Below are 98,776 nucleotides of genomic sequence, written 5' to 3' on the forward strand. Positions count from 1 at the left end.
ATAATGGCTGATTGAGGGTGGCTCATGAAGATTCCTTTCAAAATATTATGGGTTTTTACGCGGTAGATTATACACTGAAAGTTTCAGACGGCCTAAAATCTGCCTTTTGATTTTTTAGGGCGGAAAGGCATGTTTGGCAAGATGTTTTTTGTGAGCGTCATTCTGTTGCAAGTGTTTACATTTGGGCTTGGGCGTTCGTTGCAATGGCTGTTTGCGCCTTGGATTGGCAAAGTCGGCAGACGTTGGCTGATGGGTATTTCCTATTTCATTACAAACGGCTTGTTGGTCGGCTTGCTGCTGGAATTGGGGCATATGATGTTCCGCATGGTGGCGTTTTGGATGGTGATCTTGCTGTTTGTGATGTATGCCGCGCTGGCGACATTTATCCTGTATCTTTTGCTGCGCCGTTTTATGGCACGCCAACCGCTTTCTCGAAGCCTGCGGCTGTTTGCGCCTTTGTTTGTGGCCGGTTTGCTCGGTTTTGGGATGTATAACGCCTATACGCCCGTTGTCCGCTATCAAACCGTATTCATCAATAAGAAAATGGATAAGCCGCTGCGTATCGGCGTGGCCAGTGATTTGCACTTGGGAATTTTGTTTGGCGCGCGTCAATTGGACAAGCTGACGGACATCATGAAGCAGGAACAAGTCGACATGGTGTTGCTGCCGGGCGATTTGATGGACGATACCGTCGATGCATACCTGAAAGAAAACATGAAACCGCATTTGCAGAAGCTGACTGCGCCGATGGGCGTTTATGCCACTTTGGGCAATCATGACTGGTTCCGCGATCAGAAGCGCATCAAACATGAATTGGAAGCGGCAGGATTGACGGTTTTGGCCAATCAGGTTTTGGAAGTGAATGGTGTGTTGCTGGTAGGACGGAGCGATGATTTGGATCGCAAGCGTCCCAGTGCGGAGCAGCTTTTAGAAGGTCAAAATACCCAATTACCGGTTTTATTGATGGACCACCGGCCTACTTCAATCGAAACCCATGCCCGGCTGCCGATTGATGTGCAGGTTTCCGGCCATGTCCACAACGGCCAAGTAGCACCTGCCAACCTTATCGTCCGTACGCTTTATCGTCTCGCTTATGGTTATGAAGCAATCGGCAACGGCCATTTCTTCACCACTTCAGGCTACGGCTTCTGGGGTATTCCCCTGCGTTTGGGTTCGCAATCAGAAGTGTGGGTTATCGACATCAAGTCAAAGCATTGAAATAAAAATATAAACTTCAGGCCGTCTGAATTTCAGACGGCCTTTTTTATGAAAATTGGGAAAAATATTGAAATTGGATTATAATCGATGTTAATAAAATCAGCCACCGATATGAGTGGCATCATAACTAGGGAACTCACTATGGGCATTATCAGTCTTGCACTTATCTTCGTATCAATCGCCGCTGTCTTATTGTATTTCAAACAACAGTTGAAAGACCGCAAAAAAGACTGTCGCGAATCCTTTGTCTCTTTGCGCATTGCGCTCGACTGCCGACATCAGGCTGTCCGTCATGTATTGGATGCATACAGCAAACACCTGCAAGAGCAGGGCATTGCATTGGATCAAAACGTTCAGCAGATGTGTGCCGAAGTCGAAACCGCATTGGCGCAAACTGCCAAAACATTTTCCGAGTCCAAAATCAAACATCTGTGTGAAGCCGAAACAGCATTGAATCATGCGCTGAAAAAATTGCAAACTGCCGTCAAAGGCCTTTTGAAACAGTATCCTGATGAGAAATTGGCCGGTTTGATGGAAATGCTGGATGCAGCAGAGGCGGAAGTCGCATCGGCACGCCGCACTTACAACCGCAGAGCCGGAAGCTACAACCATCATTTGAACAAATTGCCCAACCGCCTTGTCGCCAAGCCATTAGGCTTTGACAAGCAGGTAAGATTGGTTCGTTTTACGGAAAACCAAACGCAACGAATGAGTAGCAATATGTTGGCTTAAAAATTAAGCAGTTTGCTAAATAAGCGATAAACAAAAGGCCGTCTGAAATATTAATTTCAGACGGCCTTTTGTGTGCTCTTAATGAAAAGTACTTAGGCTTTTGCAATTTATTGGGCAAAGCGGATTAGGCTGTCGGCAAGTTTATCGGCTGCAGTTTCATAACCTTGTGCAGAGAAGTGAACGCCGTCTTTGGCTGCCAAGCCTTGAGCCATCCAGTTTTTCATGCTGCATGCCCCGCCCATCGCATCCTGCCAAGACCAGAACATAATTTTTTCGTCACGGGCAACGCGTTGCTGCATTTGTTGTACTTCGCTGAGCAAGACAGGGCGGTTGCCGCAGCTTCCGTAGGCGGTTTTCAAAGATTCCGGAGCACCGAGGATCAGGATACCTGCGTTGGGCAGGGTGTTTTTGATTTGACGGATGTAATTGCGCCATGTCCGCTCGGTAGAAGAAATATCGAGGTTGCCGGAAAAGGCTTCATTGGTACCGTAGGCAAGAATGATTAAATCGGCTTTGGTTTGTGCCAAATCTTCCCACATACCCGGCCGCCATTTTGACCATTGGGATAACTGTGCGCCGTTGATGCCCATGGCGGAAACGGTTACGCCGCGTCCGGGGCGTTCGATGTTAATGAAACCGATTTGCCAAGGCATGCTGCTGCTGAGGGTCATCGGCAGGGAGGCATTGGTACGCACCAGTTGCCAACCGTTTTGTGTGGCAGGGATTTCTCGGCCGTTGACGGTCAGGGTTTGTTCGGACCAAACTGGTTTGCCGAAGATGGAGATTTGTTGCATATCCATGCTGCCGTCGGCTGCGCTTAAGGTAACGCTGCCGCCATCGGCGCGTGCTTCAATCCCGCCGAAAGAAAAATCGCTGTGTGATTTGCGGCTGCTGATGGTGTTCCAACCGCTGCCGCTGTAACGGACGGTTGCCATGCGCTGGCCTTTGACGGTATTAGGATAAACCCAACCGATACCGCCGTTGCCCCATTGTTGTTGCAAACGGCGACGCAGGCGGTCGGTGAAATAGTCGCCGGCGGTGTGGGAGTCGCCGACTTGGATAATGCGGAATTTGCCGTCTGAAGTATGGTTGAGCTGTTGCAGTTTGTTCAGCCAGGCAGGACGGTTGGAGCCGTAGTTGCTTAACAGGCCGTCATTGGTTGCGCAGGCGGTAATAGGGAGTGCGAGAAGCGTGAGGAGTAAGGTTTTATTAAATTTCATGGTTGTATATCGTGTGTAAAATTAATTTTTTCCATAATTTTTCCGGCCAGTAGTTTTTGGCCTTCTGCGGAAAAGTGAATGCCGTCCTTGCTGCGGTAACGGATGATTTTTCCATCTACTTTGACAGAGTCGGCATATTCTTCTGCGCCATTGCTCAACAGTTTGTCGGTCGGCAGCCAAATGGCTTGAGGCGACACCGTACCCGACAGGATTTTGTCGAGGTAGCGCATCTGTTCGTTGAGCTTGGCTTTTTTCATGTAAGGAATGCCCAGCCAAATGACTTGGACATCATGTGCGGAGGCTGCATCAAGAATACGGCGGACGCGGTTGAGGTATTCTGCCTCCCATTCGGGGGAGGCGAACTTCAGGTATTTTTTACCCATCGGGAAATCCCAAGGGTCGTTAGGGCCTAAGAATACAACCAAAACGCGGATGTCGGGTTCTTTTTGCAAAGTTTGTTCGATGGTTTTCGGCCAGTCGAAGAAGTTGGGGTAGGACAAACCGGTGCTTTGTTTGCTGAGGTTGACCGATTGTACGCCATATTCTTGCTTGAGGTGCTTTTGTACGAAAGGTGCAACGCCCTGCATCAGCGAGTCGCCGGCAAAGAAAACTTTATTGCCTTTTTTCAACACGACCTGCGTTGCCGACTGATCAGCCTGATTGCTTGGCTCGCTGGCGGCGGTATCCGTATTGTTAGCCGCATCGGAAGCAGCAGAGTCTTTTTGATTGTCCGATACTTCAATGTTTTCCGTATTTTCAGACGGCCTTGTTGTTTCAATGCCAGAGTCTTCCGAAGCTAAAGCGTCTTCTGTTTCCAGCGAGGCTTTCAGGCCGTCTGAAAATTCGTAGGCTTTTTGTTGCCAATCCGCACCGATACGCCACCAAGCATATTCGGATAAAGGCTCAAGCGGACTGTTTTCATGATAGGTCTGCTGCCAATAGGCATTGATGGAGTTTTGGGCAAACCACGTCAGTGCAACCGCACTGAGCAGAATCGAAACAAACAGGGAGATAAAGCGTTTCATGTTCTGCTCCTTAGAAGTTGGCATAAATAAAGCCGGGAATGCCGGACGGGGCGAAGACGATAATCAGTGCGAGGATAAGCGTGATGGGGATAAACCACAGCCATGCAGGCAGTTTGTCCAAGCCTTTTATCGATGCTTCAAATAAGCGGAGTAAATACGGGTATAGCAAAAGCATCATCGCAAATGCACCCAGCAACATGAGGTCGGTCGGCAGAGGCGCGTTCCAACCTTTATCATTGGCAAATAAGGCGCTGAACAGCATTTCCGTATCGGCAAGCGTTGCGCTGTTGAAGACGACAAAAGCGAAACAAACGAAATGGAAGGTAAACAGCCAGGCAAGCGGTTTGCCGATTTTCAGACGGCCTAAGGCATTGCGGCCGACGATTTTATCGCCGCAGTTAAGGAACACCAACGCCGCACCGTGCAGCGCACCCCAAATCAAAAAGCTCCAGCCGTAGCCATGCCAAATGCCGGAAAGCAACATGGCAATCATCAGATTGAGCTGGGTGCGTCCGAAGCCTTTTTTGCTGCCGCCCAAAGGGATATAGATATAGTCGCGAATCCAAGTGGACAGGCTGATGTGCCATCTGTCCCAGAAGTCGCGGATGTTGATGGCGCGAAGCGGCGTGGCAAAGTTTTTCGGCAGCTGGAAGCCGAGTAGCATGGCCAAGCCGATGACCAAATCCGAGTAGCCGGAAAAGTCGAAAAAGAGTTGGAAGGTGTAGCCATAAATCGCAGACAACACGCCCCAGCCGTCGAACTGGGCCGGATTTTCAAAAACAGGTGATACCCAGCCTTCCGCCAATACGCCGGCAAGCCACCATTTTTTAGCAATGCCCAATACAATCAGGCCGACCGCCAAAGCCGGATAAATCAGCTGGCGTGCCTGTTTGGTGCGGATTTGCACCAATGCCCCCGCCTGTTCGCCATCTATACTTTTAAAAGCAGCCGCACGGATAATCGGGCCGGATGTGATGGTGGGGAAGAAGCTCAGGTGCAGTAGGAGCTCATGCCATTCAAAACGGTCTCCCTTAGGCTCGCGGTAGCAATACACCATGTAAGCCAGCGATTGGAAAGTGTAATAAGACAAGCCCAAAGGCAAAAGGATGTCGATGACGGCGCTTTGCCCCGTATATTGCTGAATAATTGGGCGGAAAAAGTCGAAATATTTGAAGAAACACAAAACAGTCAATGCCGCCGAAATACCGCAACCCAGCCAAAATTTGCGGATATTCTCGTTTTCAGAAAACATCAGCACGCTGATCAGGTAAACCACAGACGAGTAAACCAAAATCAGCGCGGCAAAAATAGGGTCGATACGGTAAAGCCAGCCTAGCCCGGCAACCAAAAGTAAAACGTTTTGAACTTGCGGCAAACGTGCAAATGCCCAGTACACTGGCAAAAATACGATAAAGAATACCGCAAACTCAATAGACAGCAACGGCATGACAATTCCTTGATGTGTTTAAACTTTCAAACTTTTCGATTGATTGTTATTTTTTGGCGTTAAGTTTGGCGCGGACGACTTCGACTACCGCAGGTAAAATCGAAATCACGATGATTGCCGCCATAACTAAGCCCAGATTGTTTTTGACGACGGGGATATTGGCGAAGAAGTAGCCTGCATAGGAAAACGACAATACCCACAACATCGCGCCGATAATGTTGTAACGGATAAACGTGCCATAGTGCATATCGCCCATGCCTGCGACAAATGGCGCAAACGTCCGCACAATCGGCACAAAGCGCGCAATGATGATGGTTTTGCCGCCGTGTTTTTCATAGAACGCATGGGTTTTTTCCAAATACGAACGGCGGAAAATTTTGGAATCAGGATTGGCAAACAGTTTTTGTCCAAAATATTTGCCAATCATAAAGTTGGCCGCATCGCCTAGAATGGCGGCCGCTAAGAGCAGCAATACCATGACGTGGATGTTCATGCCGCCGATGGCCGCAATACCGCCTGCAGCAAACAGCAGTGAGTCGCCGGGTAAAAATGGTGTTACGACCAAACCGGTTTCGCAGAAAATCACAACAAACAAAATCGCGTAAATCCACGGGCCGTATTGGGCGGAGAGGTGGACAAGGTGTTGGTCGATATGGAGGATGAAATCAATAAGGATAGAAATCACTAGGGTTCCCCAAATAAAAAGGCCGTCTGAAAAAGAACAGACAAATGTTTCGGCGAGAAGTTCGACATTGTAAAACCAAAGCGGAATAAAACCAATGCCGTAAGCGCGTCAAGATATGTTTAGAAGTGCAGATATGTTGCAGGTATAGGCTTCAGACGGCCTTTATCCTTGATGGTGGACGGCAAAACAACGTAAAATAAAGCCGATTTCAACCTAACCGGTGCGCCTTTGTGAACCAGCTCATCTTCGATTTTGCCAGCCATGATTATCCCGGCTTCGACAAATTTCTGGGAACAGAAAATGCCGAGCTGGTGTATGTGTTGCAGCACAAACATGGGCAGTTTATCTATGTGTGGGGCGAAGAGGGCGCAGGCAAAAGCCATCTCTTGCAGGCATGGGTCGCACAGGCGCTCGATGCCGGACGAAATGCCCTCTATATTGATGCCGCCGCCACGCCGCTGACAGAAGCCGCGTTGGATGCAGAATATCTCGCCATTGACCAAATCGAAAAGCTCAATAATGAAGAACAGGCTTTACTGTTTGCCATCTTCAACCGCTTCCGCAACAGCGGCAAAGGCTTTTTGCTTTTGAGTTCCGAATATACGCCGCAACAGCTCGTTATCCGCGAAGACCTGCGCACACGCATGGCGTATTGCTTGGTTTACGAAGTCAAACCGCTGACCGACCGGGAAAAAATCAATGCGCTCGTCAGCATGGCGGCCGCCCGTCAGGTAACCATCGATCCGGAAATCTTCGAATACCTGCTGAACCATTGGCGGCGCGATATGGACAGTCTGATGCAAATGCTCGATACCCTTGACAACTACGCCGTTATGATGGGCAAGCGTATTACTTTGCCGCTTTTGCGCCAGCTTTTAAAACAACAGGAAACCCAATGAAAAACCTTGCCATTTTCGACCTCGACAACACCTTAATCAATACCGATTCGGATCACTCCTGGCCGCAATACCTGATTAAAAAAGGCATAGTCGATGCGGCTGAAACCGAGGCGCAAAATGAAAAGTTCTACCAAGACTATCAAAACGGTTGTCTTGATATCGATGCCTTCCTCAAATTCCATCTCGCGCCTTTAGCCCGTTTCAGCAAGGAGGAATTGGCTGAGTTTCATCGCGAGTTTATGGCCGAATATATTGTTCCGCATATTTCTCCGATGCAGCGTATGCTGGTGCAAAGCCATCAAATGGCGGGCGACGAAATGCTGGTTATTTCTTCGACCAACGAATTCATCATTACCCCAATCTGCCATCTTTTTGGTATTCACAACATTATCGGCACACAGCTTGAAACCGGCGAAGACGGCCGATATACCGGCAACTATGTCGGTATGCCCAGCCTGAAAGAAGGCAAAATTACCCGATTGAACCAATGGCTTGCCGAGCGAGGCGAGACCTTTGAAAGCTACGGTAAGGTTTATTTTTACAGCGACTCCAAAAACGACTTGCCGCTGCTTCGTATCGTGGATGAACCTGTCGCCGTCAATCCGGATGCCGAGCTGGAAAAAGAAGCCAAAGCAAAAGGTTGGCCGATTTTGAATTTCAAATAACGACGAATCAGGCCGTCTGAAATATTTAACCTAACCACAACCCTAATAAGGACTAAAACATGAAAACGACTAAACTCCTCGCCTCAGCCCTGTTGTTTGCCGCTGTATTCGGTACAGCACAAGCAGCCGATACCGAAACTCTGGAAGCCATGAAAGCGCAAAACGGCAGCGTTAAAACCGTTTTGATGGATGTCTTCACAACTCCTGCCGGCAATGTTGACCGCGTGAATATCATTCAATCCAGCGGCAATCCTGAAATGGACGAACGCGCAGTGAAAAGCGTTTCCAAATATCCTTATCCGAAACGTAAAACTGCATCTAAATACCAACATACCGTTACTTTTGAGACCAATGTTGAAGTAATCAACAACTGACTTGGAATGGAGACATTAGATGTTATCTGAAGAAAAGGAGGATCTTATTGAAGGGTTAATTGATGAAATTAAAAATATGCGTGGTGATCCCTTAGAATATACGGGTAACAAGCTTGTTATCAGTCGTGGAAATTCAAAAGCAAAGTTGTTAATTATCGGTGAAGCTCCTGGACCAATAGAAAACGAAGAGGGAGAACCTTTTAGAGGTCCTGCTGGTATTCTGCTAGACGAGATGTTGGAGAGTGAGAAATTTAAACTAGACCAGGATATATATATTATTAACGCGGTGTTTCGCATGCCACCAGGTAAAAATGGAAAAAAGTTCGGTCGGCCAAGTACTAAAGTGATTGAATATTACCGCCCGTATATTTTGAAGTTCATTAGACTGATAGAACCAAAGATAATAGTTTTGCTTGGTAATTCTGCATGCAAATCAGTATTGGATAAAGTTGGAATTACTAAGTTGAGAGGTGAGTGGAAATGTGAGAAAGATATTTGCCATTTTATTATGCCGACCTATCATCCTTCGTATGTGCGGATGAAAAAGAATCAATATCTGAATCTGGTAAAAAATGATATCAAAATGATTCGCAAGAAGTTTGATGAACCTACTATGTAAAAGAGTCTAATGCAAGTTATACTGTTTTTGTAGTTCATATTGCTTGATAATGATTGGTTGTAGTCGAATAAATATTGGTTGTTATTAAATTGAATGATGAGATAATGTGGAGTACACTTCTATTTGGAAGGCGTTTTGATTGGGAAATTCCCTGTCAAAACGCCGTTTTATTCTTTAAACAAGTATAACCAAAATTGCCGTAAAACCACACGCTCCGGTGTTATACTGAAACAAATAAACCGCTTCATCACACATCATGTCTCCCCGTCCAGTTACCATTACTTCCTACAATATGCACAAAGGCATGTCTGCGCTCAACCGCAAAGTGCAGGTCAACCGCATGGCTGACGCGCTGGGTGCATTGGGTTCGGACGTTTTGTTTTTACAAGAAGTCCAAGGACAACATCTCAACAGAAGCCGCCGTACCGACTTTCCCGATGCGCCGCATTACGACATCATCGGCGACAGCCTCGATTATCATCGCAGCTACGGCAAAAATGCCGTCTATCCCAAACGACACCACGGCAACGCCATTCTCAGCCGCCTACCGCTGAAAACGGAAAACAACCTCAACATCAGCGTCAATAAACTCGAACAGCGCGGCCTGTTGCATTGCGAAGTCGTGCCCGAAGGTTGGGAAGATCCGCTGGTGTGTCTGTGCGTCCACCTCAATCTGCGCGAGCCTGACCGCCTTAAACAATACCGCGCCATCAGCAACTATGTTGACCGCCATATCAACTCTGACAGCCCCTTGATTATCGCCGGTGATTTCAATGACTGGCGGCAGAAATCAGCCCATGAGCTGGGCAGGGCATTAGATTTGAACGAAGTATTTGTCGATAATACAGGCAAACGCCCCAAAACCTTCCCTTCGCGCCTGCCCATCCTCAGTCTCGACCGCATTTACACGCGCAATCTTGATGTCATCGATTCTGAAATCCACAACAGTAAAGACTGGCAGTATTTATCAGATCATCTTCCATTGAGTGTAACGGTTAGACCGCATCGTAAAATGAATATGAAATCCGATAGAAAAATGTAAGGCTGAAATCTTTTTTAAAGCAAAGCACTATTGGCAATGTATCGAAAGAAAAAGTTTTTTCACTCAGATATTTGAGACAAAAACAGGCCGTCTGAAAAGTTTCAGACGATCTGTTTAAGTTTATAAAAAAGCGCAAACCTTTTTAAATCAAAAGTTTGCGCTTTAAATCTGGTGGAGGCGGGGGGAATCGAACCCCCGTCCGAAAGTCCTCTACAGAGCGTTCTACATACTTAGTTGTGTCTATTTAGAATCTCGTTCCCATCATGCCGACCAACAGGCCTTCAGAGAACCAGTTACCTTAAATCTCGTTTCCTGCCAAGTAACCCGACAGAAAACCAGTCAATGTAGAATGACGTTGCGGTAGCTTGCGCTACACAGCCCATTGACCAACTGCTGCAACGGCAGGCCTTAAGCGGCCAGTGCGTAAGTTTCGTCGTTTGCGACTATTTTGATTCAGTGTTTAACGGGAAATCTGAGACCCCGGTATGCCCGCATCTGCTTTGCAACCCCCGTCGAAACCAAGATCGCCCCCAGATAGGAAAAGTTGATTATACGCATGTCAACAGGCTTTGCCAAGTTGCTGTTTGATTAAAAAGGCCGTCTGAACAGCGGTTTGCTTTTTCAGACGGCCTCTTTGTTTAGGTTTATTGATGGTAGTTTTGCAAGAAGCGTTTGAGTTTGTCCATGGCTTCTTCGATTTGATGAACGGGCGGCAGGGTAACGATACGGAAGTGGTCGGGGCGTATCCAGTTAAAGCCTGTGCCTTGTACGAACAAGACTTTTTCACGCACGAGTAAGTCGTAGATGAATTTCATGTCGTCATGAATGCCGTACATTTCGGTATCGATTTTGGGGAACATATACAATGCGCCCATGGGTTTGACGCAGGATATGCCCGGAATCTGGTTGACCAGTTCCCATGCTTTGTTGCGTTGCTCGAGCAGGCGGCCGCCGGGGAGGAGGAATTCGTTGATGCTTTGGTATCCGCCCAAGGCCGTCTGAATGGCGTGTTGCATGGGTGTGGTGGCACAAAGGCGCATAGACGAGAGCATGTCGAGGCCTTCGATATAGCCCTTGGCATGATGTTTCGGGCCGTTGAGTACCATCCAGCCTTGGCGGAAACCGGCCACGCGGTAGGCTTTGGAGAGGCCGTTAAACGTAATGGTCAGTAAGTCGGGGGCGAGGGCGGCAATGTGATGGTGTACGGCACCATCGTAAAGAATTTTGTCGTAAATTTCGTCGGCGAAAATAATCAGGCCGTGTTTGCGCGCTAATTCGGCGATTTCGAGCAGGATTTCTTTGCTGTACACCGCGCCGGTAGGGTTGTTGGGATTGATGATGACGATGGCTTTGGTTTTCGGTGTAATTTTGGCTTCTATATCGGCCAGGTTGGGGAACCAGTTGTTTTCTTCGTCGCATAGATAATGGCGGACGGTACCGCCTGCCAGTGTCGCGGCGGCGGTCCACAAAGGATAGTCTGGTGCAGGAATCAGGATTTCGTCGCCGTCGTTGAGCAGCGCCTGCATGGACATGGTAATCAATTCGGAGACGCCGTTGCCGATGTAAACATCGTTGACGGTAACGTCGAGCAGTCCTTTGGTTTGGTAATAGTGAACGATGGCTTTGCGTGCGGAGTAAAGGCCTTTGGAGTCGCAATAGCCTTGTGAAGTCGGCAGGTTGCGGATGACGTCAACCAAGATTTCATCAGGCGCTTCAAAGCCGAACGGAGCCGGATTGCCGATATTGAGTTTGAGGATTTTGTTGCCTTCTTCTTCCAGTTGCAGGGCTTTTTTGTGAACTGGGCCGCGAATATCGTAGCAAACGTGATCCAGTTTGGATGATTTAGGGAATTTCTCCATGATGTGTGTTCCGTAAAATTGTTAACAATGGGATAAATGTACTCTTTTTGTGGGTAAATTAAAAGAGCTTCAGACGGCCAAGGCTTACTTATTGCGCGCTTCGGAACGGCGAACCGTCACGCTTTTGCCGCCTATGCCCCAGTTGTCCATATCGATTTCGTCGATGACGACGACGGTCGTCTCAGGGTTTTTGTTGAGAACGCGAGTGAGTAATTCGGTGACGCCTCGGATTAATTCGGCTTTTTGCTCTGCATTCGGGGCTTCGCTGCCGCCGGTTACTTTGATGTTGACATAGGGCATAGCTTTTTCCTTTTAAAATAGCGTTCACATGTTATCTTATTTTTATCAGGCCGTCTGAAATTTGATTGCAGGATTTTTCATTGCTCATGACTGCTTTTACAAAGAATTAAGTTTTTTGGAATAGATTGTTTTTACAATGCGGTTTTATTTTGGATGGATATCGTCATGAACCGTTTTCTTCAGACTTTGATTGTGGCCGCACCGATGGTAATTGCCGCGCCTTATGTGGCGGCGGAAACGCATCCGGCGCAAAAACAGATGCAGCAGAACATTGATGCCGTGTTGAAAATTGCACGTAACACGTCTTTGACAGAGGCGCAACGTGTGAAACAGGTTGAGCAGTATGCCAACCGTTATCTGGATTATGAGCGTATTTCGGCTTTGGCGGTTGGTGCGCCATGGCGTGAATTTTCTGCTAAACAGAAAACCGATTTTATCCGTGCATTCAAAGACATGGTCATTGCGATGTACTCGCATTCCGCGTTAATTGGCGCGGCAGATGCGAATGTGCGCCTGTTGCCGAAGATGACGGAAAACGGCAATAAGTTTGACGTTTTCTCAGAAATTCAGACCAAAAAAGGCACTAAGTATGAAGTGGCCTACCAGCTTTACCAAAGTGGCGGTGCGTATAAGATTTACAACATCCGCGTGGACGGTACCAGCTTGGTAACGGTATACCGCAACCAATTTGGCGAGCTGATTAAGAGCAAAGGCATTGACGGTACGATTGCGACTGTTGCAGCCAAGGGCTTGAAGAAACAATAAGGTAGATTGATAAAAAGGCCGTTTGAATGTTCAGACGGCCTTTTTGTGTTACGGGCTGATTAAGCACGTTTGCGGAATTCGCCGGTACGGGTATCGATTTCGACTTTGTCGCCGTTTTCGATGTAAGACATCACTTGGATTTCGGTGCCGCCAACCAGACGTGCGGTTTTCATTACTTTACCGGAGGTATCGCCTTTAACGGCAGGCTCGGTGTATTCAACTTCGCGAACGATGATGGTAGGCAATTCTACGGAGATTGGGTTGCCTTCGTAGAAAGTGACTTCACATACGTCTTCCATGCCGTCAACGATGAATTTCAACGCGTCGCCGATGTTGTCGGCTTCGATTTCGTATTGGTTGAATTCTTCGTCCATGAAGACGTACATTGGGTCGGCAAAGTAGCTGTAAGTACAGTTTTTGCGGGCCAAGATTACGACGTCGAATTTGTCGTCGGCTTTGTAAATGCTTTCAGAAGCGGCACCGGTCAGCAGGTTTTTCAGTTTCATGCTGACTTTGGCGGAAGAGCGACCACCTTTGATATATTCGGTTTTTTGAACAACCATAGGGTCGTTGCCAACCATGAATACGTTGCCGGCGCGCAGTTCTTGTGCTGTTTTCATTGTAGTTTTCCAATCAAATCGGTTGTAATAAAACGCGCTATTTTAGCGTATTTTTTTGTGCTTTGAAATAAAGGCGGCAAGTTTTTCAACGGCACTTTTTTGAGCAAAAAGTCCGTCCCGCCATTTTGCCGCGCTTTGCCGCCATTCGTTTTGATGTGCCGTCAGGGTTTGCCATGCCTGCAGGCGTTGGCTGTCGCTGAGTGCTTCGCCGTTGTTGAGTTCGTCGGAAAGGCGACGGTGTGCCGTGGCGACAACATCCGGATAAACCTGATGCGCTTTGTCCCAAAACGCGTGCAGCTTGTCGAGATGGATATTTTCTTCTTGCGGGTAGATGTGCCAAAAGAAAGGCTTTCCGGCGAGCTGGGCGCGAACAAAGCTGTCTTCACCGCGTATGACAGCGCCGTCGGCAAGGTTGAGCAGTTTGTCGAAATCCTGTTGGGGGACAAAAGGGATTTTGATCAGGGTAATGTGTTCGCTCTGATACATATCGCCGTCTTCAAGCAGGGCATTTTGCGGCACTAGGCCGCTGTTTTTCAGGCTGGCGATGATTTGTGTACCTGCAAATAGCAAGGTAATGGGTTGGCAGGCCTGTTGCCACATGGTCAGCCATTTTGCCCAAATATCGCTTTGATAGCCGAAAAGTAGCCATTCGGGCGCATTTTTTGCGGGAAGTTTGAGTTGTCGGCGTAAGGCTTCCGTATCAAATCCGGCAGATTCGGCGTAATCGCATTCGCGCAGCAGGCCGCCGCTTTTTTCGCTGAAACCCATAAACCAAAAGTATTTCTGTATGCCGCCGGCTTGGGGCGAGGGCATTAAGTGCAGCCTCTCGTTGCTGTCTTCCGCGCTGAGGTATTCCCAATTGAGCCAAAGCAGTCGGTGTCGGCGGATGATGGATTGAACGTTGTCGGGCAGTTCGCAGGCGAAGGTTTCGATGACGATGTCGGGGGTAGGGACTGTATCGGTATCTTCGGCATGATCGGCTTGCCAAGCGTGAATGCCGATGCCTTGATGGATATTGGGAATCGAGGCTAAGTCAGGACAGAGTGCCTGAAGGGACGGAAAGTCGTCTGTCCACAAATGCACTTGCCAGCCGAGTTCGCGTTGCAAAACACGCGCCAGCCGCCATGAAACGCCGATGTCGCCGAAGTTGTCGATGACGTTGCAGAAAATCCAGCAGGTATAAGGTGGGGTGGTGTTCATGGAAAAATATGCCCAAGGCCGTCTGAAAATATCAGAATGCGCCGAAATAATGGAACAAATAAACAATCAGCAAAATAATCGGGATAAACATCCAAATGCTTTGCCGTTTCAATTCAGGCTCTTGTTTGAGGTGGTGTTTGATGACGTCAACGAGGACGAACTTGAATAGGAACGTGGCTTCGCAAGCAAGGATGATGCCGTTGATGAGGTGTTGCGTTTTGTCTTCGGGCGGGTTGAGGGCAAACCACAAAAGGGTGGCGAGCGGAATCAGGCAGATGATGAGCCAGCGCAGAAGGATGGGTTTGGACATGGTGTGCGTGCAAGAAATAAAAAGGGCATTATACCCTGTCGTCTTTCAGACAAGTGCAAATCAGGCTATCATTCGTTTTATTTGAAGCGAACATTTATCCCTATGCAAACCCAAGCCATCATCCGCCATATTGTTCAATGGCTCAAAGATTACGCCGAGCAGGCGCGTGCCAAAGGTTTTGTCGTCGGCGTATCCGGCGGCATCGATTCTGCCGTGGTTTCCACACTTGCCGCGCAAACCGGTTTGTCGGTTTTGTTGTTGGAAATGCCGATTCGTCAGAAATCCGACCAAGTCAACCGCGCGCAAGAACACATGGGCCGTCTGAAACAGCGTTATCCGAATGTAAAAGCGCAAAGCGTTGATTTGACCCAAACTTTTGATACTTTTGCCGATACCGTTGACGTCAGTGAAACCGAATTTCCCAACAAACAGCTGGCACTTGCCAATGCACGCAGCCGCCTGCGCATGACGACGCTTTATTATTACGGCCAGCTGCATGGTTTGCTGGTGGCGGGGACAGGCAACAAAATTGAAGATTTCGGCGTCGGTTTCTTCACCAAATACGGCGACGGCGGCGTGGACATCAGCCCGATTGCCGATTTGACCAAAACTCAAGTGTACGCGCTAGCAGCCGAACTGGACGTATCGGAAGACATTCAAAAAGCCGTACCGACGGACGGACTTTGGGATACCGAACGTACCGATGAAGAACAAATGGGCGCATCTTATCCTGAACTCGAATGGGCGATGAGCGTGTATAGCAGCCACAAGCCTGAAGATTTTGAAGGCAGACAGCGCGAAGTTTTGGCAATCTATACCCGATTGCACAAAGCCATGCAGCACAAAGTCAATCCGATTCCGGTTTGCAAGATTCCGGAAGAATTGTTTTAAGTTTGAATATCAAAAGGCCGTCTGAAAACGCTGGATTAAGGTTTTCAGACGGCCTTTTATATTTTATTTCAATAAGAATTGGGAATATGCTTGAAAAACAGCATCATCAAATACCAAAACAGCGTAGCCGCCGCCGCGCCCAGCAATACCCACGCGCTGATTTTGGCGATTTCCCGAATGGTGCGCTTTTGTTGGCGGCTGAACAAACGGTTCACAATCAATGCAGCGATGGCGCAAAAGAAAAAAAATCGCAAAAGCCTGCCTATCATTCCACATTCTCCCAAAAATATTGCCTTTAATCAGGGCAGGCCGTCTGAAGCCTCATGCACAAAACAAAAACGAAACGTTATAATACCCCTTTTGCCGCTTCACTTGGAAATTACAAATGACAACAAATGCCTCAGTGGGCATTGTAACGCCCCAGAAAATCCCGTTTGACACACCGCTTGCTCTGGAAAACGGCAAAACCTTACCTCGTTTCGACCTGATGATTGAAACCTACGGCACACTCAATGCCGACAAAAGCAATGCCGTCCTTATCTGCCACGCCCTGTCAGGCAATCATCACGTTGCCGGCAAGCACAGTGCGGAGGATAAATACGCCGGCTGGTGGGACAATATGGTCGGCCCCGGCAAACCCATCGATACCGAACACTTTTTTGTGGTCGGTTTGAACAACTTGGGCGGCTGCGACGGCAGTACCGGCCCTTTGTCCGAAAATCCTGAAACCGGCCACGAATATGGCGCGGATTTTCCGGTTGTAACCGTCAAAGACTGGGTGAAGTCCCAATCCATGCTTGCCGATTATCTCGGTATTCAAAAGTGGGCGGCCATTGTCGGCGGCAGCTTGGGCGGCATGCAGGCATTGCAATGGACGATTTCTTTGCCTGAACGCGTTGCCCACGCGCTCGTTATCGCTTCTGCGCCTAAACTTTCCACTCAAAACATCGCGTTTAACGATGTTGCCCGTCAGGCGATTTTGACCGATCCCGATTTCCATGAAGGCAATTACCGCAGCCATCATACCGTTCCTTCACGCGGTTTGCGTATCGCGCGCATGATGGGACACATTACCTATCTTGCCGAAGACGGCTTGGGTAAAAAATTCGGCCGCGATTTAAAATCAGACGGTTATCAGTATGGTTACGGCGTTGAGTTTGAAGTGGAATCTTATCTTCGCTATCAAGGCGACAAGTTTGTTGGTCGCTTTGATGCCAACACTTATCTTCTGATGACCAAGGCACTCGACTATTTTGACCCGGCCGCCGATTACGGCCACAACCTCACGCGCGCTGTGGAGAATGTACAGGCCAAATTCTTCGTTGCCAGCTTCAGCACCGACTGGCGCTTCTCGCCACAACGTTCGCATGAATTGGTCAAGGCATTAATCGCCGCGCAAAAATCCGTGCAATACATTGAAGTCAAATCCAATCACGGCCACGATGCCTTCTTGATGGAAGACGAAGCCTATATCCGCGCGGTTGCCGCTTATATGAACAACGTTTACAAGGACTGCCAAAAATGAATCTGCGCGACGATTTGCAACTCATTTACGATTGGATACCCGAAGGCAGCCGCGTACTTGATTTAGGCTGCGGCGACGGCGAGCTGTTGGCTGCGTTGGTGGAACATAAAAATTGCACCGGCTACGGCGTTGAAATAGATACCGACAGCGTGATTGCCGCCATATCCCGTGGCGTGAATGTCATTCAGGCCGACTTGGAAGAAGGTTTGGTGGCTTTTGGCGATCAAAGTTTTGATGTGATTGTCTTGAGCCAAACCATTCAGGCGATGCAGAACACGGAAAAAATCCTGCGCTGCCTGATGCGCGTGGCCAAGCAGGCTATTGTCAGCTTCCCTAATTTCGGCTACTGGCGCAACCGTTTTCAAATCGCCGTTGGCGGCCATATGCCGGTTTCCGAGCGGATGCCGTATCATTGGTACGATACGCCCAATATCCATTGGTGTACCCTCAAAGACTTCGATTTATTGTGTGCCAAAAATAAAATCCGTGTGCTTGAGCGTGCGGTCATGACGGGCAACCGACAGGTCAAACATCTGCCGAATTTATTGGGCAGTCTGGCGTTTTATCGCGTAGGTTGATTGCGGTCATAGATAAAGGCCGTCTGAACAGGTAATCACGAAAGCATGGCTTTTGAGATACCTGTTCAGACGGCCTTTTATTGTTCAAGCCGGTTTAAGCCTGTTTCAATTTTTCCAACAAGGCCAAACTGCCGGCATCGACCAGACGGTAGGTTTCGTCAAAGTCGCCTGTGTACCACGGATCGGGAACGTGGTTGTAACCTGAATCGGGGATAAGGTCGGTCAGTTTGAAGATTTTGCCGGGGTGGAAACCGAGCTGCTTTTCAGTTTCTCTGAGGTTGTTGTCGTCCATCACGATGATGTAGTCGAAATGCTCGGCATCGCTGGGTTTGATTTTGCTGCTGGTAAAGCCTGACGGGTCGATGCCGTGTTGCTTGAGCGCGCGGCGCGTGCCTTCGTGCATGTCTTCTCCGTCGTGCCAACCTGATGTGCCTGCGCTGGCAGTAATGACGGCATTGCCCATGCCTGCTTCGCGGGCGCGGTGGCGCAGGACGTATTCGGCCATGGGGGAGCGGCAGATGTTGCCGAGGCAGACGAAAAGGATTTTGTGGGTTTTCATATGCGTGAAAATGAGCGGTAAGGTTTGAAAATCAATGCAACACGCTAAACCGTTTTCAGACGGACTTGGCGTGTTGCATTTTCAATTTAGTTTACATTGCTGAAGAAAGGATTATGACCTTCCAGTTTCAACGCTTGGGCATAAGTAGGGATGTTCTCGTTTTCGCCCAATGGGTTGTGCAGCAGATAGAGGTGCTCGATTCGGCATTCTGCCATCAGGTCGAGGAAGTTTTGCTGAACGATGGCGATATTGTCGGTTGAAGCCAGCTCCCAAGTGAAGGTCTGTGGAACAATTTCAAACGCGCTGTCTGTCGCGTTGAAGCTGAACTGGAGCTTGCCGTCCGCTTTCGCTGCGGCAACAACGCCGACGCGCGGGCTTTGCATACGGATGGCGCGGATAGCGTTGGTGGCAAAAACGTCCATGGCCATGCGTTGGCGGGTGTGGCTGCCGTCGGTCAGTGCGTCAAGCGGCGTATTGGGCGAGAGCGGGTTGGTAAAGAGGGTAACGCCGTCGAGGGCGAGATGCTCTTGCCAAACCTGCATCAATGGCAGGCCTGCCTGTTGCAGGTTAAGGCCCAAGGCAGTCTGAATGTCTTTATTGCCGTAGCCCAGCGCGTAAACAACATGGACGGATTGACCTTCGGGCAGCGTCAATGGTTTGTATTCGAATTTTTGCAGGAATGCGCCTGCCGCTTCATCGTTTTGCTTGGCTTGGAACCATTCGCCCGGGGTAACGCTGCTCAAGTCGGTAGATTGGACGAGGTAAGGCAGCCATTGCGTGTTTTGCGTGAGGGCACGCAGGTTGGGGTAGTTTTGCAGGCAGGCGAAGAGGGCTTCGGTAGGCAGCGTGAGCGGCAGGGTTTGTTCTTTTTTGCAACCGGCGACCAAAACGACAGGCAGGGCAAACCATTGGGCTTCGTTATCGTTTTCTGCCTTCAGGACTTCGCCCACGCTTTGAATCAGGCTGGTGTAAGTGCCGACATCGGGCGCCATGGTCATCGCCAATGAAAGGTTGATGTAATGGTTTTGGCTGAGCATGGTGCGGATTTCGGTTTGCAGTTGGCCGGCCGAAAGCTTGCGTGATGCGGAGGAGGAGTTGTGCGCCAGCTGATAGGCATTGAGCAGAAGGTAGTTTTTGATAGGGCTCTGCGGATAAGGGCGGGTATCTGGAAGAACAAAGGTTTTCATGACAGTTTGAAGTGTTGTGTTGTAATTGTGGCGATTATAGCAATTTAGTCAGTCGGTGTGCTTGTTAATACATGAAATTCAAATGACGGCAGGGTGTGTGCTTCATTTTTATGCAGTTTCAGTGTCGGTATTTTGAGGCTGAAGAGGATGGTGCCCGATGTGTTATAATCCATGACCAAACATAATTCAGAAAGGAACAATATCATGCGCTTGCTTCATACTATGCTGCGTGTCGGCAATCTCGAACGCTCTTTGAATTTCTATCAAAACGTATTGAATATGCAACTGCTGCGCCGCCGCGATTATCCTGAAGGCCGTTTTACTTTGGCTTTTGTTGGTTATGGTGATGAGGCGGACCATACTGTTTTGGAACTGACCCACAACTGGGATACCGAGTCTTATGACTTGGGCAATGCTTACGGCCATATCGCGATTGAAGTCGATGATGCTTATGCGGCGTGTGAACGTGTCAAAGAGATGGGCGGCAAAGTGGTACGCGAAGCAGGCCCGATGAAACACGGCACGACTGTGATTGCGTTTGTTGAAGATCCGGATGGCTACAAAATTGAATTTATTCAAAAGAAAAGCGGTAGCGATTCGGTGCAATATTCATCTTAAGACATAAGATAATGGAAAAGGCCGTCTGAACATTCAGACGGCCTTTTGTTTGATCAGCCCAACTGTTTTTGCTTTTCGCTCAACAGGGCGTGTACGTGAAGCGCGGTAGCGTAGCGGTCTTCTCCCGCTTCAATCGGATCGAGGAAATGCAGCTCGACCGTGCTGGAAGGTTGGCTGATGACCATGCAGATGGATTGCCAGAGGCTGATGTCGCCGTAGTAGGCAGTGTGCGGATTGGGGCTGCTGCCGTCCGGATTCGGATAGCGGCAGAGTGCAGGAATAATCGGTACGCCTGCATCATAGGCCGTCTGAAAAAAGCTGGGTTTGAACGGCAGGATTTCACGGCCTTCGGTACTGGTGCCTTCGGGGAAAATGGTAACAGTATCGCCGTTTTTCAGTGCTTCGGTCACGCCTGCGATTTTGGCGGAGTTGCCTTTGATGCCGCGGTTGCGCGAGACGTAAACCGTTTGTGCCTGCGTGGCGAGATAACCGACCACCGGCCATTTGGCCACATCGTCTTTAGCCACGAAACGGCCGGGAAATGCGCCGTTGACCGCCATAATGTCTAACCATGAAATATGGTTGCTGATAAGCATTTGGCCGCGGCCTTCTTGCGGCGGCGTGCCGAAAGTTTGCAGTTTCATGCCGCAGGAAGCGAGCACGCGCAGCGACCATAATTGAATCGCGCGCAGTTTGCGTTTGCTGCTGTAAAAGGGAAACAGAAAAAACATTTCGGCCATGCCGTACAAAAGGCAGCCGGCAATGCAGAGAAGACGGAAGATAAAACGGATTTTGGCGGTCATTGTGTGTGTTTTTTTATAAAGATTAGGCAGGCCGTCTGAAGTTTCAGACGGCCTTTTATTATGAATCGGTTTTAGGGGCAAAACGCTGCAAGTAGCGGTCGGAAAGGTGGTTGATGTCCATCATGATCAGCACATCCGCGCAGTTGAATGCTTCATCGACGCAAGGCTCGCCGCAGAACCACGCGCCTGCTTTGAGATAGCCTTTGATCAGGGCAGGTACGGGCGGATTTTCAGACGGCGTGATGCTGTCCCATTTGAGCGGGTTGAGCGGTTTGACGCGCCATTGTTCCGGAGCGAGGTATTTGTCTTTCAAAGCATGATACAGACCGGCCGCATCGTTGCCGCCGTCGCGCATTTCGATACTGCCGCAACCAATCATAAAGCGCAGGTTTTCGTCTTTCATGAATTTGACCAAACCGGTCCACAACAGCATGACCAAACCGCCGTTGCGGTAGTCCGGGTGGGTACAGGCGCGGCCGAGTTCGACGGTTTGCGGCAGGATATCTTTTAAAGGCTCAAGGTCGAATTCATGCTCGCTGTACCAGCCGCCGACTTTTTTTGCGGTTTCTTCGGTAATCAGGCGGTAACAGCCGATTACCTCGCCGGTTGCATCGTCAAACGCGAGCAGGTGGTGGCAATGCTCATCATAAGGATCGACATCGCGGCCGTCATCGCTTTCGATTTCCGCCCCCAGTTCTTGGGCAAAAACCTGATAGCGCAATCTTTGGGCGGCTTCGATTTCAGCTTGGGTTTCTGCAAGGCGTACGCTCAGGCCGATTTTGGGGCCCGTTTGATTGAAACGGCTGGGGGACATGATGTTTCCTGTTTGAAGAAAATGGCTGATTATAGCGGATATACGGACAGATTTATATTGATTTGCTTTGCGGTAGGGCAAATTATGTCGGGTTGTTGGAAAAAGGCTTCAGGCCGTCTGAATTTGGCATGCCAAGCGGTAGAAGCGTAAAATCAATGTTTTTGCCGCTTTTTTATTATGGAAACCTCTTTCCTGCTTGCCGGAAAAATTACCGAGCTGACGTTGATTGTTTTGATGGGCGTGGCCTTGGTGAAGGCAGGGCTGTTGAAATCGGAAAACAGCTATACGCTCTCGGTCATCGCGCTTTACCTGATCAGCCCGTCCGTCATGATTCATGCTTTTCAGATGGACAATATGCCGCAGATTATCGAAGGGCTGAAGCTTTCCGTCATGCTGGCAGTGTTTTTCCATGTGGTGTTGATTGTTTTGGGCAGGTTGTTTAAACACTTGTTCAAACTCGATGCGCTCGAACACGCAGCGACGGTGTACAGCAATTCGGGCAACCTGATTATCCCTTTGGTAATGTCGGTCTTTGGGCCGGAATGGGTGATTTACACCAGCGGTTTTATCATGGTGCAGACGTTTTTGTTTTGGACGCATCTGCGCCTGTTGATTTGCGGTCGAGGCAATGTGGCTTGGAAAACCATTTTTACCAATATCAACATCTTATCCATGTTGGTCGGGCTGCTGATGTTTGCCTTTCAAATCAAGCTGCCTCATATTGTCGATAATACTTTGGCGACGGTGGGCAGTATGATTGGCCCAGTTGCCATGTTGGTGGCGGGCATGCTGCTGGCCTCTTTGCCGTTGCGTTCGATTGTGTGGACACCGAGGCTTTATCTCGTTGCTTTTTTAAGGTTGATTTTGATTCCGATATTATTGCTTTTTGCCGTCAAAGTCTGTGGTTTTGCCCATCATGATGCGCATGCGGATACGGTTGTTTTGATCAGCTTTTTGGCAACGACTTCGCCTGCCGCTTCGACAGTTACCCAAATGGCGGTTGTTTACGGCAAAAATGCCCAAAAAGCCAGCGCGATTTATGGGCTGACGACCTTACTTTGTGTGGTAACTATGCCGGTGATGATTGCGTTATATCGTTGGATTATTTAAGAAAAGGGTAGGCTGTCTGAAACGTTAGCCTTATGTTTCAGGCGGCCTGTTTGTTATTTTAAATTTGAAAATAACTTTTATTATCAATTAATTAAGCAATTAAAAAACTATACAAAGCCGTTTGCAGCGTGTATCCTTATGTCTAACATTCATCCAATATCAATCTTTAAAGGAACACAGCCATGACCGACTTTACCGTTTGGGAAACCGCACCTTTCAATTCCACCATTGACCATATTTTGCAGCGTTACCACAATGTCCACCGCGCCCAGTTTGAAGAGTTGGTTCCGCTGGCGCAAAAAGTGGCGCAGGTTCATGCCGACACTTTCCCTGCCGAAGTGCCTGATTTGTTGGCCTATATGCAAAACGAGCTGTTGATGCACATGATGAAAGAGGAACGCATGTTGTTCCCGATGATTAATCAGGGTGTGGGTCGCGGCGCAGCCATGCCCATCAGCGTGATGATGCATGAACACGAAGACCACGATCAGGCCATCGCGCGCTTGGAAGAATTGACCAATAATTTTGAGCTTCCCGAAGGCGCTTGCGGCAGCTGGACCCGTTTGTACACTTTGGCCAAAGAGATGGTGGACGATTTGAAAGACCATATCCATTTGGAAAATGAGATTTTGTTCCACCGCGTTTTGGCTTCTTAAAATTTGAGCTTAATCAAGGCCGTCTGAATGTTCAGACGGCCTGTTCTTTAATCCCTTGCTAAGTTAGTATAATAGTTCTAAAATTTTAATAAAGAAACAAAATTAGGTAGTAAAGGCACACATCCGTTCTTTTGTTTACTTGAGAAGGAGTTTATGAATGAAACATTCTAAAGTTTTACTATCGGGTATTCTGTTTGTTGCTCTGACTGCGTGCGCCCAAACGATGGACGGCAGCTGGAGCGCCCTGCAGGATACGAAAACAGGCGTGCAGTCGCGACCTTATTATGAATTTGGCAATGTACTTCAGAAGATTTCTTTTAAGAAAACCGGCAATCCGGAAAATGGTCTGAAAAAGCCTGTCTTGACTGTGTATCGTCAGGGCAAGCTGTTGGGCGAAGCATATAATTTGGAAGCCTCTCATGGCAGCCCCTTGTTGCCAACCCTGTTTCTGGTAAACGGCAAGTCATTAAATGTAAATGACGGCAACGATAGAAAACAATTGGCTTCTGCGAAGAGAATCGATTTTTACGATTTCGGCCACGGCCGTATCGGCCATGCAGTCTTTACCGCGCCTAACGGCATCTGTCAGGATATGAAACACGGCAAAGGCGTTTCCTACAAGCTGGTTACCAACTATGTTAATTTTCCGGATTATCCTTCGCCTGAAAATATCTTGATTATCACTGCGCAAGGCAAATATGAGCAAGACGGGTTTATATTGGATGCTACTGAGTCAAGAGTAACCAGTGCCAATAAAGAGTTTGCCAAAAAATATGGCGAAGCCCTGAAATCTAAGAATGGCGCAGAGACCAGGCATGTGAATATGGCCAATGCAGCCAGTGCGGAAAAAGGCAGACTGTTGGCTGATTATATCTGTCAGTAATCATATTAAAGGCCGTCTGAAATTCAGACGGCCTTTTTGAATCATGAATGCATCTCTTGCTCGAACGACAGCAGAATCTGTTTTACTTCATCCGCTTCTTTGACGGCACGGATACGGTCAAACAATATCTGCGCCTGTTCAAACTCTTTTTTCATCATGCCCAGCCATTGTTTCAAACGGGCAACCGGATATTTGTTGTTGGCCTCTTTGGCAAGGCATAAGTCGAAGAACTGGACTATCCATGAGGAAACTTCGGCAAAGTCAGTGTCTTTCACTGTTTCGCCGTTTTCATATTGCTTGATTTGCCGCGCCAAGTCTGGACGGATAACCGCGCCGCGCCCGAGCATCACGCTGTCGCAGCCGCTGACGGTTTTAATGTCGAGATAGTCTTGAAGGCTGAACACATCGCCGTTGGCGGTAACGGGAATACTGACTGCATCGCGGATTTTGCGCACCCATTCCCAATGAGCCGGAGGTTCGTAGCCTTCGACCTTGGTGCGCGCGTGGACGGTTAACGCGCATGCGCCGCCGTTTTCAATCGCGGAGGCGCATTCCAATGCCAGACTTTTGTCTTCATAACCGAGCCGCATCTTGGCAGTCAGCGGAATGTGTTGCGGCAGGCGTTGGCGCAGGGTGCGGACGATGTGGTAAATCAAGTCGGGCTCTTTGAGCAAGACCGCGCCGCCTTTGTGTTTGTTGACCGTCGGCGCGGGGCAGCCGAAGTTGAGGTCGATTTTGTCCGCACCGAAGCGCACGGCTTCCAAAGCATTGACGGCCATGTTTTCCGCATCGCTGCCCAAAAGCTGGACAGTACAGGGCGTGCCGGCCGGCGTGCGGTTGGCATAGGCGATTTCGGGAACATATTTAAGCCAAGTGGCGCGTGAGTGGACCGTGTGCGTAATGCGGACAAATTCGCTGACGCATTCGTCAAATCCGCCGATACGCGTCAACAGGTTGCGCATCACATCGTCCACCAGCCCCTGCATGGGGGCAAGAATAAGCTGCATGGGTCAGGCCGTCTGAAAAAAGGAGGACATATTGTAGCGGTATATCGGTTAAAATACAGCTTCCTTTTTCAGACGGCCTTTTTATGATGCACACAATTCCGGCAACCGCCGCCATGTTGGTAAAAAATTCAGAACGTTATCTTTCAGAAGTTTTGAGTGCGCTGAAAGACTTTGACGAAGTCCTGCTGTTGGACAACGGCTCAACCGACCGTACTTTTGAAATTGCCAAGGGTTTTTCCAATGTCAGCTATTACAAGCATGACTTTATCGGGTTTGGCCCGATGAAAAATCTGGCGGCCAGACTGGCGCAAAACGATTGGATTTTCAGCATAGACAGCGATGAAGTGGCGGATGAGGCATTAATCGAATCCATTCGTGCGGCCGTTTTGGAAAATGAGAAGGAACATATTTTTTCGCTTTCCCGTCTGAACCATTACCACGGCAGACTGATTAAAGGCTGCGGCTGGTTTCCGGATATTATTCCGCGCCTTTATCATCGCAGATTTACCCGTTTTTCTGACCGTCAGGTGCATGAGTCTTTGGTGTTGCCGCAGGAAGCCAAGGTTAAACAACTCGATGGCCGTCTGAAACATTATTCTTTTGAAAACGCCGAAGGGCTGATTCAAAAAATGCAGCAATACAGCTCGCTGTATGCGGAAGAAAACCGCTTCAAGAAAGACAGTTCGCCGTTTAAGGCTTTGCTGCATGGCGGCGTATCGTTTGTGAAAAATTACCTGCTCAAGCGCGGTTTTGCCTATGGGGCGGACGGGCTGACGATTTCAGTTTCCAATGCACAAGGTTCGTATTACAAATATGTCAAACTCTACGAGCGCAATCGCACGATAACCGTCTCCCTCATCATTACCACATACAACCGCCCCGATGCTTTGGAGCTGGTGTTGAAATCGGCTTTATCGCAAACCCGTCTGCCGGATGAGATTATTGTCGCGGATGACGGCTCAAGGCAGGAAACCGCCGAAGTGGTTGATTTTATCCGCCGCAGGACAAGTATTCCCGTTAAGCATTCATGGCAGCCGGATAGAGGCTTTCGTGCCGCCGAATCGCGCAACCGTGCGCTGGCGCAGGCGAAAAGCGATTATATTGTGTTGATTGACGGCGATATGATCTTGGATCCGTCTTTTATCGCCGATCATTTGAAGATTGCCCGCAAAGGCCGTCTGATACAGGGTTCTCGCGTGATTTTGACTGAGGATAAAACGCAGGATATTTTGGACGAAGGCGATTTGCCTGCTTTGTCTATGTTCAGCTCGGGGATAGAAAAACGGCTATCAGCCCTGCGCTGTCGTTGTTTGGCCAAATTGGCAGGCCGAAAAGGCAACCGCAAACACAAAGGTATCAAAACTTGCAATATGGGCTTTTTCCGCAGCGATGCGCTTGCCGTTAACGGGTTTGACAATAGCTTTGTCGGCTGGGGCAGGGAAGACAGCGAATTTGTCGCCCGTTGCTATCATAACGGGATGAAGCGCCATAATTTGAAATTTGCCGGCATTGCGTACCACCTTTGGCACAATGAGGCGGAACGCGATTCCTTGCCGCAAAACGATGCTTTGTTGGAGGCAACCTTGTCGGAACGCAAAATCCGCTGTGTCCATGGCGTATCGGATTTTATAAAGGATGAAGAAGTAGCCGGAAAATAGCCTTATCATTTCATCTGAATCATAGAGGCCGTCTGAAAATCTTCAGACGGCCTTTTTTGTGCTTTTGATGAGTCTATTGCTTAAATGAGAATATTATTTATTTGATGTAGATCAGTATGTATAATTAGGTAAAGTATGGTTAGGGAAGAGGGTTTACTCTATAATCCAACCGTTTGTAATTTTATTTCGGCGAAGGCCGGATTTTGGGAGTTGTGATGTCAACTATGTTTTTTATCCAGTTTGCCATTGTGCTGCTGTGTATCCTGATTGGTGCGCAGGTTGGCGGTATTGGTTTGGGCGTGCTCGGCGGTATCGGCTTGGCCGTATTGTCTTTTGGTTTCCATCTTCAGCCAACCAGCCCGCCGATTGATGTGATGCTGATGATTATGGCGGTAGTGTCTGCCGCGGCGGCCATGCAGGCCAGCGGCGGTTTGGACTATATGATTAAGATTGCCACGCGCGTGTTGCACCGCAATCCGAAATACATCACCTTTATCGCGCCGGCGGTAACTTACACCTTTACCGTGTTGGCAGGTACGGGCCATGTGGCTTACTCGGTCTTACCCGTGATTGCCGAGGTCAGCCGCCGCAATGGCATCCGTCCTTCCCGTCCGTTGACAATGGCGGTTATCGCTTCCCAATTCGCGATTGTCGCCAGCCCGATTGCCGCCGCCGTTGTTGCCTGCGTCTCCATGCTTGAGCCGCAACACATCACGATGGCGGACGTGTTGAAAGTCACCGTTCCGTCCACGATTTTGGGTATCGGTTTGGCTTGCGTGTTCGTAAACAAACTGGGCAAAGAGTTGAAAGACGATCCGCATTATCAGGCTTTGCTGAAAGACCCGAACTATGTGAAAGAATACATCGATGTGGAGGAACAACAAACTGATGTTGCCATTTCGCCGAAAGCCAAATTGTCGGTCGGTATTTTCTTGACTGCGGCATTGCTGGTGGTCGTGATGGGTGCGCTGCCTGAGTTGCGTCCGGCTTTTGAACACGATGGCGCGATCAAGCCTATGGGCATGGCGCATACGATTGAAATCGTGATGTTGTCTGCTTCTGCACTGATTATCTTGGCGTGTAAACCCAATGGCGATGCGATTACCCGAGGTTCGGTATTCCATGCCGGTATGCGTGCCGTGATTGCGGTATTTGGCGTGGCTTGGTTGGGCGATACCTTGATGAACGGCCACTTAACAGAAGTAGAATCGACCGTCAGCCATTTGGTTGAGTCTGCACCATGGACCTTTGCCTTTGCCCTGTTTGTCTTATCGGTATTGGTCAACAGTCAAGGCGCGACAGTGGCGACGTTGTTCCCAATCGCCATTAAACTGGGTATTCCTGCGCCCATCATTATCGGCACATTTGTTGCGGTAAACGGTTATTTCTTTATACCAAACTACGGTCCGATTATTGCCGCTATCGACTTCGATACAACCGGCTCGACCAAAATCGGCAAATTTATCTTCAACCACAGCTTCATGATTCCGGGCCTGTTGAGCATGGCATTCAGCTTAGCCATCGGTTTGTTGTTGGTTCAGCTGTATTATTGATAGGCTGAAAAATAAAGGCCGTCTGAAATTAAATTTCAGACGGCCTTTTTGATATTGTTATTCGAGAGCTTAATTGCAGTATTTATTGACGTCGTTTTGGTATTGTTTAATCAGGCTGTCACGATTGGCCAAGCGTGCACTTTCGGCGACTTGGCGGTTGATTTTGGCGATTTTGCAGTTTTCCAGCTTGTTTTGGCGGTTTTGTTCTTCGATTTTTTTATTGCGCTCTTCAATTTGTTTGTTTTGTTCCGCAACCTGTTCGTTGGGCTGCTCGGCAACCGGCTCAGATGCCGCAACAGCGGGTGCAACGGCAGGTTTGACGTTGTGCGTGCGGATGTTGACCACGCCGGAACGCTTCGGTTGCAGACGGTTTGGCGTATCGGAATAGCTGTTGCCCGACGTGCCTTTCCAAGTGTACACCTCGGCCGCGCCGGTCAGGGCGGCGGAAGAGAGAAGGGCTGCTGTCAGACAGGTTTTGAGTACGGAAGATTTCATGGGTTTCCCTTATGTAAATGATGTTCTCATGCAGCTTATTTTACTTGAAACTGCAATGCGTTGGCATATTTTTGTACGCTAAATCAAATCATGTAAAAAAATAACGTTAAAACATGTATTGCCAATGTTAGCATCAAGCCGGTGTGATATAATGCCGTGCATCTTGCACAAACTGAAAGACCGAGCATCATGCGTATTGTAGAAAAAGCCTATACTTTCGACGACGTTTTGTTGGTTCCAGCGCACTCAAACGTGCTGCCTCGAGATGTCAAACTTCAAACCAAACTCACCCGCGATATCACGCTCAACCTCCCTCTACTTTCTGCTGCAATGGATACCGTTACCGAAGCGCGTCTGGCCATTTCTATGGCTCAAGAAGGCGGCATCGGCATTATCCATAAAAACATGACGCCGGAGTTGCAAGCGCGTGCCGTTTCCAAAGTGAAGCGCCATGAGAGCGGCGTGGTGAAAGATCCCGTTACCGTTGCGCCGACCGCATTGATCCGCGAAGTCTTGGAAATGCGCGCACAACGCAAACGCAAAATGTCCGGTCTGCCTGTTGTGGAAAACGGCAAAGTGGTCGGTATCGTGACCAACCGCGACCTGCGTTTTGAAAACCGTGTCGATCTGCCGGTTTCTGCCATCATGACCCCTCGCGACCGTTTGGTTACCGTTCCTGAAGGTACCAGCATCGATGAAGCCCGCGAAATCATGCATGCGCACAAAGTTGAGCGCGTTTTGGTGTTGAACGACCAAGACGAACTCAAAGGTCTGATTACAGTTAAAGATATTCTGAAAACAACCGAATTCCCTAATGCCAACAAAGATGCCGAAGGCCGTCTGCGCGTTGGTGCCGCGGTGGGTACCGGCGGCGATACCGAAGAGCGCGTCAAAGCATTGGTAGAAGCAGGTGTGGACGTGATTGTGGTTGATACTGCCCACGGTCATAGCCAAGGCGTTATCGATCGCGTGCGCTGGGTAAAAGAAACCTACCCACACATCCAAGTCATCGGCGGCAACATCGCGACTGCTAAAGCCGCTTTGGATTTGGTGGCCGCAGGTGCGGATGCCGTTAAAGTCGGTATCGGCCCGGGCTCGATTTGTACGACCCGTATCGTGGCAGGCGTGGGCGTGCCTCAACTGACTGCGATTCACAATGTTTCCGAAGCACTGAAAGGTACAGGCGTTCCCCTGATTGCCGACGGCGGTATCCGCTTCTCCGGCGATATTGCCAAAGCTCTGGCAGCAGGTGCATACAGCGTCATGCTCGGCGGTATGTTTGCCGGTACGGAAGAAGCACCGGGCGAAATCGAACTCTACCAAGGCCGCTCTTACAAGTCTTACCGCGGCATGGGTTCGTTGGGTGCGATGAGCCAAGGTTCTGCCGACCGCTACTTCCAAGACAAAACCGACAGCACAGACAAATATGTTCCTGAAGGCATCGAAGGCCGCGTTCCTTACAAAGGCCCGATTGTGAACATCATCCACCAGCTGACCGGCGGTCTGCGCTCCAGCATGGGTTACTTGGGTTGTGCCAATATTGCTGAAATGCACGAGAAAGCAGAATTTGTGGAAATCACTTCTGCCGGTATGAGCGAATCCCACGTTCACGACGTACAAATCACTAAAGAAGCGCCTAACTACCATCGTTAACCCACTATAAAAAGGTCGTCTGAAAATATTTCAGACGGCCTTTCTGTTTTTATAAGGTTTTAAAAATGAAGCAAATATTGTTTGCCGCCGTTTAGCCTGGTGTTTCAGGTTGGGTATTTGCAGAATTTGCCGAATAATTGGGAAGACGAACGCTTCATGCGCTGAAATGACATGTATCAACTAGTACGTTTTGAACTGAGAGATTAAACCGAGTTTCAGACGGCCTTTTAAAAATCGTATTACAATAAGCCAAAATTAAAAACACATTTCATTATGTCCAAAAAAATCCTGATTATTACCCCAAGCTGGATTGGCGACTGCGTCATGACCCAACCGCTTTATCGCCGTTTGCATGAGCTGCATCCCGGCTGCACTATTGATGCTTTTGCGCCCAAATGGTCGATGGCCGTATTTGAGCGTATGCCTGAAATTAGCCGTGTGATGGAAAACCCGTTTGGACATGGTGCGTTGGAATTGAAAAAACGCTGGCATATCGGTCGCGAATTGGGAAAAGAAGGCTATGATCAAGTGATTGTTTTGCCCGGTTCGCTCAAATCCGCCATTATTGCCTTGGCTACGGGCATCAAGCAACGTACGGGCTACGTCGGCGAGTCGCGCTATTTTTTACTGAACGATATCCGCAAGTTGGATAAGGTCGCGTTGCCCCTGATGGTCGACCGCTATACTGCGCTGGCGCATCCGACCCAAGCGGATTTTAACGGGCATTCCGATAATCCGTGTTTTAAGATTGATCCCGAAAGCCGTCAAGCCGCTTTGGCAAAACATGGTTTGGCGACGGATAAGCCGATTTTGGCATTTTGTCCCGGTGCGGAGTATGGCCCGGCCAAGCGTTGGCCTGCGCGTCATTTTGCCGAACTCGGTCGCCGATATTTGGCAGAGGGTTGGCAGGTTTGGCTGTTTGGTTCGCAAAAAGATTTTGATATTGCAGATGAAATCAACCGACTTTCAGACGGCCTTTGCACCAATCTTTGTGGCAAAACCAATCTTTCTGAAGCCATTGATTTGTTGTCTTGCGCCGATACGGTTGTGTGCAACGACAGCGGTCTGATGCACCTTGCGGCCGCGCTTGATCGGAAATTGGTTGCGGTTTACGGCTCATCCAGCCCTGACCATACGCCGCCTCTCAGCCAAAAGGCAAAAATCGTCAGCTTGAATTTGGATTGTTCACCTTGTTTCAAACGTGAATGTCCGTTGGGGCATACGGATTGTTTGAACAAGCTGACGCCGGATATGGTGCAAAAAGCAGCGGAAGCGCTGGCTCGTTCGGCGTAATCTAATAAAGGTTAGATGGAAAACAGTAAAGGACAGATTTGAGTCTGTCTTTTTAATCTTTCGTTTCTTTTATTTTTTAACAAAAGGCCGTCTGAAAATCATATTTCAGACGGCCTTTTTTGGTTTGAAATCAATACATCTGATTATTTTTGATGCAGATTATAAACGTATTCTACTTCTTCGCGGCTGCCCATGAATACGGCAACACGTTGGTGCAGGCCGGTAGGTTGGATGTCGAGCATGGCTTCGATGGCGTTGTTTGATGCGCCGCCGGCTTGTTCCATAATCAGGCTCATCGGGTTGGCTTCGTACATCAGGCGCAGTTTGCCCGGTTTGGATGGGTCGCGTTTGTCTTGCGGATACATGAATACGCCGCCGCGCATCAGGATGCGGTGGATTTCGGCAACCATGCTGGCTACCCAGCGCATATTGTAGTTTTTGCCGCGTACGCCGGTTTCGCCTGCCAGTAGTTCGTCAATGTATTGTTGAACAGGAGCGAACCAATGTCTTTGATTGGACATATTGATGGCGAATTCTTTAGTGGATTCTGGAACACGCGGATTTTCTTTGGTCAGCAGGAATTGGTTGGCATCGTCCAGAGTGAAGACGAACACGCCGTGACCGACAGTCAGTACCAGTTGGGTTTGCGGACCGTATAAAACATAACCTGCGGCCACTTGGTCGCGGCCTTTTTGCAGGAAAGACTCGGTAGTCAATGCACCTTCAGGTTTCGCCAAGATGGAGAAGATGGTGCCGACGGAGATGTTGACGTCGATATTGGAAGAGCCGTCCAGCGGATCAAACAATACCAAATAGCCGCCGTTTTCGTGCGTGGCGACATAGGTGTCTTCTTCTTCGCTGGCAAGACCGGCGATGTTGGCATTGGCTTTTAAAACATCAATCATGATATTGTTGGCGATGACATCGAGTTTCTTTTGGTCTTCGCCTTGGATGTTGCCGGTACCTGCCATACCCAAAACGCCGGAAAGCGCGCCGAGGCGGACTTTGGCGTTGATATCCAAACAGGCGGCGGCTACGGATTCCAATACGCTGGCCAGCTCTTGCGGCAGTTTGTGTTCGGGCAGGTGGTGGGCTAAGAATTGGTTCAATGTCTTCATGGTTTCACTCTTTTCCTAAGTTTGAATCGAATATTTTTCAATTTCAGGCCGTCTGAAAACGGCGTGTTCATTTGGTTTTGCTGTCAGCCATGCCTAAAACTTCTTTAGTACAGGCGATGCTGGTGTCTTTGATGCGTTTTTTCAGCTCGTCGCTCATGGAGTCGCTGCCGCCCAAAAGCGATGTCGCTTCTTCAGGATTGATTTGGTCGACTGTTTTTTCGCCGATGCAGCGGCAGATTTTTTCAGTGGTCGCGGAATCAAACGGGCTTTTTCCGGAAGCTTTTTCTACGCAGGCTTCGGTTGCCGAGCGGACAAATTCGGTGCGGAAACTTTGGGTAAATTCTTCTTTAAATTCGTTTTTTACAGATTCGCTGCACGCGCAAAGTAGGAGCGTGCAGGCTAGGGGTGTGCGTATATTCATGAGTGGACGGTCGTTAATTGTTATGTTGTGAATTGTAGTGGAAAAAGGCTTAAGTATAAAGGGTTAAGGCCGTCTGAGCAGGTCTGGCAGAAAAATTGAAGCTCTTGGATATGCATTTAGACGGCAGCGTTTATTTCGTTTTGCTTTCCAATATATAATGCGCGTCGGCATCTTGCGCCAAAATTTTGGAAAGTTCGGGCAGATTGTTTTGCAGCTGTTCGGCAAGCATATAGGGCGGGTTGATGACAAACATGCCGCTGCCGTGCATACCGAAGCCGTCACTGCGCGGCGTATGGACATGGAGCTCGGCGTGCAGATAATTGTCGGGAGCGATTTTTTTGAGTTCGTCCGGCAGTTTACGGCTTTCTTCACGGCTCAAGCAGGGATACCAAATCATGTAGCAGCCGGTTTCAAAGCGTTTTAAAGCATCTTTCAAGACTTGGACGACGCGGCGGTAGTCTTGTTTTTCTTCGTAGGGCGGATCAATCAAGACGGTGGCGCGGCGGGGTGGAGGAGGCAAGAGTGAAATCAGGCCTTGATAACCGTCCGCTTGGCTGACTTGCACTTTGCGCGTCGGACGGACTTCGCGCATATTGTTTTGCAAATGGACAAAATCGGCAGGGTGCAGTTCAAAGAGGCGCATTTTGTCGCTGTCGCGCGTGAGTGCCTGTGCTAGCCAAGGCGAGCCGCAGTAAAGGTTGTCTTGCGGCAGTATTTGTTTCAGACGGCCCACAAATTCGGCCAATTCGGCAGGCAGCTTGTCAGCTTGTTCCAAGAGCGCAATGCCTTGTTTGTATTCGCCGACTTTTTGCGCTTCATCGCCGCTCAAATCATACAAACCGGCACCGCTGTGCGTATCGATATACCAATAGGGCTTGTCTTTACGGTTGAAATATTCGAGGACGAGGAAGAGGGTGAAGTGCTTGAGCATATCGGCATGGTTGCCGGCATGGAAGGCGTGGCGGTAGCTGAGCATGATCGGGCTGCGGAAATAAAAATCCGATTATACCCCAAACCATCGCCATCACCGCTTTCAGACGGCCTTTGTGCCTGGAAAATGCTACAATATCCGCCTTATCGTACCATCGGAAAGAAGACATCATGTTTACAGGTATCGTACAAGGCATAGGCAAAATTACAGACATCGCCCAACCTTCGCCCGACTTTCGTACCCACACTGTCGAGCTGCCCCCCGAAATCGCCGATAATCTGCAAACCGGCGCATCTGTCGCCAACAACGGCTGCTGCCTGACCATTACCCGAATCGACGGCAACAAAGTTAGCTTTGATTTGATGGACGAGACCTTACGTAAAACCAATCTCGGCAGCTTGAAAGTCGGCGACAGTGTCAATTTGGAACGCGCGGCGCGGTTTGGCGACGAAATCGGCGGCCATGTGATGAGCGGCCATGTGATGGTGGTTACCCGAATTTCCCGTATCGAATCCAGCGAGTTCAACCGTACAGTTTGGTTTGAGCTGCCGGAAAACCTCAAACCCTACATCCTGACCAAAGGCTTTGTCGGTTTGGACGGTTGCAGCCTGACCATAGGCGAAGTCAGCGACAGCGAATTTTGCGTACACCTGATTCCGGAGACTTTGGAACGTACCCTGTTTGGCAGCCGCAAAGAAGGCGATCTCATCAATATTGAAATCGATCCGCAAACCCAAGCCGTTGTCGATACCGTGATGCGTGTATTGGCACAAAAGGCCGTCTGAAAAAAAAAAGAAAGCCGAAATGAAATTATCCAATTTTTTGAAAAAAGCGAATTCCGTTTTAAACCGTCTGGATTTAATCCTGCCTGACGAAGCCGGTAAAACCGACTGGCGCGCTTTGGCCTACCGTTGGCACAGTGTGGGCAAAAAAGGCATTTTGGAAAGCCTGCCGCGTCCGCATACGTTTCCTTTGAGCAGATTGGCGGCAGTCGGTTCGCAAACCGACAGGCTGAAACGCAATACCGAGCAATTTTTGGCAGGCCGTCCGGCAAATAATGTCTTGATGACCGGCGCACGCGGTACGGGAAAATCTTCCTTGGTTAAAGCGCTGTTGCACGAATATGCAGATCGCGGCCTGCGACTGATTGAGGTGGATAAAAGCGATTTAATCAGTTTGCCGGCTTTGTTGACGCTGTTGTCCGAGCGTCCCGAGAAATTTATCGTTTTCTGCGATGATTTGTCGTTTGAAACCGGCGATGAAACCTATAAAGCCTTGAAAACTGCTTTAGACGGCGGACTGTCGCAACGTTGCACCAATGTTTTGGTTTATGCCACTTCCAACCGCCGTCATTTAATTCCCGAATACATGGATGAAAACGGCGGTACTACGGGCACTCGCGGCGAAATCCATCAGAAGGAAGCTGTCGAGGAGAAAATCTCCCTTTCCGACCGCTTCGGCTTATGGCTGAGTTTTTATCCTTTCGATCAAAACGATTATTTGACCGCTGTAGCCAACTGGTTGGACGATTTCAATGTGCCTTTTGACGATACGGCGCGCCAAGCTGCATTGCAATGGGCGCAAATGCGCGGCAGCCGTTCAGGCCGCTCGGCATGGCAGTTTGCCTGCGACTGGGCAGGGCGGTTGCTGGAAGAAAGAGTGCTGGATTAAGGCAGAAAAAGCAAAGGCCGTCTGAATATGGTTTCAGACGGCCTTTTTGTATTTTTATTTATCCATCAGCGCAAGCATGAAGACAACCATTGCTGGCGTTGGCGCGGATTTAGCAGATGATAGAAGCGGTATTGGATTTCCATTTCATCCACCGCATAGTCCATGCTGGAGAGGTAGCGGTTTTCAACATAATCGCGGGCGGCGTTTGAGTCGAATGAGTCGCCGGAGAGGATTTTGATGATGGTTTGACGGCGGTTGCGGTCGGAGCGTACGGTTTTGCGGTAGGCTTTATCGTTGATTTGTTTGAAGTCGGTACGCAGGTGGCGCAGGGCGGCGTGTTGGTCGGCGGATAAATTAAGCTGTCGGATGTCGCAATTCGGGTGGAAGTCGTCCAAAGTGGCCAGAAACGGGCCGGCGTGTGCAGGCAGACTGGAACAGAGTAGGGCGAGTGCTAAGAAAATAAAAGTCGGATAGCGGGAAAGTGCAACAGACACGGTGTTTTCCTAATGTTTCATCAGGTTTGGAAATATAACCGATAAGCGTGTGAAAGGCAGTATCAATGCAGTTAACTTTTGTTAATGATGTTAGATTTTTTTGCATATGTATGTAATCTAATAATTTATTTTCAAAGCCTTACTATGTGATTATAAGTTTCATTAATGTATATGAAATGTAAATTCATAAAAATGACGGCAGAGATGTTGTCGGCAGCATACAACATAGGGTTAAAAATGCGATAATGACAAAGGAACACACTTTAGGAGGATAAACATGACCGACTACCGTATCGCACCCAGTATTTTGTCTGCCGATTTTGCCCGTTTGGGCGAAGAGGTTGCCGAAGTGATTCGCGCCGGTGCGGATTTGATTCATTTTGACGTGATGGACAATCATTATGTGCCGAATCTGACTTTCGGCCCTATGGTTTGCGCGGCTTTGAAACCGTATGCAACCGTGCCGGTCGATGTGCATTTGATGGTTGAGCCGGTGGACGATTTGATTCATGCGTTTGCCAAAGCCGGTGCCAATATCATTACCTTTCATCCGGAAGCCAGCCGCCACATCGACCGCAGCTTGGGTTTGATTAAAGAATACGGCTGTCAGGCAGGTTTGGTATTGAATCCTGCTACGCCGGTCAATATTCTGGAAAACGTTTTGGACAAACTGGATATGGTGTTGCTGATGTCGGTCAACCCTGGCTTTGGCGGACAAAGCTTTATCCCGAATACGCTGGTGAAAATCCGCAAAGTGCGCGAGATGTTGGACGAGTATGAACGGCAAAGCGGCCGCCATATCGCCTTGGAAGTCGATGGCGGCGTGAAGACAGACAATATTGCTGAAATTGCGGCGGCAGGTGCGGATACGTTTGTGGCCGGTTCGGCGATTTTTGGCAAACCGGATTACAAAGCCGTTATCGATGAAATGCGTCAACAGTTGGCGCAAGTCGGATAACTAAGCCGGGATATTCTTGGTTTCCAAACTTTAAATAATCAATGTTTAATATTAAAGGCCGTCTGAAATGATTTTCAGACGGCCTTTTGTTTTAGCCTAAACCCTTACAGCGGCCATTTCAATGCTGGATTGTTTTCAATGACTGCTTTGAATTGGTTTTGAATACGCTCAATCGCTTCTTGCGTATCCGCTTCAAAACGCAATACCAAAATCGGCGTGGTATTGGAAGCACGCATCAGTCCGAAGCCGTCAGGGAATTCAACGCGCAAGCCGTCGATGGTGATGATTTCGGTCGCCCCTTCAAACTTGGCATTGGCAGCCAGCTCTTCAATCACTTTGTGGCCGTTGCTGCCTTCAGGCAGGTCAATGTTGAGTTCCGGAGTGGAAATACTTTGCGGCAGCTTGTTCAACACTTCGGACGGATTGTCGAAGGCAGACAGGATTTCCAAGAGGCGTGCGCCGGCATACATACCATCGTCAAAGCCGAACCAGCGTTCTTTAAAGAAAACGTGGCCGCTCATTTCGCCTGCAACCAGTGCGCCGGTTTTTTTCATGGTAGATTTGATGAAGCTGTGGCCGGTTTTTTCCATTACAGGTTCGCCGCCGTGTTCTTTAATCCAAGGCGCGAGCAGACGGGTGGATTTGACGTCGAAAATCACTTTGGCTTTAGGATTGCGGTTCAACACGTCTTGCGCGAAAAGCATCAGTTGGCGGTCTGGATAGATGATGTTGCCGTCTTTGGTGACCACGCCCAAGCGGTCGGCATCGCCGTCAAATGCCAAGCCGATTTCAGCATTGCCGTTTTTGAGCTCGACGATGAGGTCTTGCAGGTTTTTCGGTTTGGAAGGATCAGGGTGGTGATTAGGGAAGTTGCCGTCTACTTCGCAGAAAAGTTCGGTTACTTCGTTGCCCAAACCTTTGTAGAGTTTGCCCGCGAATGCGCCGCCGACACCGTTGCCCGCGTCGATGGCGATTTTCATCGGGCGTTTGAGCTTGATGTGGCCGACGATGTTGTTGTGGTATTCGCCGGAGATGTCTTTTTCAGTTACGCTGCCTTGTTTGTCGGCGGCAACAAAACCGTCTTTTTCAACAATGGCTAAAAGTTCTTGAATGGCTTCGCCTGCGAGCGTGTCGCCGCCGAGCATCATTTTGAAACCGTTGTAATCGGGCGGATTGTGGCTGCCGGTAATCATCACGCCGCTGCCGCCGCATTCGTTGATGGCTGCGAAGTAGAGCATAGGGGTGGCAACCATGCCGACGTTGAGGACGTCAATGCCGCTGTCTGTAAAACCGCGTTGAATTTGTGCCATCAGGCCGGGACCGCTCAAACGGCCGTCGCGACCGAGTGCGATGCGGGTAATGCCTTTTTCGGAGGCTTTGGTAGCAATAGCTTTACCGATTAAGTAGGCAGCTTCGTCGGTCAGGGTTTTACCGACGATGCCCCGGATGTCGTAGGCTTTGAAAATGTCGCGGGCGATATTTGCCATGTGGGTTTCCTTTGAATTTAAGGGGAAATAATAGGCGTTATTCTAACACGGCTAAAAGGCCGTCTGAAGAATTCAGACGGCCTTTTATCGTTACATCAAAGAACAGTGTTGTTTGGACGAATCAATTGTTGAAAGTGTTGCACTGGTTGATGTCGCCGCTTTCCAAACCGCGCTTGAGCCAAGTTATGCGTTCTTCGGACGAGCCATGGGTAAAGCTGTCGGGAACGACATAGCCCTGAGCCTGTTTCTGCAAGCGGTCATCACCGACGGATTCGGCAGCAAGCATGGCTTTTTGAATGTCTTCGGCTTTGAAGATGTTGTTGTTGACGGCGTAGTGTCCCCAAATACCGGCGAAACAGTCGGCCTGCAATTCGAGTTTGACGGAAAGGGCATTGGCCTCTTTCTTGCCGACTTGCTGTTGCATTTTGTGGACTTTAGGCAGAATGCCGAGCAGGTTTTGAACGTGATGGCCGACTTCATGGGCAATAACGTAGGCAAACGCAGCATCGCTGGCAGATTTGAGTTTGGTGCGCATGTCTTCGTAGAAACTCAAATCCAAATAAACTTTTTGGTCGCCCGGGCAGTAAAACGGACCCATGGCAGATTGGCCCGTACCGCAGGCGGTGGATGTACCGCCTTCATACAACACCATGGTTGCCGGTGTATAGCGTTGGCCGTGTTGTTGGAAATATTTGCTCCATGCTTTTTCCGTATCGGCAAGGACGACGCGGGACAGTTCGTTCAACTCGGCTTCTTGTTGGCTGTCGAGTCGGGAAGCTTGCTGGGTAGGAATGCCCATCGAAGATGAGCCGCCAACCAAACCGCTCAAATCCACGCCGTAATATGCGCCGACCAAAACCACGATAATGCCGAGTATGCCCGGCGTTTTGCCGCCACCGCCGCCACGGCTTCCGCGGCGGTCTTCGACGTTTTGGCTTTGTTCACGACCTTTCCAATCCATAATGCGCATCCTGTGTAGTTTTCATGCGGCGGATTATACTATGGAATGTCAAATGTGTTTGATCGAATTGTGAATATTGCTGGAGGCCGTCTGAAAATGCGACATCGGGAAAGTGAAAACGGCAGTATCTTTCAGACGGCCTTGGGGTTTGTTAGAATGAGCCAACCTATTATTGGGAGATATAAGATGAAAGTCAGCAGTAAAGCTATTGTCAACGGTGAATTTGAAGACAAATACGGCAAGCGCGGCAGCCAGTTCAGTCCGAACGGTATGCCTACTTATTCGATTCCTTTTGAAATTGAAGATGCACCTGAAGGAACAAAATCGTTTGCCGTGGTGCTGGAAGACAAAGATGCCATTTCAGCATCGGGTTTCGTATGGACGCATTGGTTGATTTCGGATTTGAAACGTACTTCCGTGGCAGAAAATGAAAGTATTTCTGCAACAGATTTCACACAGGGTGCGAACACTTGGGCGAGTGCGTTGGGTAAATTTGAAATCGAAGAGGCTTCTTTTTACGGCGGTATGGCGCCACCGAACAACCGCCATCGTTATGAATTGATTGTGTACGCGCTGGACACTGTTTTGGATTTGCTGCGCGGTTTCCGCTTTAATGAGCTGCATTTTGCCATGCAGGGCCATGTGTTGGATTCGGCATGTGTGGTCGGTACTTATGATGTGTGACGGTATCGTCATTAATGATTGAAAAACAGCCTGTCCGTTTTGAATTCGGACAGGCTGTTTTTATGGGAAATCAATCAATTAAACCACTTCGGCTTTGGTGATGATGACGGGTTCGGTCGGTACATCGTCGTGGTAGCCGTGGCGTTTGGTAGAAACGCCTTCGATGGCATCGACAACGTCAAAACCGTCAACGACTTTACCGAATACGGCATAGCCCCAGTCTTGGACGACGGTTTTGCCGTACAGTTCTTTAGAGCGGAAGTTCAGGAAGGCGTTATCGGCAGTGTTGATGAAGAATTGCGCGCTGGCAGAGTGAGGATCGGAAGTACGCGCCATGGCGATGGTGTATTTTTCGTTGGGCAAACCGTTGGACGCTTCGTTTTGAATCGGATCGCGGGTTTCTTTTTCGTTCATGTTTTCATCCATGCCGCCGCCTTGAATCATGAAGCCTTTGATGACGCGGTGGAAGATTACGCCGTCGTAGAAGCCGTCTTTAACGTATTGCTCGAAGTTTTTAGCAGTAACGGGGGCTTTGTCGAAATCGAGTTCGATTTTGATGTCGCCTTTGTTGGTGTGCAGGATAATCATGGGTTTCCTTTCGTTAGAATCCGGTTTTAATCATTTTGTTAAATTGTGTCTGAACGACAAACTTCAAGGCCGTCTGAAAAATATTCTTTCAGACGGCCTCGACTATGTTTACGGGTTTACGGCATCAGGACGAAATAAGCCCACAGCGCAACCAATACGATACAGAGGACGTTCAGCAGCAAGCCGACGTTCATCATTTCGCGTTGTTTGATTAAGCCCGTACCGAACACAATCGCGTTAGGCGGCGTGGCAACCGGCAACATGAAGGCACAAGACGCGCCGATGCCGATGACGAATACCAAGACTTGTTCGGGCAGACCCATTTGCGTGGCGATGCTGGCGAAAATGGGTACGAGCAGCGCGGCGGAGGCAGTGTTACTGGTGAACTCGGTCAGGAAGATGATGAAGGCGGCAACCACGAAAATCACCAGCAATGCAGGAGAATGGGAGAAGGTGGAGGCAACCTGTTGACCCAATGCTTCGGACGCACCGGAAGATTGCAACAGTGCGCTCAAGCTGATACCGCCGCCGAAGAGCATCAATACACCCCAGTCGGTATTGCGGGCAACTTCTTTCCATTGAGCCACGCCGAATACGACGACGGCAACGGCAGCAATCAGGGCGATGACGGTGTCGGGGTTGGAAATACCGAATGCAGCTTTGATTTTGGAGCTGAATACCCAAGCAACGGCGGCAGCCAAGAAGATCAACAATGCGATCACGCGGTGCAGCGTCCAAGGGATAGACTCCTCTTTAACTTCCACGCGTTCGTTCAAATTAGGTTTGAGGATGACATACATGGAGAACAGCATCAGCGGCAGAATCAACAGCATCATCGGCAGGCCGAGCTTCATCCAGCCGACGAAGTCCAAGTTTAGCGCTTTGGCGGCAATCATGTTTGGCGGTGAACCGACCACGGTACCCAAGCCGCCGATACTGGCGCAGTAGGCGATGCCGAGCAGGACGAAAACGTAGGTTTTGCGTTCTTTTTCTTGATCGAGGTGGCTCATCATACCCATTGCCAAAGGCAGCATCATGGCGGCTGTTGCAGTATTGCTGATCCACATGGACAGGAAGGCGGTAACGGCAAACAGCATCAACACGGCCACTTTCATATTGCCGCGCGACAGGCGCAACAGGCTGACGGCGATTTTACGGTCGAGGCGCTGCATGTGCAGGGCGGTTGCAAGCGCGAAGCCGCCGAAGAAGATGTAAATCGTCGGATCGGCAAAGCCCGCCATCGCCTTTTTGATGTCCATGTCGGGGAAGCCGAGTACGACGGCGAGAATCGGCACCATCAATGCGGTTACCGTGATGTGGACGGCTTCGGTAAACCAAAGCGCGGCAACGAAAATCAACAGCGCGATGCCTTTGTTGGCGTCGGGGCTGTAGGGCAGGACGCTGTAAATGCCGAAACAGACGACGGCGGAAATGATGGTGGTCAGCAGGCCTTTAAAGTCGGTAATCGGCTTTTGTGCACTGAGCAGCTCGACGTTTTCCGGATGCTGGGTTTTGTCCTTTGCGTGCAGATCCATAGAATGTTCCTCTGAAGTTTGCTGGTTTTTCTTTTACGCTTGTGCCGACCGTTTTCAGACGGCCTGACAGCGACAGTATATTTGTAATTTAATGTAGTGTAAATAAATTGTAAATTATTTTTTAAAATAAAATAAAAAACGGACAAGCAGCAGGAGGGCTGTTTGTCCGTTCGATTAGGAAAGTGATTGGATTTTAAACGTTTTGTGTCGGGTTGTCTTGTGCTTTAACCAGTAGGCTGCACACGGCCAAAGCGGCTGCAGCCAAGAGTGCGCCTGCAATGCCGATATTGGAAAGGCCGAACCAAGTGGTCACGTAATGCCCCAAAAGCGCACCGCCGCCGATACCGACATTGTACAAACCTGAATAAATCGAGTTGGCCACATCTGTCGCATCGGAAGCAAACGACAATACTTTTGAGACCATGCCCAAGCTGACGATGACGATGGCCACGCCCCAAATAAACACCAGCGCATATACCGCATACGGGAAAGAGGCAAGCGGCAGAAGCAGCAGGGCGGAAAGCAGGATGACTGCCACTGCGCCGAGCATAAACAAACGTTGCGCTTTGGCAAACCATTTGCCGAACAGATAAGATGCAGCAAATCCTGCCAAACCGTACAGGCTCAAGACTATTGTTACTTGTTCGGCTTTAAAGTGGCCGATTTGCAAAACGAAAGGCTCGATATAGCTGTATGCCGTGAAATGGGCTGTAATAATCAACACCGTCATGACATAGAGCAGCATCAGGTTACGGCGTTTGAACAAACTCGGCAGGCTGCTTAAAGAGCCGGTATTTTGGCTGGGTAAAGCAGGCAGGTTTTTAGCCAACACCAGCATTACGCCGGCAGCGCAGACCCCGATCAGCAGGAAGCTGAGCTGCCAGCCGAAGTATTGCCCGACCACGCGCCCCAGCGGAATACCCAAAACCATCGCCAAAACCGAACCCGTACTGAGCAAGCCCAGAGCCTGATTGGTTTTGCCGGCGGGGGCAAGCCGTACCGCCAAAGAAGCCGTAATCGACCAAAAGATCGCGTGTGTCAGCGCAATCCCGACACGGCTGACCAAGAGGATGGTGAAGTTCCAAGAAAAGAACGACAGCGCGTGAAACAGCGCGAACAGTGCAAACAGCATCAGCAATAATTTGCGCCGTTCGATGTTTTTCGTCATCAGCATCAGCGGTAGCGATAGGAGCGCAACAATCCACGCATACACCGTGATCATCATGCCCACTTCCGTTGCCGGTTTGCCAAAGCTTTGACCGATGTCGCTCAAAAGCGCAATCGGAATGAATTCGGTGGTATTGAAAATAAACGCTCCCACCGCCAGCGCGCATACACTAACCCATTGTTTCAATGTTGAAGTCATTATTATGTCCGTTTGATGAAGTAAGGGACGTTATTATACGCCTATCTGCATTTTTCAGACGGCCCTAATGAAGAATTTGCAAGCTGTTTGTGTAAGGAGTAAAGTATTTGGCAACCATATTTGTTTGAATGAAAGGAAATACAAATGCAAACTGTTACCCTCAATATCGACGGCATGACCTGCGGCGGTTGCGTGAAAAGCGTAACCCGTCTTTTGGAAGGCGTAGAAGGCGTGGAAAAAGCAGAAGTCAGCCTGGAAAACAAAAATGCAGTGATTACTTTCGATGAAAGCAAAACAGATGCCGACGCGCTGATTGATGCCGTAGAAGACGGCGGCTACGACGTGGCTTTGTAACCGATAAGCGTATTTTGAAAAGGCCGTCTGAAACGCTTCAGACGGCCTCTGTCTCTTGATAACTTACTTTTTGCCATTATTTGGATTACACCGCCACACGGGTAAACAAAAGTTTTCGCGCATATCTGAAGCAAAGCGGCGGCAAGTGGCTGCCGTATTACGACGAGGCCTGTACCAAACCGTTAGCGGCCGACTAAGGCTACCTGAAACTTTTCAGGTAGCCTGTTTCTATTCTGCCCAAGCCGCCTAACGCTCCTCCAGCCCGGCCAAAATCGCACAATCCGGGCAGTCGTCTCCCGTGCAGGCATCGTGCCAACATTGCAGCTCGGCCACCATGCCCTGCAAGCGTTCAATTTTGGCTTCCAGCTCGGCGATGTGCCGCGCGGTGAGCGTTTTCACTTCGCGGCTGGTGCGCTGCGGGTTGTGTTGCAGGCTCAAAAGCTGCCCGATCTGCGGCAGCGAAAAGCCCACTTCCCGCGCATGGCGGATAAAGCGCAGCCGGACAAGGTCGGCCTGTCCGTAGCAGCGGTAGCCTGCTTCGCTGCGCGCGGCCGGGGCGATTAGGCCGTGCTTTTCGTAGTCGCGGATTTGTTTGGCGGAAAGGCCGCTCTCGGCCGCGGCCTGGCTGATGTTCATCATGATGCTTGACCTTTACTTCGGGTAAAGCTTTATAGTGGCGGCACTTAGCGGGAAAGCAAGAGCAGACCCATCATTTCAGGTTACCTGAAAGCTTTGGCTGCAACGGGCTTTAAAACCTCAGCCTCATTCCAACAGAAAGGAAACCCTATGCAAACCATCACATTAAACATCGAAGGCATGACCTGCGGCGGCTGCGTGAAAAGCGTTACCAGCATCCTCGAAGGCGTAAACGGCGTGGACAAGGCCGAAGTGAGCCTGGAAAACAAGAATGCCGTCGTGGAATTCGACCCCGCCCAAACCAACCCCGCCGCGCTGATAGAAGCGGTGGAAGACGGCGGCTTTGATGCGGCTTTGTAAATCGAATCGCAACAAATCGACCGCAACACCTCAAAGGCTACCTGAAAACCCTGCTCCGCTTTTTTCAGGTAGCCCAACCACATTCAGAAGGAAGAAACCATGCAACAAAAAGTCCGTTTTCAAATCGAAGGCATGACCTGTCAGGCCTGCGCTTCGCGTATTGAAAAAGTGTTGAACAAAAAAGATTTTGTCGAATCGGCGGGGGTGAACTTCGCCAGCGAGGAGGCGCAGGTTACGTTTGACGACAGCAAAACTTCCGCTGCCGACATTGCCAAAATCATTGAGAAAACCGGTTACGGCGCGAAGGAAAAAACGGAAGACGCGCTGCCGCAGCCCGAAGAAGCAGCGCATGTAAGCTGGCGGTTGTGGCTTTTGCTGGCCATTAATATTCCGTTCCTTATCGGCATGGCAGGGATGATGATTGGGCGGCACGATTGGATGATTCCGCCTGTATGGCAATTTGTACTGGCAAGCATAGTGCAACTTTGGCTGGCCATCCCGTTTTACAAAAGCGCGTGGGCGAGCATTAAGGGCGGACTGGCGAATATGGACGTGTTGGTTACCATCGGTACGGTGTCGATTTACCTGTATTCCGTCTATATGCTGTTTTTCAGCCCGCACGCGGCGCACGGCATGGCACACGTGTATTTTGAAGTAGGCGTGATGGTGATCGGTTTTGTGTCGCTGGGCAAATTTTTGGAACACCGCACCAAAAAATCCAGCCTGAACAGCTTGGGCTTGCTGCTCAAACTCACGCCGACCCAAGTCAACGTGCAACGCGATGGCGAATGGAAACAACTGCCCATCGACCAAGTGCAAATCGGCGACCTTATCCGCGCCAACCACGGCGAACGCATTGCCGCCGACGGCATCATCGAGAGCGGCAGCGGTTGGGCGGATGAGAGCCATCTTACCGGCGAATCCAACCCCGAAGAGAAAAAAGCGGGCGGCAAAGTGTTGGCGGGTGCGTTGATGACCGAAGGCAGCGTGGTGTACCGCGCCACACAACTCGGCAGCCAAACATTGCTCGGCGACATGATGAATGCGCTCTCTGAAGCACAAGGTAGTAAAGCACCGATTGCGCGTGTGGCGGATAAAGCGGCGGCGGTATTCGTGCCTGCCGTCGTGGGCATCGCGCTTCTGACTTTTATCGCCACTTGGCTGGTGAAAGGCGATTGGACGGTTGCGCTGATGCACGCCGTTGCCGTTTTGGTGATTGCCTGCCCGTGCGCGCTCGGTCTGGCAACCCCTGCCGCGATTATGGTCGGCATGGGCAAAGCGGTGAAACACGGCATTTGGTTCAAAGACGCGGCGGCAATGGAAGAAGCCGCCCACGTCGATGCCGTCGTATTGGACAAAACCGGCACGCTGACCGAAGGCAGACCGCAGGTTGCCGCCGTTTATTGCGTTCCCGACAGCGGCTTTGACGAAGACGCTTTGTACCGCATCGCCGCCGCCGTCGAACAAAACGCCGCCCACCCGCTCGCCCGCGCCATCGTCTCCGCCGCCCAAGCGCGCGGTTTGGACATTCCTGCCGCACAAAACGCCCAAACCGTTGTCGGCGCAGGCATTACCGCCGAAGTGGAAGGCGTGGGTTTGGTGAAAGCAGGCAAAGCCGAATTTGCCGAACTGACCTTGCCGAAGTTTTCAGACGGCGTTTGGGACATTGCAAGCATTGTTGCAGTCTCGGTCGATAACAAACCTATCGGCGCATTCGCACTTGCCGACGCATTGAAAGCCGATACCGCCGAAGCCATAGGCCGTCTGAAAAAACACAATATCGATGTCTATATTATGAGCGGCGACAACCAAGGTACGGTCGAATACGTCGCCAAACAACTGGGTATCGCACACGCCTTCGGTAATATGAGTCCGCGCGATAAAGCTGCCGAAGTGCAGAAACTCAAAGCCGCCGGCAAAACCGTGGCGATGGTCGGCGACGGCATCAACGACGCGCCCGCGCTCGCCGCTGCCAACGTCAGCTTTGCCATGAAAGGCGGTGCGGACGTTGCCGAACACACCGCATCCGCCACGCTGATGCAGCATTCGGTCAACCAGCTCGCCGATGCCCTGCTGGTGTCGCAGGCAACGTTGAAAAACATCAAGCAAAACTTGTTCTTCGCCTTCTTCTACAATATTTTGGGTATTCCGCTTGCCGCACTCGGCTTTCTAAACCCTGTTATCGCAGGCGCGGCAATGGCGGCAAGCTCGGTTTCCGTGTTGAGCAACGCCTTGCGCCTGAAACGGGTGAAGATTGAGTGATAATATAAAGGCCGTCTGAAGATTATTTTTTCAGACGGCCTGTCATTTAAGTATTTTTGAAGGAATAATCAGATGAAAACACTTCGTTTATTGTTTGGCTTGGCATTGGTTGCTACTGGGTTTAGCGTGCAGGCTGGGGATTACAGCGAGAAGCAGCACGATAAGCTGATACGAGAATGCAATCGGAACAATCTGGAGAGTTGTGTCACTGCGGCCATTTGGACGCGCGATTATCTTGAAGCGCCTGCTCATGCTTATCCGTTTTTAAAAAAAGCCTGCGATGGCGGCAATATGCGCGGCTGCAATGTTTTGGGTAATCTGTATCTCAATCCATCCAGCGGTTTGGGCATGGATTATGCCGCCGCAGTCAAGCTCTACGAGCGAGCCTGTAAAGGCGGTTATGAAAATGCCTGTACCAATTTTGAAGAAACTAAAGCAGAGATGGCGCAAGGCAATACACCAGACCGCGACAGCCGTTTAAACCAACTGAGCGAATCTTGTGCTTTGGAAAACGAATCCGCTTGTCAGGCGTTAATGATGGAAATGCAACGTTGAGCGTCACGCTGAGGCCGTTTGAAGATTGTTTTTCAGACGGCCTTTAATCCATATTTTCTGATTTCGAGACTTAAGCGGGAGTATGTCGTATGGACATGATGTTGTTTACCAATATTGTATTGATTGTTTTATGTATTTTTACCATGTTGCTGGTGTGGTCGCGTAACTGGAAACGCAAGCAGGCGTATTTTGAGAAAATCAAAAGCAATCCGGAAAACCTCAAATGGGTTGGGCAGAATCTGACTGGTCAGGAATGGAAGGATTTGAAAGCCGTGAGCGACCGTTTTGGGCTGCCCATGTTGCAGGCCAAGCAATTAATTGATTTTTATAAAAACAGTCAGCTCTAATTGATGATTTAACGATAGAACTTGACTGAAGTTAAGGCCGTCTGAAATAGCACTCTTATAATAATATAAGTGATATTTCAGACGGCCTTGCTGTTGATTCAAATAAAGGGAGGAGAACAAAAATGACCGTTTACTTAATCGGCGACTCCGTTCGGCTTGCTTCGGAGCCTTACACGCGCGCCGCTTTGCCTGAGGTGGATATTGTTTCTCCATCGGAAAACTGCCGTTCGTCGCATGATGTGTTAGAGCATATCAGGCAATGGACAGAGGGCGCGACTGTGGGAGACATTATCCACATCAATTGCGGTTTGCACGACATCCGCCATAATCAAGGCTGTAATGAGCCGGTGGCCGATATAAAAACCTATCGCAGCAACCTGATTCAAATTTTCGATTATCTGAAACAGACAGGGGCAAAAATTATTTGGGCGAGCAGTACGCCGTTTTTGGAAAGCGTACACAATATCGTCAAACCCTCGCGCCGCTATCTGGCCGACTTGAAGGCCTATAACCGTGTGGCGGAGGATTTGGCAAGGCAATATGGTTTTACCGTCAATGATTTATACAGTCTGATGTTTGAGCAGGATTTGACCGATGTGATGCTGTGCGATGGACTTCATTTCAATGAGTTCGGCAGCAAGATGATAGGCGAGGCAGTAGCCGAAGCGATATTGAAACAGTTGTGCTAACTTGACGTAATCCATTTTTATTATGTTTTTAATATTGAGACAGACTTTAAGTTGCAACCCAATATCTATTGGGGTATAGTGATTACTCTTATCAACATGAAACTAAGAAGGAATAAATGATGACTGGCAAATTAGATCAAATCAGCGGTGAAGTAAAAGAGAAAGCCGGCGAAGTTCTTGACGATTCCAAACTCAAAGCTGAAGGCGTAGTTCAACAAGGCGTCGGTAAGACAAAAGAAGTTGCTGCGGATGCTAAAGAAAAAGCAGAAAACTTTGCAGGCGAGGCTAAAGAAAAAGCAGAAAACTTTGCAGGCGAGGCTAAAGAAAAAGTAGAAAACTTTGCAGGTGAAGCTAAAGAAAAAGCAGCTCATTTAGCCGGTGAAGCCAAAGAGAAAGTAGCACACTTGGCTGAAGAAGCCAAAGAAAAAGCTGAAGGCTTGATTAATGATATTAAAAGCAAATTTTAATATTTAAAGAATAAAAGGCCGTCTGAAAGATTTTTCAGACGGCCTTTGTTTATGGTTTTAAAGTTTAGGCAAACTGTTTGCCAAATTCGATAAACTCGTCTTTTTTGGCTTTGGCTTTGCCGGAGTCGATGGCTTCTTGCGCGGCTTTGACACCGTCCGCCAGCGATGCGACCACATTTCCTGCGTAGAGCGCGGCGGCTGCATTGAGGACGACGATGTCGCGTGCGGCACCGACTTTGCCATCCAGCACTTCGTTCATTTTTTGCAGGGATTCTTGCGCGTTTTCGACTTTGATTTCGTCCAAATTGCGGCGGATTTCCATGCCGAAATCGGCCGGGCTGATATCGTATTCGGTTATTTTGCCGTCTTTCAGTTCGGCAACGCGGGTTTTGCCGGTCAGCGTGATTTCATCCAAACCGCCTTCGCCGCACACAACCAAAACATGTTTGGAACCAAGCTGTTGCAATACGCGGGAAAGAATGCCGCACAAGTCGATGTGGAACACGCCCAAGAGTTGGTTTGCCGCGCCGGCAGGATTGGTCAGTGGGCCCAAGATATTGAAGATGCTGCGGAATCCGAGCGAACGGCGGACAGGGGCAACATAGCGCATGGCGCTGTGATGGTTGGGCGCGAACATAAAGCCGATGCCGGTTTGCTGAATGCTTTGGGCAACCTGTTCGGGGTTGAGATTGAGGTTGGCGCCCATTTGTTCCATGACATCGGCAGCGCCGCTGGATGAAGAAACGGAGCGACCGCCGTGTTTGGCGACTTTCGCGCCTGCCGCAGCCGCGACAAACATGGAAGTCGTGGAAATATTGAAGGTTTTGGCACCGTCGCCGCCTGTGCCGACAATATCGACCAAGTCATCGGCGTTTTCTAGCGGCACTTTGGTGGCAAATTCGCGCATCACGCTGGCTGCAGCGGTAATCTCGGAAACGGTTTCAACTTTAATCCGCAGTCCGGTCAGAATGGCGGCGATTTGCTCGGGCGGAACTTGGCCGCTCATGATTTGGCGCATGAGGTCGGTCATTTCATCGTAGAAAAGTTCGTTGTTGCTGATGAGGCGTTCAATCGCTTGTTGAGGGGTAATCATGATTTTTCCTTTGTTCGTGTCCGATGTGATTCAGGCCGTCTGAAAATGCGGTTTGAACATTGTCAAACACATTTCAGACGGCCTTTCATTAAGATTTTTGCGGACGATAGTCTTTAAATTCTTCCAGGAAGTTTTTCAGCATATCGTGGCCGTGTTCGGTCAGCAGGGCTTCGGGGTGGAACTGTACGCCTTCGACGGCATATTCTTTGTGGCGTACGCCCATGATTTCGCCGTCTTCCGTCCATGCGGTAATTTCGAGGCAGTCGGGCAGGGTGGCGCGGTCGATGGCGAGGCTGTGGTAGCGTGTGCAGTTGACCGGATTGGGCAGGTCTTTAAACATGCCTGTGCCGTGATGGAAAACGGGGGAGACTTTGCCGTGCATCATCGTTTGCGCGCGCACGACATTGCCGCCGAACGCTTCGCCCATAGTTTGATGGCCGAGGCACACGCCCATGACGGGCAGCCTGCCGGCAAAGTGCTGCATGGCCGCAACAGAAATGCCTGCTTCTTTAGGGGAACAAGGGCCGGGGCCGATGACCAGATATTGCGGTTTCAGGGCTTCGATTTCTTCGATGGTGATTTCATCGTTGCAGCGAACCAAAACTTCCTGCCCCAATTCGGCAAAGTATTGGACGATGTTGTAGGTGAAGCTGTCGTAATTATCAATGAATAAAAGCATTTGCAAACCTTTAATGACATTTTGGCAGACAGGGTAAGGCCTGCCAAAAGTGTAAAAATCGTTTATGTTTGCATAATATCACAATCTTTACCTAAAGGCCGTCTGAAACGGCGGATAAGACAAAACAGCTAAAAAATGCTATGCTTTACGCTTTGAACCTAATCTGTTTGAAGTGATGAAAAAGTATCTTATCCCGACTGCCGCCGTCGTTGTCGCCGCTGCGCTCGGCACGCCTTATTATCTTGGTGTCAAAGCGGAAGAAAGCCTGACCGAGCAACAAAAGCTGTTGCAGGAGTCCGGTTTCCTGACCGTTGAGTCCCACCAATACGATCGCGGCTGGTTCAGTTCAACCGAGACGACCGTCATCCGCCTCAAGCCGACCCTGCTTCAAAATACGCAAAAATATCTGCCGGACAATTTGAAAACCGTCCTGCAAGAGCCGATCACGGTCATCAACCACGTAACACACGGCCCGTTTGCCGGAGGTTTCGGCACGCGTGCACACGTGGAAACCGAGTTCCAATACCATCCGGAAACCAAAAAAGTTTTGGACCGCTTCTTCGGCCAGCAAACGCCGTTGACCATGACCAATACGGTTTATCTTTCCGGCGACGGCAAACTCAGCCTCAATATCCCCGCCTTTGACTATGAAGAGCTTTCCGGTATCAAACTCAACTGGAAAGGCTTTGGCGGTAATACCGATTACAGCCAAGGCTTCAAAAGCTATCGCCACGATTACCTTGCGCCGTCTTTACAAGTCAAATTGGCCGACAAAGGCGATGTATCTTTGGAAAACCTGCGCTTCCAATCCGAAACGGAAGACGGCCTGACCAAACTTGCTTTGGGCAAGAGCAGCATTACGCTGGATAAATTCCTGCTGCAATGGAAAGAAAACATCGATTACAACGTTAAGTTGAATGAATTGGTCAACCTTGTAACCAACCTGCAAATCGGTGCGTTTATCAATCCGACCGGCACGATTGCTCCGTCTAAAATCGAAGTCAGCAAACTGCGTTTCGATACCCAGACCGGCGAAGTCGATAAATTCATCAACAGCGAAGGCCGCTTCCAATTTGAAAGCCTGACCTATGGCGAAGATAAATACGGCCCTCTGGACATCAATGTCGCTGCCGAGCATTTGGACGCCGCATCACTTTTGGCATTGAAAAACAAAATTGCCGAAGTGTCTGTGAAGAAAATGAGCGAAGAAGAAATTCAGGCTTCCTTGATTCAGACGGCCAAAAACGAGGCTTCGGGCCTGTTTACCAATAATCCAGTTTTAAACGTCAAAACCTTCAAATTTACCATGCCTAATGGTGATGTCGATGTCAGCGGCAAGCTTGCCTTTAAAGGTTTGACGGCCAAAGATCTCAACAGCTTGGGCGATATGCTGAAAAAAACCGAAGCTGACTTCAATATGAGCGTACCGCAAAAATTGTTGGAGCAGCTCGCCGTCAACCAAGCAAGCAGCCTGTTTAGCGTCAATGCCGAAGATGAAGCCGCAGGCCGCGCCAGCATCGATGATATCAACGAGACCTTGCGCCTGATGGTGGACAGCACCATTAAAAGCATGGCAAGTGAGAAATATCTGACCTTAGAAAATGATAATGTCAAAACCCATCTGACTCTGCAAAACAGCGAGTTGAAATTAAACGGAAAAGTTCTTCAAAGTGACCCGGAACCCGAGTTTGACGAAGCAGACTTTCCCAATAACTAATCCTCAATCACACAAACAGCGGTTTTAGCTTCCCGGAAGTTAAAACCGCAAATCAACCCACAATCAAAAAGGAAACCCATGTTCCGTACCATGCTCGGCGGCAAAATCCACCGTGCCACCGTTACCGAAGCCGACCTCAACTACGTCGGCAGCATTACCGTTGACCAAGACCTGCTGGATGCGGCAGGTATTTGCGTTAACGAAAAAGTCGCCATCGTCAACAATAACAACGGCGAACGTCTTGAAACCTACACCATCCCCGGCGAACGCGGCAGCGGCGTTGTTTGCTTGAATGGCGCGGCTGCGCGTTTGGTTCAAAAAGGCGATATCGTGATTATCATGTCTTACGTCATGTTGTCCGAACCCGAAATTGCAGCGCATGAGCCGAAAGTCGTCCTCGTCGATGAGAACAACAAAATCCGCGACGTGATTTCTTATGAGCCGCCGCACACCGTGTTGTAATATTTAAACAAAGGCCGTCTGAAACGTTTCAGACGGCCTGTTTCCCAAATTCAACTTATCTGAAAGGCTTTGCCGTGAATATCCAAATCAACAACATCACCGTCAGCAACGATGCGCCCTTTACCCTTTTCGGCGGCATCAATGTCCTTGAAGACCTCGACTCTACGCTGAAAGCCTGTGAGCAATACGTTAAAGTAACCGATAAACTCGGCATTCCTTACGTGTTCAAAGCCTCTTTCGACAAGGCAAACCGCTCTTCCATCCACTCTTTCCGCGGTGTGGGTTTGGACGAAGGCATGAAGATTTTTCAAGCGGTGAAGCGCGAGTTTAACGTTCCTGTGATTACCGACGTTCACGAGCCTTACCAATGCCAGCCGGTTGCCGAAGTCTGTGATGTCATTCAGCTGCCTGCATTCTTGGCACGCCAAACTGATTTGGTGGTGGCAATGGCGAAAACCGGCAATGTCATTAACATCAAAAAGCCGCAATTCCTCAGCCCGTCTCAAATGAAAAACATTGTCGAGAAATTCCAAGAAGCAGGCAACGAGCAAATCATTTTGTGCGAACGCGGCGCGAACTTCGGCTACGACAACTTGGTGGTCGATATGCTCGGCTTTGGCGTGATGAAAAAAACGTGTCACAACCTGCCCGTTATTTTTGACGTAACCCATTCCCTGCAAACGCGCGAATCCGGTGCCGCAGCATCAGGCGGCCGGCGCGCCCAAGTATTGGACTTGGCGCTTGCCGGTATGGCAACCCGATTGGCCGGTTTGTTCCTCGAATCCCATGCCAATCCCGACCAAGCCAAATGCGATGGCCCAAGCGCATTGCCGCTTGCGCAATTGGAAGATTTCCTGACCCGTGTTAAAGTAATCGATGAAACCGTGAAATCGTTTGCGCCTATGGATATTCGTTAAAGGCAAATAAGTTAAAGGGCCGTCTGAAAGCAGTTTCAGACGGCCTTTTTATCGGCGTTACTGTCCGCGTAAAAACAACGCATCCAATTCTTTTAAAGTCAGTTTGACCCAAGTCGGACGGCCGTGATTACACTGGTTGCTGCGCGGCGTATTTTCCATATCGCGCAGGAGCGCATTCATTTCCGGCAGGGTAAGCTGGCGGCCGGCGCGGACGGAGCCGTGGCAGGACATGGTGGCGAGGATGTGGTTTTCGTGTTCTTCGATGGTTTGGCTGCTGCCGACTTGGGCGAGTTCGCCCAATACATCTTTGGCCAGTGAAACGACGTCGGCTTTGCCGAGCATGGCGGGAACTGCGCGGACGGCAAGGGTATTGCCGCCCATGTCGGACAGTTCCAGCCCGAAGCCTGCCAGCGTTTCGGCATGATCGGCGAGGGCGGCGCATTCTTCGTGGGATGCGGCAAAGGTTACGGGAATGAGCAGGCGCTGGCTTTGCAGGTTGCCGTTTTCCTGACGTTGGCGTTTCATTTTCTCGTAGTTGACGCGTTCGGCGGCAGCGTGCATATCGATGAGCAACAGGCTGTCTTCGGCTTGGGCAAGGATGTAGATGCCTAATAATTGGGCAATGGCAAAGCCGAGCGGCGGCAGTTCGGATTGTGATGGAAGGCCGTCTGAAAGCGGCGTATCTGTTTTTTGGGTAGGGATTTCAGACGGCATATTGCCGAAACGTGCCTGCTCGAATTGGCTCAACTCAAGGTCTATGTCGTCGGTTTTTTTGTAGAGTTCGGCGTAAGTATTCATGGCTGCGCGGCTTTCGCGCAGGGACAGGCTGCGTTGTTGCGGCGCGCGTGCGGCTTGGTAAGGCATGGGCGCGGTTTTGCCTGACGAAACAAAGGCATTGCGTGTGTCGGATTTGTTGCCTGTCGGGTAGTTGGATGCGCCATCAAACAGATTTTCGCTGTCGTTTTCAGACGGCATTGGGGTGGAAACAACGCCGGTAATGTCATGCAACACTTCGCCTGCGTTGCTGACGCTTTCGGTCAAGTCGGCACGCGTGTCGGCAAGGGCTTTGTTGAGCGTGTGGAACACGAGTTGGTGTACTTGCTGGCTGTCGCGGAAGCGGATTTCGGTTTTGGTTGGGTGGACGTTGACATCCACGGCTTCGGGCGGCAGGTCGAGAAAGAGGACGAAAGCAGGCGTCAGCGCGTTGTGCAATACGTCGCGGTATGCCTGTTTGACGGCATGGAGCATGACTTTGTCGCGGACAAAACGATGATTGACGAAGCAGTATTGTTTGTCGGTTTTGCCTTTGGCGAAAGTCGGCTTGGCAATCGCGCCATAGAGCCTTAGCGCGCCATTGCCGCTGTCAATTTCCAACGAGGCCGTCTGAAAATCATCGCCGACAATGGCGGCAATACGTTCATGCAGGCTTTGTGCAGGCAGTTTGAACACTTGTTTGCCGTCGCGTTTGAGTGAGAAGGCAATGTGCGGATGCGCCAGTGCGAGGCGTTCGAGCATGGTGGCGCAGTGGGCGTATTCGGTGTTTTCGGATTTGAGGAACTTGCGCCGCGCAGGGGTATTGAAGAAGAGTTCGGCGGCTTCGATGGTGGTGCCGACGGGGTGGGCGGCGGCGGTGGGGCTGCTGAGTTTGCCGTCTTCGGCTTTGACTTGGGTAGCGTGAGAACTGTCTTCTTGTCGGCTGGTCAGGGTCAGGCGGCTGACGGAGGCGATGCTTGCCAAGCCTTCGCCGCGAAAGCCCATGCTGGCAACGTGTTCCAAATCGTTTAAGGTTTTGATTTTGCTGGTGGCGTGGCGGTGGAGCGCGAGTTCGATGTCGTCGGGGTGGATGCCGCCGCCGTTGTCGCTGACGCGGATCAGGCGGATGCCGCCGCCGGCCAGCTCGACATCAATCGCCGTTGCGCCTGCATCGATACTGTTTTCAACGATTTCTTTCAAGGCGTTGGCAGGGCGTTCGACCACTTCGCCGGCGGCGATTTGGTTGACAAGATGGTCGGGCAGGGCGGCAATTCGGGACATCGGTTTCTTTCAAAAAAGCAACGGCGGAAGGAGAAAATTATAGGTATTTGCGCATCAATTCGCATTCGACGCGGACGGTTTTGTTCAGCTGCAACACGGCAGTACCGAGCGATTCATAACGATTGAGGCGATAGAAAGGCACGGAGTTGAGCGAGGCATACAGTTTGAGAAAGCTGAGGCCTGCATTTCGTGCCATTTCTTCGGCGCGGCTGAGCAGGGCTGTGCCCAAGCCGAGATTGTGGAAGAGCGGATGGACGTATAAAGCGTCCAGTTGCGCTTCTTTGAAATCGACTTGGAAGAAGCCTTGAATCAGCCCTTTGTATTCGACCACCCACAAGGCTTTGTTTTTATCGGAGATGGTTTCCAAATAGCTGTTGATGTCGAGCAGACTTTCCCATGTGTGCATAATGGTTTCATCGTAACTGCGGATGCAGGCGTATTGAACGGCATGCAGATGGGCATTGTGTATGTCTTGGCAGTCTTTTTCGGTTGCCGGACGGAGGATGGTCAGAAGGCTCATGGCGGATGGTCGGAAAAATTGATTTCAGACGGCCTTTAGTAATCAAAGGCCGTCTGAAAAAAGTGGGTAAGGTTACAGGCTTTGATGTAAGGTTTGTGCGGTTTGGAACGCATTGTCCGCATCATTGGCCAAGACGGTAAAGTGGCCCATTTTTCGGCCTTTGCGCGCGGCTTTTTTACCGTAAAGATGCAGATGTGCGTTCGGGTTGCTTTGCAGCGGCAGCCATTCGGGTTCGCCGCCGTCTTCTTTCCAAACATCGCCCAAAATATTCGCCATACAGCAAGAACTCAGCAATTTAGTGTCGGCCGGAGGCAGGTTGCACATCAGGCGGACCTGTTGCTGGAATTGGTCTGCCGCGCAGGCATCGATAGTGTGGTGGCCGGAATTGTGCGGACGCGGTGCGATTTCGTTGACGACCAATTCATGTGTGTCGCCGACAACAAACATTTCTACCGCCAATACGCCGACGTAGTTTAATTCATCGGCCAAACGCTGTGCCATCTGCCGCGCCTGTTGCTGAATGTCGGCACTCAGTCGTGCAGGGACGATGGAGTAGGCGAGGATGCCGTTTTCATGAATGTTTTCGGCAGGATCGAAGGTTTGCACGTTGTCATTGTTCAGACGGCATACGATAACGGAAATCTCGCCGCGCAAGTCTACCATTTTTTCTAAAACGCAATCCACGCCGCCGTGTTCGGCAAACGCGGCTTTGAGTTCATCCAATGTTTTTACGCGGATTTGGCCTTTGCCGTCGTAGCCCAGAGTAGCGGTTTTCAAGATGCCAGGCAGAAATTGTACGCTTTCTTCAGTGATGTCTTCGGCTTTGCAAACTGCTTGATACGGAGCGGTTTGCAGGCCTGCTTTGCGTATCCATGCCTTTTCCTGAATGCGGTTTTGCGCGATGGCAACGCAGTCGCCGCTGGGGGAAACATTGGTGTGTTTGGCGAGAAAACGCATCGCATCGGCATTGACGTTTTCAAACTCGGTCGTAACCGCCGCACATTTTGCCAATTCTTCCAAAGCGGCCGGATCATCAAACGGCGCGCACAAATGGCGGTCGGCAAATTCCGCCGCCGGTGCGTCCGGATCGGGATCGAGTACGGTTACTTTGTAGCCCATGGTTTTGGCAGCAACAGTAAACATTCTGCCTAATTGTCCGCCGCCAAGGATGCCGAGCATTGCAGGAGGGAGGATGGGGGATGTGTTCATGGATAATCGCTTTATGAAGAAATTGGGTAGGGTGTTTGCAGGCCGTCTGAACATGGTTTACGGCTTCAGACGGCCTGGTGTTTTAAAGTTTGCCGATAAATTGCGGCGGAACGTTTTCAGTTAACCATACGCCGTTGTCCGCCAGATAAAATTGTTGTCCTGCCGCAAGCATGGCGACAGTGTCAATGGTCAATACAACCGGCTTGCCGTGGCGGGAGCCGACGTTGACGGCTGTTTCAGCATCGGCAGACAGATGGACAAAATGGCGTGAGGCAGAATGCAGGCCTTGCTCCAAAATAGACGGAACAGAGCGCTCAGCCGTACCGTGATACAAAATCTGAGGAGGCGTCGCCACTTTGTGTTCGACCTGAACTTGTGCAGTCGAATGACCTTGCGCCGCGCGGATGCGTTTGCCGTCTTCTGATACGGTAAACCGTTTTTTATCGTTGTTTTCGACCACTTCCAACAATATTTCGTAGGTCAGCGGATTGCCCGTAAAGCCACGCTCGGGATGGTTTACCTGCGTCAGTAGGGTATCAATATCCACCCAGCCGTCTTTATCCAAAGTAATGCCGATTTGCTCAGGATGGTGGCGTAAGATAAAGCTGAGGAATTTGCTGATGGATTTTAGTTGTTTTTTGTTGAGTATCATAATCTTGTTGTTTAGTCATTTCAGAGCGCAGGCCGTCTGAAAATTATTTATCCAACCCTTCTTGCACCATCTGCGCTGCGCGGATTACTGCACGGGCTTTGTTTTGGGTTTCCTGCCATTCGGATGTTGGGTCGGAATCGGCAACTACACCTGCGCCGCTTTGGACGAAGAGGGTATTGTTTTTAATCACGGCAGTGCGGATGGCAATGGCCAAGTCCATGTCATTGTTGAAACTCCATACTCCGACTGCGCCGCCGTAGATGCCGCGTTTGCTCGGCTCGACTTCTTCGATGATTTCCATGGCGCGGACTTTGGGGGCGCCGGAGAGTGTGCCGGCGGGGAACGTGGCGGCGAGGATGTCCATGTTGCTCATGCCGTCTTTCAGACGGCCTTCGACGTTGGAGACGATGTGCATCACATGGGAGTATTTTTCAATCACCATTTTGTCGGTTACTTTGACTTCGCCGGTTTTGCTGATGCGGCCGACGTCGTTTCGTCCTAAGTCAATCAACATGACGTGTTCGGCGATTTCTTTAGCATCGCTCAGCAGGTCTTGTTCGTTGGCGAGGTCCTCGGCTGGTGTTTTGCCGCGCAGGCGTGTACCGGCGATAGGGCGGACGATGACATCGTTGCGTTCGCGGCGGACGAGGATTTCGGGCGAAGAGCCGACAATATGGAAATCGCCGAAATCGTAGTAGAACATATACGGCGATGGGTTTAGCGTACGCAGGGCACGGTAGAGGGCAAGCGGATTGTCGGTAAATTCCATGCTCATGCGTTGGCTGGGGACAACCTGCATACAGTCGCCTGCAAAGATGTAGTCTTTGATTTTGTTGACGCAGGCTTTGAAAGGTTCTTCTCCAAATTCGCTGACTGCTTGCGTCTGCTTGCTGCCGAGGGAAAGCGGGATGGCGCAACTTTGGCGTAGCTGGGTACGGATGTCTTCAAGACGTTCGCGCGCGCGTTCGTAGCCGTCGAGCTGCGAGGGATCGGCATAAACAATCAGGTAGATTTTGCCGCTTAGGTTATCCACTACCGCAAGCTCTTGCGAGAGCATCAGGAGGATGTCGGGCGTGCCGAGGGGATCGGCTTTGGCCGTATGTTTCAAGCGGTGGGCAAAATGTTCGAAGTTGTAGATGGTTTCATAACCGAAGTAGCCGACCAGGCCGCCGGTAAAGCGCGGCAGGCTTGGGATTTCGGGCGTTTTGAAGCGGTTGTGGAAGGCTTCGATAAAGGGTAGGGGATTGCCGTCGTGTTGTTCGACGATTTCGCCGTTTTGATATACATCGACATGTTTGCCGCTGGTTTTGAGATAGTGGCTGCAAGGCAGGCCGATGAAGGAATAGCGGCCGAAGCGTTCGCCACCGACAACGGATTCGAGCAGGTAGGTGAAAGGCTTGTTGGCTAGTTTGAGGTAGATTGAGAGCGGTGTATCCAAATCGGCAAGCAGCTCTTGAACGAGTGGAATGCGGTTGTAACCTTGTGCGGCTTGGGCTTGGTATTCTTGTTTGCTGATCATCTTGATAAGTCTTTCAGACGGCCTGTTTTAGGGTGTTAAATCGTGTGAAGAGTATAGCATTTTATTGGAATTGTTGACAGTCTGAGCGTTATGTCAGATATGGAAAACGCCGTCTGAAAAAGACGGCGCGAGGTATCAGGCAAGGGTATTGGAGATTTTGTTTTTTCGGCTCCGTTTCCACTTGAAGATATAAGCGGCCACAACGGGAATCAGGGCGATAATGGATTTGAATGTCCAGCCTGAATACCATGTGCCTTCGGGAACATCGCTTGCAAGCCAAGTGAAGTACGGCCACCAGCAGGCAACCAGGCTGCCGAGGAACAGCGGCCAAATATGACGGCTTAAGTTGCGTTGCCATAAAAAGAAACAGATGGCCGCCCAAACGAAAGTTAGTACGGTAATCAGGAGAATGGTGTAGGCATCTGAAATCAGGATGGCGGCAAAGTAGTAGCTGAGTCCAACCCATAATAGGGCAAGTATCAAGACGATGATTTCTTCCGGGCGTTTAAACATATTTTCTCTCTTTTGTAAGACTGGCAATGCGTTAATACTATACCCTAAACAAGAAGCGATGATAAGAGTCTTTCAGACGGTCTTGTAATCGGGTTTGCTATAATGTGTGCAATCAATTTTTTGGAAAGGACAAACCATGACGGCAAACTTTCAAGAAACGCTGAAGGCTTTGGGCAAACAGGCGAAAAAGGAAGCTGCGGAGCGGGAAGTAGAAGCGAAGGCTAAAAAGCAGGCAGAAGATGTGGATTTCAGCAAGGCGGTTGGCAAGGTTACGCCTTTGAAAAATGCCGGCAACTATTATGAACAGCCTTGCGATAAATCGCCTATCAAACCGCGACCTAAAGAAATGGCAACTTTGGAGCAGGAAGATTATTTTTATGTGGGCAGCGGCAGCTGGGGAGAACCGCCGGCTTCGTTCAGTAAAAATGGGCAGGGTAAAAATGATTTGATGCGTTTGCGAAACGGCCATTATCCCGTGGTGGCGGATGTAGATTTGCACGGCTATACGCAGGAGGAAGCGCAGCAGGTATTGAACGAATTTATTGAGTTTACGAAAAAACGCGGCGTTTGCGGCGAGATTGTCCACGGCAGCGGCTTGGGTTCTGCAGGCTATAAACCGGTTTTGAAAAATATGACGCGCCGCTGGTTGATGCAGCATCCTGACGTGTTGGCTTATGTCGAACCTCGACAAGGCAATGATGGCGCAGTCAGGATTTTGTTGAAGCGTCAACGCCGAGACGATGATTGGAAGCAGTAAAATATAAAAAGCAGTGTCAGTAAGATGACACTGCTTTTTTATGTTTGTCAGACTAAGAAGATTTCTTTTTGGAAACCGATTCGCAACCTTTTCCATTGGTCATTGCGGTTTTGAAATTATTGGCTGAATCAATATCAGTGCATTTGTAAGCATTGCCCAAACTATCCATCCAAACGGAAAGGGTATAGCCTGTTTTTGTGGGAATAGCTTTCAAACGATAGGCACGACTTTTGTCGGCATTAATCATGTCGGCAGAGTATTTGTATTTGTCTGCCAAATCTTTATGGCCTTTATATGAGGAAATAAAGTCATCCAACTGAGTTTTAACCTCATCAGTTTTCCACTTTGGATTTTTAACCATCTGGTTTTTAAAAGCGGAATTGATGGCGACTAACTCGGCATGCGCTTGTGATTGGTGGCCGCGTTCAATGTAGCGGTTGTAAGAGGGAATGGCAATGATGCCCAGAATGGCTAAGATGGTGACGGCAATCATCATCTCAACCAGCGTAAAGCCTAGTTGTTTGGTAGAGGTGGTATTCATTATATTATTCGCTGGCAACGTAAGACTGAAGAACGACTTGGGTATTGGCATTCTTACCCCATGCTTTGGCGGTAACGCGGTAGGTGATTCGGCCTTCAGTAGTTTTACTTAAATATTCGATGATGTAGCGGGGATTGTTTGCGATGCCGCTTTTTTTATCTAAAGGATATTCCGTACCATTGGTGTCAATACACAGGTTTTTGTCGCATTTGCGCTTCCAAGCATCTACGGTTGGGCTACCTTCTTCAGTAAAATCGCCATTGGATTTGACGTTTGGCGTGGAACATAAACCTTTTTCACATTTTGCGGTAAAAGTAGTCTTTTTACCTTCAATATCAAAAATTTGATTTTCACCTTCACGCAGTGCCGCTTCGGCTAGGGTGGTTGCCAGTTTGCGGTCGGCATCATTGGTGCTGATACGCTGTTCAGTATTGTAGGACTGGGTGGCTGTGACCACGAGCAGGGCGATGACGACCATCATCATTAAAACGATAAACAAAGCATAGCCCTGCTGCCGGTTAGGTTTGATTAGAGTGATCGGTCGGCGCATACATTTCCTCCGCGGATGGTGGCATTAATATTGTAGATATCAACTTTATTGTCTTGTTCTTTCGATGGGTCAATACTGCCGTTATTCAGTACGATTTGGATAGAAGCCGGAGACTTAGCCTCAGCTGAGATATCCAATGCGTTTTTGTAATCAAATGATTCTGTATTTACTCCGCTGGCAGATGCATTTTCAGAATCATGACATTCTGCATAGATATAGTGGATATCCATGGTTGTAATGCCTTTAATCAACAGCTGCGGATTACTCCATGAACCATCATTTGATAATTGGAAACGGAACAAACCGCTCTCTTCACCAAGTTTACCGACAGCGTAGGCAATCATTTCATGTTTCATGATGGCGATACTGCCATTTTGATCAGGGTCGGTAATTTTCAAAGCTGTTTTTGCCGCATCTAAATCTTTAATTTCTGTTTGAGGTTTGGCAATGCCGAAACAGCTGCTGACAATAGCAGTTTTTGCAGCAGGGTTTGCTTTGTCGATTCCATATTGAAACAGCAGGGCTTTGCCGGTTTGAGCAAAACCTGCGTAGCCTAATTTATTGATTTCTTTAACTGGTAACAGCTTATTAACACCGGCTGTTTTCAAGGCATATTCAGCTGAGCTTTTGTCTTCTATCACTGCAGAGGCAGGAAAATTCGACATATTGAAGCAGCCGAAATTGCCTGCCATACGCGCATCACGGACGATCATATTGGCGGTGTTACGCAAATCTTGTTGGATACCGATACGGGTGTTGGCAGATTTGTTCAATCCACGTGCAGTAAAGTAGGTGGAGCTGACAGCCATTAAGACGATCATGCTGAGCAGGCTGGCAACCAGAAATTCAAGGATGCTGAAGCCGCGCATAGCGGTTTTATTGGGAATATGGTTGAGTAAGCGTTTATTGTTCATTGTTAGTCTCTTACGCGTGATTGGTAGGTATAGACAACGTGATGCCCCGATGTGTTGAGATTTTTTGCTCTATTTTCTTCTTCGACATCTTGCAACCATAAAACTTTAACGATGGTCGTGTCGCCTTTGCCATCGCATTTTGCGTTAAACCCATTTTCGTAAGTCGGCTCTGCACCAGAAGAATCTTTGCAGATGGTCGAGAAGACTTGGGCTTCGGGAAGGGCTTTGGCTAAATCGGCTTTAAACTGTGCAATTTGAGCTTGCGCAAGTTGCGCTTTCGTCATTTTGTCTTTAAATTCATTAGTTTGCTTTGAGTCTTTCAGCTGTTCAGAGCCAGATGTGAGGTAGGCATCATAGGATTTTTTATAACGGGAGGTTTTTTCCCCTGCAGTATCGGTTTCTTCAGAGAGCGTCGGATTGATGAGCATGCCTTCGATTAGATTTTGTGTAATTTGGGCGACTGTAGTCTGATTTTCAGACTCACGCACGTTGGATACAGTACGCAGTTGGACAGCCAGAAGGGCCAGCACACCGATAGCAAGGACAAACATGGCAATCAAAACTTCAATCAGGGTCATGCCTGATTGAAGTTTTGGGGTAAAGCTTGATGAACTCGTTTTCAGACGGCCTTTAAATGATCTGAGATGAGTAGGATTAGTAATGTTCATAAGATACCGTTGTTATTCTTTGGAAGTGTATTCGCACATTTTGCGCTCATCGTTTTTAGCACAGATTTCGACATGCCCATTGCCATTGATTAAAAGTACGGTAGCACGGGCTTTCTTGGTTTCAGCATCGGTAGCAGATTTATCTGTCAGGCTGATTTTGATGTGGCCATCTGAAAATTGATAATCCTTACCATCGATTGAATGGCCAAATGTACCATTAGGCAAGAATCTCCACCAGACTTCTTTTGAAGCTGAAGCAGAAAGAGCAGAACGGTCACTGCTGATAGGGATATAGTTGAAGCTGTATTTTACTTTTTCGGTATCTCCATTAAGAATAATGGAGCGGATGGATAAATCGACTGTATCGTTTTTATAGTTGGAATCTCCGTTTTTATCGGCGTAGGCCAACATACCATTACCGGCATATTTGGAATCGCAACCATTATTGGGTGAGCCATCGGATTTGATTTTGACCGGACAGATGTAAACGGGAAGATTGAGACGGACGGCCTCATTTCGCGCGAAGCGCAGCAGATTGGCAATTTGCTCTGCTTGCGATGCCGCACGTCTGGAGGCAATCCATTGATTCATATTGGGAAGTGCGATGACGGCCATTACTGCTGCAATAGTAATGACGATCAGCAACTCAATTAGGGTGAAGCCTTTTTGTGTCTGATACATGAGTGATTTTTGGTAGTAATGTGTTGGGTAACTGACGTTTTCTCTTTTGCATTTGCCTGTGGCAATGCTTTTGCTTTTATTAGATTTATTTTAAACGATTTTGTAATGCGTGACTAATGAAATATGAAATTCGGTTAGTTTTTCAGACAATCTGTCTCAATCTTCCATCAACATGGATTCTGGAATATAGGCAGCATTATCAAATTTGGTAAATTGACCCATCCAAGTCAGGAAGACCTTACCGACAGGGCCGTTACGGTGTTTGCCGATAATGCATTCTGCCAAGCCTTTTGCGGGTGATTCTGAGTTGTAGTATTCATCACGATACATGAACATAATCAAGTCGGCATCTTGTTCGATTGCGCCGGATTCACGCAAATCGGACATCATCGGGCGTTTGTCGGTACGCTGTTCAACGGTACGGCTCAACTGCGACAGGGCAATGACGGGAACTTGCAATTCTTTAGCCAATGCTTTGAGGGAGCGGGAAATTTCGCCAAGCTCGGAAGCTCGGTTGTCAGAACGGCCGGAGCCTGACATTAATTGCAGGTAGTCGATGACGATCAAGCCTAATTTGCCGTTGAATTGACGCGCAAGACGGCGGGCGCGGGCGCGCAGTTCGAGCGCGGTCAAACCCGGCGTTTCATCGATATACATGGGTGCATCGGAGAGTTTAACGACCGCTTCGTTCAGACGGCCCCAATGTTCGTCTTGCAATCTGCCGGTTTTTAAAACGCTTTGGTCCAAACGTCCGACTGAACCCAGCATACGCATAACCAGCTGCGCACCGCCCATCTCCATAGAGAATACGGCGACAGGCAGCTTGCCCTCTACGGCAACGTGTTCCGCAATGTTGATCGAAAAGGCAGTTTTACCCATGGAAGGACGGCCTGCGACGATGATCAAATCGCCCGGTTGAAGGCCTGATGTTTTTTTGTCGAGGTCGATAAAACCAGTCGATATACCGGTTACTTCATCAGGATTGTCGCGCGAATAAAGCATATCGATGCGCTCGACTACTTCTTTCAAAAGGTCGGGCATCTCAAGGAAGCCTTGTTTGGATTTGGCGGTACTTTCGGCGATTTGGAATACTTTGTTTTCCGCCTCGTCCAAAAGCTGGCCTGCATCACGCCCTTGTGGATTGTATGCGCTGCGTGCAATTTCTGTACCGACTTCGGCAAGCTGGCGCATGATGGAACGTTCGCGCACAATTTCGGCGTAGCGGCGGATATTGGCAGCGGATGGCGTGTTTTGCGCCAGTGTAATCAGATAGTTGAATCCGCCTGCTGCTTCCAATTCTTCATTGCGTTCCAAACTTTCTTGAACGGTAATGACGTCGGCAGGGCGGCTTTCGTTAATCAGGTTGGCAATGGCACGAAAAATCAGGCGGTGTTCGTGGCGGTAGAAATCTTCGCCGGAAACGACATCGGCAATACGGTCCCAAGCAGAATTTTCCAGCATCAGGCCGCCCAATACGGATTGCTCCGCTTCGGTGGAATGTGGCGGCAGTGACAATGCGCTGATTTCACGGTCTTCAGACGGCATATCGGAATAATTGCTCATGACGGGCATCTCTGGCTGGAAAATTGCAATCCACTATTATAGCGCAGTGTAAGTTCAATTGGTTTGTTTAGGCTAAAGCAGGTAAAATAGCAATGTTGTCGATTTGACAACACACACTACCAAAATATAAATATCAATAATTAGGAGCATAAAAATGGAACACAAGCTGCCACAATTGCCTTATGAACTGGATGCGTTATCCCCCCATCTGACCAAAGAGACTTTGGAGTTCCACTACGGCAAACACCATCAAACTTACATCACCAATTTGAACAATCAAATCAAAGACACTGAGTTTGAAGAAATGCCTTTGGAAGAAATCGTGAAAAAATCTTCCGGCGGTATGTTCAACAACGCTGCCCAAACTTGGAACCACACTTTCTACTGGCTGGGCTTTACCCCTAAAGGTCAAGGCAAACCTGCCGGTGAATTGGCTGCGGCCATCGACGCCAAATGGGGCAGCTTCGAGAAATTCCAAGAAGCGTTCAATGCTTGCGCGGCTGGTACTTTCGGCTCAGGTTGGGCATGGTTGGTGAAAACGCCTGCCGGTGAATTGGATCTGGTTTCTACTTCCAATGCAGGTACTCCGCTGACTACTGAAAACACTCCGCTGTTGACTTGCGACGTATGGGAACACGCTTACTACATCGACTACCGCAACAGCCGTCCTAACTACCTGAAAGGTTTCTGGGAAATCGTTAACTGGGATGAAGTTGCCAAACGCTTCGCCGCATAAAACGATATGAATGAAAAGGCCGTCTGAAGAATTTTCAGACGGCCTTTTTGTCGATATGGGTGTGAAGAAATGGTTTAGATGAATGTTTTTTCTGTTTGATGCGCAAAATTATCATGGAGCAGAAAAAAGGATAAAGGGGAGATTATGCTAAAATATTGTCAACAATTTTTTGGTTCCGCATGATATGGAATCAGCGTTTGACACACATAGACAAGAGGATTTTATGAAATTTCTAGACCGTGAGGCGACCATTGCCAAACCCGGCTTTAATCGTTGGCTGGTACCGCCTGCCGCTTTGGCCGTGCATCTTGCCATCGGGCAGATATACGCTTATTCCGTGTTCAATGCGCCGCTGACCAAGCTTATCGGTATTACTGAGTCGGCTGCAGGAGATTGGAAGCTGACCACGGTTGGTTGGATTTTCAGTATTGCCTTGGCGATGTTGGGCGCATCTGCCGCTATGTTCGGTACTTGGATGGAACGCGTTGGGCCGCGTAAGGCGATGTTTGTTGCAGCCTGCTGCTTCAGCTTGGGCTTTTTTGTATCGGCGATCGGCGTTCATACGCACAATCTGTTTTTGCTTTATTTGGGCAACGGTGTGATTGGTGGGGTTGGTTTGGGCTTGGGCTATATCGGGCCTGTATCGACTTTGATGAAATGGTTTCCCGATAAACCGGGTATGGCGACAGGCTTGGCGATTATGGGCTTTGGTGGCGGCGCGATGTTGGCCTCGCCTTTATCCGTGTCGCTGATGAATTTTTTCTCCAGTGAAACTTCAGTTGGCGTAGCGCAGGCTTTTGTCGTTTTAGGATTGTTTTATTTGGTGTTGATGATGTTCGGCGCGTTTACGATCCGTGTACCTGCCGATGGCTGGAAACCTAAAGGTTATGTTGCGCCGAAAAACAAAAGCAAATTGGTCAGCAGTAATCATGTCAATGTTTCACAAGCCATGAAAACGCCGCAATTCTGGCTCTTGTTTTGGGTATTGTGTTTGAATGTAACGGCCGGTATTGGTGTGTTGGGACAGGCTTCCGTCATGATTCAGGAGCTGTTTTCTGAAACTTCTGTCGGTAAACAGGCTGCCGTTGGTGCGGGTGCGGCGGCAGGTTTTGTGAGTCTGTTGAGCCTGTTTAATATGGGCGGCCGTTTTTTGTGGTCCAGTGTGTCCGACAAAATTGGCCGTAAAAATACTTATACTATTTTCTTTGTACTCGGCTCGCTGTTGTATTTTGCCATTCCGTCTATTGGCGATAGCGGTAACAAGGCTTTGTTTGTTATTGGTTTCTGCGTCATCATTTCCATGTATGGCGGCGGTTTTGCAGCCATTCCGGCGTATTTGAAAGATTTGTTCGGCACTTATCAAGTCGGGGCAATACACGGCAGGATTTTGCTGGCATGGTCAACTGCGGCTGTTATTGGCCCGGTGTTGGTCAACTATATCCGCCAAAGTCAAATTGAAAGCGGTGTTCCGGCTGCTGAAGCTTATAGCATTACCATGTATATTATGGCGGGTTTGTTGATTGTCGGTTTGCTGTGTAACTTGAGTGTTCGTTCGGTTCATGAAAAGCATCATGAGAAAAACATTAAAGTAGCGGCACATAGCCGCAATCCCGATGATGAAACCGCTGTATCCGATGCCTATCTGATTAGCAAAAAAGTATCAGCGGGCGGTATCGGTGTATGGTGGCGTTGGGCTTTAGTCTGCGTTCCTTTGGGCTATGGTGTCATTATGGTGTTTGTTAAAGCCTTAAGTTTGTTTAATTGATTACTGAAAATTAAAGGCCGTCTGAAAGTTTCAGACGGCCTTTTCAAATGTTAAATAACTAATCTTTCGATACGCTGATGGTATGTTTGATGTGTTTTAAATTCGCAACGATGGTAAAAGTCATCATCACCAGTAAAGCCCATGAACTCCATTTGCTGATGTGTACCGATGCCCATGCGCCGATTTGGTTGGGATAGCGCCAAACGCCGAAAAGGGTTCCCAAATTTTCCGCCAGCCAAATGAAAAATCCGATCAGGACAAAAGCGAGCAGGAGCGGCATTTTGCGAGTGGTGTCATAGGGCGTGTATAAGACCGTTGTCCGAGCGTATAGGCCGAGAGCAAAAGCAGCAAGATACCAGCGATAGTCGCCGATATAGTGATGGGTGAAAAAATTGATATAAATCGCCAGTGCGCACAAAGTACCCAACCAATATGGCGGATGGCTTTTGATTTTGAGGTCAAACAGCCGCCATGCTTGAATGATATAGCTGCCGACTGCGGCATACATAAAGCCCGCAAACAGTGGTACGCCGCCGATTTTGGTGTATGCCTCATCCGGATAGCTCCAAGACTGGATATCGCCTGAAGTCTTGAACCACTCTAAAGCAAAGCCCACCAAGTGAAACAGCGTAATCGATTTCACTTCATCCCAAGTTTCCAGCTTGAAATACAGCATGGCTGCTTGTACGGAGACGGCAAAAATCAGCAGCAGGTCGTAGCGTGAAATTCCCAACCAGCCTGTTTTCGGAATGAGGAACATGGCAATGAAAAACAAGCCTGCAAATAAGCAGGCTCGTGCTTCTTTCAAACCGAAAAACCAAAATTCAACAATAAAGCGTCGCCAACCATGCAAATCCTCGCGTTTAGGATGCTCAGTCAGCCAAGTATCCAGTTTGCCCAACATATTTTCAGACGGCCTCTTTATCTTGATAATGTTTTAGGCAGACTGAATCGGAATGACACGGTTTTGCTTACGTTTTGCGCCACCTTCGCAGTAGTTGGTTTTGACATAATCTTCAACAATTTGTAAAAACTCGGCAGCGATATTGTCGCCTTTGAGGGTAATTTTGCGTTCGCCGTCTACATAAACCGGCGCAACCGGAGTTTCGCCTGTACCTGGCAGGCTGATACCGATATCGGCAAGCTTGCTTTCGCCCGGGCCATTGACTACGCAACCCATTACGGCAACGTTCAATGATTCAACGCCTGGATATTCAGTGCGCCAAACAGCCATTTTTTGGCGTAAATAGTTTTGTACGTCTTGAGCCAACTCTTGGAATACGGTACTGGTGGTACGGCCGCAACCGGGGCAGGCTGTAACCATTGGCGTAAAGGAGCGCAAGCCCATGGTTTGCAGGATTTCTTGACCGACAATGACTTCTTGTGTGCGCGGGGAGCCGGGTTCGGGCGTAAGGGAAATTCGAATGGTGTCGCCGATGCCTTCTTGCAACAATACGGCCAGAGCTGCGGTGGAAGCCACAATGCCCTTGCTGCCCATGCCAGCCTCAGTCAGACCGAGATGCAGTGGGTAACGGCAACGGCTGCCTAATTCGCGGTAAACCTGAATCAAGTCTTGTACGGCGCTGACTTTGCACGACAAAATAATTTTGTCTTCAGGCAAGCCCAAAGCTACGGCTTTTTCTGCCGACTCCAGCGCCGAAACAATCAAAGCTTCTTTCATGATTTCTTCAGGCGGCTTCGGTGTAGCAGAAACTAGGTTGGCATCCATCATGCGCTTGGCAAGGCTTTGATCAAGCGAACCCCAGTTCACACCGATGCGTACAGCTTTATTGTTTTCTGCGGCAGTACGAATCATAAAGGCAAATTTTTCATCGCCTTTTGCACCTTTGCCGACATTGCCAGGGTTGATGCGGTATTTAGACAGGGCCTTGCCGCACTCAGGAAATTCGGCCAATAAGCGTTCGCCATTAAAATGGAAATCACCAATCAAAGGCGTGGTGTAGCCCATATCGTCTAAGCGGCTGCGGATTTCGGCTACTTTGGAAGCCGCTTCAGGAGTATTAACCGTGATACGGACCATTTCTGAGCCGGCATCGCTCAACTCTTTGACCTGTCGGGCGGTTGCTTCTGCATCTGCGGTGTCGGTATTGGTCATAGATTGCACAACAACGGGCGCATCGGAGCCGATGATGAGATGGTCAATTTTGACTTGATGTGTCTGACGGCGTTTAGGTGTGGTCATTTTAGTTTTTTCCTGCAACAAAAGAGGCGGATTTTTCACCGGCAACACGGTATTTCAAAGGTTCGATAGGTGTGCCGCCGTAATTGGCTTCCGAGCCGGCTGCAATACCGATCCAAACATTGTAAGGCGCGCCGCCTCTCAGACGTTGTTCGCTTCCGGCCGGAACGATACGGCTGAATACTACTTTTCCATCTTTGTCTGTAATAATCAGATTGCTTCGGTATTGGACTTTAATCCAAAGTTCGTCTTTCTCAACTTTGACGGCAGGCTTCTCATCTTGTACGACGGCGGAAGCTGCTGAGGTTGCTTGATCATTGGCCGTTTCAGGCTTATTGGTGATTTCTTTTTTGCCGTCTTCCGTCATTTCGCTAACGGCAACATTATCCGTTTTTAAGGCAGGCGTTTTCATCGTATCAGCAACATCTTTGCTGTTTTGAATATTTGCCTGCTCGTTTTCAAAACTGGATTTGCTTTGCCAAAAGTAAACACCGCCTACAGCCAAAGCCAATGCGGTTACTCCCAATATCCATTTGGGGAAGCCTTGCTTTTCAGTGTCTTTGTAGCTTAAGCCTGTGTTGGCACTGCGTGTTACCGCGTATACATGGTCTTCAAGTTGCGGAGTAATGGAGAGTAAATGTTTGGCGATGGTTTGTTCATCGATTTTCAGAAATCGTGCATATGAACGCAGATAGCCTGAAACAAAGACTAAACCGGGAAAGCCTGAATATTCCCCTTTTTCCAAAGCATCAATTTGTTCGGCAGATAGTTTCAAACGTGAAGCAACATCTTGAATATCGATTTTGGCATCAGTTCTGTGTTTGCGTAATTCATCCCCCAATGTTTTGGCGGCTTGTGTGTCGTAGTTGATTTTATCGTTATTTTCCATTTAGTGGCCTGTTGTGACGGTTTGTAGTTCGTCTGAATATGGGAAGTTTGCCCTAAGTTGGGCTTCGTATTCGTATGCGGCGTGTTTATTGCCCAAGGCGGTAGCCAAACGCCAGCCTAAGAGCAAATCGTCAGCCTGCAGGACATCGACTTTACTTTGGTATTGGCGGAAATAATAGTCGGCATCGTTGAGATTGCCTGCCATCATTTTGGTTCGGGCAAGTTCTTTGAAAGCAGGGAAGAATTGCGGATTCGCTGCTAAAGACCTTTCCAAATAGGCTTGGGCTAAAGAGTATTGGCCTAACCTTGCGCTGCAAATGCCTTTATTCATGTTGGCAATAAAGGGGCTCGGGTAGGTCGGGTCGGCCAGTGCTTTATCAAAATAAGCCATAGATTCGGCAGGTGCATTCATTTGATTGCATAAGAACCAACCGTAATTGTTGTTAACTTCAGCACTATCCGGTTTTAAAGACAATGCTTTAAGAAAGCTTTCCTGAGCTTTATCGCGGACTTTCAGATACTGATAAATTTCAGCGCGTACCAACCAAGCAATATCGTTTTTTGAATTGAATTTAAGCGCCTCTTCGATACTTTCGGTAGCTTGGCGATAGTTTTGGCCGCGCATATATTCTACGGCAAGCTGGGTTTTGATATTGGAAACCTGAATGGCACGTTCTTTGGGGCTTGGTCCGGAAGAGGATGCGCAGGCAGAAAGAGTCAGTGCGGTAAGTAAAGCGAATCCGAACTTGATTTTCATAATTAACCTTATTGTTCGACCAAAATTTGTTGCCATTTTTGTTGGCGGCGTGTTTTATCTTGTACTTGTCCGGCCAATTGTCCGCAAGCGGCATCAATATCGTCGCCGCGGGTTTTGCGGACAGTAACGACAAAGCCGGCTTGTTGCAGAATATCGCGGAAGATACGGATATTTTCATTGGTAGAACGTTCGTAGCCGGAATTTGGGAAAGGATTGAACGGAATCAGATTGAATTTGCAGGGTACGTCTTTAACCAATTCAATCAATTCACGCGCATGTTGTGCTTTATCGTTGATACCGTCGAGCATAACGTATTCAAAGGTAATAAAGTCACGGGGTGCTTTGACCAAATAACGTTGACAGGCCGCCATCAATTCTTTGAGCGGGTATTTTTTGTTGAGGGGAACAATCTGATCGCGCACTTCATCGTTGGATGCGTGTAAAGATACAGCCAAAGCAACAGGCATTGCATCACGCAGTCTGTCCATTTGTGGAACCATGCCCGAAGTGGAAACAGTCACGCGGCGACGGCTCAAGCCGTAGCCGTGATCATCCAGCATAATGCTCAAAGCAGTAACAACATTGTCAAAGTTTGCCATGGGTTCGCCCATGCCCATCATCACAACATTGGAGATAACGCGTTCATTTTTAGGGGTAACGCCCATGGCTTTATTGGCCCACCAAAGCTGACCGATGATTTCAGCGGCAGTCAGGTTGCGGTTGAAACCTTGTCGTCCGGTAGAGCAGAAGGTGCATTCCAATGCACAACCAACTTGGGAAGAGATACACAAAGTACCGCGGTCAGCCTCGGGAATGAAAACGGTTTCTACACCGTTGCCCGTGCCGACATCCAGCAACCATTTGCGTGTGCCATCAGTAGATTCTTGTGCCATCATTAATTTAGGCACCTCGATTGTGGCTTGTTCATTCAATTTGGCCCGCAATGATTTGGCCAAGTCAGTCATTTCTTCAAAGTTTTGTGCACCCGCTTGATGCATCCAACGCATTACCTGCTTGGCACGAAAAGGTTTTTCGCCCATTTCAGCAAAGTGTTGCGTCAGTCCGTTTAAATCGTAGTTCAGTAGATTGGTTTTCATGTATTTTTATGTTTCTCAGTAAAGCTTTTAAAGCAAAGGGGCTTATTGGGCAGCTTTGCTTTAAAAGCCTTTGGGTTTTCAGACGGCCTTTAATTTGTAGGATATACAAAGCAGTTTTGCCGTCCGATATGAATCGGACGGCCGTAAAGCGGCTACAGGCTTTTACTCTTAGCGTGGGCAGATTTCGCTTTGGCTGAAGAAGTAAGCAATTTCAATCGCAGCATTTTCAACGCTGTCAGAACCATGTACGGCATTAACACTGACAGATTCTGCAAAGTCGGCACGGATTGTACCCGGAGCTGCATCGGCTGGATTGGTTGCGCCCATCAATTCACGATTTTTTGCAACGGCGTTTTCACCTTCCAACACTTGAATCATGACAGGATTGCGTGTCATGAATTTAACCAAGTCTTCATAAAAAGGGCGGTCTTTGTGTACGGCATAAAACTCTTTCGCTTCACGATCAGAGAGATGTTTCATTTTCGCCGCAATAATGCGCAAGCCGTTTTCTTCAAAGCGGCTGTAAATCTTGCCGATGACGTTTTTTTCTACTGCATCGGGTTTGATGATGGAAATCGTACGTTCGATGGCCATGTTATGTCCTTGTTTTTATTGGTAGGTAAGTTGTCGCAGCCAAGAGGCGAGGGAAGTGTATTCTACCAAATTTCGCCCCTTTTGGGGAAAGGCATTATTTGCTTAAAGTCAGGTGTGGTTGTTCCAAATAGACTTCAGATTGCATTTCGATCATACGGCTGGCTGTACGGGTAAATTCTTCGGCGAAATCGCCTTCAACGTAAATATCGTTTACGCCAACTGTGCTGGTAGCGCACAGCTTCACACGGAAATCGTATAAAACGTCAATTAACCATGTCAGGCGGCGTGCTTCTGCTTTTTCTTGAGGGGTTAGGCGCTCTAATCCTGAAAGGAAAACCATCTCGTAATGTTCGGCTAAATACAGATAGTCAGCTTGTGAGCGCGGGCCAAAACATAATGCGCGGAAATCAAACCAGATGGCACGTTCTGACTGGGCTTTATGGGGAATTTCCCGTCCATGAATAATGCTGATGCCTGGGTTTAATTCAGAGATTCCGCTCATTTCTTTAAATAAAGCAGCCAGTTTTTGCTCGTTCTCTTCATTATTGGGGACAAAGAAAATTTCGGCAGGACGCAGCGTACGCAAGCGGTAATCTTCGCCTCCATCTACATTTAAAACGGTCAGGTTGGACTCGATAAGGGCGATGGTTGGCAGAAAACTGCTGCGGTTTTGGCCTTGAGGATAGAGTTCGGATGGGGCGTAGTTGGAAGTGGCTACCAAGACTACACCTTCACTCAACAGGTTTTCCAGCAAACGGCCTAGAATCATGGCATCTGCAATATCGCTGACATGAAACTCGTCAAAACATAATACGCGTGTTTCTTTGGCAATTTCTGTTGCAACGGCTTTTAAGGGATTGGCTTCGCTTTTTAAGACTTTCAGTCGTTGATGAATTTCGGCCATAAAGGCATGGAAATGCACGCGGCGCTTACGGCGATAAGGGAGGCAGCCAAAAAAAGCATCCATCAGGAAACTTTTACCGCGTCCTACGCCGCCATAAAAATAGAGTCCTTTTGGTACTTGGGGGGAGCGTAGGCTGCGGCCGAGAAAACGGTTGCGTTTGCGTTTGAACATCATCAACTCGGTCCACAAGCGATCCAAATATTCAATGGCTCGTGCTTGTGCTTCGTCACGGATAAAGTTGGGCTGTTCGGCTGCAGCTTGATACCAAGTCAATGGGCTGTGGTTTTCAAATGGAGGTGGTGTGAATAGTTGATCTCTATTGCTCATGTGTAACCTTTATTATGCTTTACTGGCGATAGTCGAAACATCATCCGCAATAGTTTGGACAGTAGTTGGAATGATGTTTTCATTACAGAATAGTCGGTCTATTATAAATGATTTCAGACGGCCTGCGTTTTTTGCAAAGGCTTTGTTGTCAATATAGTTGGAAAAGTGTGCGATTAAGGTATGCGTAAAAAGAGCTGGCTTTGGTATTTCTTGAAAAAACAAAAAACGCCGCATTTCTGCGGCGTTTTGCTACTAAGTATTAATGAGCACTTTCTTGCAATGCCAAGTCTACACGCTCACGCAACTCTTTACCCGGTTTGAAGTGAGGAACATGCTTTTCTGGCACTTCCACGCGTTCGCCGGTTTTGGGGTTGCGCCCGATACGGGCAGGGCGGTGGTTCAAGTCGAAGCTGCCGAAGCCGCGGATTTCGATACGTTGTCCACGAGCCAGTGAGCGGGTCATGGTATCAACCAAGACTTTTACACTGTATTCGACATCTTTAGCCAGCAGTTGGTTGCCATTTTTTTCGGCAAACACTTCTGCAAGGCGAACCATCAATTCAGACTTCGTCATGTCTGCAACCTTATTCTTGGTCGCCGGACAGTTTGGCTTTCAGCAAGTCGCCCAGGCTGGTAGTACCGGCATTGGCAGTCGCAGCAGCGTTAACTGAATTCAGCGCTTCGCGGTTTTCTTTAGCGTCTTTCGCTTTAACAGACAGGCGGATGCTGCGGTTTTTGCGGTCAACGGTAACGATAACGGCTTCAACTTCGTCGCCTTCTTTCAGTTTGGTAGTCAGGTCTTCAACGCGGTCAGCAGCGAATTCAGAAGCAGGCAGGTAGCCTTCAACTTCTTCAGACAGAGCAACTACGGCACCTTTGGCGTCAACAGATTTCACAGAACCTTTAACCAAAGAACCTTTGTCGTTTACGCTGATGAAGTTGCCGAACGGATCACCTTCCAGTTGTTTGATACCCAAAGAGATGCGTTCTTTTTCAACGTCGATTGCCAATACAACGGCTTCAACTTCTTCGCCTTTTTTGTATTTGCGTACAGCTTCTTCGCCGGCTTCAGTCCAAGACAGGTCAGACAAGTGAACCAGGCCGTCGATGCCGCCAGGCAGACCTACGAATACGCCGAAGTCAGTGATAGATTTAACTGCGCCGGAGATTTTGTCGCCTTTGTTGTGGTTGGCAGCAAACTCTTCCCAAGGGTTAGCTTGGCATTGTTTCATACCCAAAGAGATACGGCGGCGGTCTTCGTCGATTTCCAGGATCATTACTTCAACTTCGTCACCCAGTTGAACAACTTTGCTTGGGTGTACGTTTTTGTTGGTCCAATCCATTTCGGAAACGTGTACCAAACCTTCGATGCCTTGTTCGATTTCAACGAATGCACCGTAGTCGGTCAGGTTGGATACTTTACCGAACAGGCGGGTACCTTGTGGATAACGACGGGTCAGGCCGCTCCAAGGATCTTCGCCCAGTTGTTTCATACCCAGGGAAACGCGTTGTTTGTCTTGGTCGAATTTCAGGACTTTAGCTTCTACTTCTTGACCAACTTCCAAAACTTCGCTTGGGTGTTTCACACGGCGCCATGCCAAGTCGGTGATGTGCAACAGACCGTCGATGCCGCCCAAGTCAACGAACGCACCGTAATCGGTGATGTTTTTAACGATACCTTTGATAACTGAACCTTCTTGCAGGTTTTCCAGCAAGGCTTTGCGTTCTTCGCCCAAAGTAGCTTCCAGAACAGCGCGGCGGGACACAACAACGTTGTTGCGTTTTTTGTCCAGTTTGATCACTTTGAATTCAATTTCTTTGCCTTCGAAGTGAGAAGTGTCTTTTACAGGACGTACGTCAACCAAAGAACCCGGCAGGAATGCGCGGATGCTGTTGATCATAACAGTCAGACCACCTTTGACTTTGCCATTGATAACGCCGGACAGGATGTCGCCGTTTTCCATAGCTTCTTCCAAAGCGATCCAGTCGGCAGCGCGTTTGGCTTTTTCGCGGGACAGTTTGGTTTCGCCGAAGCCGTTTTCAACAGATTCGATGGTAACGGTAACGAAATCGCCAACTTTAACTTCAATCTCGCCCTGAGCGTTTTTGAATTCAGCAACATCAATCAGAGATTCTGATTTCAGACCTGCGTTAACGGTAACGAAGTTTTGATCGATGCCGACTACTTCGGCAGTAATCACTTCACCTGGGTTCATTTCTTGCAGGGTAAAGCTTTCTTCCAGCAGCTGGGCAAAATTTTCCATAGTCATATATACTCTTTTCGGTACACCGCCAAGGGGTGCGGGTTAGGTTTGAAATGACCTGCCGTCCTTGGCGCGGCAGGTTGGGAAATGTTTTCAGACGGCCTTGTTATAGGACTAAAAGGCCGTCTGAAATGAAAACTTCGCGATTATACTCCAAATTTTAAACTTTATGATACCAATCAAGCACTTTTTTTACAGCTTCTTCGATAGAAAGGTTATCGGTATCTAAAAGCAGGGCGTCGGGCAGCTGTTTCAACGGAGCAACAGGGCGGCGGCGGTCTGCTTCGTCGCGTGCTTCAATGTCTGACAAAATACGCTCGAATGCAACGCCTTCGCATGGGATACCGAGTTGTTTTGCACGACGTTGGGCGCGGACATAGGCACTTGCGGTCAGGAAAATTTTTAATGCGGCATCGGGGAAAATAACCGAGCCGATATCGCGGCCGTCGGCGACCAAACCTTTTTCGGTTAGGAAGTCGCGTTGGCGCTGCAAAAGGGCTGTGCGCACTTTAGGCAACTGCGCGACGGCAGATGCGCCCATACCGATCGCTTCGGTACGGATTTGCTCGGATACATCTTCGCCGTTCAATAATACGACGCTGCCTTCAAATTGTGCGGGCAAGGTTTCTGCCAGTGTGCTGACGGCATCTTCATCTGTCCAGGCAATATTTTGTTTTTGTGCGTAAAGCGCGGTCAGGCGGTAAAGCGCACCGGAGTCGAGGTAAAGAAAACCCAAGGCTTCGGCTACGCGTGAGGCAACCGTCCCTTTGCCGGATGCGCTGGGGCCGTCGATGGCGATGACTTTTTGCTTGAGGCTCATGTGTTCTCCTGAATGCGATAGGTATTTGAATTAGCCGTTTATTATACGTTGCTTTGGCCGTCTGAAAACGAAAATTTTTGTGTGATTTAGATTTGAGGGGAAAGTGGCTCGGCCTTATCGGGTATAATGGCCAAAATCATAATTTAACCGCTTTATCTGATTGTTCGGGCCATCTGAAATAACGGGTCGGGAACGGTCTTAGAATTTAGAAACATTATGTTACAAACCGATAATCTTACTTCTGCACAACCTCAGCGCATTATCACTGCTCAAAATATTTCCGCTCAGGAAGAATTGCTTGAACGCGCTTTACGTCCGAAAACTTTAGACGACTATATCGGGCAGGATAAAGCAAAAGAGCAGTTGGCTATTTTTATCCAGGCGGCGAAAAAACGTGGCGAAGCGCTTGACCACACTTTGCTGTTTGGCCCTCCGGGTTTGGGCAAAACTACTTTGGCACACATTATCGCCAAAGAGTTAGGCGTTAATTTGCGCCAAACCAGCGGCCCGGTTTTGGAACGTGCCGGCGACCTTGCAGCCTTGTTGACCAATCTCGAGCCGCATGATGTGCTGTTTATTGATGAAATCCACCGTTTAAGCCCCGTGGTTGAAGAAATCCTTTATCCTGCGCTTGAAGATTATCAGTTGGACATCATGATAGGCGAGGGGCCGGCCGCGCGTTCGGTCAAAATCGATTTGCCGCCGTTTACATTGGTAGGCGCGACGACCCGTGCCGGTATGCTGACCAATCCTTTGCGCGACCGTTTTGGTATCGTGTCCCGATTAGAGTTTTATCAGAATAAAGATTTGGCAACTATTGTTGCCCGTTCTGCACAGTTGTTGCAGTTGGATATGGGCGACGAGGGCGCAATGGAAGTGGCCAAGCGCAGCCGCGGTACGCCACGTATTGCCAACCGCCTTTTGCGACGTGTACGCGATTATGCCGATGTGAAAAACAACGGCGTCATTGATGCGGAAATTGCCGATGCGGCTTTGAGTATGCTGGATGTGGATGGGCAAGGTTTGGATGTGATGGACAGGAAATTCCTTGAGGCGATTCTGCATAAATTCAGCGGCGGTCCTGTCGGTTTGGAAAACGTGGCTGCTGCGATTGGCGAATCGACCGATACCATCGAAGATGTGATTGAGCCTTATCTGATTCAGCAGGGCTTTTTGCAGCGTACACCGCGCGGACGCGTAGCAACCGAACGAGCCTATCTGCATTTTGGCTTGAAGGTTCAAGAATAATAATGAAGGCCGTCTGAAAACTGCTTTCAGACGGCCTGATACTTTCAATTTCATATGATTGTCGGCAAATATCTGCCGATAATCGGTTAAAATGTCCCCCTTTTCTTTTTTGAAGTTTCCCCATGAATATCTTATCCGTAGAAAATGCTTCTTTTGCCGTCGGCCACGTCGCCTTGCTCGACAAAACTTCTTTTCAACTAGACAGCGGCGAGAAAATCGGTTTAATCGGCCGCAACGGTGCGGGTAAGTCTTCGTTTTTAAAAATTCTTGCAGGCGTACAAAAGCTCGACGACGGGCAGATTATTGTTCAAAACAATCTCAAAATCGTTTATGTACCGCAGGAATCCTTTTTTGATAAGGACGCAACCGTATTTGATACTGTTGCCGAAGGTTTGGGCGAAATTCGCGATTTATTGCGCCGTTATCATCATGTCAGCCATAAGTTGGAAAATGGTTCTAGTGAGACTTTGTTGAAAGAGCTCAACGAATTGCAGCTTGAAATCGAAGCGAAGGATGGCTGGAAACTGGATGCGGCAGTCAAGCAGACTTTGGGGGAACTCGGTTTGCCGGAAAACGAAAAAATCGGCAACCTCTCCGGCGGTCAGAAAAAGCGTGTTGCCTTGGCTCAGGCCTGGGTGCAGAAGCCCGACGTATTGCTGCTTGACGAACCGACCAACCATTTGGACATCGACGCGATTATCTGGCTGGAAAACCTGCTCAAAGCGTTTGAAGGCAGCTTGGTTGTGATTACCCACGACCGTCGTTTTTTGGACAATATCGCCACGCGCATCGTCGAACTAGACCGCGGCATTTTGCGCTCCTATCCCGGCTCGTTCTCCAAATACAGCGAGAAAAAATCGCAGGAATTGGCGGTTGAGGCGGAACATAACCGCCTCTTCGACAAATTCCACGCGCAGGAAGAAGCGTGGATACGCAAAGGCATCGAAGCGCGCCGTACCCGCAACGAAGGCCGCGTGCGCCGTTTGGAAGAACTGCGCCGTCAGCGTGCCGAACGCCGAAACGTGCAAGGGCAGGTCAACTTCAAGCTCGACAGCGGTGAGAAAAGCGGCAAAATCATCGCCGAATTGGAACACGCCTCGTTTGCCTATGGCGACAAAGTCATCATGGACAAATTCTCCGCCATCTTGCAGCGCGGCGACAAAATCGGCCTAATCGGCCCCAACGGTATCGGCAAAACCACCTTCCTCAAGCTGATTTTGGGCGAATTGCAGCCGACCTACGGCAGAATCCGTATTGGCAGCAAGCAGGAAGTTGCTTATTTCGACCAGTTCCGCAGCGCGTTGAACGAAAACGACACTGTGTTTTACACGCTCGGCCAAGGCAACGATTACGTCGAAGTCGGCGGTAAGAAAAAGCATGTGATGAGCTATTTGGAAGATTTTCTGTTCCATCCAGCCCGTGCACAAAGTCCTGTTTCATCGCTCTCCGGCGGCGAACGCAACCGTCTTCTGCTGGCGAAACTCTTTACCCGTCCTGCTAATATTTTGGTTTTGGACGAACCGACCAACGACTTGGACATCGACACCCAAGAGCTGCTTGAAGATTTGCTGCGTGATTATCAAGGCACGGTATTCCTTGTCTCGCATGACCGTATGTTCTTGGATAATGTGATTACCCAAAGCATTGTTTTCGAAGGACAAGGCCGTCTGAAAGAATACATCGGCGGCTATCAGGACTATATCGACGCAAAATCGCGGGAAGATAAAATTCAGACGGCCTCTGCGCCTAAAGCGGTTGCCGAGCCTGAGAAAGTCAAACCCAAAGCCAACCGCACAGTCAAACTTTCCTATAAAGAACAGCGCGAACTCGATGCCCTGCCTGATGAAATCGCCGCTTTGGAAACCGAACAGGCTGAAATCAATACCCAGCTTTCCGATCCTGAAATTTTCAAAGATTACGAAAAAGCAGGTGCGTTACAAAGTAGGGCTGAAGAAATTGAGATGCTGCTTTTGGAAAAGCTGGAGCGCTGGGAATGGCTGGAAGCGAAACAAAATGGCGAAGCGGTTTAAATTAGGAATTTTGTCCCAAAGTAGGGCAGATATTTTTCTAAATCATGCCGTCTAAAACCCGAATATTCAAAAACAAGGTCTACAACCAACATGAAAAAAGTCGAGAAAAACGTATTGGTGCTGCATAGCGCTAAGGAAATGTTTGAGCTGGTGGACAAAGTTGAGGACTATCCAAAATTTTTGCCGTGGTACAGCAAGACCGAAGTCATAGAACGCAAAGGCAATGAGCTAAAAGCGCGCCTGTTTATGGACTATATGCGCGTCAAGCAGTCGTTTGCGACGCATAACCACAATATACCGGGGCAGGAAATCCGCATGGATTTGCTCGAAGGGCCGTTTAAAACCCTGCGCGGCACTTGGAAATTTATCGACTTGGGCGATGATATGTGCAAAGTCGAATTCAGATTAGAATACGATTTCTCCAATGCCGTACTCTCTGCCATGATTTCCCCAGTGTTCGGCCATCTTGCCGGTACGCTGGTAGATGCTTTTATTAAAGAGGCCGATCGCCGCTATGCTTGAGATTGAAATTGTTTACGGACTGGCCGACAGGCAAGTGTTGAAGGGCATGACCGTTGCCGAAGGTACAACCGTACGCGAAGCTGCCCTGCAAAGCGGTTTGGAGGTGGAGTTCCCAGAGTTGGATTTGCAGCAAGCGCCTTTGGGTATTTTCGGCAAGGCCGTGAAAGACGAGACAGCGTTGCGCGATGGCGATCGGATTGAGGTTTATCGTCCATTGTTGATTGATCCGAAAGAAGCGAGACGTAAACGCGCAGGGCAAGAATAAATCGAAGGCCGTCTGAAATTTTTTCAGACGGCCTGTCAAACTGAAAGAACAGTAATGAGCTTGAAAATTAAATTAATCGTCGGTTTGGGCAATCCAGGCCAAGAATACGAACAAACGCGCCACAATGTCGGCTTTTGGCTGTTGGACGAGCTGGCGTGGAAATGGAAAGTCAATTTTAAAGACGAAAAGAAATTTTACGGTGAAGTAGCGCGCGCCACTACGCCTGATGGCGATGTTTGGCTGCTCAAACCCATGACCTTTATGAACCGCTCCGGTCAGGCCGTTGCCGCTTTGGCTCAGTTTTACAAAATCAAGCCGGAGGAAATCTTGGTGGTTCATGACGAGCTGGATATTCCATGCGGCCGTATCAAATTCAAACTTGGCGGCGGCAACGGCGGACACAACGGCCTCAAAGATATTCAGGCTCGTTTGGGTACGCCTAATTTCTACCGCCTGCGCTTGGGCATTGATCATCCTGGCGACCGTAATCTGGTTGTCGGTTATGTGTTGAATAAACCGTCAGCGGAACACAGACAGCAAATTGATGATTCCATCGCCAAATCCCTGCAAGGATTGCCGGCCGTGTTGAATGGCGAATGGGAAGAAGCAACACGTTTTTTACACAGTAAGTAAGCGTACCCAAATCAAACGAGTAGCCTTGCACATCATGTTCAGACGGTCTGAAAACAGATAATGTGCCTGAATAGCGATAATCCAATTAAAGAAACAGTAAATATGAACGAACTGACCAGCCTTATGCAGACCGAAGCCCCAGGGATTGTTGGCGAGACATTAGACTTCTGCCTTTACGAATGCAGTATTGAAGATGCCCCGGATGCAGAAGAAGTGGCACAATGGCGTGATATTTTGAAGGCTCGAGGTGGGAAATTTGTCCGCTTGGCAGGTATTTGCCAAACATGGTTGGATGAAGAGGCCGACAAATGAAAGCCTTACCATTAAACAAATTCACTGCCGCTGCCTTGATTTGGTTTGCCGCCGCCATTTATGCCTTGCTTTTCAAAGAGGGCGGCAATAGCGCTCCACCATTTCCCCATTTTGATAAAGTCGGCCATTTCGGGCTGTTCTTCGGTCAGGCATGGTTGTGTGCAAAAATATTTATTCAAGACAATAGGACTATTCCCTATAAAGGCATTCTGTTTGCCGCTTTATTGTTTGCCATAGGAAGCGAGCTGGCTCAGGCATTTCTGACTGCTACGCGCCAAGGTTCGATCGCGGACGGCATTGCCGATATGGCAGGTACGGCTGCGGCACTGTGGTTTGCAGAAAAAATAAAAGCAGCAAAAAGTTAGATATATTTAAAGAAGTTAAAAGGCCGTCTGAAATCCTGAGGAACAGGTTTCAGACGGCCTTTTGTTACTGGATATTTGAAGCAATGATTGCTTCATACCAAGTATTCAAATATTAGAATTTTACGCGTACACCGGCAGATACTTCGTGGGAATGGAGCTTAACGTTATTGATCTTGCTCCAGTGGTTATAGCGATAGCCTGCATCCAGTGCTACATTTTGAGTTACATCATAACTTACACCAGCCATTGCACCTACGCCAATTTTAGTATCCTTACGTTCAGCTGTTTGTTCGGCTGTTTGATATTTATGAGTAGAGTGGTTAAGACCCAGGCGAACACCTACATAAGGTTTTACAGGAGCTTGCAGGTCAAAATCATAAATAGCAGATACACCGGCACTGTGATATTTAGCCTCAGCATATACCGAAGGTACATTAATCTTTGCAGATTTATAATGCGTATAGTCGGCAGCAACACGGAAATCGCCGAAATCGTAGCCTGCAGAAATACGAGGGCTAAAGCCTTTAATTGATGCGCCACCCAGTTTTACAGTAGCATGACCAGCATCAGCCTGAACATAAAAACCTTTGGTTTCATCAGCCAATGCAAATGCAGGCAGGGAAAGAGCAATCAGTGTTACCAGAACTTTTTTCATTGTTTTGTCCTTAATGTAGGATTAGGAGTAGTGGATAATCGCCGGGATTGTTCATTCCCAACAATTATTCTGATTGTATTTTCTTGTGGAAAATTAAGCAAATCTAAAAATGTGTCAGCTGTTGTAAAATCGCACTTATAAAAAACACTGTAACAAATCGTTTAAGAACAAACAGCCTTGTTCGGTCGGGCGGAACACGGTCGGGTCTGATTCAAGCAGGCCTTTTTGTCTGGTGGTTTCGATTTGAGCCATGATTTTTGCAGTGGGGACGCCGGTACGTTCCTGCAACATTGCAGCAGGTACGCCGTCGGTCAGGCGCAGGGCGTTCATCATGAACTCGAATGGAAGGTCTTCAGCAGCAACAGTTTTGCGTTCAACTGCTTCATGCGGATTGCTTTGTATGGCGGCAAGATAGTCGTTGGGATGACGACGGCGGACGGTGCGTTCGATATGGTCAGGATAGGAGATTTTGCCGTGTGCGCCCGCACCTATACCCAAGTAATCGCCGAACTGCCAATAGTTCAAATTATGGCGGCACTGCATACCAGGTTTTGCAAAAGCCGATGTTTCATAGTGAATAAAGCCTGCGCCTTCCAATGCACCGTGTACGGCATCTTCAATATCCAATGCTGCTTCATCTTGCGGCAATCCTTTTGGCGGCGTATGACCGAAAGGCGTGTTCGGTTCCATGGTCAGATGATATGCGCTGATATGCGATACGCCTGTTGCGATAGCCGTTTGCACATCGTTTAAGGCCGTCTGAACGGTTTGGTTTGGTAGGGCATACATCAAATCGATATTAACTTTTTCAAATAATTTCAAGGCAGTATCAATGGCTGTCAGGGCTTCTTTGCCGTTGTGAACGCGTCCCAATCGAGTAAGCATATCGTCATTAAAACTCTGTACGCCGATAGACAGGCGCGTAATACCTGCGTCTTTAAATCCTTGAAACTTCTCAATTTCAAATGTGCCCGGATTGGCTTCCAAAGTAATTTCCGCTTCGGGGTGCAAACGCACTAATGAACGCACGCCGCTTAACAAGCGGTCAATTGATTTCGCTTGAAATAGGCTGGGTGTGCCGCCACCGAAGAATATGGTTTCCACAGGTCTGCCCCAAATATTGGGCAATTCAAGTTGCAAGTCGGTTAATAGGGCATCGATATAGGCTTCTTCCGGCAGGCCGTTTTTCAGGCTGTGGGAATTGAAGTCGCAATACGGGCATTTTTTGATGCACCAAGGAATATGGATATAGAGTGATAAAGGAGGCAGGGCGGTTAGCTGGCCGGGACGTTGGAAGGTGATTTGGGTCATGATATGTGTTGAGGCTCGAGGCCGTCTGAAATTTTTAGGGCCTTATTTTAACTGAAATGTCGGCCGGGAAAATAATCAGTAGGAAATTTGCGCAGTCTAAGCGCTCAAAAAAGCTTCTATTTCTTCTTCTGATAATTTGGAATCGCAGACGGATTTTATTTTGCCTTGTGAGATGTTGAGTAATGCGGGAACAGTTTTGATGCCGTGTTGTTCACGAAAAGTTTTTAAAGCTGCTTTGTTGCTGCTGTCTGTAAAGCGGATAGTAAGCTGCTTGTTTATGGAAACAGTAAACAGTTTTGCAACAAAACGGCGACAGTATGAACAACTTGGTTTGCCTAGAAAGACGATAGCAGTTTCTTGACTATCAATGAGTTGAAGAAGTTCGTCAGGTGTGGTTGGGATGAAGGCAGCAACGTGTTTTGCAAAGGCTGCCAATTCTTCAGGTGTGGGCTTGGGCATGGGAGTGAATGTGAGGTAAGCCGTCTGAAGGTTTCAGACGGCCTGTTATCGATTTATAAGGATTCAATTTTTCTTAACAATTCACGCAATGCTTGGGCGCGGTGGCTTTCGGCATTTTTGATTTCAGGACCAAGCTCGGCGGCGGTGCAACCATGTTCGGCCAGATAGAAATGCGGGTCGTAGCCGAAGCCGTTTGTACCTGCGGCTTCTGCCTGCCATTGTCCGTGCCAGATGCCTTCGGCGATGATGGGTTGCGGGTCGTTTTCGTGGCGGACGAGGACGAGCACGCAGACGTAGTAACAGCTTTTATCGTCTTTATCGGCAAGATCGGCAGACAGTTTGGCGTTGTTTGCGGCATCGGATTTGGGGTTTTCGCCTGCATAACGGGCGGAGAAAATGCCGGGTGCGCCGTTTAAGGCGTTGGTGCAGATGCCGGAATCGTCGGCAAGTGCCGGTAAGCCGCTATATTTGGCGGCATGACGTGCTTTAGCCAGGGCATTTTCAACAAAGGTATGGTACGGCTCGGGACATTCGGGCGTATTGAACTGCGATTGTGGCAGGACTTCGATGTTTAAGTCGGCGAAGAGGCGGGAAAATTCTTTGAGTTTGCCTGAGTTGCCACTGGCAAGGACGATTTTTTCAAACATGGTTTTTCCTTAATGGTTTTCGGTTTGCTGCATACGAGCCATTTGTGCGTGTGCTTTGTGGCGGATGTAAAGGGCAAGGCTGCCGATTTGGGCAAAAACGGTGGCAAAGGCAAACAGAAAGGCGGCAACGGCAAATTGTTTGCTGTGAATGCTCAGAAGATAAGCGCCCAACAGAATCAGTACGATAAACATCAGGGTAAACAGGGCGGTCAGGAGCAGATAGGCTTTTTGTCGGGTCATGGCAGCTTGGGGGAGGGGGAAAAATGTTCTGATTATAACGTCAGATTGGGAATTTGAAACCATGCCGTATCCGTTAAAAAGGCCGTCTGAATATTTCAGACGGCCTTAAGTCGAATAACGGATTAACGTAATTCTGTGTGCAGGCGGCTCAACAATGTGGAGGCATCGCTGCCTTTGTATGGGCTGCCGTCTTTGTTCAACAGATGGAGGCGTGCGCCATTGTTGATAGGCTCAACATACACGATGATTTCAGGATACGTTTTTGGTGCTTCTGCTTTGCCTTTGCCAAATACGCGTTTGAACAGGCCTGGTTTTTTATTGGCAACTGCTTCGCCTTCGGTTGGCGCTTGTTGAACCAAGAAGGCGCGGCGTTCGGCATTTTGACCGATAACAGTCAGGCCGATGCGGTCAAGCGCAAGGGCGGTACGGCGCCAGTTGCGGCCGTAATCGCCTGCCAGCAACAGAGTGCCATTGTCCACACGGGCTAACTCAGAAGCATTGCTGCGGGCGGCAACGCTTTGGGTCAGAGCCTGTTCGGCTTGTTGGCCGTCAACGCCCAAGTATTGCATAAAGCGGGCGAGGAATGCGGCTTCGAGGTTAGGGTCGCTCTCGCTTGGCTGCCACATGGTGGTGTCTTTTTTACGGTCGGCATAAACTTCTTTCATGCCTTTGTGGGCGAAGAAGATGTCGGTCGAACCGTTTTTACCTTGTTCGATGCGAATGATGAACTTGTCGCGTTCGCTGGTAGAGTAGATACCGCCCAAGCCGACTTTGTCCAACAGACGGCGCAGGCTGTCTTGAGGGATTTTGGCTCGGTTTTCAGCCCACTCGGTTTCCATTTGGCCGATGGCCGGCTCTTCAGATTTGATGTCGAAACCGTTTTCTTGCCAGAACACTTTCAGCAACGGCCAAATTTCGCGAGGCGATTTGCCATCGACAACCAACCAGCGTTGGTTGCCGTCACGCTCAAGGCGTACGCCTTTAACGGATTTCAAAACTTCTGCATTGGCAGGTTGTTGTACAGCTTGAGTGCGGCGTTTGTTGAAATCGCTGGCACGGATGGCGCCGCTGCCTGCCGGTAATTGATAGAGGTTGCCTTGGTCTGGGTTGTTCAAATCAGGTGGTACTTCCAGTTTGACCAAGCGGTGTGATTGACTTTGATAGTCGAGTTTGGGTTGTTCTTTTTTGCTGCCGGAACAGGCAGTCATGCTAATCAGGGCGAGGGCTACTACGATGGGTTTGATATAGGTCATCTTGTTTTCCTGTGGATGAAGTTCTTAACAGGGAAGCCGTCTGAAAAGGGTGTTTGGAATTCAGACGGCCTTATTTCCGGATCAGATTTGTCCTGATTTTTCCAGAGCGGCTCGGACTTTGGCTTGACCGGCTTCGGTCAGTGCTACCAAAGGCAGACGAACATGGGGTTCGCATTTGCCCAATAAGCTCAGGCCCCATTTGGGCGCGGCCGGGCTGGGCTCGCAGAACATGGTGTTATAAATTGGGATAAGTTGCTCGTTTAGACGACGGGCGGTCGCAATATCGCCCTCAAGGGCGGCTCGGCACATGTCGGCAAAGAGTTTCGGTGCAACGTTGGCTGCGACGGTTACCACGCCATGACCACCACACAGCATAAAAGGCAGGCCGGTAGGGTCATCACCGGATAAAACGGCAAAACTTTCAGGAACGCTGTTGATCAATTCGATGTTGTTGCCGATATTGCCGCTGGCTTCTTTCACGCCGACGATATTCGGAATCTCGGCCAAACGCAAAATAGTGTCGTTGCTCATGCTGACGACGGTACGGCCGGGAACATTATAGATAATCATCGGAATCGAAGTGGCTTCGGCGATGGCTTTGAAATGTTGGTAAATGCCTTCTTGCGAAGGTTTGTTGTAGTAGGGAACAACAGATAAGGTGTAGTCCGCACCGGCTTGCTCGGCGGCTTTGGAAAGGGCGATGGCTTCGACAGTATTGTTGGCGCCTGTACCGGCGATAACGGGAATGCGCTTGTTGACGTGTTTGACGGTGGCTTCAATAACGGCCAAATGTTCTTCGACAGGCAGAGTGGCTGACTCGCCGGTGGTGCCGACTGCGACGATGCCGTCGGTGCCGTTTTCAATGTGCCAGTCGATTAAGTCATGAAGTTGTTCGTAGTTGATGCTGCCGTCTTGATTCATCGGGGTAATCAGGGCAACCAGACTGCCTTTTAACATACGGAAACCTTTAATTTTATAGTGTAGGTGGATTATTCATCGGATTGTAGCTTACTTTGTTGTTTGTGTGAAACATATCCGCTATGAGGCTTTGCTGTTTAATGGTGACTTGTCATTATCTTAATGAATAATACATTTTTAAATCATTGGTTTGTTTGTTTTTAGGTAGAAAAATGATGTCAAGAATTAAAATGTGTTAAGGCGGTTTGAGGCCGTCTGAAAACGGCTGGGCGGAACTTTCAGACGGCCTGATGGTTTTGAATTTGCTGATACATTTCAAATTGGTTAAAATACGCATCTTAATATTTTTTAACGATTCTTGAGAGAAGGTTCAACATGGCCGGAATGACTGAAAAACAGGCGGAATCGCTTGATTTGGTTTATGGTTTGGAAGACAAGCCGCCGTTTGGGAATGCGTTGTTGAGTGCGGTTACGCACCTTCTGGCGATTTTTGTTCCGATGATTACTCCGGCACTGATTGTCGGTGGGGCATTGGAGCTGCCGGTTGAAATGACAGCTTATTTGGTGTCGATGGCGATGGTGGCTTCCGGTGTCGGCACTTATTTGCAGGTTAACCGTTTCGGAGCGGTCGGTTCGGGTATGTTGTCGATTCAGTCGGTTAACTTCTCTTTTGTTACCGTGATGATTGCGCTCGGTACCGGTATGAAAGAGGGCGGATTGACTGAAGATGTGATGATTTCAACGCTCTTGGGCGTGTCCTTTGTCGGCGCGTTTTTGGTGTGCTTCTCCGCTTGGCTTTTGCCTTATTTGAAAAAAGTGATTACGCCGACTGTAAGCGGCGTGGTCGTCATGTTGATCGGCTTGAGCTTGGTGCATGTCGGCATTACCGATTTCGGCGGCGGCTTCGGTGCGAAAGCAGACGGCACGTTCGGTTCGATGGAAAACTTGGGTCTGGCATCGCTGGTGTTGCTGATTGTATTGGTTTTCAACTGCTTGAAAAATCCATTGCTGCGCATGAGCGGCATCGCGGTGGGTTTGATTGTCGGTTATATTGTTGCGCTGTTTTTGGGCAAAGTAGATTTTTCCGCCCTGCAAAACCTGCCGCTGATTACCCTGCCTGTTCCGTTTAAATATGGTTTCGCATTTGATTGGCACGCGTTTATCGTTGCCGGTGCGATTTTCTTGTTGAGCGTATTTGAAGCGGTAGGCGATTTGACGGCGACTGCGATGGTCTCCGAGCAGCCGATCGAGGGTGAAGAATACACTAAACGCCTGCGCGGCGGCGTATTGGCAGATGGTTTGGTGTCTGTGATTGCGACTGCGTTGGGCTCTTTGCCTTTGACCACTTTTGCGCAAAATAACGGCGTGATTCAAATGACCGGCGTGGCTTCGCGTCATGTGGGCAAATATATTGCGGCGATTTTGGTATTGTTGGGCTTGTTTCCTGTTATCGGCCGTGCGTTTACCACGATTCCGAGTCCGGTTTTGGGTGGCACGATGGTGTTGATGTTTGGTCTGATTGCGATTGCCGGTGTGCGGATTTTGGTCAGCCACGGTATTCGCCGTCGTGAAGCGGTTATCGCGGCGACTTCTGTCGGTTTGGGTTTGGGCGTGGCGTTTGAGCCGGAAGTGTTCAAAAACCTGCCGGTATTGTTCCAAAACTCAATTTCTGCCGGCGGTATTATGGCGGTATTGTTGAACTTGGTTTTGCCGGAGGATAAAACCGATAAAGCGGTTAAGGTGGAAACCGACAGTTTGGATCACTAAGCAAGCTTTGTTCAAAGGCCGTCTGAAGTTTCAGACGGCCTTTTGGTTTTTCGGCTATAATATTGTTTTTATTTGTTATCCGAGTGGTTCGGATAGCTCTACCCGGAAAGGTTTTATATGACGGTTTATTCACTTTTTATCACTTGTCCTCGCGGTTTGGAAGCGCCTTTAACGCAGGAACTCGAAAGCATGGCATGTCAGGATATCCGCGCTGTTGACGGCGGTGTGGCATGTAAAGGCACGATGGAGCAGGTGTATCGCATCAACCTGCATTCGCGCGTTGCTAGCCGCGTTTTGCTGCGTTTGACCAAAGGCGGTTATCGCAACGAACACGATATCTACAAACTCGCACGAAATCTGCATTGGACAGGTTGGTTTAAGCTGGAGCAGACCTTTAAAGTCAAAGTCGAAGGCAAGCGTGCCAATGTGAAAAGCTTGGATTTTGTCGGTTTGAAAATCAAAGATGCCGTCTGCGATGCCTTCCGCGATATTTATGATGCGCGCCCGAGCGTGGGTAAAATCAACCCCGATATCCGCATTCATGCCTTTATCGATGAGCGCAACGTGGAAATCTTTATCGATACTTCCGGCGAAGCACTCTTCAAACGCGGCTATCGTCAGGATACCGGTGAAGCGCCATTGAGGGAAAATTTGGCGGCAGGTTTGCTGCTTTTGGCAGGTTACAACGGTACGCAGCCTTTCCAAGACCCGTTTTGCGGCAGCGGCACGATTGCCATTGAGGCTGCATGGATTGCGACACACCGTGCGCCGGGCTTGATGCGCCGTTTCGGTTTTGAAAAACTGCAAAACTTCGACAAAGACAAATGGCAAGCCCTGCGCCGTGAGGCTGAAAAACAAATCAAACCGGCCGCCGCGCCAATTTCCGGCAGCGACAACGACCGTTATATGATTCGTGCCGCATTGGCCAATGCCCAAGCCGCCGAAGTGGATAATTTCATCCGCTTTGACGTGCAAGATGCGCAGGCTGCGCGACCGAACGGCGAACACGGCATTATGATTTCCAATCCGCCTTATGGCGTGCGCCTTGCCGAAATTCAGGCTTTACAGGCGCTTTATCCGCAACTGGGCACATGGTTGAAACAGCATTACGCAGGCTGGCTTGCCGGAATGTTGACCGGCGATCGCGATATGCCGAAATTTATGCGCCTTTCTCCGAAGCGTAAGATTCCGCTGTTCAATGGCAACTTGGATTGCCGATTGTTTTTGATGGATATGGTTAAAGGCTCGAATCGGGGGTAAAACCTGAAATTAAGGCCGTCTGAAAGATGATTTCAGACGGCCTTTTTTGATTTGTTAAAACCGTCTTTGTTATAACGGAGTTTGCTTTTCTTTTTTTATATTAATGCACTGAAATTGTTTTCAGACGGCCTTTATCAAGGGAGCCGTGTAGATGTGATTATTGAAATTTACAATCTATCAAATTATAAAAAGCTATTAAAAAATAAAGATGGATTGTTAAATAAAATACCATATTTAGTAGTATTGTGTTTTAATGCACACCATATCTTGTGTTTTATGGCATTGCAATGTGCGGTTTGAAATTTACAATCGAGCAAATTGTATGGCAGGAAGTACCGGGCGAAGTGTCGCTGGCATTTCTGTTTTCCGGTTGCCCGCTGCGCTGCAAGGGTTGCCATAGTGCCGATACATGGAAAGAGGGCATCGGCACGGAATTGACCGAGGATTATTTAAAAGGCCGTCTGAAACGCTATCGCGGGCTGATTAGCTGCGTGTTGTTTATGGGCGGGGAATGGCAGCCGGAAGCCTTGCAGAAAATGCTGGCCATTGTGACACAGGTGGGTTTGAAAGCCTGCTTGTACACCGGTTTGGAGCGTGAGGAGTTGGAGGCGGTTTCAGACGGCATCCTGCCTTATCTGACGTATCTGAAAACCGGCCGCTGGCAGATGGAGCTGGGCGGCTTGGACAGCCCGACAACCAATCAGAAATTTATCGATTTGCGCACGGGCGAGGTGTTGAACCGCTTGTTTATCAAAGACAAACCCGCGCCCAAAATCATCCCGATTACGACTCAGCCGCAGGCAGCGGCTTTTCAGACGGCCTGAGGCTTTTTATCCAACCCACACAGGAGGAATTAACATGATTCGGCTGCATCCCGAACAGTTAAACGGCAAACTGCAATTCATGCACGACTACATCAGCGCGCAAAACGCGGCGGACGGCTCGAAAATGGACGCCAACGCCAATGTTACCCAGAAAAACATCGCCACGATGGAAGCGGAAATCATGAAAGACTTTTTCGTGCAGATTAACCGCGCCCAAGTGTCGCGCAAAATCGCCGAAATTTTCGACCAATCCGTCGCCGACGAATACATCCGCCAGATTGAGGCGCACGAGATTTATGTCCACGACGAAACCAGCCTCAAGCCTTATTGTGTGTCGGTTACGCTGTATCCCTTCCTACTCGACGGGTTAAGCAAACTCGGCGGCGAATCCAAGGCGCCGCAACATCTGGCTTCGTTTTGCGGTTCGTTTATCAACCTGGTGTTTGCCATCAGCGCGCAGTTTGCCGGTGCAGTGGCGACGGTGGAGTTTCTGACCTATTTCGACTACTTCGCCCGCAAAGACTACGGCGACGATTATTTGGAAACCCACGGCAAAGAAATCGCCAACCACATGCAGCAGGTGGTATACAGCATCAACCAGCCCGCCGCCGCGCGCGGCTATCAGAGCGTATTCTGGAATATTTCCGTTTACGATCAATACTATTTTGATGCGATGTTCGGCGATTTCGTCTTCCCCGATTTCAGCAAACCGGTGTGGGCGAGTGTGGCGAAGCTGCAAAACTTCTTCCTCAAATGGTTCAATCAGGAGCGCACCAAAGCCGTTTTGACTTTCCCTGTCGTGACCGCTGCGATGCTGACCGACGGCGGTAAATGCAAAGACACCGTGTTCGCCGACGAAATGGCGAAAGAGTTGGCGGAAGGCAATTCCTTCTTTGTTTATCTTTCCGACAATCCGGACTCGTTGGCTTCCTGCTGCCGCCTGCGTAACGCCATCGAAGACCGAACCTTCAGCTACACTCTCGGCGCGGGCGGCGTAGCGACCGGTTCCATCAACGTCATCACCATCAATATGAACCGATTGGAGCAAGACGGGCGCGACCTTGCCGCCGAAGTGGCCAAAATCCACAAATACCAATACGCCTACCGCAAACTGATGGAAGAATACCAAGCCGCCGGAATGCTGCCCGTTTACGATGCAGGCTTCATCACGCTGGACAAACAGTTCCTCACCATTGGCATCAACGGCATGGCGGAAGCCGCCGAATCGCAAGGCATCAAAGTCGGCTACAACGACGACTACATCGACTTCGTCCAAGGTCGTCTGAAAACCATATTCGAAGCCAACCAAGCCGCCAGCAAACATTACGGCGTGAAGTTCAACACCGAGTTCGTTCCCGCCGAAAACCTCGGTGTGAAAAACGCCAAATGGGACAAAGCCGACGGCTACAAAGTCAGCCGCGAATGCTACAACTCCTATTTCTACGTCGTCGAAGACGAAGAAATCAACGCGCTCGACAAATTCCTGCTGCACGGCAAAGAACTGGTGGACTGGCTCGACGGCGGCTCCGCGCTGCACCTGAACCTCGACGAAGCCCTGCCTGAATCCGGCTACCGCTCGTTATTGGACATCGCCGCACAAACTGGCTGCAACTACTTCTGCGTGAACGTGCGCATCACCATCTGCAACGAATGCGGCCATATCGATAAACGTACCCTGCACGCTTGTTCTGCATGCGGTTCGCACGACATCGACTACGGCACCCGCGTCATCGGCTATCTGAAACGCGTATCTGCATTCAGTAGCGGACGGCGCAAAGAACACGCGCTCAGACATTATCACCGTAAAGCGGCGTAATCGTTAAAAAAGGATTACTTACAAAAGCGAAGGCCATCTGAAATTTCAGACGGCCTTTAGGATGTTTGGATAGACTGATTCTTTCAATGATATGATTTTAATTAAATTAAACAACAATACTTGACACTTTAATATAATGAATTAACATATAATATCCTTTAACTCAAACTCGAAAAAAAGCGAGAGACATATGAAAACATCAGCTTTATTAGCAGCTTTATTGGCAGCCCTGTCCCTGTCAGCATGCGGCGGCGGTTCAGGCTCATCTTCTTCTGCCGTTTGTGACGAGTACGAAAAAGCATTTGCCGAAGCAACTAAAGACGTAGATGCCGCAACCAAAGACATGATGCAAAAATCTTTCGAACAAACTAAAGAAGCACTGAAAAACCTGCCGGCAGACCAACGCGATGCAACTTGTAAAACTTCTTTGGACGCTTTGAAAGGCGTTCCGGCTGCAGAAACTCCTGAAGAAAAAGCCGAAGAAGCCAAAGATGCTGCTGAAGAGGCTAAAGAAGACGCAAAAGACGCAGCGGAAGATGCCAAAGAAGCTGCTGAAGATGCTAAAGAAGAAGCTAAATAATATAAATAGCTTTATTGAAAAACGGATTCCAATAATTTGGAATCCGTTTTTTGTTGTGTGAGTTAGGGTAGTTATTTTAGATAAAGCTTTTTCAGTTTTCAGACGGCCATTTCTCATGCCATCTGAAAGCGTTAGTTTTAACTAAGTTGAAATTTACAACAGCAAGCCGTCAATCAAGCAACCGAGTGCGTGCGTACCGCACACACCCTACGCGATGGTTTTGAAGTTCCTCATGATTCATGGGTAGGGTGTGTGGCGCCGCCACGCACGCGGTCGGTGGTTTTTTATAGCATTTACTCCCCAAAATTCATTACCTCCGTTTCTTTTGTGCCGCCCCAATCTAACGGCAGCCATCCATTCCGCACATAACGGTGAAACGACGAAAACGCCCAATCGCGGACATTGCCGCATAATCCATGTTTGACGGGATTGAAATGGATGTAGTTCGCGCAACGTTGCAAATCCGTTTCGTCGCGCACGGTGTGTTCGTAAAAACGCCGTTGCCAAATACCGCGTTCATGCCGCCGCTGTTTGCTGGCAGACAGGTTTTCGGCATGAGGGAAATGTGCGGAGAATTTGGTTTTAATCAGCCGCCAGGCAGGGAATAATCCGCATCGTCGGGCGGCAGCGTCCAAATGGCGTGAATGTGGTTCGGCAGTACGCATACGGCGACGGTTTCAAAGGGATATTGTTTTTGCACATTCATATAAGCCGCACGCAATAAGTCGATATGTTCGACAAGCAGGCGCGATTTTGGGTTGGCGAGTTTGACGGTGAAAAAGAATGTGCCGCCGGCAATGAAGTTTCTGCGATAACGCGCCATAGGATTTTTGTTTGTGGTTTGGGTGTAGGAGAAGGAATGGTTTGTTGTTTAAGGTTTTAACTTCGTTGGAGCTGATGTTTTCAGACGACATTGGAGGCCGTCTGAAATGTTGAAACGGCAAACCGTCAATCAAGCAACCGCGAGCGTGAGTACCGTATACACCCTGCGCGTTAGTTTTGAAGTTCCGTGCAATTCACAGGTAGGGTGTGTGGCGCAGCCACGCACGCGGTTGGTTGGGTATGCAGGCTACGGCTCGCTGATATTAAGATAAAATGCCGATTGCTTGAGCGAATTTTTTTCCGAATTCAGTTATCACAAATAGTCCTTTATCCAATTCAAGTTTGACTTCTGGCTCTTTATCTTTTAACTCTTTAATTATTCTCTCTCCATAAGAATATAATATATCGTCAGTCCAGTACTTTTCAAATGATATTTCTACTAATTTTAGACGTTCCCAGTTCTCAATGGTATTTATCTCAATATTAGTTAATGGTGAAGGTAATAAATTTTGAAGAAATATTTTATAGTGTCCTTTATTATTCGTAATGAGTTTAATATTACAAATTGGAATATTAGAAATATTATGTAATGAAAAAATTTCTTTTAAATAACGAGCATCAGTGGCGCTAAGTTGTTTTAAAACTTCAACATATGCAGGATGTGTTATATTTTCCTTTGTTTTATCAACTGTGTTAGCTATAAGATTCTCGTACATTTCTCTTAAATCAGGTTCCTCTTGAGCATAAACTAGACTTTCGGTGGCATTAGCCAAAGTTGGTAATGAATCAAGTTTTATATTCTTTTCTCCAATATTTGAAATCTTTTCTCCAAGAGATTTCGATACTTCTGGATTTAATGATGCTAGATTTTCTCCAATTCTCGATCTGCCTCGAATAAATGGGGAGATAGTCTTAAACAGCAGATTTATTCCGAAGTTTTTTAAAATTGCTGCTTTTTCTTTACTATCTGCTTCGTATTCTCCTGCACGTTGCAATCTACTGTCAGGACTTGACTGCAGAGCATGAATTTCCTCTACACTGTCAGGTTTAACAATTTCGGAAGTCGTTTTTATCATATTCAAACCTTGATCTATTGTTGTTTCTACATCATCTAAATTTTTCATAATCTTCATTCTATCAGTGTTTGTTTAATTTTGGAGTTATAACACCACTTTCAAATACTTCCCAGTATAACTCCCCTTAACCTTCACCACCTGCTCCGGACTACCTTGGGCAATACTCCTCCCCCCCCCCGCGCCCCCCGCCGCCCCCCCCACCCCCCCACCCCCCCCCCCCCCCCCCCCCCCCCCCCCCCCCCCCCCCCCGCCCCCCCCCCCCCCCCCCCCCCCCCCCCCCCCCCC

Annotated in this window: 107 protein-coding genes, 1 other RNA gene and 1 pseudogene (1 of these 109 only partly in view); 48 read left to right on the top strand and 61 right to left on the bottom strand. The window is 49.0% G+C overall.

The window, feature by feature from the left end; all coding sequences use genetic code 11:
* A protein-coding gene (locus tag ACTHTK_RS08825; RefSeq protein ID WP_308881039.1) for a Dyp-type peroxidase crosses the window boundary here: on the bottom strand, window positions 1–26 show its 5' end (the start). Its footprint begins 883 nt before the window's first position; only the first 26 of its 909 coding nucleotides appear in the window; the start codon lies at window positions 24–26; its stop codon lies beyond the left edge, outside the window.
* Between the two features lie 103 nt (window positions 27–129).
* Here ACTHTK_RS08825 and ACTHTK_RS08830 point away from each other — a divergent pair, with 103 nt between their 5' ends.
* Both ACTHTK_RS08830 and ACTHTK_RS08835 read left to right on the top strand, forming a co-directional pair.
* Window positions 130–1,218 carry a metallophosphoesterase gene (locus ACTHTK_RS08830; RefSeq protein WP_308881040.1) on the top strand — a complete coding sequence of 363 codons (1,089 nt, stop codon included), beginning with the start codon at window positions 130–132 and terminating at the stop codon, window positions 1,216–1,218.
* Window positions 1,219–1,359: 141 nt separating this feature from the next.
* Window positions 1,360–1,950, top strand: a complete 591-nt coding sequence (locus ACTHTK_RS08835) for a LemA family protein (RefSeq protein ID WP_107723086.1) — start codon at window positions 1,360–1,362, stop codon at window positions 1,948–1,950.
* 107 nt (window positions 1,951–2,057) lie between these two features.
* Here ACTHTK_RS08835 and ACTHTK_RS08840 read toward each other — a convergent pair whose 3' ends face one another.
* Genes ACTHTK_RS08840 through ACTHTK_RS08855 form a run of 4 tightly spaced genes read right to left on the bottom strand, consistent with a single transcriptional unit; the run spans window position 2,058 to window position 6,327 of the window.
* The gene (locus ACTHTK_RS08840; protein ID WP_107723087.1) at window positions 2,058–3,170 is read right to left on the bottom strand and encodes an SGNH/GDSL hydrolase family protein; all 1,113 of its coding nucleotides are present in this window, start codon (window positions 3,168–3,170) and stop codon (window positions 2,058–2,060) included.
* Window positions 3,167–4,195: a peptidoglycan O-acetyltransferase PatB gene (gene patB, locus ACTHTK_RS08845; protein WP_107723088.1), complete on the bottom strand. Its 1,029-nt coding sequence runs from the start codon at window positions 4,193–4,195 to the stop codon at window positions 3,167–3,169. Before patB ends, ACTHTK_RS08840 begins: the two co-directional genes overlap by 4 nt.
* A gap of 10 nt (window positions 4,196–4,205) precedes the next feature.
* On the bottom strand, window positions 4,206–5,642 hold the full coding sequence (locus ACTHTK_RS08850) for an MBOAT family O-acyltransferase (protein WP_440378179.1): 1,437 nt from the start codon (window positions 5,640–5,642) through the stop codon (window positions 4,206–4,208).
* A 46-nt stretch (window positions 5,643–5,688) separates the two neighbouring features.
* Complete coding sequence (locus tag ACTHTK_RS08855) at window positions 5,689–6,327, bottom strand: DedA family protein (protein ID WP_107723090.1); 639 nt, start codon at window positions 6,325–6,327, stop codon at window positions 5,689–5,691.
* Window positions 6,328–6,557: 230 nt separating this feature from the next.
* Here ACTHTK_RS08855 and hda point away from each other — a divergent pair, with 230 nt between their 5' ends.
* The 5 genes from hda to ACTHTK_RS08880 all read left to right on the top strand — a co-directional run bounded on the left by hda (window position 6,558) and on the right by ACTHTK_RS08880 (window position 9,926).
* Complete coding sequence (gene hda, locus ACTHTK_RS08860; protein ID WP_070826137.1) at window positions 6,558–7,226, top strand: DnaA regulatory inactivator Hda; 669 nt, start codon at window positions 6,558–6,560, stop codon at window positions 7,224–7,226.
* Window positions 7,223–7,891, top strand: coding sequence for an HAD family hydrolase (locus ACTHTK_RS08865; protein WP_107723091.1), 669 nt, complete (start codon window positions 7,223–7,225; stop codon window positions 7,889–7,891). Before hda ends, ACTHTK_RS08865 begins: the two co-directional genes overlap by 4 nt.
* Window positions 7,892–7,950: 59 nt before the next feature.
* The gene (locus ACTHTK_RS08870) at window positions 7,951–8,265 is read left to right on the top strand and encodes a TonB family protein (RefSeq protein ID WP_003747161.1); all 315 of its coding nucleotides are present in this window, start codon (window positions 7,951–7,953) and stop codon (window positions 8,263–8,265) included.
* 19 nt (window positions 8,266–8,284) lie between these two features.
* Entirely contained in the window at window positions 8,285–8,884 is a 600-nt protein-coding gene (locus ACTHTK_RS08875) for a uracil-DNA glycosylase (RefSeq protein WP_107723092.1), read from the top strand.
* A gap of 256 nt (window positions 8,885–9,140) precedes the next feature.
* The gene (locus ACTHTK_RS08880; protein WP_107723093.1) at window positions 9,141–9,926 is read left to right on the top strand and encodes an endonuclease/exonuclease/phosphatase family protein; all 786 of its coding nucleotides are present in this window, start codon (window positions 9,141–9,143) and stop codon (window positions 9,924–9,926) included.
* A gap of 169 nt (window positions 9,927–10,095) precedes the next feature.
* On the opposite strand, the gene ssrA is transcribed toward ACTHTK_RS08880, so the two are convergent.
* From ssrA to ACTHTK_RS08895, 3 genes are all read right to left on the bottom strand, one after another.
* Window positions 10,096–10,458, bottom strand: a transfer-messenger RNA (tmRNA) gene (ssrA, locus tag ACTHTK_RS08885).
* Between the two features lie 112 nt (window positions 10,459–10,570).
* Window positions 10,571–11,785, bottom strand: coding sequence for a pyridoxal phosphate-dependent aminotransferase (locus ACTHTK_RS08890; protein WP_107723100.1), 1,215 nt, complete (start codon window positions 11,783–11,785; stop codon window positions 10,571–10,573).
* A gap of 84 nt (window positions 11,786–11,869) precedes the next feature.
* Window positions 11,870–12,085, bottom strand: a complete 216-nt coding sequence (locus tag ACTHTK_RS08895; protein WP_107723101.1) for a tautomerase family protein — start codon at window positions 12,083–12,085, stop codon at window positions 11,870–11,872.
* A gap of 165 nt (window positions 12,086–12,250) precedes the next feature.
* Here ACTHTK_RS08895 and ACTHTK_RS08900 point away from each other — a divergent pair, with 165 nt between their 5' ends.
* Entirely contained in the window at window positions 12,251–12,850 is a 600-nt protein-coding gene (locus tag ACTHTK_RS08900) for an MlaC/ttg2D family ABC transporter substrate-binding protein (protein WP_107723654.1), read from the top strand.
* A 59-nt stretch (window positions 12,851–12,909) separates the two neighbouring features.
* Here the strand turns inward: ACTHTK_RS08900 and efp are convergent, their stop codons facing one another.
* The 3 genes from efp to ACTHTK_RS08915 are packed head-to-tail and all read right to left on the bottom strand — an operon-like array spanning window position 12,910 to window position 14,980.
* On the bottom strand, window positions 12,910–13,470 hold the full coding sequence (gene efp, locus ACTHTK_RS08905) for an elongation factor P (protein WP_070608205.1): 561 nt from the start codon (window positions 13,468–13,470) through the stop codon (window positions 12,910–12,912).
* A 42-nt stretch (window positions 13,471–13,512) separates the two neighbouring features.
* Window positions 13,513–14,670 (bottom strand): elongation factor P maturation arginine rhamnosyltransferase EarP, encoded by a 1,158-nt coding sequence (earP, locus tag ACTHTK_RS08910; RefSeq protein WP_371459090.1) that lies wholly within the window; start codon window positions 14,668–14,670, stop codon window positions 13,513–13,515.
* Between the two features lie 31 nt (window positions 14,671–14,701).
* Window positions 14,702–14,980: a hypothetical protein gene (locus ACTHTK_RS08915; RefSeq protein ID WP_107723103.1), complete on the bottom strand. Its 279-nt coding sequence runs from the start codon at window positions 14,978–14,980 to the stop codon at window positions 14,702–14,704.
* 102 nt (window positions 14,981–15,082) lie between these two features.
* Between ACTHTK_RS08915 and nadE the strand changes: the two genes are divergently transcribed.
* Window positions 15,083–15,871 (top strand): NAD(+) synthase, encoded by a 789-nt coding sequence (gene nadE, locus ACTHTK_RS08920; RefSeq protein ID WP_107723104.1) that lies wholly within the window; start codon window positions 15,083–15,085, stop codon window positions 15,869–15,871.
* A gap of 68 nt (window positions 15,872–15,939) precedes the next feature.
* Here the strand turns inward: nadE and ACTHTK_RS08925 are convergent, their stop codons facing one another.
* Window positions 15,940–16,140 carry a protein MIGRI gene (locus ACTHTK_RS08925; RefSeq protein ID WP_003747144.1) on the bottom strand — a complete coding sequence of 67 codons (201 nt, stop codon included), beginning with the start codon at window positions 16,138–16,140 and terminating at the stop codon, window positions 15,940–15,942.
* Window positions 16,141–16,256: 116 nt separating this feature from the next.
* On the opposite strand from ACTHTK_RS08925, the gene metX reads away from it, so the two are divergent.
* Together metX and metW are read left to right on the top strand one after the other, a co-directional pair.
* Window positions 16,257–17,396, top strand: a complete 1,140-nt coding sequence (gene metX / locus ACTHTK_RS08930; RefSeq protein WP_107723105.1) for a homoserine O-succinyltransferase MetX — start codon at window positions 16,257–16,259, stop codon at window positions 17,394–17,396.
* Window positions 17,393–17,974 carry a methionine biosynthesis protein MetW gene (gene metW, locus ACTHTK_RS08935; RefSeq protein ID WP_004519858.1) on the top strand — a complete coding sequence of 194 codons (582 nt, stop codon included), beginning with the start codon at window positions 17,393–17,395 and terminating at the stop codon, window positions 17,972–17,974. Before metX ends, metW begins: the two co-directional genes overlap by 4 nt.
* 94 nt (window positions 17,975–18,068) lie before the next feature.
* Here the strand turns inward: metW and ACTHTK_RS08940 are convergent, their stop codons facing one another.
* Together ACTHTK_RS08940 and ACTHTK_RS08945 are read right to left on the bottom strand one after the other, a co-directional pair.
* Window positions 18,069–18,533: a low molecular weight protein-tyrosine-phosphatase gene (locus tag ACTHTK_RS08940; RefSeq protein ID WP_003685247.1), complete on the bottom strand. Its 465-nt coding sequence runs from the start codon at window positions 18,531–18,533 to the stop codon at window positions 18,069–18,071.
* A gap of 86 nt (window positions 18,534–18,619) precedes the next feature.
* Complete coding sequence (locus ACTHTK_RS08945) at window positions 18,620–19,720, bottom strand: conjugal transfer protein (RefSeq protein WP_107723106.1); 1,101 nt, start codon at window positions 19,718–19,720, stop codon at window positions 18,620–18,622.
* A gap of 204 nt (window positions 19,721–19,924) precedes the next feature.
* Between ACTHTK_RS08945 and gloA the strand changes: the two genes are divergently transcribed.
* Window positions 19,925–20,338, top strand: coding sequence for a lactoylglutathione lyase (gloA, locus tag ACTHTK_RS08950; RefSeq protein ID WP_308881047.1), 414 nt, complete (start codon window positions 19,925–19,927; stop codon window positions 20,336–20,338).
* A 53-nt stretch (window positions 20,339–20,391) separates the two neighbouring features.
* Here the strand turns inward: gloA and ACTHTK_RS08955 are convergent, their stop codons facing one another.
* Window positions 20,392–21,141: a lysophospholipid acyltransferase family protein gene (locus ACTHTK_RS08955; RefSeq protein ID WP_049322297.1), complete on the bottom strand. Its 750-nt coding sequence runs from the start codon at window positions 21,139–21,141 to the stop codon at window positions 20,392–20,394.
* 58 nt (window positions 21,142–21,199) lie between these two features.
* On the bottom strand, window positions 21,200–21,955 hold the full coding sequence (locus ACTHTK_RS08960; RefSeq protein WP_070625413.1) for a GNAT family N-acetyltransferase: 756 nt from the start codon (window positions 21,953–21,955) through the stop codon (window positions 21,200–21,202).
* A gap of 177 nt (window positions 21,956–22,132) precedes the next feature.
* Here ACTHTK_RS08960 and ACTHTK_RS08965 point away from each other — a divergent pair, with 177 nt between their 5' ends.
* From ACTHTK_RS08965 to ACTHTK_RS08975, 3 genes are all read left to right on the top strand, one after another.
* Window positions 22,133–23,065 carry an AEC family transporter gene (locus tag ACTHTK_RS08965; RefSeq protein ID WP_107723108.1) on the top strand — a complete coding sequence of 311 codons (933 nt, stop codon included), beginning with the start codon at window positions 22,133–22,135 and terminating at the stop codon, window positions 23,063–23,065.
* 182 nt (window positions 23,066–23,247) lie between these two features.
* Window positions 23,248–23,721 carry an iron-sulfur cluster repair protein DnrN gene (gene dnrN / locus ACTHTK_RS08970; RefSeq protein ID WP_107697094.1) on the top strand — a complete coding sequence of 158 codons (474 nt, stop codon included), beginning with the start codon at window positions 23,248–23,250 and terminating at the stop codon, window positions 23,719–23,721.
* Window positions 23,722–23,878: 157 nt separating this feature from the next.
* The gene (locus ACTHTK_RS08975; RefSeq protein ID WP_440378180.1) at window positions 23,879–24,604 is read left to right on the top strand and encodes a hypothetical protein; all 726 of its coding nucleotides are present in this window, start codon (window positions 23,879–23,881) and stop codon (window positions 24,602–24,604) included.
* A 41-nt stretch (window positions 24,605–24,645) separates the two neighbouring features.
* Here ACTHTK_RS08975 and ACTHTK_RS08980 read toward each other — a convergent pair whose 3' ends face one another.
* Complete coding sequence (locus tag ACTHTK_RS08980) at window positions 24,646–25,611, bottom strand: tRNA dihydrouridine synthase (RefSeq protein ID WP_440378181.1); 966 nt, start codon at window positions 25,609–25,611, stop codon at window positions 24,646–24,648.
* An 83-nt stretch (window positions 25,612–25,694) separates the two neighbouring features.
* Between ACTHTK_RS08980 and ACTHTK_RS08985 the strand changes: the two genes are divergently transcribed.
* Together ACTHTK_RS08985 and ACTHTK_RS08990 are read left to right on the top strand one after the other, a co-directional pair.
* The gene (locus tag ACTHTK_RS08985; protein ID WP_440378182.1) at window positions 25,695–27,269 is read left to right on the top strand and encodes a glycosyltransferase family 2 protein; all 1,575 of its coding nucleotides are present in this window, start codon (window positions 25,695–25,697) and stop codon (window positions 27,267–27,269) included.
* Window positions 27,270–27,493: 224 nt separating this feature from the next.
* Window positions 27,494–28,822: an anaerobic C4-dicarboxylate transporter family protein gene (locus ACTHTK_RS08990; protein ID WP_440378378.1), complete on the top strand. Its 1,329-nt coding sequence runs from the start codon at window positions 27,494–27,496 to the stop codon at window positions 28,820–28,822.
* 69 nt (window positions 28,823–28,891) lie between these two features.
* On the opposite strand, the gene ACTHTK_RS08995 is transcribed toward ACTHTK_RS08990, so the two are convergent.
* Window positions 28,892–29,317, bottom strand: coding sequence for a DUF4124 domain-containing protein (locus ACTHTK_RS08995; RefSeq protein ID WP_049333378.1), 426 nt, complete (start codon window positions 29,315–29,317; stop codon window positions 28,892–28,894).
* Window positions 29,318–29,506: 189 nt separating this feature from the next.
* Here ACTHTK_RS08995 and guaB point away from each other — a divergent pair, with 189 nt between their 5' ends.
* The gene (guaB, locus tag ACTHTK_RS09000) at window positions 29,507–30,970 is read left to right on the top strand and encodes an IMP dehydrogenase (RefSeq protein WP_003678893.1); all 1,464 of its coding nucleotides are present in this window, start codon (window positions 29,507–29,509) and stop codon (window positions 30,968–30,970) included.
* Between the two features lie 273 nt (window positions 30,971–31,243).
* Window positions 31,244–32,263, top strand: coding sequence for a lipopolysaccharide heptosyltransferase II (gene waaF / locus ACTHTK_RS09005; RefSeq protein ID WP_107723114.1), 1,020 nt, complete (start codon window positions 31,244–31,246; stop codon window positions 32,261–32,263).
* A 143-nt stretch (window positions 32,264–32,406) separates the two neighbouring features.
* Here the strand turns inward: waaF and ACTHTK_RS09010 are convergent, their stop codons facing one another.
* The 3 genes from ACTHTK_RS09010 to ACTHTK_RS09020 form a co-directional block, all read right to left on the bottom strand.
* A complete protein-coding gene (locus tag ACTHTK_RS09010; protein ID WP_107723115.1) occupies window positions 32,407–33,381 on the bottom strand; it encodes a class 1 fructose-bisphosphatase in 975 nt (324 codons plus the stop codon).
* Between the two features lie 67 nt (window positions 33,382–33,448).
* A complete protein-coding gene (locus ACTHTK_RS09015) occupies window positions 33,449–33,802 on the bottom strand; it encodes a hypothetical protein (protein ID WP_070583373.1) in 354 nt (117 codons plus the stop codon).
* A 130-nt stretch (window positions 33,803–33,932) separates the two neighbouring features.
* The gene (locus tag ACTHTK_RS09020) at window positions 33,933–34,778 is read right to left on the bottom strand and encodes a 23S rRNA (adenine(2030)-N(6))-methyltransferase RlmJ (RefSeq protein WP_107723116.1); all 846 of its coding nucleotides are present in this window, start codon (window positions 34,776–34,778) and stop codon (window positions 33,933–33,935) included.
* Between the two features lie 125 nt (window positions 34,779–34,903).
* Between ACTHTK_RS09020 and ACTHTK_RS09025 the strand changes: the two genes are divergently transcribed.
* Both ACTHTK_RS09025 and ACTHTK_RS09030 read left to right on the top strand, forming a co-directional pair.
* Entirely contained in the window at window positions 34,904–35,518 is a 615-nt protein-coding gene (locus ACTHTK_RS09025) for a riboflavin synthase subunit alpha (protein ID WP_107723117.1), read from the top strand.
* A gap of 19 nt (window positions 35,519–35,537) precedes the next feature.
* Window positions 35,538–36,404, top strand: a complete 867-nt coding sequence (locus ACTHTK_RS09030; RefSeq protein ID WP_107723118.1) for an ATP-binding protein — start codon at window positions 35,538–35,540, stop codon at window positions 36,402–36,404.
* Between the two features lie 65 nt (window positions 36,405–36,469).
* Here ACTHTK_RS09030 and ACTHTK_RS09035 read toward each other — a convergent pair whose 3' ends face one another.
* Window positions 36,470–36,898, bottom strand: coding sequence for a Spy/CpxP family protein refolding chaperone (locus ACTHTK_RS09035; protein WP_107723119.1), 429 nt, complete (start codon window positions 36,896–36,898; stop codon window positions 36,470–36,472).
* Window positions 36,899–37,175: 277 nt separating this feature from the next.
* Between ACTHTK_RS09035 and rpe the strand changes: the two genes are divergently transcribed.
* Window positions 37,176–37,856: a ribulose-phosphate 3-epimerase gene (gene rpe / locus ACTHTK_RS09040; RefSeq protein WP_036490579.1), complete on the top strand. Its 681-nt coding sequence runs from the start codon at window positions 37,176–37,178 to the stop codon at window positions 37,854–37,856.
* Between the two features lie 104 nt (window positions 37,857–37,960).
* On the opposite strand, the gene ACTHTK_RS09045 is transcribed toward rpe, so the two are convergent.
* Both ACTHTK_RS09045 and ypfJ read right to left on the bottom strand, forming a co-directional pair.
* On the bottom strand, window positions 37,961–39,343 hold the full coding sequence (locus ACTHTK_RS09045) for a phosphomannomutase/phosphoglucomutase (RefSeq protein ID WP_440378183.1): 1,383 nt from the start codon (window positions 39,341–39,343) through the stop codon (window positions 37,961–37,963).
* Window positions 39,344–39,464: 121 nt separating this feature from the next.
* Window positions 39,465–40,304, bottom strand: a complete 840-nt coding sequence (gene ypfJ, locus ACTHTK_RS09050) for a KPN_02809 family neutral zinc metallopeptidase (protein WP_440378184.1) — start codon at window positions 40,302–40,304, stop codon at window positions 39,465–39,467.
* 186 nt (window positions 40,305–40,490) lie between these two features.
* Here ypfJ and ACTHTK_RS09055 point away from each other — a divergent pair, with 186 nt between their 5' ends.
* Window positions 40,491–40,988, top strand: coding sequence for a YbhB/YbcL family Raf kinase inhibitor-like protein (locus ACTHTK_RS09055; protein ID WP_440378185.1), 498 nt, complete (start codon window positions 40,491–40,493; stop codon window positions 40,986–40,988).
* Window positions 40,989–41,066: 78 nt separating this feature from the next.
* Here the strand turns inward: ACTHTK_RS09055 and ACTHTK_RS09060 are convergent, their stop codons facing one another.
* The 3 genes from ACTHTK_RS09060 to ACTHTK_RS09070 form a co-directional block, all read right to left on the bottom strand.
* On the bottom strand, window positions 41,067–41,576 hold the full coding sequence (locus tag ACTHTK_RS09060) for a peptidylprolyl isomerase (protein ID WP_003747093.1): 510 nt from the start codon (window positions 41,574–41,576) through the stop codon (window positions 41,067–41,069).
* A gap of 116 nt (window positions 41,577–41,692) precedes the next feature.
* Window positions 41,693–43,111, bottom strand: coding sequence for an SLC13 family permease (locus ACTHTK_RS09065; RefSeq protein ID WP_003747091.1), 1,419 nt, complete (start codon window positions 43,109–43,111; stop codon window positions 41,693–41,695).
* A 193-nt stretch (window positions 43,112–43,304) separates the two neighbouring features.
* Complete coding sequence (locus ACTHTK_RS09070; RefSeq protein ID WP_107723124.1) at window positions 43,305–44,477, bottom strand: sugar transporter; 1,173 nt, start codon at window positions 44,475–44,477, stop codon at window positions 43,305–43,307.
* A gap of 144 nt (window positions 44,478–44,621) precedes the next feature.
* Between ACTHTK_RS09070 and ACTHTK_RS09075 the strand changes: the two genes are divergently transcribed.
* Window positions 44,622–44,831, top strand: coding sequence for a heavy-metal-associated domain-containing protein (locus ACTHTK_RS09075; RefSeq protein WP_049344680.1), 210 nt, complete (start codon window positions 44,622–44,624; stop codon window positions 44,829–44,831).
* Window positions 44,832–45,077: 246 nt separating this feature from the next.
* Here the strand turns inward: ACTHTK_RS09075 and cueR are convergent, their stop codons facing one another.
* Window positions 45,078–45,470: a Cu(I)-responsive transcriptional regulator gene (gene cueR, locus ACTHTK_RS09080; RefSeq protein ID WP_107723125.1), complete on the bottom strand. Its 393-nt coding sequence runs from the start codon at window positions 45,468–45,470 to the stop codon at window positions 45,078–45,080.
* 147 nt (window positions 45,471–45,617) lie between these two features.
* Between cueR and ACTHTK_RS09085 the strand changes: the two genes are divergently transcribed.
* From ACTHTK_RS09085 to ACTHTK_RS09110, 6 genes are all read left to right on the top strand, one after another.
* Window positions 45,618–45,827: a heavy-metal-associated domain-containing protein gene (locus tag ACTHTK_RS09085; RefSeq protein ID WP_003674677.1), complete on the top strand. Its 210-nt coding sequence runs from the start codon at window positions 45,618–45,620 to the stop codon at window positions 45,825–45,827.
* A gap of 99 nt (window positions 45,828–45,926) precedes the next feature.
* A complete protein-coding gene (locus ACTHTK_RS09090; RefSeq protein ID WP_440378186.1) occupies window positions 45,927–48,089 on the top strand; it encodes a heavy metal translocating P-type ATPase in 2,163 nt (720 codons plus the stop codon).
* A gap of 72 nt (window positions 48,090–48,161) precedes the next feature.
* Entirely contained in the window at window positions 48,162–48,644 is a 483-nt protein-coding gene (locus tag ACTHTK_RS09095) for a sel1 repeat family protein (RefSeq protein WP_440378187.1), read from the top strand.
* A gap of 89 nt (window positions 48,645–48,733) precedes the next feature.
* Window positions 48,734–48,991 (top strand): hypothetical protein, encoded by a 258-nt coding sequence (locus ACTHTK_RS09100; RefSeq protein WP_049333330.1) that lies wholly within the window; start codon window positions 48,734–48,736, stop codon window positions 48,989–48,991.
* Window positions 48,992–49,113: 122 nt separating this feature from the next.
* Window positions 49,114–49,680 carry an SGNH/GDSL hydrolase family protein gene (locus ACTHTK_RS09105; RefSeq protein WP_070460885.1) on the top strand — a complete coding sequence of 189 codons (567 nt, stop codon included), beginning with the start codon at window positions 49,114–49,116 and terminating at the stop codon, window positions 49,678–49,680.
* A gap of 116 nt (window positions 49,681–49,796) precedes the next feature.
* Window positions 49,797–50,147: a CsbD family protein gene (locus ACTHTK_RS09110; RefSeq protein ID WP_440378188.1), complete on the top strand. Its 351-nt coding sequence runs from the start codon at window positions 49,797–49,799 to the stop codon at window positions 50,145–50,147.
* A 64-nt stretch (window positions 50,148–50,211) separates the two neighbouring features.
* Here the strand turns inward: ACTHTK_RS09110 and trpD are convergent, their stop codons facing one another.
* Complete coding sequence (gene trpD / locus ACTHTK_RS09115; protein ID WP_003747072.1) at window positions 50,212–51,240, bottom strand: anthranilate phosphoribosyltransferase; 1,029 nt, start codon at window positions 51,238–51,240, stop codon at window positions 50,212–50,214.
* An 88-nt stretch (window positions 51,241–51,328) separates the two neighbouring features.
* Entirely contained in the window at window positions 51,329–51,919 is a 591-nt protein-coding gene (locus tag ACTHTK_RS09120; protein WP_003683598.1) for an aminodeoxychorismate/anthranilate synthase component II, read from the bottom strand.
* 175 nt (window positions 51,920–52,094) lie between these two features.
* Between ACTHTK_RS09120 and ACTHTK_RS09125 the strand changes: the two genes are divergently transcribed.
* The 3 genes from ACTHTK_RS09125 (at window position 52,095) to kdsA (ending at window position 55,015) form a co-directional block, all read left to right on the top strand.
* Entirely contained in the window at window positions 52,095–53,636 is a 1,542-nt protein-coding gene (locus ACTHTK_RS09125; protein ID WP_314593331.1) for a YdgA family protein, read from the top strand.
* Window positions 53,637–53,714: 78 nt separating this feature from the next.
* Entirely contained in the window at window positions 53,715–54,098 is a 384-nt protein-coding gene (panD, locus tag ACTHTK_RS09130; RefSeq protein WP_003678944.1) for an aspartate 1-decarboxylase, read from the top strand.
* Window positions 54,099–54,172: 74 nt separating this feature from the next.
* Complete coding sequence (gene kdsA, locus ACTHTK_RS09135; protein ID WP_440378189.1) at window positions 54,173–55,015, top strand: 3-deoxy-8-phosphooctulonate synthase; 843 nt, start codon at window positions 54,173–54,175, stop codon at window positions 55,013–55,015.
* A 57-nt stretch (window positions 55,016–55,072) separates the two neighbouring features.
* Here the strand turns inward: kdsA and mutL are convergent, their stop codons facing one another.
* The 6 genes from mutL to ACTHTK_RS09165 form a co-directional block, all read right to left on the bottom strand.
* Window positions 55,073–57,049 carry a DNA mismatch repair endonuclease MutL gene (mutL, locus tag ACTHTK_RS09140; protein WP_440378190.1) on the bottom strand — a complete coding sequence of 659 codons (1,977 nt, stop codon included), beginning with the start codon at window positions 57,047–57,049 and terminating at the stop codon, window positions 55,073–55,075.
* Window positions 57,050–57,086: 37 nt separating this feature from the next.
* Entirely contained in the window at window positions 57,087–57,569 is a 483-nt protein-coding gene (locus ACTHTK_RS09145; protein WP_070583404.1) for a GNAT family N-acetyltransferase, read from the bottom strand.
* Between the two features lie 72 nt (window positions 57,570–57,641).
* Complete coding sequence (locus tag ACTHTK_RS09150; RefSeq protein WP_311477316.1) at window positions 57,642–58,778, bottom strand: 5-(carboxyamino)imidazole ribonucleotide synthase; 1,137 nt, start codon at window positions 58,776–58,778, stop codon at window positions 57,642–57,644.
* Window positions 58,779–58,860: 82 nt separating this feature from the next.
* Window positions 58,861–59,430 (bottom strand): RNA 2'-phosphotransferase, encoded by a 570-nt coding sequence (locus ACTHTK_RS09155; RefSeq protein ID WP_311477314.1) that lies wholly within the window; start codon window positions 59,428–59,430, stop codon window positions 58,861–58,863.
* A 43-nt stretch (window positions 59,431–59,473) separates the two neighbouring features.
* Complete coding sequence (trpE, locus tag ACTHTK_RS09160) at window positions 59,474–60,949, bottom strand: anthranilate synthase component I (RefSeq protein WP_440378191.1); 1,476 nt, start codon at window positions 60,947–60,949, stop codon at window positions 59,474–59,476.
* Window positions 60,950–61,084: 135 nt separating this feature from the next.
* Window positions 61,085–61,462, bottom strand: a complete 378-nt coding sequence (locus ACTHTK_RS09165) for a hypothetical protein (protein ID WP_107769431.1) — start codon at window positions 61,460–61,462, stop codon at window positions 61,085–61,087.
* Between the two features lie 136 nt (window positions 61,463–61,598).
* Between ACTHTK_RS09165 and ACTHTK_RS09170 the strand changes: the two genes are divergently transcribed.
* Window positions 61,599–62,219 carry a Smr/MutS family protein gene (locus ACTHTK_RS09170; RefSeq protein ID WP_440378192.1) on the top strand — a complete coding sequence of 207 codons (621 nt, stop codon included), beginning with the start codon at window positions 61,599–61,601 and terminating at the stop codon, window positions 62,217–62,219.
* Between the two features lie 52 nt (window positions 62,220–62,271).
* On the opposite strand, the gene ACTHTK_RS09175 is transcribed toward ACTHTK_RS09170, so the two are convergent.
* The 6 genes from ACTHTK_RS09175 to dnaB all read right to left on the bottom strand — a co-directional run bounded on the left by ACTHTK_RS09175 (window position 62,272) and on the right by dnaB (window position 67,136).
* Window positions 62,272–62,760: a PilX family type IV pilin gene (locus tag ACTHTK_RS09175; protein WP_371459107.1), complete on the bottom strand. Its 489-nt coding sequence runs from the start codon at window positions 62,758–62,760 to the stop codon at window positions 62,272–62,274.
* A gap of 4 nt (window positions 62,761–62,764) precedes the next feature.
* Complete coding sequence (locus tag ACTHTK_RS09180; protein ID WP_107723138.1) at window positions 62,765–63,310, bottom strand: pilus assembly PilX family protein; 546 nt, start codon at window positions 63,308–63,310, stop codon at window positions 62,765–62,767.
* Window positions 63,289–64,224, bottom strand: coding sequence for a PilW family protein (locus ACTHTK_RS09185; RefSeq protein ID WP_440378193.1), 936 nt, complete (start codon window positions 64,222–64,224; stop codon window positions 63,289–63,291). The genes ACTHTK_RS09180 and ACTHTK_RS09185 overlap by 22 nt, the downstream gene beginning before the upstream one ends.
* A gap of 2 nt (window positions 64,225–64,226) precedes the next feature.
* Window positions 64,227–64,892: a type IV pilus modification protein PilV gene (pilV, locus tag ACTHTK_RS09190; protein ID WP_440378194.1), complete on the bottom strand. Its 666-nt coding sequence runs from the start codon at window positions 64,890–64,892 to the stop codon at window positions 64,227–64,229.
* A 12-nt stretch (window positions 64,893–64,904) separates the two neighbouring features.
* Entirely contained in the window at window positions 64,905–65,573 is a 669-nt protein-coding gene (locus ACTHTK_RS09195; protein WP_440378195.1) for a GspH/FimT family pseudopilin, read from the bottom strand.
* 156 nt (window positions 65,574–65,729) lie between these two features.
* Window positions 65,730–67,136, bottom strand: coding sequence for a replicative DNA helicase (gene dnaB, locus ACTHTK_RS09200; RefSeq protein ID WP_440378196.1), 1,407 nt, complete (start codon window positions 67,134–67,136; stop codon window positions 65,730–65,732).
* Between the two features lie 154 nt (window positions 67,137–67,290).
* Here dnaB and ACTHTK_RS09205 point away from each other — a divergent pair, with 154 nt between their 5' ends.
* Window positions 67,291–67,872: a superoxide dismutase gene (locus ACTHTK_RS09205; protein WP_107723142.1), complete on the top strand. Its 582-nt coding sequence runs from the start codon at window positions 67,291–67,293 to the stop codon at window positions 67,870–67,872.
* A gap of 223 nt (window positions 67,873–68,095) precedes the next feature.
* Entirely contained in the window at window positions 68,096–69,637 is a 1,542-nt protein-coding gene (locus ACTHTK_RS09210) for an L-lactate MFS transporter (RefSeq protein ID WP_107723143.1), read from the top strand.
* Between the two features lie 58 nt (window positions 69,638–69,695).
* Here the strand turns inward: ACTHTK_RS09210 and ACTHTK_RS09215 are convergent, their stop codons facing one another.
* The 10 genes from ACTHTK_RS09215 to cmk all read right to left on the bottom strand — a co-directional run bounded on the left by ACTHTK_RS09215 (window position 69,696) and on the right by cmk (window position 79,488).
* Window positions 69,696–70,541, bottom strand: a complete 846-nt coding sequence (locus ACTHTK_RS09215) for a DUF817 domain-containing protein (protein WP_107723144.1) — start codon at window positions 70,539–70,541, stop codon at window positions 69,696–69,698.
* A gap of 33 nt (window positions 70,542–70,574) precedes the next feature.
* Entirely contained in the window at window positions 70,575–71,840 is a 1,266-nt protein-coding gene (ispG, locus tag ACTHTK_RS09220; RefSeq protein ID WP_070734804.1) for a flavodoxin-dependent (E)-4-hydroxy-3-methylbut-2-enyl-diphosphate synthase, read from the bottom strand.
* Window position 71,841: 1 nt separating this feature from the next.
* Complete coding sequence (locus ACTHTK_RS09225; RefSeq protein WP_107723145.1) at window positions 71,842–72,726, bottom strand: helix-turn-helix domain-containing protein; 885 nt, start codon at window positions 72,724–72,726, stop codon at window positions 71,842–71,844.
* On the bottom strand, window positions 72,727–73,482 hold the full coding sequence (gene pilW, locus ACTHTK_RS09230; protein WP_003683469.1) for a type IV pilus biogenesis/stability protein PilW: 756 nt from the start codon (window positions 73,480–73,482) through the stop codon (window positions 72,727–72,729). It lies immediately after the preceding gene.
* Window positions 73,483–73,490: 8 nt separating this feature from the next.
* Window positions 73,491–74,579, bottom strand: coding sequence for a 23S rRNA (adenine(2503)-C(2))-methyltransferase RlmN (rlmN, locus tag ACTHTK_RS09235; RefSeq protein ID WP_107723146.1), 1,089 nt, complete (start codon window positions 74,577–74,579; stop codon window positions 73,491–73,493).
* 168 nt (window positions 74,580–74,747) lie between these two features.
* Window positions 74,748–75,173, bottom strand: coding sequence for a nucleoside-diphosphate kinase (ndk, locus tag ACTHTK_RS09240; protein WP_107723147.1), 426 nt, complete (start codon window positions 75,171–75,173; stop codon window positions 74,748–74,750).
* Window positions 75,174–75,267: 94 nt separating this feature from the next.
* A complete protein-coding gene (gene zapE / locus ACTHTK_RS09245) occupies window positions 75,268–76,404 on the bottom strand; it encodes a cell division protein ZapE (protein WP_107723148.1) in 1,137 nt (378 codons plus the stop codon).
* Window positions 76,405–76,663: 259 nt separating this feature from the next.
* A complete protein-coding gene (locus ACTHTK_RS09250; RefSeq protein ID WP_003678992.1) occupies window positions 76,664–76,978 on the bottom strand; it encodes an integration host factor subunit beta in 315 nt (104 codons plus the stop codon).
* Between the two features lie 10 nt (window positions 76,979–76,988).
* Window positions 76,989–78,674, bottom strand: coding sequence for a 30S ribosomal protein S1 (gene rpsA / locus ACTHTK_RS09255; protein ID WP_003678994.1), 1,686 nt, complete (start codon window positions 78,672–78,674; stop codon window positions 76,989–76,991).
* Window positions 78,675–78,828: 154 nt separating this feature from the next.
* Window positions 78,829–79,488 carry a (d)CMP kinase gene (gene cmk, locus ACTHTK_RS09260; protein ID WP_440378197.1) on the bottom strand — a complete coding sequence of 220 codons (660 nt, stop codon included), beginning with the start codon at window positions 79,486–79,488 and terminating at the stop codon, window positions 78,829–78,831.
* Between the two features lie 216 nt (window positions 79,489–79,704).
* Between cmk and ruvB the strand changes: the two genes are divergently transcribed.
* From ruvB to ACTHTK_RS09295, 7 genes are all read left to right on the top strand, one after another.
* Complete coding sequence (ruvB, locus tag ACTHTK_RS09265) at window positions 79,705–80,736, top strand: Holliday junction branch migration DNA helicase RuvB (protein WP_039862144.1); 1,032 nt, start codon at window positions 79,705–79,707, stop codon at window positions 80,734–80,736.
* A 122-nt stretch (window positions 80,737–80,858) separates the two neighbouring features.
* Window positions 80,859–82,766: an ATP-binding cassette domain-containing protein gene (locus ACTHTK_RS09270; RefSeq protein ID WP_440378198.1), complete on the top strand. Its 1,908-nt coding sequence runs from the start codon at window positions 80,859–80,861 to the stop codon at window positions 82,764–82,766.
* 90 nt (window positions 82,767–82,856) lie between these two features.
* Window positions 82,857–83,288, top strand: coding sequence for a type II toxin-antitoxin system RatA family toxin (locus ACTHTK_RS09275; RefSeq protein ID WP_003683270.1), 432 nt, complete (start codon window positions 82,857–82,859; stop codon window positions 83,286–83,288).
* On the top strand, window positions 83,281–83,553 hold the full coding sequence (locus ACTHTK_RS09280) for an RnfH family protein (protein WP_107723152.1): 273 nt from the start codon (window positions 83,281–83,283) through the stop codon (window positions 83,551–83,553). The genes ACTHTK_RS09275 and ACTHTK_RS09280 overlap by 8 nt, the downstream gene beginning before the upstream one ends.
* A 54-nt stretch (window positions 83,554–83,607) precedes the next feature.
* Window positions 83,608–84,186 carry an aminoacyl-tRNA hydrolase gene (pth, locus tag ACTHTK_RS09285; protein ID WP_003683307.1) on the top strand — a complete coding sequence of 193 codons (579 nt, stop codon included), beginning with the start codon at window positions 83,608–83,610 and terminating at the stop codon, window positions 84,184–84,186.
* Between the two features lie 102 nt (window positions 84,187–84,288).
* Entirely contained in the window at window positions 84,289–84,498 is a 210-nt protein-coding gene (locus ACTHTK_RS09290) for a dioxygenase (RefSeq protein ID WP_107723153.1), read from the top strand.
* Window positions 84,495–84,863: a VanZ family protein gene (locus tag ACTHTK_RS09295; protein ID WP_107723154.1), complete on the top strand. Its 369-nt coding sequence runs from the start codon at window positions 84,495–84,497 to the stop codon at window positions 84,861–84,863. Before ACTHTK_RS09290 ends, ACTHTK_RS09295 begins: the two co-directional genes overlap by 4 nt.
* A gap of 112 nt (window positions 84,864–84,975) precedes the next feature.
* On the opposite strand, the gene ACTHTK_RS09300 is transcribed toward ACTHTK_RS09295, so the two are convergent.
* From ACTHTK_RS09300 to dapA, 7 genes are all read right to left on the bottom strand, one after another.
* On the bottom strand, window positions 84,976–85,518 hold the full coding sequence (locus ACTHTK_RS09300; RefSeq protein ID WP_049344773.1) for an opacity family porin: 543 nt from the start codon (window positions 85,516–85,518) through the stop codon (window positions 84,976–84,978).
* Window positions 85,519–85,653: 135 nt separating this feature from the next.
* Entirely contained in the window at window positions 85,654–86,829 is a 1,176-nt protein-coding gene (gene hemW, locus ACTHTK_RS09305) for a radical SAM family heme chaperone HemW (protein ID WP_107723155.1), read from the bottom strand.
* Window positions 86,830–86,925: 96 nt separating this feature from the next.
* Window positions 86,926–87,288 carry a thioredoxin family protein gene (locus ACTHTK_RS09310; protein ID WP_107723156.1) on the bottom strand — a complete coding sequence of 121 codons (363 nt, stop codon included), beginning with the start codon at window positions 87,286–87,288 and terminating at the stop codon, window positions 86,926–86,928.
* A gap of 53 nt (window positions 87,289–87,341) precedes the next feature.
* Window positions 87,342–87,935 (bottom strand): RdgB/HAM1 family non-canonical purine NTP pyrophosphatase, encoded by a 594-nt coding sequence (gene rdgB / locus ACTHTK_RS09315; protein ID WP_049344776.1) that lies wholly within the window; start codon window positions 87,933–87,935, stop codon window positions 87,342–87,344.
* Between the two features lie 9 nt (window positions 87,936–87,944).
* Window positions 87,945–88,175, bottom strand: coding sequence for an NGO_0222 family membrane protein (locus tag ACTHTK_RS09320; protein ID WP_049344841.1), 231 nt, complete (start codon window positions 88,173–88,175; stop codon window positions 87,945–87,947).
* A gap of 122 nt (window positions 88,176–88,297) precedes the next feature.
* Window positions 88,298–89,428 (bottom strand): outer membrane protein assembly factor BamC, encoded by a 1,131-nt coding sequence (gene bamC, locus ACTHTK_RS09325; RefSeq protein WP_440378199.1) that lies wholly within the window; start codon window positions 89,426–89,428, stop codon window positions 88,298–88,300.
* An 81-nt stretch (window positions 89,429–89,509) separates the two neighbouring features.
* Window positions 89,510–90,385 carry a 4-hydroxy-tetrahydrodipicolinate synthase gene (dapA, locus tag ACTHTK_RS09330; protein ID WP_049344778.1) on the bottom strand — a complete coding sequence of 292 codons (876 nt, stop codon included), beginning with the start codon at window positions 90,383–90,385 and terminating at the stop codon, window positions 89,510–89,512.
* A 336-nt stretch (window positions 90,386–90,721) separates the two neighbouring features.
* On the opposite strand from dapA, the gene ACTHTK_RS09335 reads away from it, so the two are divergent.
* The 5 genes from ACTHTK_RS09335 (at window position 90,722) to ACTHTK_RS09355 (ending at window position 96,593) form a co-directional block, all read left to right on the top strand.
* Window positions 90,722–92,113, top strand: coding sequence for a nucleobase:cation symporter-2 family protein (locus ACTHTK_RS09335; protein ID WP_440378200.1), 1,392 nt, complete (start codon window positions 90,722–90,724; stop codon window positions 92,111–92,113).
* A 117-nt stretch (window positions 92,114–92,230) separates the two neighbouring features.
* Window positions 92,231–93,373, top strand: a complete 1,143-nt coding sequence (locus ACTHTK_RS09340; RefSeq protein ID WP_440378201.1) for a THUMP domain-containing class I SAM-dependent RNA methyltransferase — start codon at window positions 92,231–92,233, stop codon at window positions 93,371–93,373.
* Between the two features lie 287 nt (window positions 93,374–93,660).
* Entirely contained in the window at window positions 93,661–94,197 is a 537-nt protein-coding gene (nrdG, locus tag ACTHTK_RS09345) for an anaerobic ribonucleoside-triphosphate reductase activating protein (RefSeq protein ID WP_440378202.1), read from the top strand.
* A gap of 34 nt (window positions 94,198–94,231) precedes the next feature.
* Entirely contained in the window at window positions 94,232–96,013 is a 1,782-nt protein-coding gene (gene nrdD, locus ACTHTK_RS09350; protein WP_440378203.1) for an anaerobic ribonucleoside-triphosphate reductase, read from the top strand.
* A 190-nt stretch (window positions 96,014–96,203) separates the two neighbouring features.
* Window positions 96,204–96,593 (top strand): DUF5339 family protein, encoded by a 390-nt coding sequence (locus tag ACTHTK_RS09355; RefSeq protein ID WP_049344783.1) that lies wholly within the window; start codon window positions 96,204–96,206, stop codon window positions 96,591–96,593.
* A 293-nt stretch (window positions 96,594–96,886) separates the two neighbouring features.
* Here the strand turns inward: ACTHTK_RS09355 and ACTHTK_RS09360 are convergent.
* Both ACTHTK_RS09360 and ACTHTK_RS09365 read right to left on the bottom strand, forming a co-directional pair.
* A pseudogene (locus tag ACTHTK_RS09360) lies at window positions 96,887–97,416 on the bottom strand (REP-associated tyrosine transposase).
* Between the two features lie 262 nt (window positions 97,417–97,678).
* Window positions 97,679–98,539 carry a DUF4393 domain-containing protein gene (locus ACTHTK_RS09365; protein WP_440378204.1) on the bottom strand — a complete coding sequence of 287 codons (861 nt, stop codon included), beginning with the start codon at window positions 98,537–98,539 and terminating at the stop codon, window positions 97,679–97,681.
* Window positions 98,540–98,776 lie beyond the last annotated feature (237 nt).

The sequence above is a fragment of the Neisseria sp. P0006.S009 genome, assembly GCF_051962915.1.
In the GTDB taxonomy this organism is placed as follows: Bacteria; Pseudomonadota; Gammaproteobacteria; order Burkholderiales; family Neisseriaceae; genus Neisseria; species Neisseria subflava_E.

Coding starts and splice junctions, on each gene's coding strand:
- ACTHTK_RS08830 (WP_308881040.1), top strand. CDS start 130: ATGTTTGGCAAGATGTTTTTTGTGAGCGTCATTCTGTTGCAAGTGTTT.
- ACTHTK_RS08835 (WP_107723086.1), top strand. CDS start 1,360: ATGGGCATTATCAGTCTTGCACTTATCTTCGTATCAATCGCCGCTGTC.
- ACTHTK_RS08840 (WP_107723087.1), bottom strand. CDS start 3,170: ATGAAATTTAATAAAACCTTACTCCTCACGCTTCTCGCACTCCCTATT.
- patB (WP_107723088.1), bottom strand. CDS start 4,195: ATGAAACGCTTTATCTCCCTGTTTGTTTCGATTCTGCTCAGTGCGGTT.
- ACTHTK_RS08850 (WP_440378179.1), bottom strand. CDS start 5,642: ATGCCGTTGCTGTCTATTGAGTTTGCGGTATTCTTTATCGTATTTTTG.
- ACTHTK_RS08865 (WP_107723091.1), top strand. CDS start 7,223: ATGAAAAACCTTGCCATTTTCGACCTCGACAACACCTTAATCAATACC.
- ACTHTK_RS08870 (WP_003747161.1), top strand. CDS start 7,951: ATGAAAACGACTAAACTCCTCGCCTCAGCCCTGTTGTTTGCCGCTGTA.
- ACTHTK_RS08875 (WP_107723092.1), top strand. CDS start 8,285: ATGTTATCTGAAGAAAAGGAGGATCTTATTGAAGGGTTAATTGATGAA.
- ACTHTK_RS08880 (WP_107723093.1), top strand. CDS start 9,141: ATGTCTCCCCGTCCAGTTACCATTACTTCCTACAATATGCACAAAGGC.
- ACTHTK_RS08890 (WP_107723100.1), bottom strand. CDS start 11,785: ATGGAGAAATTCCCTAAATCATCCAAACTGGATCACGTTTGCTACGAT.
- ACTHTK_RS08895 (WP_107723101.1), bottom strand. CDS start 12,085: ATGCCCTATGTCAACATCAAAGTAACCGGCGGCAGCGAAGCCCCGAAT.
- ACTHTK_RS08900 (WP_107723654.1), top strand. CDS start 12,251: ATGAACCGTTTTCTTCAGACTTTGATTGTGGCCGCACCGATGGTAATT.
- efp (WP_070608205.1), bottom strand. CDS start 13,470: ATGAAAACAGCACAAGAACTGCGCGCCGGCAACGTATTCATGGTTGGC.
- earP (WP_371459090.1), bottom strand. CDS start 14,670: ATGAACACCACCCCACCTTATACCTGCTGGATTTTCTGCAACGTCATC.
- ACTHTK_RS08915 (WP_107723103.1), bottom strand. CDS start 14,980: ATGTCCAAACCCATCCTTCTGCGCTGGCTCATCATCTGCCTGATTCCG.
- nadE (WP_107723104.1), top strand. CDS start 15,083: ATGCAAACCCAAGCCATCATCCGCCATATTGTTCAATGGCTCAAAGAT.
- ACTHTK_RS08925 (WP_003747144.1), bottom strand. CDS start 16,140: ATGATAGGCAGGCTTTTGCGATTTTTTTTCTTTTGCGCCATCGCTGCA.
- metX (WP_107723105.1), top strand. CDS start 16,257: ATGACAACAAATGCCTCAGTGGGCATTGTAACGCCCCAGAAAATCCCG.
- metW (WP_004519858.1), top strand. CDS start 17,393: ATGAATCTGCGCGACGATTTGCAACTCATTTACGATTGGATACCCGAA.
- ACTHTK_RS08940 (WP_003685247.1), bottom strand. CDS start 18,533: ATGAAAACCCACAAAATCCTTTTCGTCTGCCTCGGCAACATCTGCCGC.
- ACTHTK_RS08945 (WP_107723106.1), bottom strand. CDS start 19,720: ATGAAAACCTTTGTTCTTCCAGATACCCGCCCTTATCCGCAGAGCCCT.
- gloA (WP_308881047.1), top strand. CDS start 19,925: ATGCGCTTGCTTCATACTATGCTGCGTGTCGGCAATCTCGAACGCTCT.
- ACTHTK_RS08955 (WP_049322297.1), bottom strand. CDS start 21,141: ATGACCGCCAAAATCCGTTTTATCTTCCGTCTTCTCTGCATTGCCGGC.
- ACTHTK_RS08960 (WP_070625413.1), bottom strand. CDS start 21,955: ATGTCCCCCAGCCGTTTCAATCAAACGGGCCCCAAAATCGGCCTGAGC.
- ACTHTK_RS08965 (WP_107723108.1), top strand. CDS start 22,133: ATGGAAACCTCTTTCCTGCTTGCCGGAAAAATTACCGAGCTGACGTTG.
- dnrN (WP_107697094.1), top strand. CDS start 23,248: ATGACCGACTTTACCGTTTGGGAAACCGCACCTTTCAATTCCACCATT.
- ACTHTK_RS08975 (WP_440378180.1), top strand. CDS start 23,879: ATGAAACATTCTAAAGTTTTACTATCGGGTATTCTGTTTGTTGCTCTG.
- ACTHTK_RS08980 (WP_440378181.1), bottom strand. CDS start 25,611: ATGCAGCTTATTCTTGCCCCCATGCAGGGGCTGGTGGACGATGTGATG.
- ACTHTK_RS08985 (WP_440378182.1), top strand. CDS start 25,695: ATGATGCACACAATTCCGGCAACCGCCGCCATGTTGGTAAAAAATTCA.
- ACTHTK_RS08990 (WP_440378378.1), top strand. CDS start 27,494: ATGTTTTTTATCCAGTTTGCCATTGTGCTGCTGTGTATCCTGATTGGT.
- ACTHTK_RS08995 (WP_049333378.1), bottom strand. CDS start 29,317: ATGAAATCTTCCGTACTCAAAACCTGTCTGACAGCAGCCCTTCTCTCT.
- guaB (WP_003678893.1), top strand. CDS start 29,507: ATGCGTATTGTAGAAAAAGCCTATACTTTCGACGACGTTTTGTTGGTT.
- waaF (WP_107723114.1), top strand. CDS start 31,244: ATGTCCAAAAAAATCCTGATTATTACCCCAAGCTGGATTGGCGACTGC.
- ACTHTK_RS09010 (WP_107723115.1), bottom strand. CDS start 33,381: ATGAAGACATTGAACCAATTCTTAGCCCACCACCTGCCCGAACACAAA.
- ACTHTK_RS09015 (WP_070583373.1), bottom strand. CDS start 33,802: ATGAATATACGCACACCCCTAGCCTGCACGCTCCTACTTTGCGCGTGC.
- ACTHTK_RS09020 (WP_107723116.1), bottom strand. CDS start 34,778: ATGCTCAGCTACCGCCACGCCTTCCATGCCGGCAACCATGCCGATATG.
- ACTHTK_RS09025 (WP_107723117.1), top strand. CDS start 34,904: ATGTTTACAGGTATCGTACAAGGCATAGGCAAAATTACAGACATCGCC.
- ACTHTK_RS09030 (WP_107723118.1), top strand. CDS start 35,538: ATGAAATTATCCAATTTTTTGAAAAAAGCGAATTCCGTTTTAAACCGT.
- rpe (WP_036490579.1), top strand. CDS start 37,176: ATGACCGACTACCGTATCGCACCCAGTATTTTGTCTGCCGATTTTGCC.
- ACTHTK_RS09045 (WP_440378183.1), bottom strand. CDS start 39,343: ATGGCAAATATCGCCCGCGACATTTTCAAAGCCTACGACATCCGGGGC.
- ypfJ (WP_440378184.1), bottom strand. CDS start 40,304: ATGGATTGGAAAGGTCGTGAACAAAGCCAAAACGTCGAAGACCGCCGC.
- ACTHTK_RS09055 (WP_440378185.1), top strand. CDS start 40,491: ATGAAAGTCAGCAGTAAAGCTATTGTCAACGGTGAATTTGAAGACAAA.
- ACTHTK_RS09060 (WP_003747093.1), bottom strand. CDS start 41,576: ATGATTATCCTGCACACCAACAAAGGCGACATCAAAATCGAACTCGAT.
- ACTHTK_RS09065 (WP_003747091.1), bottom strand. CDS start 43,111: ATGGATCTGCACGCAAAGGACAAAACCCAGCATCCGGAAAACGTCGAG.
- ACTHTK_RS09070 (WP_107723124.1), bottom strand. CDS start 44,477: ATGACTTCAACATTGAAACAATGGGTTAGTGTATGCGCGCTGGCGGTG.
- ACTHTK_RS09075 (WP_049344680.1), top strand. CDS start 44,622: ATGCAAACTGTTACCCTCAATATCGACGGCATGACCTGCGGCGGTTGC.
- cueR (WP_107723125.1), bottom strand. CDS start 45,470: ATGATGAACATCAGCCAGGCCGCGGCCGAGAGCGGCCTTTCCGCCAAA.
- ACTHTK_RS09085 (WP_003674677.1), top strand. CDS start 45,618: ATGCAAACCATCACATTAAACATCGAAGGCATGACCTGCGGCGGCTGC.
- ACTHTK_RS09090 (WP_440378186.1), top strand. CDS start 45,927: ATGCAACAAAAAGTCCGTTTTCAAATCGAAGGCATGACCTGTCAGGCC.
- ACTHTK_RS09095 (WP_440378187.1), top strand. CDS start 48,162: ATGAAAACACTTCGTTTATTGTTTGGCTTGGCATTGGTTGCTACTGGG.
- ACTHTK_RS09100 (WP_049333330.1), top strand. CDS start 48,734: ATGGACATGATGTTGTTTACCAATATTGTATTGATTGTTTTATGTATT.
- ACTHTK_RS09105 (WP_070460885.1), top strand. CDS start 49,114: ATGACCGTTTACTTAATCGGCGACTCCGTTCGGCTTGCTTCGGAGCCT.
- ACTHTK_RS09110 (WP_440378188.1), top strand. CDS start 49,797: ATGATGACTGGCAAATTAGATCAAATCAGCGGTGAAGTAAAAGAGAAA.
- trpD (WP_003747072.1), bottom strand. CDS start 51,240: ATGATTACCCCTCAACAAGCGATTGAACGCCTCATCAGCAACAACGAA.
- ACTHTK_RS09120 (WP_003683598.1), bottom strand. CDS start 51,919: ATGCTTTTATTCATTGATAATTACGACAGCTTCACCTACAACATCGTC.
- ACTHTK_RS09125 (WP_314593331.1), top strand. CDS start 52,095: ATGAAAAAGTATCTTATCCCGACTGCCGCCGTCGTTGTCGCCGCTGCG.
- panD (WP_003678944.1), top strand. CDS start 53,715: ATGTTCCGTACCATGCTCGGCGGCAAAATCCACCGTGCCACCGTTACC.
- mutL (WP_440378190.1), bottom strand. CDS start 57,049: ATGTCCCGAATTGCCGCCCTGCCCGACCATCTTGTCAACCAAATCGCC.
- ACTHTK_RS09145 (WP_070583404.1), bottom strand. CDS start 57,569: ATGAGCCTTCTGACCATCCTCCGTCCGGCAACCGAAAAAGACTGCCAA.
- ACTHTK_RS09150 (WP_311477316.1), bottom strand. CDS start 58,778: ATGAACACATCCCCCATCCTCCCTCCTGCAATGCTCGGCATCCTTGGC.
- ACTHTK_RS09155 (WP_311477314.1), bottom strand. CDS start 59,430: ATGATACTCAACAAAAAACAACTAAAATCCATCAGCAAATTCCTCAGC.
- trpE (WP_440378191.1), bottom strand. CDS start 60,949: ATGATCAGCAAACAAGAATACCAAGCCCAAGCCGCACAAGGTTACAAC.
- ACTHTK_RS09165 (WP_107769431.1), bottom strand. CDS start 61,462: ATGTTTAAACGCCCGGAAGAAATCATCGTCTTGATACTTGCCCTATTA.
- ACTHTK_RS09170 (WP_440378192.1), top strand. CDS start 61,599: ATGACGGCAAACTTTCAAGAAACGCTGAAGGCTTTGGGCAAACAGGCG.
- ACTHTK_RS09175 (WP_371459107.1), bottom strand. CDS start 62,760: ATGAATACCACCTCTACCAAACAACTAGGCTTTACGCTGGTTGAGATG.
- ACTHTK_RS09180 (WP_107723138.1), bottom strand. CDS start 63,310: ATGCGCCGACCGATCACTCTAATCAAACCTAACCGGCAGCAGGGCTAT.
- ACTHTK_RS09185 (WP_440378193.1), bottom strand. CDS start 64,224: ATGAACAATAAACGCTTACTCAACCATATTCCCAATAAAACCGCTATG.
- pilV (WP_440378194.1), bottom strand. CDS start 64,892: ATGAACATTACTAATCCTACTCATCTCAGATCATTTAAAGGCCGTCTG.
- ACTHTK_RS09195 (WP_440378195.1), bottom strand. CDS start 65,573: ATGTATCAGACACAAAAAGGCTTCACCCTAATTGAGTTGCTGATCGTC.
- dnaB (WP_440378196.1), bottom strand. CDS start 67,136: ATGAGCAATTATTCCGATATGCCGTCTGAAGACCGTGAAATCAGCGCA.
- ACTHTK_RS09205 (WP_107723142.1), top strand. CDS start 67,291: ATGGAACACAAGCTGCCACAATTGCCTTATGAACTGGATGCGTTATCC.
- ACTHTK_RS09210 (WP_107723143.1), top strand. CDS start 68,096: ATGAAATTTCTAGACCGTGAGGCGACCATTGCCAAACCCGGCTTTAAT.
- ACTHTK_RS09215 (WP_107723144.1), bottom strand. CDS start 70,541: ATGTTGGGCAAACTGGATACTTGGCTGACTGAGCATCCTAAACGCGAG.
- ispG (WP_070734804.1), bottom strand. CDS start 71,840: ATGACCACACCTAAACGCCGTCAGACACATCAAGTCAAAATTGACCAT.
- ACTHTK_RS09225 (WP_107723145.1), bottom strand. CDS start 72,726: ATGGAAAATAACGATAAAATCAACTACGACACACAAGCCGCCAAAACA.
- pilW (WP_003683469.1), bottom strand. CDS start 73,482: ATGAAAATCAAGTTCGGATTCGCTTTACTTACCGCACTGACTCTTTCT.
- rlmN (WP_107723146.1), bottom strand. CDS start 74,579: ATGAAAACCAATCTACTGAACTACGATTTAAACGGACTGACGCAACAC.
- ndk (WP_107723147.1), bottom strand. CDS start 75,173: ATGGCCATCGAACGTACGATTTCCATCATCAAACCCGATGCAGTAGAA.
- zapE (WP_107723148.1), bottom strand. CDS start 76,404: ATGAGCAATAGAGATCAACTATTCACACCACCTCCATTTGAAAACCAC.
- ACTHTK_RS09250 (WP_003678992.1), bottom strand. CDS start 76,978: ATGACGAAGTCTGAATTGATGGTTCGCCTTGCAGAAGTGTTTGCCGAA.
- rpsA (WP_003678994.1), bottom strand. CDS start 78,674: ATGACTATGGAAAATTTTGCCCAGCTGCTGGAAGAAAGCTTTACCCTG.
- cmk (WP_440378197.1), bottom strand. CDS start 79,488: ATGAGCCTCAAGCAAAAAGTCATCGCCATCGACGGCCCCAGCGCATCC.
- ruvB (WP_039862144.1), top strand. CDS start 79,705: ATGTTACAAACCGATAATCTTACTTCTGCACAACCTCAGCGCATTATC.
- ACTHTK_RS09270 (WP_440378198.1), top strand. CDS start 80,859: ATGAATATCTTATCCGTAGAAAATGCTTCTTTTGCCGTCGGCCACGTC.
- ACTHTK_RS09275 (WP_003683270.1), top strand. CDS start 82,857: ATGAAAAAAGTCGAGAAAAACGTATTGGTGCTGCATAGCGCTAAGGAA.
- ACTHTK_RS09280 (WP_107723152.1), top strand. CDS start 83,281: ATGCTTGAGATTGAAATTGTTTACGGACTGGCCGACAGGCAAGTGTTG.
- pth (WP_003683307.1), top strand. CDS start 83,608: ATGAGCTTGAAAATTAAATTAATCGTCGGTTTGGGCAATCCAGGCCAA.
- ACTHTK_RS09290 (WP_107723153.1), top strand. CDS start 84,289: ATGAACGAACTGACCAGCCTTATGCAGACCGAAGCCCCAGGGATTGTT.
- ACTHTK_RS09295 (WP_107723154.1), top strand. CDS start 84,495: ATGAAAGCCTTACCATTAAACAAATTCACTGCCGCTGCCTTGATTTGG.
- ACTHTK_RS09300 (WP_049344773.1), bottom strand. CDS start 85,518: ATGAAAAAAGTTCTGGTAACACTGATTGCTCTTTCCCTGCCTGCATTT.
- hemW (WP_107723155.1), bottom strand. CDS start 86,829: ATGACCCAAATCACCTTCCAACGTCCCGGCCAGCTAACCGCCCTGCCT.
- ACTHTK_RS09310 (WP_107723156.1), bottom strand. CDS start 87,288: ATGCCCAAGCCCACACCTGAAGAATTGGCAGCCTTTGCAAAACACGTT.
- rdgB (WP_049344776.1), bottom strand. CDS start 87,935: ATGTTTGAAAAAATCGTCCTTGCCAGTGGCAACTCAGGCAAACTCAAA.
- ACTHTK_RS09320 (WP_049344841.1), bottom strand. CDS start 88,175: ATGACCCGACAAAAAGCCTATCTGCTCCTGACCGCCCTGTTTACCCTG.
- bamC (WP_440378199.1), bottom strand. CDS start 89,428: ATGACCTATATCAAACCCATCGTAGTAGCCCTCGCCCTGATTAGCATG.
- dapA (WP_049344778.1), bottom strand. CDS start 90,385: ATGTTAAAAGGCAGTCTGGTTGCCCTGATTACCCCGATGAATCAAGAC.
- ACTHTK_RS09335 (WP_440378200.1), top strand. CDS start 90,722: ATGGCCGGAATGACTGAAAAACAGGCGGAATCGCTTGATTTGGTTTAT.
- ACTHTK_RS09340 (WP_440378201.1), top strand. CDS start 92,231: ATGACGGTTTATTCACTTTTTATCACTTGTCCTCGCGGTTTGGAAGCG.
- nrdG (WP_440378202.1), top strand. CDS start 93,661: ATGTGCGGTTTGAAATTTACAATCGAGCAAATTGTATGGCAGGAAGTA.
- nrdD (WP_440378203.1), top strand. CDS start 94,232: ATGATTCGGCTGCATCCCGAACAGTTAAACGGCAAACTGCAATTCATG.
- ACTHTK_RS09355 (WP_049344783.1), top strand. CDS start 96,204: ATGAAAACATCAGCTTTATTAGCAGCTTTATTGGCAGCCCTGTCCCTG.
- ACTHTK_RS09365 (WP_440378204.1), bottom strand. CDS start 98,539: ATGAAAAATTTAGATGATGTAGAAACAACAATAGATCAAGGTTTGAAT.